Origin of the sequence: Myxococcus xanthus (assembly GCF_006402735.1) — a bacterium.
GTDB classification, from domain to species: Bacteria; Myxococcota; Myxococcia; order Myxococcales; family Myxococcaceae; genus Myxococcus; species Myxococcus xanthus_A.
Genome location: NZ_CP017174.1, coordinates 2,083,042 through 2,198,384 on the forward strand (window position 1 = coordinate 2,083,042; position 115,343 = coordinate 2,198,384).

Annotated in this window: 89 protein-coding genes, 1 tRNA gene and 14 pseudogenes (2 of these 104 only partly in view); 54 read left to right on the forward strand and 50 right to left on the reverse strand. The window is 66.0% G+C overall.

All coding sequences use genetic code 11. The features are described 5' to 3' along the window. The 4 genes from BHS09_RS08770 to BHS09_RS08785 all read left to right on the forward strand — a co-directional run. Positions 1-95, forward strand: partial view of an ankyrin repeat domain-containing protein gene (locus tag BHS09_RS08770; protein WP_237078149.1) — the 3' portion only. The gene continues 592 nt to the left of window position 1, outside the view; the window shows 95 of its 687 coding nt (coding positions 593-687); its start codon lies off the left edge, out of view; it ends in the stop codon at positions 93-95. Further along, positions 95-556, forward strand: a complete 462-nt coding sequence (locus BHS09_RS08775; protein WP_140788929.1) for a nucleoside deaminase — start codon at positions 95-97, stop codon at positions 554-556. The genes BHS09_RS08770 and BHS09_RS08775 overlap by 1 nt, the downstream gene beginning before the upstream one ends. 459 nt (positions 557-1,015) lie before the next feature. Further along, complete coding sequence (locus tag BHS09_RS08780) at positions 1,016-1,567, forward strand: TetR/AcrR family transcriptional regulator (protein WP_161605134.1); 552 nt, start codon at positions 1,016-1,018, stop codon at positions 1,565-1,567. Beyond that, positions 1,564-2,652: a DUF418 domain-containing protein gene (locus BHS09_RS08785; RefSeq protein WP_237078151.1), complete on the forward strand. Its 1,089-nt coding sequence runs from the start codon at positions 1,564-1,566 to the stop codon at positions 2,650-2,652. Before BHS09_RS08780 ends, BHS09_RS08785 begins: the two co-directional genes overlap by 4 nt. 1,140 nt (positions 2,653-3,792) lie before the next feature. Here the strand turns inward: BHS09_RS08785 and BHS09_RS38535 are convergent. Continuing rightward, a complete protein-coding gene (locus BHS09_RS38535; protein ID WP_161605135.1) occupies positions 3,793-4,122 on the reverse strand; it encodes a hypothetical protein in 330 nt (109 codons plus the stop codon). Between the two features lie 109 nt (positions 4,123-4,231). Here BHS09_RS38535 and BHS09_RS08790 point away from each other — a divergent pair, with 109 nt between their 5' ends. Further along, positions 4,232-7,150 carry an FG-GAP-like repeat-containing protein gene (locus BHS09_RS08790; protein WP_161605136.1) on the forward strand — a complete coding sequence of 973 codons (2,919 nt, stop codon included), beginning with the start codon at positions 4,232-4,234 and terminating at the stop codon, positions 7,148-7,150. A gap of 86 nt (positions 7,151-7,236) precedes the next feature. Here the strand turns inward: BHS09_RS08790 and BHS09_RS08795 are convergent, their stop codons facing one another. After that, positions 7,237-8,136 carry a LysR family transcriptional regulator gene (locus tag BHS09_RS08795; RefSeq protein ID WP_140797664.1) on the reverse strand — a complete coding sequence of 300 codons (900 nt, stop codon included), beginning with the start codon at positions 8,134-8,136 and terminating at the stop codon, positions 7,237-7,239. Positions 8,137-8,224: 88 nt separating this feature from the next. Here BHS09_RS08795 and BHS09_RS08800 point away from each other — a divergent pair, with 88 nt between their 5' ends. The 3 genes from BHS09_RS08800 (at position 8,225) to BHS09_RS08810 (ending at position 11,315) form a co-directional block, all read left to right on the forward strand. Next, on the forward strand, positions 8,225-9,202 hold the full coding sequence (locus BHS09_RS08800; protein ID WP_237080248.1) for a pyridoxal-phosphate dependent enzyme: 978 nt from the start codon (positions 8,225-8,227) through the stop codon (positions 9,200-9,202). Between the two features lie 472 nt (positions 9,203-9,674). Then, positions 9,675-10,703 carry a hypothetical protein gene (locus BHS09_RS08805; protein ID WP_140797665.1) on the forward strand — a complete coding sequence of 343 codons (1,029 nt, stop codon included), beginning with the start codon at positions 9,675-9,677 and terminating at the stop codon, positions 10,701-10,703. Between the two features lie 264 nt (positions 10,704-10,967). Next, a complete protein-coding gene (locus BHS09_RS08810) occupies positions 10,968-11,315 on the forward strand; it encodes a hypothetical protein (protein ID WP_140797666.1) in 348 nt (115 codons plus the stop codon). A gap of 273 nt (positions 11,316-11,588) precedes the next feature. Here BHS09_RS08810 and BHS09_RS08815 read toward each other — a convergent pair whose 3' ends face one another. Together BHS09_RS08815 and BHS09_RS08820 are read right to left on the reverse strand one after the other, a co-directional pair. Then, positions 11,589-11,852, reverse strand: coding sequence for a hypothetical protein (locus BHS09_RS08815; protein ID WP_140788936.1), 264 nt, complete (start codon positions 11,850-11,852; stop codon positions 11,589-11,591). Next, positions 11,849-12,385, reverse strand: coding sequence for a hypothetical protein (locus BHS09_RS08820; protein ID WP_140788937.1), 537 nt, complete (start codon positions 12,383-12,385; stop codon positions 11,849-11,851). The genes BHS09_RS08815 and BHS09_RS08820 overlap by 4 nt, the downstream gene beginning before the upstream one ends. Positions 12,386-12,420: 35 nt before the next feature. Here BHS09_RS08820 and BHS09_RS08825 point away from each other — a divergent pair, with 35 nt between their 5' ends. The 4 genes from BHS09_RS08825 (at position 12,421) to BHS09_RS38825 (ending at position 15,006) form a co-directional block, all read left to right on the forward strand. Then, positions 12,421-12,708, forward strand: a complete 288-nt coding sequence (locus tag BHS09_RS08825) for an autorepressor SdpR family transcription factor (RefSeq protein ID WP_020479202.1) — start codon at positions 12,421-12,423, stop codon at positions 12,706-12,708. After that, positions 12,705-13,388, forward strand: a complete 684-nt coding sequence (locus BHS09_RS08830) for an SdpI family protein (RefSeq protein ID WP_140788938.1) — start codon at positions 12,705-12,707, stop codon at positions 13,386-13,388. Before BHS09_RS08825 ends, BHS09_RS08830 begins: the two co-directional genes overlap by 4 nt. A gap of 14 nt (positions 13,389-13,402) precedes the next feature. Beyond that, positions 13,403-14,479 (forward strand): alpha/beta hydrolase family protein, encoded by a 1,077-nt coding sequence (locus tag BHS09_RS08835; RefSeq protein WP_237080249.1) that lies wholly within the window; start codon positions 13,403-13,405, stop codon positions 14,477-14,479. A gap of 152 nt (positions 14,480-14,631) precedes the next feature. Next, positions 14,632-15,006 (forward strand): hypothetical protein, encoded by a 375-nt coding sequence (locus BHS09_RS38825; protein ID WP_174260513.1) that lies wholly within the window; start codon positions 14,632-14,634, stop codon positions 15,004-15,006. A 258-nt stretch (positions 15,007-15,264) separates the two neighbouring features. On the opposite strand, the gene BHS09_RS08845 is transcribed toward BHS09_RS38825, so the two are convergent. From BHS09_RS08845 to BHS09_RS08860, 4 genes are all read right to left on the reverse strand, one after another. Continuing rightward, positions 15,265-15,507 (reverse strand): hypothetical protein, encoded by a 243-nt coding sequence (locus BHS09_RS08845; RefSeq protein ID WP_237078154.1) that lies wholly within the window; start codon positions 15,505-15,507, stop codon positions 15,265-15,267. A gap of 154 nt (positions 15,508-15,661) precedes the next feature. Further along, positions 15,662-16,489, reverse strand: a complete 828-nt coding sequence (locus tag BHS09_RS08850; RefSeq protein ID WP_140797667.1) for a M57 family metalloprotease — start codon at positions 16,487-16,489, stop codon at positions 15,662-15,664. Positions 16,490-16,568: 79 nt separating this feature from the next. Continuing rightward, the gene (locus tag BHS09_RS08855) at positions 16,569-17,369 is read right to left on the reverse strand and encodes an RNA polymerase subunit sigma-70 (protein WP_237078155.1); all 801 of its coding nucleotides are present in this window, start codon (positions 17,367-17,369) and stop codon (positions 16,569-16,571) included. 133 nt (positions 17,370-17,502) lie between these two features. Beyond that, positions 17,503-20,607, reverse strand: coding sequence for a protein kinase domain-containing protein (locus tag BHS09_RS08860; protein WP_174259226.1), 3,105 nt, complete (start codon positions 20,605-20,607; stop codon positions 17,503-17,505). A gap of 425 nt (positions 20,608-21,032) precedes the next feature. Here BHS09_RS08860 and BHS09_RS38995 point away from each other — a divergent pair, with 425 nt between their 5' ends. Further along, positions 21,033-25,847: a hypothetical protein gene (locus BHS09_RS38995; RefSeq protein WP_201800551.1), complete on the forward strand. Its 4,815-nt coding sequence runs from the start codon at positions 21,033-21,035 to the stop codon at positions 25,845-25,847. Between the two features lie 195 nt (positions 25,848-26,042). Here BHS09_RS38995 and istB (BHS09_RS08870) read toward each other — a convergent pair. From istB (BHS09_RS08870) to BHS09_RS08885, 3 genes and pseudogenes are all read right to left on the reverse strand, one after another. Then, positions 26,043-26,735, reverse strand: a pseudogene (istB, locus tag BHS09_RS08870) (IS21-like element helper ATPase IstB); the annotation flags it as partial. Positions 26,736-27,113: 378 nt separating this feature from the next. Continuing rightward, a complete protein-coding gene (locus BHS09_RS08880; protein ID WP_140788947.1) occupies positions 27,114-27,617 on the reverse strand; it encodes a hypothetical protein in 504 nt (167 codons plus the stop codon). A 110-nt stretch (positions 27,618-27,727) separates the two neighbouring features. Beyond that, positions 27,728-28,806, reverse strand: a pseudogene (locus tag BHS09_RS08885) (head morphogenesis protein). On the opposite strand from BHS09_RS08885, the gene BHS09_RS38830 reads away from it, so the two are divergent. Then, complete coding sequence (locus BHS09_RS38830) at positions 28,805-29,050, forward strand: hypothetical protein (RefSeq protein WP_174259149.1); 246 nt, start codon at positions 28,805-28,807, stop codon at positions 29,048-29,050. The pseudogene BHS09_RS08885 and the gene BHS09_RS38830 overlap by 2 nt on opposite strands. Before the next feature lie 13 nt (positions 29,051-29,063). On the opposite strand, the pseudogene BHS09_RS08895 reads toward BHS09_RS38830, so the two are convergent. The 7 genes and pseudogenes from BHS09_RS08895 to BHS09_RS08930 all read right to left on the reverse strand — a co-directional run. Next, positions 29,064-29,483: pseudogene (locus BHS09_RS08895) on the reverse strand (phage portal protein); the annotation flags it as partial. Between the two features lie 79 nt (positions 29,484-29,562). After that, on the reverse strand, positions 29,563-30,858 hold the full coding sequence (locus BHS09_RS08900) for a serine hydrolase domain-containing protein (RefSeq protein WP_237080441.1): 1,296 nt from the start codon (positions 30,856-30,858) through the stop codon (positions 29,563-29,565). Between the two features lie 429 nt (positions 30,859-31,287). Further along, a pseudogene (locus BHS09_RS08905) lies at positions 31,288-32,008 on the reverse strand (integrase core domain-containing protein); the annotation flags it as partial. Between the two features lie 219 nt (positions 32,009-32,227). Continuing rightward, a complete protein-coding gene (locus BHS09_RS08910; RefSeq protein ID WP_140797670.1) occupies positions 32,228-32,518 on the reverse strand; it encodes a hypothetical protein in 291 nt (96 codons plus the stop codon). Positions 32,519-33,642: 1,124 nt separating this feature from the next. Then, positions 33,643-36,090: an Ig-like domain-containing protein gene (locus tag BHS09_RS08920; RefSeq protein WP_237080250.1), complete on the reverse strand. Its 2,448-nt coding sequence runs from the start codon at positions 36,088-36,090 to the stop codon at positions 33,643-33,645. 375 nt (positions 36,091-36,465) lie between these two features. After that, the gene (locus tag BHS09_RS08925) at positions 36,466-36,768 is read right to left on the reverse strand and encodes a hypothetical protein (RefSeq protein ID WP_237080252.1); all 303 of its coding nucleotides are present in this window, start codon (positions 36,766-36,768) and stop codon (positions 36,466-36,468) included. Positions 36,769-36,790: 22 nt separating this feature from the next. Then, positions 36,791-37,690 (reverse strand): ferritin-like domain-containing protein, encoded by a 900-nt coding sequence (locus tag BHS09_RS08930; protein ID WP_140797671.1) that lies wholly within the window; start codon positions 37,688-37,690, stop codon positions 36,791-36,793. Between the two features lie 526 nt (positions 37,691-38,216). Here BHS09_RS08930 and BHS09_RS39235 point away from each other — a divergent pair. The 3 genes and pseudogenes from BHS09_RS39235 to BHS09_RS08945 form a co-directional block, all read left to right on the forward strand. After that, on the forward strand, positions 38,217-38,960 hold the full coding sequence (locus BHS09_RS39235) for a hypothetical protein (protein WP_237080253.1): 744 nt from the start codon (positions 38,217-38,219) through the stop codon (positions 38,958-38,960). A gap of 345 nt (positions 38,961-39,305) precedes the next feature. Beyond that, positions 39,306-40,229, forward strand: a complete 924-nt coding sequence (locus BHS09_RS08940) for a hypothetical protein (RefSeq protein ID WP_140788952.1) — start codon at positions 39,306-39,308, stop codon at positions 40,227-40,229. Positions 40,230-40,362: 133 nt separating this feature from the next. Continuing rightward, positions 40,363-41,151 (forward strand): annotated as a pseudogene (locus BHS09_RS08945) (hypothetical protein); the annotation flags it as partial. A 219-nt stretch (positions 41,152-41,370) separates the two neighbouring features. Here the strand turns inward: BHS09_RS08945 and BHS09_RS08950 are convergent. Next, on the reverse strand, positions 41,371-42,066 hold the full coding sequence (locus BHS09_RS08950; protein WP_237080255.1) for a pirin family protein: 696 nt from the start codon (positions 42,064-42,066) through the stop codon (positions 41,371-41,373). Positions 42,067-42,332: 266 nt separating this feature from the next. On the opposite strand from BHS09_RS08950, the gene BHS09_RS08955 reads away from it, so the two are divergent. Both BHS09_RS08955 and BHS09_RS08960 read left to right on the forward strand, forming a co-directional pair. Continuing rightward, positions 42,333-43,157, forward strand: a complete 825-nt coding sequence (locus BHS09_RS08955; RefSeq protein ID WP_237080257.1) for a LysR family transcriptional regulator — start codon at positions 42,333-42,335, stop codon at positions 43,155-43,157. Positions 43,158-43,872: 715 nt separating this feature from the next. Then, on the forward strand, positions 43,873-44,397 hold the full coding sequence (locus tag BHS09_RS08960; protein ID WP_237078163.1) for an integrase core domain-containing protein: 525 nt from the start codon (positions 43,873-43,875) through the stop codon (positions 44,395-44,397). A gap of 142 nt (positions 44,398-44,539) precedes the next feature. Here BHS09_RS08960 and BHS09_RS08965 read toward each other — a convergent pair whose 3' ends face one another. Genes BHS09_RS08965 through hsp20 form a run of 10 tightly spaced genes read right to left on the reverse strand, consistent with a single transcriptional unit; the run spans position 44,540 to position 51,142 of the window. After that, positions 44,540-44,905 carry a gas vesicle protein gene (locus tag BHS09_RS08965; RefSeq protein WP_140788956.1) on the reverse strand — a complete coding sequence of 122 codons (366 nt, stop codon included), beginning with the start codon at positions 44,903-44,905 and terminating at the stop codon, positions 44,540-44,542. Positions 44,906-44,939: 34 nt separating this feature from the next. Further along, complete coding sequence (locus BHS09_RS08970; protein ID WP_140788957.1) at positions 44,940-45,266, reverse strand: gas vesicle protein K; 327 nt, start codon at positions 45,264-45,266, stop codon at positions 44,940-44,942. A 48-nt stretch (positions 45,267-45,314) separates the two neighbouring features. Further along, a complete protein-coding gene (locus tag BHS09_RS08975) occupies positions 45,315-45,536 on the reverse strand; it encodes a gas vesicle protein (protein ID WP_011552834.1) in 222 nt (73 codons plus the stop codon). After that, positions 45,533-45,814, reverse strand: coding sequence for a gas vesicle protein GvpG (locus BHS09_RS08980; protein WP_140797674.1), 282 nt, complete (start codon positions 45,812-45,814; stop codon positions 45,533-45,535). The genes BHS09_RS08975 and BHS09_RS08980 overlap by 4 nt, the downstream gene beginning before the upstream one ends. After that, positions 45,811-46,620: a GvpL/GvpF family gas vesicle protein gene (locus BHS09_RS08985; RefSeq protein WP_140788961.1), complete on the reverse strand. Its 810-nt coding sequence runs from the start codon at positions 46,618-46,620 to the stop codon at positions 45,811-45,813. Before BHS09_RS08985 ends, BHS09_RS08980 begins: the two co-directional genes overlap by 4 nt. A 30-nt stretch (positions 46,621-46,650) precedes the next feature. Then, the gene (gvpJ, locus tag BHS09_RS08990) at positions 46,651-46,875 is read right to left on the reverse strand and encodes a gas vesicle protein GvpJ (RefSeq protein WP_140788962.1); all 225 of its coding nucleotides are present in this window, start codon (positions 46,873-46,875) and stop codon (positions 46,651-46,653) included. Positions 46,876-46,882: 7 nt separating this feature from the next. Continuing rightward, positions 46,883-47,650 (reverse strand): GvpL/GvpF family gas vesicle protein, encoded by a 768-nt coding sequence (locus BHS09_RS08995; protein ID WP_140797675.1) that lies wholly within the window; start codon positions 47,648-47,650, stop codon positions 46,883-46,885. Further along, positions 47,647-48,489: a GvpL/GvpF family gas vesicle protein gene (locus tag BHS09_RS09000; protein ID WP_237078164.1), complete on the reverse strand. Its 843-nt coding sequence runs from the start codon at positions 48,487-48,489 to the stop codon at positions 47,647-47,649. The genes BHS09_RS08995 and BHS09_RS09000 overlap by 4 nt, the downstream gene beginning before the upstream one ends. Beyond that, positions 48,486-50,621 carry a CDC48 family AAA ATPase gene (locus BHS09_RS09005; protein ID WP_140797676.1) on the reverse strand — a complete coding sequence of 712 codons (2,136 nt, stop codon included), beginning with the start codon at positions 50,619-50,621 and terminating at the stop codon, positions 48,486-48,488. The genes BHS09_RS09000 and BHS09_RS09005 overlap by 4 nt, the downstream gene beginning before the upstream one ends. After that, on the reverse strand, positions 50,618-51,142 hold the full coding sequence (gene hsp20 / locus BHS09_RS09010) for an archaeal heat shock protein Hsp20 (protein WP_140788966.1): 525 nt from the start codon (positions 51,140-51,142) through the stop codon (positions 50,618-50,620). Before hsp20 ends, BHS09_RS09005 begins: the two co-directional genes overlap by 4 nt. A 431-nt stretch (positions 51,143-51,573) precedes the next feature. Here hsp20 and BHS09_RS09015 point away from each other — a divergent pair, with 431 nt between their 5' ends. From BHS09_RS09015 to BHS09_RS09025, 3 genes are all read left to right on the forward strand, one after another. After that, positions 51,574-52,758, forward strand: a complete 1,185-nt coding sequence (locus BHS09_RS09015; protein WP_237080259.1) for a PDZ domain-containing protein — start codon at positions 51,574-51,576, stop codon at positions 52,756-52,758. A gap of 371 nt (positions 52,759-53,129) precedes the next feature. Continuing rightward, on the forward strand, positions 53,130-53,618 hold the full coding sequence (locus BHS09_RS40230; protein WP_140797678.1) for a helix-turn-helix domain-containing protein: 489 nt from the start codon (positions 53,130-53,132) through the stop codon (positions 53,616-53,618). Next, entirely contained in the window at positions 53,539-54,132 is a 594-nt protein-coding gene (locus tag BHS09_RS09025; protein ID WP_237080260.1) for a transposase, read from the forward strand. Before BHS09_RS40230 ends, BHS09_RS09025 begins: the two co-directional genes overlap by 80 nt. 290 nt (positions 54,133-54,422) lie before the next feature. On the opposite strand, the gene BHS09_RS09030 is transcribed toward BHS09_RS09025, so the two are convergent. Continuing rightward, positions 54,423-58,163: an HYR domain-containing protein gene (locus BHS09_RS09030; protein WP_161605138.1), complete on the reverse strand. Its 3,741-nt coding sequence runs from the start codon at positions 58,161-58,163 to the stop codon at positions 54,423-54,425. Between the two features lie 216 nt (positions 58,164-58,379). Beyond that, complete coding sequence (locus BHS09_RS40235) at positions 58,380-58,802, reverse strand: HYR domain-containing protein (RefSeq protein ID WP_140800640.1); 423 nt, start codon at positions 58,800-58,802, stop codon at positions 58,380-58,382. A gap of 16 nt (positions 58,803-58,818) precedes the next feature. Between BHS09_RS40235 and BHS09_RS09040 the strand changes: the two are divergent. Then, a pseudogene (locus tag BHS09_RS09040) lies at positions 58,819-59,238 on the forward strand (integrase core domain-containing protein); the annotation flags it as partial. A 29-nt stretch (positions 59,239-59,267) separates the two neighbouring features. Further along, positions 59,268-59,931: pseudogene (locus tag BHS09_RS09045) on the forward strand (integrase core domain-containing protein); the annotation flags it as partial. A gap of 321 nt (positions 59,932-60,252) precedes the next feature. Here BHS09_RS09045 and BHS09_RS09050 read toward each other — a convergent pair. The 5 genes and pseudogenes from BHS09_RS09050 to BHS09_RS09070 form a co-directional block, all read right to left on the reverse strand. Then, a complete protein-coding gene (locus BHS09_RS09050) occupies positions 60,253-61,677 on the reverse strand; it encodes a DUF1552 domain-containing protein (protein ID WP_140797681.1) in 1,425 nt (474 codons plus the stop codon). Then, a complete protein-coding gene (locus BHS09_RS09055; protein ID WP_237080262.1) occupies positions 61,674-63,374 on the reverse strand; it encodes a DUF1592 domain-containing protein in 1,701 nt (566 codons plus the stop codon). The genes BHS09_RS09050 and BHS09_RS09055 overlap by 4 nt, the downstream gene beginning before the upstream one ends. Positions 63,375-63,628: 254 nt before the next feature. Then, a complete protein-coding gene (locus BHS09_RS09060; RefSeq protein WP_140797682.1) occupies positions 63,629-64,999 on the reverse strand; it encodes a hypothetical protein in 1,371 nt (456 codons plus the stop codon). A 164-nt stretch (positions 65,000-65,163) separates the two neighbouring features. Continuing rightward, positions 65,164-65,292 (reverse strand): annotated as a pseudogene (locus BHS09_RS09065) (IS5/IS1182 family transposase); the annotation flags it as partial. Between the two features lie 180 nt (positions 65,293-65,472). Then, positions 65,473-66,143 (reverse strand): annotated as a pseudogene (locus BHS09_RS09070) (IS3 family transposase); the annotation flags it as partial. On the opposite strand from BHS09_RS09070, the gene BHS09_RS09075 reads away from it, so the two are divergent. From BHS09_RS09075 to BHS09_RS09085, 3 genes are all read left to right on the forward strand, one after another. After that, positions 66,040-66,267, forward strand: coding sequence for a hypothetical protein (locus BHS09_RS09075; RefSeq protein WP_140797683.1), 228 nt, complete (start codon positions 66,040-66,042; stop codon positions 66,265-66,267). The pseudogene BHS09_RS09070 and the gene BHS09_RS09075 overlap by 104 nt on opposite strands. Before the next feature lie 758 nt (positions 66,268-67,025). After that, positions 67,026-67,553, forward strand: coding sequence for an integrase core domain-containing protein (locus BHS09_RS38540; RefSeq protein ID WP_140853453.1), 528 nt, complete (start codon positions 67,026-67,028; stop codon positions 67,551-67,553). A 397-nt stretch (positions 67,554-67,950) separates the two neighbouring features. After that, on the forward strand, positions 67,951-68,259 hold the full coding sequence (locus BHS09_RS09085) for a hypothetical protein (protein WP_140797685.1): 309 nt from the start codon (positions 67,951-67,953) through the stop codon (positions 68,257-68,259). A 203-nt stretch (positions 68,260-68,462) separates the two neighbouring features. On the opposite strand, the pseudogene BHS09_RS40105 reads toward BHS09_RS09085, so the two are convergent. Further along, positions 68,463-68,567, reverse strand: a pseudogene (locus BHS09_RS40105) (DDE-type integrase/transposase/recombinase); the annotation flags it as partial. A gap of 5 nt (positions 68,568-68,572) precedes the next feature. On the opposite strand from BHS09_RS40105, the gene BHS09_RS09090 reads away from it, so the two are divergent. From BHS09_RS09090 to BHS09_RS09130, 10 genes and pseudogenes are all read left to right on the forward strand, one after another. After that, positions 68,573-68,791 (forward strand): integrase core domain-containing protein, encoded by a 219-nt coding sequence (locus BHS09_RS09090; RefSeq protein ID WP_237078487.1) that lies wholly within the window; start codon positions 68,573-68,575, stop codon positions 68,789-68,791. 538 nt (positions 68,792-69,329) lie between these two features. Next, positions 69,330-70,547: an HlyD family secretion protein gene (locus BHS09_RS09095; RefSeq protein ID WP_140788986.1), complete on the forward strand. Its 1,218-nt coding sequence runs from the start codon at positions 69,330-69,332 to the stop codon at positions 70,545-70,547. 2 nt (positions 70,548-70,549) lie between these two features. Then, positions 70,550-73,279: an ATP-binding cassette domain-containing protein gene (locus BHS09_RS09100; protein ID WP_140797686.1), complete on the forward strand. Its 2,730-nt coding sequence runs from the start codon at positions 70,550-70,552 to the stop codon at positions 73,277-73,279. After that, positions 73,276-75,387 (forward strand): ATP-binding cassette domain-containing protein, encoded by a 2,112-nt coding sequence (locus BHS09_RS09105; protein WP_140797687.1) that lies wholly within the window; start codon positions 73,276-73,278, stop codon positions 75,385-75,387. The genes BHS09_RS09100 and BHS09_RS09105 overlap by 4 nt, the downstream gene beginning before the upstream one ends. Beyond that, complete coding sequence (locus BHS09_RS09110) at positions 75,384-76,883, forward strand: TolC family protein (RefSeq protein WP_140797688.1); 1,500 nt, start codon at positions 75,384-75,386, stop codon at positions 76,881-76,883. Before BHS09_RS09105 ends, BHS09_RS09110 begins: the two co-directional genes overlap by 4 nt. Before the next feature lie 6 nt (positions 76,884-76,889). Beyond that, a complete protein-coding gene (locus tag BHS09_RS09115) occupies positions 76,890-78,638 on the forward strand; it encodes a hypothetical protein (protein WP_140797689.1) in 1,749 nt (582 codons plus the stop codon). An 8-nt stretch (positions 78,639-78,646) separates the two neighbouring features. Then, positions 78,647-79,657, forward strand: coding sequence for a phosphotransferase enzyme family protein (locus BHS09_RS09120; protein WP_140797690.1), 1,011 nt, complete (start codon positions 78,647-78,649; stop codon positions 79,655-79,657). A gap of 488 nt (positions 79,658-80,145) precedes the next feature. Continuing rightward, positions 80,146-80,322 (forward strand): annotated as a pseudogene (locus BHS09_RS40240) (hypothetical protein); the annotation flags it as partial. Positions 80,323-80,586: 264 nt separating this feature from the next. Then, complete coding sequence (locus tag BHS09_RS09125) at positions 80,587-80,943, forward strand: transposase (RefSeq protein WP_237080263.1); 357 nt, start codon at positions 80,587-80,589, stop codon at positions 80,941-80,943. Between the two features lie 844 nt (positions 80,944-81,787). Further along, positions 81,788-83,299, forward strand: coding sequence for a serine/threonine protein kinase (locus tag BHS09_RS09130; RefSeq protein WP_161605139.1), 1,512 nt, complete (start codon positions 81,788-81,790; stop codon positions 83,297-83,299). Between the two features lie 241 nt (positions 83,300-83,540). Here the strand turns inward: BHS09_RS09130 and BHS09_RS09135 are convergent, their stop codons facing one another. From BHS09_RS09135 to BHS09_RS39245, 7 genes are all read right to left on the reverse strand, one after another. Further along, positions 83,541-83,819 (reverse strand): DDE-type integrase/transposase/recombinase, encoded by a 279-nt coding sequence (locus tag BHS09_RS09135; RefSeq protein ID WP_140797693.1) that lies wholly within the window; start codon positions 83,817-83,819, stop codon positions 83,541-83,543. A gap of 429 nt (positions 83,820-84,248) precedes the next feature. Next, positions 84,249-85,013: an IS21-like element helper ATPase IstB gene (gene istB, locus BHS09_RS09140; RefSeq protein WP_140787629.1), complete on the reverse strand. Its 765-nt coding sequence runs from the start codon at positions 85,011-85,013 to the stop codon at positions 84,249-84,251. Next, on the reverse strand, positions 85,010-86,626 hold the full coding sequence (gene istA, locus BHS09_RS09145; RefSeq protein WP_140793108.1) for an IS21 family transposase: 1,617 nt from the start codon (positions 86,624-86,626) through the stop codon (positions 85,010-85,012). The genes istB (BHS09_RS09140) and istA (BHS09_RS09145) overlap by 4 nt, the downstream gene beginning before the upstream one ends. A gap of 32 nt (positions 86,627-86,658) precedes the next feature. Then, positions 86,659-87,177, reverse strand: a complete 519-nt coding sequence (locus BHS09_RS40245) for a transposase (protein WP_140797694.1) — start codon at positions 87,175-87,177, stop codon at positions 86,659-86,661. Between the two features lie 302 nt (positions 87,178-87,479). Then, positions 87,480-89,714, reverse strand: coding sequence for a hypothetical protein (locus tag BHS09_RS09155; protein ID WP_140797695.1), 2,235 nt, complete (start codon positions 89,712-89,714; stop codon positions 87,480-87,482). Between the two features lie 1,397 nt (positions 89,715-91,111). Continuing rightward, a complete protein-coding gene (locus BHS09_RS09160) occupies positions 91,112-92,161 on the reverse strand; it encodes an Ig-like domain-containing protein (protein ID WP_140797696.1) in 1,050 nt (349 codons plus the stop codon). A gap of 235 nt (positions 92,162-92,396) precedes the next feature. Then, positions 92,397-92,933, reverse strand: coding sequence for a hypothetical protein (locus BHS09_RS39245; RefSeq protein WP_237080264.1), 537 nt, complete (start codon positions 92,931-92,933; stop codon positions 92,397-92,399). On the opposite strand from BHS09_RS39245, the gene BHS09_RS38835 reads away from it, so the two are divergent. From BHS09_RS38835 to BHS09_RS09195, 5 genes and pseudogenes are all read left to right on the forward strand, one after another. Then, complete coding sequence (locus tag BHS09_RS38835; RefSeq protein WP_174260514.1) at positions 92,934-93,188, forward strand: hypothetical protein; 255 nt, start codon at positions 92,934-92,936, stop codon at positions 93,186-93,188. A 345-nt stretch (positions 93,189-93,533) separates the two neighbouring features. Next, positions 93,534-94,925: an IS21 family transposase gene (istA, locus tag BHS09_RS09180; RefSeq protein ID WP_237080265.1), complete on the forward strand. Its 1,392-nt coding sequence runs from the start codon at positions 93,534-93,536 to the stop codon at positions 94,923-94,925. A gap of 55 nt (positions 94,926-94,980) precedes the next feature. After that, a complete protein-coding gene (gene istB / locus BHS09_RS09185) occupies positions 94,981-95,763 on the forward strand; it encodes an IS21-like element helper ATPase IstB (RefSeq protein WP_140797697.1) in 783 nt (260 codons plus the stop codon). 129 nt (positions 95,764-95,892) lie between these two features. Then, positions 95,893-97,233 (forward strand): annotated as a pseudogene (locus tag BHS09_RS09190) (hypothetical protein); the annotation flags it as partial. Further along, complete coding sequence (locus tag BHS09_RS09195) at positions 97,230-98,564, forward strand: hypothetical protein (protein ID WP_140797698.1); 1,335 nt, start codon at positions 97,230-97,232, stop codon at positions 98,562-98,564. The pseudogene BHS09_RS09190 and the gene BHS09_RS09195, both read left to right, overlap by 4 nt. Positions 98,565-98,835: 271 nt before the next feature. Here BHS09_RS09195 and BHS09_RS09200 read toward each other — a convergent pair whose 3' ends face one another. After that, positions 98,836-99,621, reverse strand: a complete 786-nt coding sequence (locus BHS09_RS09200) for a DUF4145 domain-containing protein (protein ID WP_140797699.1) — start codon at positions 99,619-99,621, stop codon at positions 98,836-98,838. 339 nt (positions 99,622-99,960) lie between these two features. On the opposite strand from BHS09_RS09200, the gene BHS09_RS09205 reads away from it, so the two are divergent. The 6 genes and pseudogenes from BHS09_RS09205 (at position 99,961) to BHS09_RS09230 (ending at position 105,190) form a co-directional block, all read left to right on the forward strand. Then, positions 99,961-100,764, forward strand: a complete 804-nt coding sequence (locus BHS09_RS09205) for a hypothetical protein (protein WP_140797700.1) — start codon at positions 99,961-99,963, stop codon at positions 100,762-100,764. 72 nt (positions 100,765-100,836) lie between these two features. Then, a pseudogene (locus BHS09_RS09210) lies at positions 100,837-101,031 on the forward strand (hypothetical protein); the annotation flags it as partial. Between the two features lie 380 nt (positions 101,032-101,411). Continuing rightward, positions 101,412-102,545, forward strand: coding sequence for a hypothetical protein (locus tag BHS09_RS09215; protein ID WP_140797701.1), 1,134 nt, complete (start codon positions 101,412-101,414; stop codon positions 102,543-102,545). 184 nt (positions 102,546-102,729) lie between these two features. Then, a pseudogene (locus tag BHS09_RS09220) lies at positions 102,730-103,109 on the forward strand (hypothetical protein); the annotation flags it as partial. Positions 103,110-103,507: 398 nt separating this feature from the next. Beyond that, entirely contained in the window at positions 103,508-104,200 is a 693-nt protein-coding gene (locus tag BHS09_RS09225) for a peptide arginase family protein (RefSeq protein WP_140797702.1), read from the forward strand. 184 nt (positions 104,201-104,384) lie between these two features. Further along, positions 104,385-105,190 (forward strand): IS5 family transposase gene (locus tag BHS09_RS09230; protein WP_140797703.1). Its coding sequence is split into 2 segments (ribosomal slippage): positions 104,385-104,730 and positions 104,730-105,190, totalling 807 coding nucleotides; the frame shifts between segments, so codons are not numbered across the junction. A gap of 333 nt (positions 105,191-105,523) precedes the next feature. On the opposite strand, the gene BHS09_RS09235 is transcribed toward BHS09_RS09230, so the two are convergent. After that, positions 105,524-106,000, reverse strand: coding sequence for a YybH family protein (locus BHS09_RS09235; protein WP_140797704.1), 477 nt, complete (start codon positions 105,998-106,000; stop codon positions 105,524-105,526). Positions 106,001-106,611: 611 nt separating this feature from the next. Further along, a tRNA-Asn gene (locus BHS09_RS09240) sits at positions 106,612-106,684 on the reverse strand. Between the two features lie 51 nt (positions 106,685-106,735). On the opposite strand from BHS09_RS09240, the gene BHS09_RS09245 reads away from it, so the two are divergent. The 6 genes from BHS09_RS09245 (at position 106,736) to BHS09_RS09270 (ending at position 113,074) form a co-directional block, all read left to right on the forward strand. Beyond that, positions 106,736-108,019, forward strand: coding sequence for an RsmB/NOP family class I SAM-dependent RNA methyltransferase (locus tag BHS09_RS09245; protein WP_140797705.1), 1,284 nt, complete (start codon positions 106,736-106,738; stop codon positions 108,017-108,019). 108 nt (positions 108,020-108,127) lie between these two features. Beyond that, positions 108,128-109,039: a S66 peptidase family protein gene (locus BHS09_RS09250; RefSeq protein ID WP_140797706.1), complete on the forward strand. Its 912-nt coding sequence runs from the start codon at positions 108,128-108,130 to the stop codon at positions 109,037-109,039. Continuing rightward, positions 109,036-110,217, forward strand: coding sequence for a serine hydrolase domain-containing protein (locus BHS09_RS09255; RefSeq protein WP_140797707.1), 1,182 nt, complete (start codon positions 109,036-109,038; stop codon positions 110,215-110,217). The genes BHS09_RS09250 and BHS09_RS09255 overlap by 4 nt, the downstream gene beginning before the upstream one ends. After that, the gene (gene mpl / locus BHS09_RS09260) at positions 110,210-111,682 is read left to right on the forward strand and encodes a UDP-N-acetylmuramate:L-alanyl-gamma-D-glutamyl-meso-diaminopimelate ligase (protein ID WP_140797708.1); all 1,473 of its coding nucleotides are present in this window, start codon (positions 110,210-110,212) and stop codon (positions 111,680-111,682) included. Before BHS09_RS09255 ends, mpl begins: the two co-directional genes overlap by 8 nt. Before the next feature lies 1 nt (position 111,683). Further along, positions 111,684-112,241 carry a TlpA family protein disulfide reductase gene (locus BHS09_RS09265; RefSeq protein ID WP_140797709.1) on the forward strand — a complete coding sequence of 186 codons (558 nt, stop codon included), beginning with the start codon at positions 111,684-111,686 and terminating at the stop codon, positions 112,239-112,241. 11 nt (positions 112,242-112,252) lie between these two features. After that, a complete protein-coding gene (locus tag BHS09_RS09270; protein ID WP_140797710.1) occupies positions 112,253-113,074 on the forward strand; it encodes an inositol monophosphatase family protein in 822 nt (273 codons plus the stop codon). A 14-nt stretch (positions 113,075-113,088) separates the two neighbouring features. Here the strand turns inward: BHS09_RS09270 and BHS09_RS09275 are convergent, their stop codons facing one another. The 3 genes from BHS09_RS09275 to BHS09_RS09285 form a co-directional block, all read right to left on the reverse strand. Further along, entirely contained in the window at positions 113,089-113,703 is a 615-nt protein-coding gene (locus BHS09_RS09275) for a polysaccharide biosynthesis/export family protein (protein ID WP_090491896.1), read from the reverse strand. A gap of 23 nt (positions 113,704-113,726) precedes the next feature. After that, positions 113,727-114,992 (reverse strand): hypothetical protein, encoded by a 1,266-nt coding sequence (locus tag BHS09_RS09280; protein ID WP_140797711.1) that lies wholly within the window; start codon positions 114,990-114,992, stop codon positions 113,727-113,729. Between the two features lie 111 nt (positions 114,993-115,103). After that, positions 115,104-115,343, reverse strand: the final stretch of a protein-coding gene (locus tag BHS09_RS09285; RefSeq protein ID WP_174258702.1) for a hypothetical protein. Its footprint extends 324 nt past the window's final position; only the last 240 of its 564 coding nucleotides appear in the window; its start codon lies off the right edge, out of view; it ends in the stop codon at positions 115,104-115,106.

Sequence of the window (115,343 nt, forward strand, 5' to 3'; positions counted from 1 at the left end):
TGGCGGACGGAAACGGCGTCACGCCGCTCCAGCACGCCCGCGAGCGCAAACAAGACGCGATTGCCAAGATGCTCGTCGCCGCCGGAGGTCGCTGATGGATCCATCCGCCGAAGAATTCATGCGCGAGGCCATCGCCCTGGCCCGCGCCAACGTCGAGTCTGGTGGCCGTCCGTTCGGGGCCTTGCTCGTGCGCGACGGTCGGGTGATCGCGCGCGCGGTCAACGAGGTCAATCAGACGAAGGATCCCACCTCCCACGCCGAGCTTCTGGCCATTCGCAATGCGAGCCAGAGCCTCGGTAGCGCCAGCCTGAGCGGCTGCATCATCTACGCCAGCGGTCATCCCTGTCCGATGTGTCTGGCCGCCATGCACCTGTGCGGTATCCAGGGCGCCTATTTCGCCTACTCCAACGAGGAGGGCGAAGCCTTCGGCCTCTCCTCTGCGCCGCTCTATGCACAGTTGGCCCGCGGGCCCCAAGCCCAGTCCCTCGCCTTGCGGCCTCTGCGCCCGGCGGACGAGCATGGATTGTACGATGAGTGGAAACGCCATCAGGAATGACTGATAAGGAACGACACCAGACGCACTGATCTGCTCCCCAATTTTCGGACCAGTTGAAGCGTGGGAGAGTCCTCGCGGCCAGGAGCTAGGTCGGTCGTGAGGAAGAGCAGGTTTACCGAGGAGCAGATGGTCCGCATTCTACGGGAGGCGGAGACCCCTGGTCCCAGCGTGGTGGTGGCGCTCAAAGCTACGCGCCGGTGGCTGTGCACGGGGGGCCGCCCAGCCTGAAGCTAACGTCAGGCTGGGCCGGGCCGATGACCTCACCCGCCTTGTCGCAATGCCGGATGCAGACTCGATGCCCCCATGACGTAGCGACCGAATTTTGGGTAGGCACAGGAGCGGGCGCGGGCCCGAGGTTTGCTTTGCGCCCTGGGTGAGACTAAAGTGTCTCATATGGGACGAAAAAGAACCAGTGCAGCTCCGCCTGTCGCGTCTGGCTCGGATACTCGAGCGAGCATCTTGAGCGCGGCAGCTCGTGCGTTCGCGGTGGACCCCTCCGCGCCACTCGTCGATGTGGCCCGGTCCGCGGGGGTCGGACGGGCGACACTTCACCGGTACTTCGGCTCCCGCGAGGAACTGCTCCGCGAGGCGGGGTTGGACTCCCTGGTTCAGCTCGAGCAGGCGTTGAAGGCGCACCGGTTCGAGCGGCAGGCTGCCGATGTGGCTCTGGAGTCCTTGGTGGGCGCACTGGCCCCATGGGGCGACAGGCTCCGGTTCCTCCTGGTCGTCTCCGAGCTGAGCCAGGAGCCCTCGCTCAAGGACACCGAAGCCCGGGTGGACGAACAAATCATGCGCATCTTGCTGCGCGCCAGGGACGAAGGCGTGCTGCGCCAGGACCTCCCGAGCGCGTGGCTGTTCGCCACCTTCGAGGCGCTTCTGTACGCGGCCTGGACGGCGGTCGCCCAAGGTGACCTCGCCGCGAACGATGCCGCTCGAACGCTTCACGAGACGCTGCTTCACGGCCATGGCACGGGGCACCTCGCTGGCGCGAGGAAGGCGCGCCCACGATGACCTCGAATCCCTCGGAGCGGCTTCACGGCATCGATGTCGCTCGAACCTGCGCCATCTGCGGGATGTTCGTGGTGCACGCGCTCCTCGTCCTGGGGCCTCCCAGTTCGGGTCTTTCGGGCTGGGAGCGCATCGTGTTCAACCTGACCGAAGGGCGCGCCGCCGCCACCTTCGTCCTCCTGGCGGGCCTGGGAGTGGGGCAGCTTCTCTCGCGGAGGGAAACCACCGACTCACGTCGCGTGCTGTGGCGTCGAGCCCTCTTCCTGGGGGGGCTGGGAGTTCTCAACCTCATCGTGTGGCCCGGCGACATCTTGCGGCTCTACGGCGTCGCGCTCTTGGCCGCGCCGTGGTTGCACCGCTGGTCATCCAAGGCTCTCTCGGGGCTTGTGGCCGCTCTCATCCTCACCTTTCCGCTCGCGGCCGTCTTCGTGGACTGGGATGCCCGTTGGGACTGGGCAACGCTCACGTACCGGGGCCTTTGGACTCCATCCGGCTTTGCCCTCAACCTGGTGGTTGATGGCTTTCGTCCCTTGCTCCCCTGGTTGGCGTTCTTCGTGCTGGGCCTGCGGCTGGCGCGTCTCGACTGGCGCGACAGTGCCACGCAGCGGCAGATGCTGTGGGCGGGCATCTGTCTGTTCGTTCTGTCGGAGTTCGTCTCAGCGGGGCTGGTGAAGCTCGCGATTCAAAGCGCGATGGGCGAGCGCCTGGGAGCAAACGTCGTGACGGCGCTCCTCGGCACGCACTCCCTTCCTTCCATGCCGCTGTTCATGCTCTCCGCGCTGGGTATCGCCAGCTTGGTCCTGGGTGGCAGCTTCGTGCTGGGGAACCACCTCCCGCGACGCATTCGGGAGGCGTTGGTATCCACGGGGCGTCTGGCGTTGACTTGGTATCTGGGCCATGTGCTGTTGTTGGTGGGGCTCGCCGTCGCGGGCTACGGCAACCGCCTCTCCGCGCTAGCCGCCATGGGGGTGGCGTTCGCTGGGTTCGCGGGTGTCATCGCTGTGTCGTACTTGCGAGGCGGAGCACCCATGCTGCTGGAGCGAATGCTCCGGCGCTTCTCCGCACCGAGGCCCCAGCCCCGGTCCTGACAAGGCGGCAGTCGTGCTGCCCCAAGGCGTCGCTCCTGCTGCTGCTCGGCGGAGAGACGGCGAGGCTGCCAAGCCATGAGAAGTGTACCTCCTCAATTCACGGCGGAGTGCTGGCGGAGGCAGAGCGCAGCGCGAAGCCCGGTGAAGTCGGGGCGCTCCTGCGCCGGGAATGGCTGTACTCCTCGTTGATGAGTGCGTGGCGGTTCCAGCGCGATGCGGGGGAGCTATCGGCTCGCGGTCCGAAGAAGCCTGCCGAGCTGGGGCTCGAGGATGTGCGCAGCCCCGTGCAGAAACCTGCACACCTTCTTGCGCCCTGACGTCGGGCGATCAGAGCAGTGGCTGGGATTTCCTTGGGGCCACTAAAACGATAGCCCTGGCATATCCAGTGCACTGGTCGCACAGTGCGCCGTTGCCGGGCGACTCATTCGGGCCGGTTCCAAGAGAGTACATGTCGATGGATTCAACGATGCCCCATTTACGCCTGCTGGGACTCATGCTGCTTGCGATGCTTCTTGCGTGCGGTGGGGACGACGGCGGGAAGTCTGCTGATAGCGATGGAGGCATCGGCGGTGACGGCGGGGTCATCAGCGATGGCGGTAGCGATGGTGGCACCGGAGAGCTGTGTCCCGAGGAAGGAGCATCGTGTCAGCCGAGCATCGCTTGTCGAATGGGAACGATTGCTTGCGAGGGGCAGGTCACCGCATGCGTACCAGCCGGCAATTCGCCAGACGGAACCCCCTGTGGCTCGAACGGGGTGTGCTCGGACGGAGCTTGCGGCGCATGTGTCGACGGGCTCTCGTGCGTGCCTGAGGACCCGTGTGTGCTGGGAGCGATTTCGTGCGCGAGCGGAACGCCGACTTGTTCGGCCACCGGTGAGCGTCGACCCGCCGGGAGTTCCTGCGGTGACGACAGGGTCTGTGACGCGCGGGGGGCTTGCGTCGCCTGTACCGCTGGCGAGGCGTGCGCCTCTTCGACCCCTTGCCGCGCCGCCACCATCGAATGCTCCACCGGAGCGCCGGTATGCACGGACCGCGGGAGCCTCCCGGATGGAGCGGCGTGCGGTGACGCAAAGGTCTGCCGCGCGGGCACTTGCGTGGCCTGCTCACAAGGAATGAGCTGCACGCCCTCCTCGAATCCGTGTCACGAGGGCCGGTTGGACTGCGCCACCGGCGAGTGCGTGGACACCGGCGTGCCTCTCGCGAACGGTGCATCCTGTGGCGCGGGCAGCGTCTGCTTCTCGGGGAACTGCAATGCCTGCTCCGAGGGGAGCGCCTGCGCCCCGGCCAACGTCTGCCATGTGGGCAAGATCTCCTGCGAAACCGGGCAGCCCGTCTGTGACGATACCGGAACACCCGTGACGCCCGGAGCGACGTGCGGCACGAACCAGGTCTGCAGTCCGGCAGGGAGCTGTGAGAGCTGCATGGAGTCCGCCAGCTGCGAATCGCCAAACCCCTGTCGTACGGCGTCCATCCGCTGCGCGTCCGGGGCTCCGGTCTGCACCGATGCGGAGAACAAGCCTGACGGCGCGAGCTGCGGTACCCACAATGTCTGCCTGAGCGGCACATGCGCCGCCTGTCCGGTGGACTACTTCTCGAGCGAGGTGGTCGACTCCGGAGGCGCGCCCGCCGCGATGGGGTTCGCGCTCGGCGCCGACGGCGTCCAGCACGCCGCGTATTACGACATCAAGACGCGGGCCTACTACTACGCTACGGACGCGAGCGGCGGATGGGTCCGTCAGCAAATCCTGGCGAACGATGGCTATAGCATCGGGGACGTCCAACTCGCGCTCGACCTACAGGGACACGTGCATGTGAGCGCCACGCGCGGACTCTCCCCGGAGCTCTGGTATGCGACGAATGCGTCCGGCGACTGGACGGCCGAACGGGTGTTCTCTTCCGTGTTCGGCTCGCACCGCATCGCGGTCGACGTCGCCAGCAACGTCCACATCGTGTTCAGGCGGCTCCAAGGCGGCGCATATCATGCATCGAGGCAAGGCGGGCTCTGGCGTGTCGGTCGCATCGACGACAAGAACACGGAAGACTGGACGCCCGCTGTGGCCGCAGGGCAGGACGGGTCGCTCCACGTGAGCTGGACCGCGGGCGGCAAGGTGATGCACGGCCGGTTCCGTGGCGCGAACTGGGACATCGAGGAAGTGGCTGCGTCAGCCACCTCGAGCATGACGTGGGGCCGAAGGACGGCGATTGCCCTCGATGCATCCAACCATGTGCACATCGCGTACACGTATGGGGAGACGGCCATTCGCTACGTGACGAACGCGAGCGGAGCGTGGGTGGTGACGACGGCCGCGAATGCGACGGTCTACAACCCGGACCCCACGCGATACGAGGACATCTTCCTCAAGGGTGGCGTGGCACCGTCCATTGCGTTGGACCAACAGGGCCATGCGCATGTGGCGTGGGTCGCGCTGCCGAGCGGTGACGAGCCCTTCCTGAACCATGCGACGAACGCGAGCGGCGCGTGGGTCAACACGCCCTACAGTTCGCTGCCGGCGGGCCAGAACGCCACCACGCTGTTCGTCGATGCCGGCGGAACGGTGCGCATCGGCTACACCGCTTCCAGCATCCCCTATTCGCCACGATTCGCCTCTCAGGCGTGTCCGGGCCCCGCGGCCGGGCTTCCACCGCTCGTCGCCGCCACGCTGCCGGAGGTCGTACGTGCGCCGACGACGTGTGACGTCTGCGTCAAGTCCGTCGTCGCGGTGGGAACGCCAGGTGGGCTGCGTGTGGACTGGCGTCCAGTCACTGGCGCGACGGAGTACAAGGTCTATGTCGCGCGCGGCGTGGCCCCCACGAAGGACAACTACGCAACGCTCCCTGATGGACGGCGCGTGAGCGCATCGGGTGAGAGCCTCGAACTCACGGGGCTCGCCGTGGGCGTGCCGTACTTCATCGTCGTGACGGCGGTCACCGGCGCTGGCGAGAGCGCGGAGTCTCCCACCGCGGCTGCGAAGCCGGTGGCCGATGTTCCGGGCGAGGGCTTCACCACACCTGTCACGGCGCCTTTCCTCGCTGGCTCCAGGGTCGTCGCGAATGCGGGGGACATCAACCATGACGGATATGACGACCTGATGGTCGGGGACGAGATGTACGAGAACGGAAAGGGCCAGGTGCTGCTCTTCCTCGGCGGCGAAGCGGGACTGAGTCAGGCACCTGCATGGACCGTCACGGGGACGACGGCGGACTCGCCCTCCTCAGGTGTCCAGGGAACGCGCCTCGGCTCGCGTGTCGAGGCGGCGGGGGACGTCAATGGAGATGGGTATGCAGACGTCGTCGTCGCCGAGAATCTGGGGTTTCGAGTCTACAACGGGAGCGCGAGTGGACTGACCACCACGCCGTCGCGCGCGTTGACGATCAGCTCGTGGATTGTCGGCCTCGCAAGTGGCGATTTTGATGGCGACACCTTCGCGGACATTGCCTTGGGCACTCCCTACCTGAGCCTGGACCCGCTGGGGAGAGCCTGGGACGGCGCGGCGTACATCTATCGCGGCACCGCGTCCGGTATCGGCCCGACGGCGTCGTGGACGCAGTTGGCCCCCGCCGCGTGGTCGAGTGACAGCTTTGGCAAAACCGTCGCCGCGGTCGGGGATGTGGACGGTGACGGCTTCGGAGACCTCATCGTCGGGTCCCCCTACCATGGCGTCGGGTCGTTCAACAGTGGCGCGCTCCTGCTCTTCCGGGGCAGCGCCACGGGCGTCGCCCAGGTGCCTTCGTGGAGCGCCTTCGGACTGACGCCCGACGACTATTTCGGCGCGGCGGTGGCGGGGCTGGGCGACGTGGATGGTGACACGTTCGGCGAGGTGGCCATCGCGACGACCCACTACGATGGTGAATCGCGCATCGACTTCTACGAAGGCATGACCGGCGGCATGCAGGCGACTCCGTTTCGCACATGGGCTACTTCCGCGTGGCCCTCCGTCAGCAGTCTCCTCGAGGCACGTGTCGATCTCCTCGGCGACGGAAGGAGCGCTCTCTTGGTGGGAGGAAGGTATCGCGTGACGCTCCACCGCGAGCGAGACCAGCACCTGGAGGCGGACCCGGTTTGGAGTCTGGAGATAGAGCCCAGAGGCGGGGCGACCGTCGGGAGCGCCACCGCCGGCAGGTTCGGTGGTCCCGGTGCGCTCGGTGTCGCCGTGATCGGCTGCTCGGACACGTGGGTGTGTAACTCCCGCTGGGGTGCCATCTCCTACGCGACGGGCAAGGCACAGGGGCCGCGCGTCGATGCGGGATGGCCCGTGACGGTCGAGTCGGGCGTCTCGGCGCGACTCCTGGGCGCGGGTGTGCGCCGCGGTCCAGACGCGGAGTCCGCCTGCACGGTCGACTTCGGAGATGGCTCGCCCCCCAGGACCGTCCAGCCCTGCGGTGACTTGCAGGTCGGCGCGCTGGCGCATCGCTACTGGCTGCCGGGGCGCTACACGGTGACGATATCCTTGACCTCCAGCGCGAGTCAGTCGAGCACGACGGTCGACGTGACGGAGTGAGCGGGTGAGCATGAAGGCGAGTCCGAGGTCCGAGAAGGGCCTCGCGCTCGCTGGCGAAGGAGCTGCGACCTCTGGTGCGGTCCCGCTCATGCGTTAGCGGTCGCGCGCAGCGCCGCGAGGAATTGCTGCACGACTGGCGAGTCCGCTTGGCCGTCGTACACAAATTCGACGTCGAAGCGGCCGTCGAGTTCGTCAAGCGGGACCAGCCGCACCGTGCGCGGGCACGTAGGTGAAGTGCTTTCCGGCACGAACGCGTAGCCCATTCCGGCTGCGACGAGCCCGATCAGCGTCGGGATGTCGCTGCCGACCTGCGCGATGCGCGGCGTGAAGCCGGCCCGCCGACACTGCTCGAGCAAGAACCGGTGATGCGCGGCGGACCGTAGTGGGTCGAACCAGACGAACGGCGCGCCTGCGAGTTCGGCCAGTTGACGGGGCGCGCGGAAGCGCTGGCCCGGCGTGGACAGCATCGCGAGCACGAACCGGTCGCGCAGCAGCCGCATGCCTGACAGATGCGGCGCCTCGTCCTGCCGCCACGCCATGATGCCGCCATCGAGCTCGCCGCGTGCGATCGCAGTCGCCTGCTCGGCCGACAGCAATGGCCTGATCGACAGCATTACGTCCGGGCAGGCGTTCCGGAAGGCCTTGAGAACGTTCGACACCACCGGCAACGGGAAATAGTTCGGCAGCACGCCGAGACGCAGCTCGCCGAGGTGGCCGGCCGCGCTGCGCAGCGCACGTTCGCGGCTGCCCTGCAGCTCGGCGAGCAGGCGCGTAGCGTCCTGCAGGAAGCTCGCGCCGGCCGCTGTGAGCGCGATGCCCGTCGAGCGGCGGATCAACAGCGGGGTGCCGATCGCCTCCTCAAGCTCGCGGATCTGCCGGGAAAGCGCGGGTTGCACAATCCCGACTGCGCGGGCGCCGGCCATCATGCTGCCGGCTTCAGCGACCGCCACGAAGTATCGCAGATGGCGCAATTCGACCTGTCGCATGCGGTGCCTGTCCGTTCCGTCGATATACCTAGGAAGCATAGCGTACTACATTGAATAGTATTGGGAAGTATGGATGGCGCAATCTAGGTTGGCCAGCGTCATTACAACTGTCCGCGCGTCGCGGACGTTTGTCGCACTTCTTCACATGCCACTCCATATCCAGACGCCCTACGTCCGTTCGCAAGCTGCGTCCCGCCGGTTCGGCAAAGACGTCCTGTTCAAGATCGAGGCGATGCAGCCGTCCGGCTCGTTCAAACTGCGCGGCGTCGGTGCGGTATGCGACGCGCGGCGTGCAGCAGGCGCCCGTCGTTTCGTGTCGTCGTCGGGCGGGAACGCAGGCATTGCGGTGGCCTATTCCGGTCGCGAACTCGGCGTGCCCGTGCTCGTCGTTGTTCCGGAGAGCACGTCCGCGCGCGCGCGTGACCTGATCCGTCTCGAAGGCGCCGAGTTGATCGTCCACGGCGCGTCTTGGGCAGAGGCGAACACGTTTGCGCAATCCGTGATCGGCTCGCACGACGCGTTCGTGCATCCATTCGACGACCCAGTACTGTGGCAGGGCCATGCAACGATGATCGACGAGATGGCGGCAGCCGGACCGAAGCCAGACGCAGTCGTGCTGGCGGTTGGCGGTGGTGGGTTGCTGTGCGGCGTGCTTGAAGGGTTGGCGCGCAACGGCTGGTGCGATGTGCCGGTCGTCGCGGCCGAGACCCAAGGCGCAGACTGCTATGCGCGTTCGGTTGCGCAGGGGCGGCCAGTCGAATTGTCAGAGATTACGAGCCTTGCCACGTCGCTCGGCGCGAAGCGGCCTTGCGACGCGGCGGTTGAGTGGGCGACGCGCCATGCGGTCGATAACATTGTTGTGTCCGATGAGGCAGCCGTGGCGGCCTCACTGCGGTTTCTCGATGAACACCGGATTCTGGTGGAGCCCGCGTGCGGGGCCGCACTGGCCGCGCTCGACGCGGGGTCGTCGGCGCTTGCCGCAGCGTCACGCATCGCGGTGATCGTCTGTGGTGGCGTCACGGCGACGGTTGAGCATCTGCAGGCATTGAGCAGCCGGGAGCGATGACTGCGGGTAGAACGCAACGCCACGGAGATTGCTCCGCGATACCAGCCATCACATCTCGGGTGTCCACGGCACCGGGCTACTCCCAAACTGGGGGAGGGCCACGGGACCGGGCCACGCCCACTCTTGCGCGGCACGACGGATGAGCCCTCGGCTCCCCACGTCCTCGCCCAACGACCCATCTGGTTTGACGACGACAACCGCCGCCACCCTCATCGCGGATTGAAGATGATGTCACCGCGCGAATTCCCTAGTGCTAATTCCCAAGCCTGAGCTGTCCGATTTGACGGGGGCAACTCCACTTGATGTACGCACGACGGAGCGACCGGATTTTGGGTAGGCACAGGTGCCGGTGCTCTTCCTGCTCTACGGCCGGCCTCCATGGCTCAAGCTGAAGCTATCATGGCGGAGCAGTCCACATGGCCCGACGACCCATCGCGGGGGAGCGGGCTTGGCGCCTGAGCGAGGACAGACCGTGGAATTCCGATACCTCTCCGCACCCGCCTGGTCGGCGTTCAAATCCTGGCTGCTCAAGTTGCACTGCGTTCCCATCGCCCACCTCCGGCTCCTGACCGGCGGCTGTCCGGCGGAGGAGTTGCCCGCGCTCGCGAAGGAACTCAAGCGCGTGCGGGCCGACTTCAAGAAGCGCCCCAACGAGGTCTCGGCCCCTGCGGACGAGGGCCTGCGGACGGACTACGCGGCGCTCGGTGTGCCCTGGTCTGCGTGGAGCGAGGTGGCACGCGAGGTCCAGCGAGACCTGAAGCGCAAACGGTACGCGCGCTGGACGGGGGCGGATGCGCTCGAGTTCCCCGAGGGGCCTTCCGCCGAGGACCTGGTGACCGTCTTGTTGTTCGGAGGCGTGGAGCAGGCACGACCTCATCTGCTGCGCCGCGCGTCGCTCGCCGCAGGCTCGCTCGAGGCGCTGTGGTGCCGCTGGCTCGCGGGTGGGCCGCTCGAACCCGAGACGCTGCGCTCGTTCGCGGGTGCTCCGGAGCGGCTCGCCGAGCCCCTCTACACTCCAGGCATCGGGGAGGTGCTGCCGCTGTTCTTCGTCGAGCCCGACCCCGCACGCGCGGAGCGGGCGCTGGAGGTCGCCTCGGCCCAGATGGGCTCGTCCCGGTCGCCACCGTTGATGGACTTCCTGCGCTCCCTGCTCGGCCTGTGGCGTCAGGACACTTCGGTGGAGGAGGTGAGGGCGCGCTTCGATACGAGTGTCGCGATCGTCTCGCCCTCCGAGGTCGCCCAGCTGAGCGCGCCCGCCTATCTGTATGGCCGATACATCGAGGCACTCCCCCCGCACGCGCTGCTGGAACGGGTGGGCTCACGTCTCGAGCGCATCGCCGTGCCTGCCCGGGTTGCCGATGTCCAGCCCGTCATGGAGGCCCTCGCCGCGCTCGAGGAGTTGACGGCCATGGGCCTGGGCCTCCGCATGGAGCAGCGGCCCGGGAAGGTTCTCCTCTCCGCACAGGAGCCGGAGGCTGGGGGAGGGGATGAGTTCCTGTAGCGCTGCCGTATGCGATGTTCGTCATCCGGACGGACCCGACCATAACCCTTCCCGCCTCTCGCGTGCTGTGGGCTGTGATGCTGCTGTTGTCCTCACCGGCATGGGCCTGTGCCTACCCAAAATTTCGTCCCTACATCACGGCGCATCAAAACGCGCGTCATGCCGGATGCGGCAGGTCTAACGGGTGGACTGTCGAGTTGATGAGGTCGGGGCACCCAGTTCGGCCCGGCACAGGCCCGGAATCCCATGTGGTAGCGTTCGGCCATGGTGGGACTCATCATCGTGGGCGTACTCGCCGTCATGCTCGTCGTCGGACTCGTGGCCCTGCTTCGGTGGACGGTGGGGGCTGACGTACGGCGCGCAAAAGTGCTCGCGCAGGGGGAGGCAGGGACGGCGCGCATCCTCGGCTGGGAGCAGACCGAGTTCAGCCACGGGCGCAACGACGTCCTCCGCTTCTCGCTTACCATTCGTCTCCCCTCCGAGGACTCTGAGTTCCAGGCTACGGCAGACCGCCTCGTGCGGCCCCTGGAGGCGCCGCTCTTCCAAGCTGGGATGCAGCGACCGGTGCGCGTTCTTCGGGACGGTGAGCGCCTGCTGGTGGAACTCGAGTAGCGCGAGGCTCTCGTTGAGGCGGGCCCAGGGCAAGGTGCTTGGGTGCCGCAGGGGCTGCCCCGGGCGCTTGATGCTTCGCTCGACCAAGCGCTCGCATCCATCGCCCGGACGCGTGCCCTGGAGTCCATGGTGGCGGAGAGGTAGGTACTCGAATCTCAAGGCCGGGCTGAGACCTTGGTGGTTCGGACTTCGCATCGCCGGCACTCGAAATGCGACACCCACGCACCTCGCTCACTCGCCTTGACGCACTGGCGAGTCTGGCCTTGATGCACCTCATGACGCAGCGACCGAGTCTTGGGTAGGCACAGGGCAGCTCCGACACTCCAAGGAGCACCTCTCAAACGACACGCTCTTGCTGCCACGACGCAGCCGGTGTGTGAAGGGAACGTAGCCCTGCTTCAGGTACCGGGCCGCCGGGCCCGCGCCCTCCACGGCGGGCAATCGCAGCAGCGCCGGCTCCCAGTCCAAGCCGCGCAGCAGCGCGCCAAAGCGCTGCTCCGGGGGCACGCTGTGGAACGTCCAGTGCGTCAGGCTCACGAGGCGAATCCACTCGGACGGCCCCGCGCCATGAAGTCGAACGCCTCGTTCCGATATCGGCCTTCCAGCGACACCAGGTACATGTCGTTGCGACCGCCCGGGTCCGGGAGGCGTTTGGAGATGAGCGTCGCCTCCGCCTCGCCCTCGGGCACGCCGCTCGTGCTCTTGCGCACGTGCGCGTGGGCGAGGAACTCCAGTTCCGCCAACGTCGGCACCAGTGGCTCCAGCAGCCGTCGCTGGACGTCGATGACGACGGCCTCGTTCGACTCCTGCTGTCCGGGCTCCGGCGTCAGCGAAGGGACGCGCGCCGTGGCCGCAGGCATGGCCAGCAACTCGCGCAGCGTGAGCGTCCGCACCCGGGGCCGCTCCTCGCCGTTCGCGAAGTCCGACTCTCGGAACAGGAGCAGCGCCAGCCAGGACTTGTTCTCATCCGCCTGCCCGGGCAGGCGTTCCCAAGGCAGGGTGGCGCGCTGGAGGTTGATGTGGGGCAGTGCGTTGGAGTGCTGTCCACTTGACAGGATTTTCCTGGCCATTATTTTGAGAGTCGTCAAACTGTCGAAAGGTCGTGATGCGAACGCAGGAGGTCTTCAAGGCCATTTCAGACCCGACCCGGCGCAAGGTGCTCAAGCTCCTGCAGGGCGGCTCGAAGTCCGCGGGAGAGCTCGCTGAGGCGTTCGACATCACGAAGGGGTCGCTATCGCATCACTTCAACGTGCTCAAAGCGGCGGACCTGGTGCGCTGTGAGCGCCGCGGACAGCAAATCGTCTACTCCCTCAACACGACCGTGTTCGAGGACGTAGCGGCAGTCCTGCTCGACCTCTTCAAGGTCGATAAGGGGAATGGAGAGCCGTCATGAGAATCAGCCGAGCCAATGTGTTGAGTCTGGGACTCGTCATCGTGTCGTTCGCGATGACCTTCGTGCTCTACGGCCGATTGCCAGAGGCGATACCCACGCACTGGAATGCCGCGGGGGTGGTGGATAGGTATACGCCCAAGCCCTGGGGGCCCTTCGTCCTGCCGCTGGTGATGGCTGCTGTGTACCTGGTGCTGGTGGCCGTGCCACGGATTTCGCCCAGGCACTTCCGCGTGACGCGGTTCCAGGGCGTCTTCGAGGGCATCCAGGCGGTGCTGGTCGCGTTCCTCTTCTTGCTCAACGCCCTGGTCTTGCTCGCGGGCATTGGAGTGCCCGTGCCGATGGCTCGTGTGGTTCCCGCGGCCACGGGCCTGGTCCTCGTGGTCCTGGGCAACTACATGGGGAAGTTCACCAAGAATTTCTTCTGTGGAATCCGGACGCCCTGGACGCTCGCGAGCGATGAGGTCTGGCTGCGCACGCATCGCCTGGGAGGACGGCTCTTTGTCCTCGCGGGAGTCATTGTCTTCGTCTCGGGGCTCCTCGGTGGCGGTCCGGTCCCCGTGCTCGCGGCTGTCGCTGTCGCGACGGTGACCCCCATCGTCTATTCGTACGTCCTCTATCGTCGCATCGAGGGGGGCAATCGCGGACCGACAGACGGTGTGGACTCTCGTCGGTCTGCCTGAAGGAAGGGGGGGCTATGTTTCACGATATCCGTGGCACGTTGAAGAAGCTGACTCTTGGTGCATGCCTGGGTGCTGTCGCGATCACTGGCGCGGCCTGCGCGAGTTCTCCCGGGCGCGGTGGGCCGGAGCCCATCCACGTGGAGGCCACGGCCCCACGGTCCGAGGCGGTTGCTGGCGCCTCGGTGACGCCCGATGGCCGTCCTCCGTATGTGAACGGCGCGGCGTTCCGGGGTGAGGAGGTCACCGTGGGGCAGGAGCCCTTCCTGCTGAAGGGCACGTTGACGGTGCCGGTGGGGAAGGGCCCCTTCCCTGGCGTCGTGCTGGTTCACGGCTCCGGCCCGCATGACCGGGACGTGCGCTTCGGGCCCAACGCGCTATTCAAGGACCTCGCCGAGGGGCTCTCGTCGCGCGGCATCGCCGTCCTGCGTTACGACAAGCGCACCTTCCAGTACAAGGAGCCGTTCGCGAGTGGCATCTCCATTGATGATGAGGTCGTGGTGGATGCGGTCTCGGCCATGGGCGTGCTCAAGGCGCGACCGGAGGTGGATGCCGCGCGGGTCTTTGTAGTGGGGCACAGCCTGGGGGCCCTCCTGGCGCCGGAGATTGCCCTCCGCTCGGCGCCGGTCGCGGGCGCGGTTCTGCTGGCGCCACCGGGGCGTCCCATGTGGGAGCTGATTCCCGCGCAGTTGCGGTACCTGGGCGCGCCGGCAGAGCGAATCGCCGAGGTCGAGAAGGCTGCCGAGCCATTGAAGGCCAGGACGGCCAGTTCCGGGAGCTTCCTTGGCTTGCCGCTGTCGTACTGGAATGACCTGGACTCGCGCGACGGCGTCGGGATGGCTCGGAAGCTCCAGCGCCCCATCCTCATCATGCAAGGAGAGCGGGATTACCAGAGCACCGAGGAGGATTTGGCGACATGGCGGCGTGGGCTTGCCCAGGTCGACTGCGTCGACGTGGTGAGGATTCCCGGCAGCAATCACATGTTCATCCATGGGGAGGGAAGATCAGGGCCCGCGGAGTACATGATTCCCGGCCACGTGGACGCGCGAGTCGTTGAGAGGCTTTGTTCCTTCCTCCTCTCCGCGCGCGAGTGACTCGTAGCCCCTCCGCGGTGGTCGGGGCCCGGTGCTGAAGCGGAGGACTCTCGACGGCGGGCTGCCCTGTCGAAGGACATCTCGCCGCTACCCCGGCGCTCCGGCATGCGCTCACGCTGGCAGGCCAGGGCCACGGCCCAGAACTTGTCCGCGTGCCCGCGGTGGGTGCGCTCGGCGTCGAAGGACACTTTCCCGGAGGGCAGTACGCGGCGCTTGATGGAGTGAATCTGCCCGACGAGTTCGCGCTCTCGTGGCAGGGTGACGTCGCGGCGCTGGAGGCGAATCTTGAAGTCGGTGGCCTAGCGCTCCTTGGCTTCGTTGGTGAAGCTCTCCGCCACTACTTGCGGGAAGTCGCGGGCGAGATTCATTCCGATGCCGCTGCGGTCGACGGAGAGGAGGCGCCGCAGGTGGGCCTCCTGCTCGGCGAAGGGGACGCCCTCGAAGCTGCGCAACAGGGTGTCCTCGGCCCTGTGGTGGCGGTCAGCGGCGTGCAGCGTGGAGAGGAGGGCAGGTGGGCCAGGAAGTGAACGCGCGCGAGTCCGGCCGCTGGGCAGAGTGTGCTTCCGGCCGCGAGTTCTGGCCCGGACTCGTACCGCGGTGCTCGAGTGCCTGGTGACTGGTCGCCTTAACCCCACGATTCTGCGGAGTCTGCTGCGACAGGCGTGTGCTTCCGCGCGCCAGGCCGGAGCTCGACGGTGAAAGTGACCAGGCACGGCCTGGCGCGGTGAAGGTGAACGGCGAAACTGAACGCGATGGTGCCCGCGTTCACTTACCGGAGGGCGGTCTCAATCAGGGTCGGCGGGGGGCGTGACGTCCGTAGGCGGAGCCACGAGACCGTCACCCTTGGGGCTCCCGGGAGAGGCTGTGTCGAGGTCCTCGTCGTCGCTACTCACCACCTCCGCGTCCACCTCGCCGCGCTCGGCGGGTGTCGTCTCACGCGCAGCGCCCAGGGCATGTGCGTGCCGGGCCTGGAGGCCCTCCAGGGCGAAGCTGGCGTGCAGTTCCTGGCGGGAGTCAGCGCCGCCCATGGCGAACCATGGTGTTGGGGGGCGCGGCCGAAGTGCGTGGAACCTCCTCGATGCCGAGGAGGTAGTCGTCAATCGGGATTTTGGTGGCACCTTTGGGCACGGTGATGCGGCGAGCGGTCTTCACGAATTGCAGGATTCTATTCCTGTCGTGTCATCACTCCTGCCCGTACAGGTAGGTTAGTGCCGTAATGTCGCTGGAGGTGAATTCGCCAGTCGTCCCCGACGGGATGCAGGAGTTCATGAGTGACCCACCCGCCGTGGCTGAACTTGGCGTCCCTGGGATGAGGATGGCGCCCACGCTCGCGGAGCCTTCATTGACCGCACTGCCGCCACAGCTGATGCTTCGATTGTAATAGTCGGAGTGACGAAGCCCGATTACGTGGCCAAGCTCGTGGGTGATTACGTGTTCAATTGCGTCTTGGGACTCGTTTGCAAGGCTGGCTGTGACCCCGAATCGTGGAAATGGTAGGCCACCCGAAGGCGTCCCCCCAGCGCCGGCGCCGCCACCAGTGGCGGGAATGATCACGAAATCGATGGTTGCCATGCTGCTCGGAGGACAGCACTGAGGGCAATCGACGCACGGGTTGACAGGCTCGCGAATGAACTTGAATCGGAGGGATAACTCATTGAAGTTTGCTATTGCTTCGTCCAGTCCTCGGTTGAGCCTTGAGTAGGACAGTACCGAAGACGACGGCCTGATTTTGATCCACCGCAAGTTGGAGGATATCAAGTTGGTGGTGCGATATTGCTCTTGGCTGCTGCTGCCCCTTTGGAGCATCTCCCGCGATGCTTGGAGGCTTACCTCCATGTCACGCCCGACATAGACGACTCCCTCGGCCACCATGATGTCGCTGGCTGGGAATCCAGCGTCGATGAGGTTGTCGATAGTCTCCTGCGTGTCGCCTTCAGCTTCGAGCCCACCGCTGCATCCGAACATCCACGCACTACAGGCCAGTGTGAATAAGGTCGCCCTTGTGGTCATCGGTAGTTCCTTGTAATCGCTTGCGCTTGGGATTCAATGGCCCGGGATGCAGTCAGGGCACCCCAAGCCCTAGCGGAGTCTACCTCATCTTGAGTGAGGGCTGGAGGGCAGCGATTCCAAGAGGGACCTGCAGGAGGCCTCGTCTTTGGCTGTGTGTCGACTTTCGTAAAGAGAGTTGAAGCTGATGTGCTTCTGATTTGCGTGGTGCTGCTTGATGGCGATAGCCCGGAGCACTCTGCGGAACCGGGGCAACTTCACTCAAGGCGTCGCTCCTGCTGCAGCCGGGGCGCGAGCCGCCATACATGAGTCTCAGCCGGTCCATCGTGAGCCCATGGAAATGGTGCAAGCGCAACAGGGGCCGCTCCTGTTCGGGGAGCACCGCCATGGCTTTTCGGAGGGGCTCGACAAGGAACTGGCGTGCGTCTTCGCGCATCAGTGCGTACTCGGGGTCGCTCGGGGCCAACAGTCGCGCGAGTTCCTCGGGAGGCTCCGTGACGAGCTGAAGTCGCTCGTCCCGGTTCACCAACTCCCCGGAGAAGCGCGCGGCGACAATGCCCACCCAAGAGAGCAGAGGCCCTCGCCCCCTATCGCTCGCAATCCTCGGTGGCGTGTTCCCGCTGGCCACCAGCAGCCGCTCGCGCAGCACCTGCAGCACTTCCTCCAGCATGTTCGGCGGCAACCGCCCGAGCCGGGCGGGGATGTGCCGAAGAACGTGTTGCTCGAAGGCCCGGAGGGCCGAGGGCTCCTCAGTGGCGCAGGCGCACGCGAGGTACAGGTCCGCACCCTGGAGGATGCGCATCACCTCCGAGACCTTGCCCGCGGGCAGGTGCTGGGCCAGGTTCCCCACGAAGTCCTCGACCGGGAGCGAAAGCGTGGCCACGCGGTCCGGGCCGCCTCGACGTGTTGGTGCCGCAGTGCTTCGAGCCTCTCCACGGCCTCCAGCTCCGCGCGCCGCTACCGTGGCAGTTGCTCCCGCAACAGCGTCGCCAGGGACCCTGTCTGCCGTTCAGCGCTCATCGTTTCGCCTCACGTCGCTGCCAGGCCAGCACCTGGAGAAGCCCCGGCCGACCCCGGACTCCCACGGACTCCAGCCGCGTTCGGGCTTCCTCGGCCATCGCGAGCGCACGCGCCCGGTCCGGGGAGGAGCGAGTTTCCTGAAGCGCCCGGGCCAGCATGAAGGCGGTCTTGCCTGCGATTAACGGGTCTCCGGGGTGGCCCAGTTGGGTGAGTGTGCGCCAGGCACGTTCGAGCAGGGGTACGGCCTTGTCCGCTGCGCCCAGCGCCAGATGTGCTTCTCCGACACAGGTTAGGGCGTTGGCACCGTCTGCGGACTCCTGGCTCTGGACCGTCTCAGTGAGCCTCCGCGCACGCTCGCAGTATTCGAGCGCCTCCTTCGGAGCCTTGCTTGCCAGGGCCACCTCGGCCAGGGGCAGAAGCACGGACAGCGTGCCCGCCCCCCCCGAGCCTTGCGATTTCTCCATCCGCTTCAACGCGGCTAGCAGATCTCTCCGTGCCTCGGGATGGTGGCCCGACTGCAGGTGCGCATATCCCCGAATCATCAGGGGCAGGGTGGCGCGCGGTGTGTCCGAGCCCATCGAACGCTGGATACGCTTCAGCGCCTCAGTGGTGTCAATGATTGCCTTGTCGTGCTGGCCTTCGTCGCCGTGCAGCATCGCCTGCTCCACGAGCACCTGGACGACAGTGAAGTGGTCGGGTCCTCGGGCCTCCTCGAAGATGCTGCGCGCCTGCTCAAGCAGGGGCCGCGCCTCCTCCAGTCGGCCTTCGGCGCGCGTGACCACGGCGAGGTTCAAGAGCATGCTCGCGAGTACGGTGTTTTCCGGGACGGGAGCCGTCTTCTGGAGGGCCAGTGCTTTGCGCCAGAGGTCGACGGCCTCTGCGTACCGGCCCATCCTTTGGTAGGCCGTGGCGACTCTGTCATAGGAAACAATGAGGCCCGGGTTGTCGGTGCCCAGCACGTGCTTGTTCATCTCCAGAGCCTGGAGGTGGAACTCCAGCGCCTCCTTGTTGCGGCGCTGGGTCATGCGGATTCTTCCGAGCTGATGGAGGAGGTTGGCCGTGCGGAGGCTGTCCGGGCCATTCCTCCTGCGTGAGAACTCCAGGCCCTGGAGTGCCGCCTGCTCCGCCTCGGCGAGCTTGCCTTGCTGAAACCGCAGCGAAGCCAGGCGGAGGTGCAACTCCGTCGTGATGTCCGGGAAGCGCTCGTGCCCCAGCCGCTCGACAGAGGCCTGGGCATGCCGGACGAGCTTTTCCGCATCTGTGGGGCGGGACAACGATTCGCCCACCACCCAGATGAGCTCCAGCCACGCGCGCGCCACAGTCTCGTCATCACGTCCGGCCTCGGCGGCCCATAGGGCCTGGTAGAGGAAATCCTCCGCCTCCCTTGGTTTGTCGTTCTCCCCATGGTTCGTGCCGTGGACGAGGAGCACCTCCGCCGTCAGCGGCTTGTAGTCGAGCCCCTTGATTTCATCGAGGAGGGCCGATGTCACCGCGAGGCTCTCGGGATAGCGGCGGGCCACGCTGTGGGCCCGGGCCTGCGCCAGCGTGTGCCGCGCCGCGTCCACCCGGGGGCGGAGGTCGTCGGGCGGCTGAGGGCGACTGGAGAGCCCAGGCGTGTCTCGGCATCCGACGAGCCCTTCGAGGGAGGCCGTCAGCTGGTGCGCGTTCTGCACCGTCAGCGCGTCCGCCTTCTCCAGCACCTCGGTGGTGGCGGCAAGCTGCCAGAGTCGCGTGTCGAGGCACGCTGCCGTCTGCCAAGCGGTGTGGTCCGAGGTGTCACGACCTGCGGCCAGGCAGGACTCGGTCCGCAGCGAGCGCCACTGGGCGGCGTAGGCGTCCACCGTCACCGAGAGCCGCTCCCAGGCCGGAATGGCGTAGGGCGTGCCGGTGGCGATGAAGGCCGCATGCACGCGCTCGCGCCGCGCGGGGCTCCAGGCCGCCGCCAGCTTCTCCACCTCCTGCTCGCAGCGCGCCTCGCGCCTCTGTGTCACCCCATAGGTCGCGAGGATCCCCAGCAGGCCTGTCGCCATCGCCGCCACCCACGTGAGAATCCTTCGGTGCGGCGGTGGAGCGAGGGCCGCCAGCAGGGATTGCATGGAGGGGAAGCGCTCCTCGGGCCTGGCGTTGAGCCCCCGGAGGACCGCGCGTCGAACCCGGGGCGGGGCTTTCACCTCGCGTTTCGGGGGGCTCAGCCTCCCTTGCTGTGCGGCATGGACCAGCTCCTTCAGCGTCTCGCCCTGGAAGGGGCGCGCGCCGAACAGGGCCTCGTAGAGCGCCACGCAGAAGCTGAACTCGTCGGAGCGGGCATCCGCGCGCTGGCCTTGCACCAACTCCGGCGCGAGGTAGGCGGGAGTGCCCATGAGCTGGCCCGTCCGGGTCAGGCTCCTCAAGGAAGCGACTGGAGCCTTGTCGTCCTCGCGGAGCGGAGCGCCCTCCTCCTGATGGAGCTGTCCGGCGATGCCGAAGTCCGTCACGAAGACGCGGCCTTGTTTGCCCAGGAGGGTGTTGGCGGGCTTGAAGTCGCGGTGCACGAGGCCCGCGGCGTGAGCGGCGGCGAGGCCCTTGCCAGCTTCGAGAAAGACCCGGAGCACCTCCTTCCAGGGACGAGGCTCCTGCATCCACTCCGCGAGGGTGATTCCCTCGACGAGTTCCATGGCCAGGAAGACCGCGTCTCCATGGGTGCCCACGTCATAGAGGGTGACGACATTTGGGTGCGCGAGCCGGGCGAGCGCCTGGGCCTCACGCAGCAGCCGCTGCTGCAGTTCATCTCGTTGGCGTCCTTCGGGGCGAAGCATCTTGAGGGCCACCCGGCGGCCCAGCTCCGGGTCATCCGCCGCGTAGACGACGCCCATCGCTCCGGAGCCGATGCGCTCTCGCACCACGTACCGGGCGACCCGCGTGCCAGGCAGCAAGGGCTGGAATGGCGCCTCCAGGGGGACTGTCGGAGCACTGGATAGAGCCCGAGAGCCCTCTCCCGCGGCCAGGACCCACCGACAGTCCGCACAGCTCTCCACATGTGCCAGGACGTGGGTCCGGTGCTCCTCGGAAAGCAGCCCCGCGAGAAAGTCAGTCAGCGTCGCTTCTTGGGGACAAGACTGCATGGGGGAGGACTCCGCAACGCGTTCCGGTTCTCCAAAGATAGCAGAGGGAGGGGAACTCGATTGCGCGTGCGGGCATGCCGCAGGGGAGATTTTTGGGACGGAGGTTGGCCCATTCCCTCTTTCTCTACGATTGCATGGGCAGTCCTGTGTTGATTGGCACACGGAGCGCAGATGAGTCTCAGTCAGTTGTTGACTTCCAAGAGGAGCTCTCAACGCTCCGTTGGTCCTGCGCGGGCGAACGCCTGTCTTGTGGCTGCGCGGTCCGCCGTGTGCGGCAAATGACCCTCAAGACCGTGGCCAAGGCCTTCTGCGGAGGATGGGCGGCGCTGCGGGCCTGTCCCATGCTCGGCGCCTTGCCGTCACTCGAATGAAGTTTGTCCATTCCGATGCTGGGCTGTGAATTCTAGTCAAGAGGGGGATGTTCCATGGGCACTGTCGCACCCGCGAGTGGTTCTGGAGTTCCGAAAGTAGACCCCGCTGAGGAGCGGCGCAAAGCGGAGGCGGACCGACAGAAGGCGGCGGCAGCGGAGCTCGCCGCCAAAGGCAAGATCAAGGCGGCGGAGAATGCCCGGAAAGCCGTGCCGCAGGCCCGGCGTGCTTCGGATACCGCGCGACAACAGAAGGTCGACGCGGACACTGCCGCCAAGGCCGCGCGCAAGGCCGCGCGGGAGCCAGGGCAGACACCCTCGGAGATGAAGAAGTCCAAGGAGTCCTCCGACACCGCGGAGAAGAACCGCACGGAGGCCTCCGAGCGGTCAACGATTGCGGACAAGAAGCTTCAGGAGGCCGAGGAAAAGGCAGCCCTTGCCGCGAAGAGCGCCGAGGAGTCCATGCGCAAGGCGAACGCGCTGGCCGCCCAGGAATGCAAGAAGCCACCTTTCAGTCAGGCGGACATCGACAAGGTCAAGCCGACGAAGAATGAACTCGACTCGGCCTTCGAGGGTACGAATCGCAAGGCGGACCTGGAGAAGCTCCTAGGCTTCGCGCCCCCTCCGCCGCGGGAAGTCGCGCGGAAGCCCGAGAAGGGCGAGTCGCCTCCGCCGCGGCTTGACGCGGTGGATGCCAAGGACGCGAAGGTCGCCTTCAATGTAGACGATGGGCAGACGTACACCGACCCGTCCTCCGGCACCCGGTACCAGGTGAGGAAGAACGCCACCACGGGCGAGACACTGCTCTCCGACGCGGCGAGCGGCAGCAGCGTCACCATCAAGCCGGACGGCAGTTACACGTCCACAGTGACGTCGAAGGAGTCGACGAAGTCAGGCGGCACGCGCGAGACGACGTGGACAAAGTCCTCTGATGCGGAGGGACAGCCCACGGGGCTGGAGTCGCGCAAGAGCCAGACGGAGCAGCAGGCGGAAACCGGGTCCACCACGACGACGTCCACGATGACGTACGACACCACGCGCTCTCCGCCGAGGCCGCTGTCGCGCACCGAAGAGGCGCGAATGGAGATGCCCCCGGCGGCGCTCGCGAGTCAGAAGGGTGTGCCGCAGGGGCCGGCGACGGTGAAGACGGAGACGCAGTTCAACGCCCAGGGCCTGCCGACGAAGCAGGTGAAGACGACGCAGGTGCAGACGCCGGGCTTCAGGGCGGGAGATGTGAGCGCCTTCGAGGCGGGTCAGGGCGCCGCGTTCCAGAGTGCTTCCAAGGGGGAGGACCACTACAGGACGAACAACCCTCCTGCCTCGCTCAAGCCGGGCGAGTCGAGCCTCACGATAACGGAGGAAACCCGCTTCAACGCGAAGGGCGAGCCTGCCGTCGCCAGGCGGAAGACGGAGTCAGTGGCCACGCAGGCGTTGAAGTCGGACAAGAATGGCAACGGCGTGCAGGTGGTGCGCAGCCAGCAGGAGGTGACGCGCGGGCCGGCGAGCGCCGATTCTACGGATGCGCTGCCGGCCGTCTCCTCCAGGACGCCTGGGGTTGTGAACCAACGCACCACGGTGACGGGGTATGACCCGGATGGTTCTCGATTCGGAGAGGGCCATGCCAGCCGAACGCAGACGGTGTCCCAGTCCTCGGGCACGGTGGATGCGAACGGGCAGCGTCGGATGCGTCATCAGCCCACCGAGGTGAAGAGCCTCCACGAAGCCAGCGACAATCGGTGGCGGTATGACCACGTCGACTTCGACGTGGGCGCTGACGGCAAGGTGGTTCCGGGCCAGCAGCCCCGGCAACTCGACAAGGAGCGCCAACTCCCCTGGTACGAGGACGCGAAGGGGTTCGTTGCCGACGAGCTGAAGGCCCTGGCGGACACGGCCGGCGACGTCGCGGATGCCGCCTCCGACTTCGTGACGGCGCCGCTGGAAGAGGCGCTGACGGACGAAATCAAGAAGCTCAACAGTGCCGGGGACTCGGTGTCGCTGAGCGGCAACCTGGACGTCAAGGTGGGGCTGAAGGGGGGAATCTCGGGTGAGGCCGCCATCGAGCGGACCGAGGATGGCAAGTACCAGTTGTCGGCGGAGGTGACGGCGGACGTGGGCGTGGGCCTGCTGGGCTCGGCGTCGGTGGGAGCCGGTGGCCGCATGGAGTGGAAGTTCAACACACCGGAGGACGCCGCGAAGGCGGCCCTCACCCTGGGCAAGGGGCCCTCGGCGCTGACTCCAGGGAGCGAGGACCACGCGTTCCTCAGAGACCACCTGACCGCATTGGAGGTGAACGTCAGCGGTGAGGTGGAGGGAGGAGTCAAGTTCAAGGCTGGTACGGGAAATGTCGATCTGTCAGCCAGCTTGGGGGCGACGGGGGGCCTGCGCGTGGAGTTCGACAAGGGAAAGCCGACGCACCTGGTGAAGACGGTGGAGTTCGAGGGCACGGGCGCTGCGGGAGTGGCCACGGGGCTCAAGGGCAAGGCGGACCTCAACGTGGGCGGAGAGGTCAGCGGCTCGGTGAGCATCGAGACGAAGACACCACTGGATGCGAGCAAGCTGGGCGGCAAGGACGTGCTGTCGTTCCTGACGGGCGCCAAGAGTGATGCGCTCGCGGGGCCCTCGGAGACGAGCATCACTGTGGAAGGCTCGGTGGATACAGGCGACCAGGGCCAGTACTTCACGGCGGAGGTGAGTGGGCTGTCCGACAAGGAAGTGCAGTCGGTGACGGACAAGTTGAAGGCCGGCAAGTTCGAGAACGCCTTCGACGACCTGAAGAAGGACGCGAAGGTCACCAAGGGGACCTTCAAGGACCGCGAAGTCGGATTGGGGGCGAAGCTGGTGGTGGTGGACTTCGAGCTCAATGCGCGGCACCGCGACGTGACGGCGGAGGGTGGTGGTGGCGGGAATGGAAGCACCACCGTCAGTCTTGGCAGCGGGAAGCGGCGTGGGGGCAGCGACGGGCCGTCGGGAGGCAATGACGCGACAGGAGGCCCCAATCGCTCGACGGGCAATGAAGCGACAGGCGGAACCGGGCCGTCCTCGAAGACGCCTGGAAAAACCTCGGCGGAAGGAAATGGGCAGCCCGGCTCGACAGATGGGGCGGAGCCGCCCGCTCCGTCACCTGGAAACACGACGACGAACCGGGAGCCGCCCCCCCAGTACCGGGTGAATCCCGCGACGGGGCAGTTCATGACAGTGCCGCGCCAGGATGGGGGGGCCTCGCGTGCTGGTCAGCCCGAGAAGCCAGGCACCCCGCGGCCCAGCGCCGAGAGTCGTCCTGTCCTTACGGAGGAGCAGGGCGGGACGAGCCCCACATCCGGACGTCGTTCCGTGCCGGTCGTGAGGAACCCCGAGCTTCCCGGACGCACCACGCATGTGCGCTACGACGGCGGGAAGGTCCGCATTGAGGCGGGGCCGGACGCGACGCCTGAGGACATCCAGGCACACATGGAGACGGCCCATGTCCTCCAGCGATACGAGGGGGCCGTCGGTAAGGTGCGCCAGCTCCTCGACAAGGTGAGGCAGGTTATCACCGGCATGCCAGGCTACGGCAGCCAGGGATTCGAGTCACGGCTGGAGGTGCAGAAGCTCTCCAACATCCTCAAGAGCCTAGAGGCCACCCAGACGCAACTCGACCAGACCATCAAGGGGGCTACGAACAGCGCCACGCCCGCGACGGAGGCGCAGCGTAAGGACCTGGAGAATCGCATTGCGAGCGTGGAGTCCCAACTCCGCGACCACGCGGCACAGGTGGATTCGCTGGCCAAGGGCAATGGCATCGTCGCTGAACGGGACGACCATGTGCCTCCCACGACTGTGAAGGGAGAGCCGCTTCCTGACGCTGTTCAGCGGGCGGTGAACACCGCTTGGGGCAAACTAACCAATTCGGAGGACCGCCAGCGCTTGAAATCCTTGCTCGATAGCGCTGTGTTCGATGAGTTGGGTATGGAGAAGCAGGAGGCCCTCCTCCACGTCGTGGGGGGGACGAATCCGCAGCTTTCACAGCCTATTCGTCAGGTGTTGTTTGAGAGAATTGATGAAGGTCTGCTGGAGTTGAGTGAAATTAATAATGAGGAGGAGCGAGCCGCGCTGTTCCTGCAATCTGTTCCGCGTGCCGGCGAGCTCGTGTCGGGCATGCCCCAATACGTCCCCACAGCGGATGGACCTTACGATAAGCGGCGTATAGATGTGACTCCGAGAAATCTGGACGTGGGCTTTGAGCACAAAGATCATATCCCGACAAAGTACGAGGTTCGCGTCGACGGAAAGCCGATTCGGGTGATGATGCATCATGAGCCTAAAGAATTGCTAGAGGGAATGGGGCTTCCCAGTGTCGAGCAGGTTGCCAAGGCGATTGCTGCGTTGCCGGCATGGGCTCGTTACTCCTTGAGGGAAGTCCACATAGAGAGGAAGCCACATAAGTCGGATGCACTGAAAGGTGCTGATCCGAATCGAGTGACGTTCATGGCTGCCGATGACAAGGGAATCGTCACAGTCCATCCCACTCCAGATTGGCCGAAGGACGAAAAACAGCTCCAGAATCACATTGATGGCACCATGGTTCACGAGCTGGCACACACGGTTTCCAAGCGAGCTTGGCCGAGAAAAGTGGACTGGAATGACTGGATACGGGCGATGGGTAACGACGCCATGAGTCCTTCCCACTACCCAATAAGAAAAAAGAGTGAAAGCATCGAGAAGGCGATGCAGGAGGACTTCAGCGAGGCGGTCATGCTCTATGACCAAGTTCGTAACAATTCAAAGTACACAGAGGAACTGCGCGTCCTGATGCCGGAACGATTCGGCCTGCTCGACAAGTTCTTCAAGGAGTTCTTCGAAGCGCGGCCGTCTCTGAATCATGACTACGAATGAGCCAGGAGCTTTCCAACCATCGGAGGCGGAGGTTCATCCCTTCGTCGCCGCGACCTCCTCCCACAGGCTATCACCTTCGAGCACCGCGCTCAGTGGTACTCGGCGTTCCTCCACGCCTCAATGGTCACGTGAAAACCGGCCGAAGAGGGTCCCTTCAAAACCGGCCAAAGGGAGAGGACCGAGACAGGAGGACTCCTACCCCGCGGACTCGGAGGTCCGCAACTCCCTGGCCCCCTTGGTGCGCCAGCTGCGGGGACCGAATTGGACGACGTGGGCATGGTGCAGCAGACGGTCGAGCATGGCGGCCACGGCGGCGTTGTCGCCCAGGAGCTTCCCCCAGTCCTCCACTGGCCGGTTGGAGGTGATGAGGGTGGAGGCCTTCTCGTAGCGGCGCATGATGAGCTCGAGCAGGTCCTCGGCGGCGGTGGCCGGCAGCTTGCGCATGCCGAGGTCATCGATGACGAGCAGAGGCGCGCCGGTGAGCGCATCGAGCTTCTGGCGTCGGGTGCCTTCGAGGCTTGCTTCGGCGAGCTCCTCGAGCAGGTGGTGCGCCTCGCGGTAGAGGACGCGATGGCCCTGGGACTGGATGACGGCGCGGCCGAGGGCCTGGGCGATGTGACTCTTGCCGGTGCCTGGAGGGCCGAGGAAGAGTGCGTCCTCGCGCCGCTCCACGAAGCCGCCGGTGGCCAGCTCGAAGACGAGGCGGCGATTCATCTTCTTGTTGAAGTCGAAGCCGTCGAGCGTCTTGCCCGCGTCGCGGAAGGCGCCCTGCTTGAGGCGGCGTTGGATGAAGCTGTCGCTTCTGCGAGTCAACTCGTCGTTGACGAGGGCGGAGAGGAAGTCGAGCGGAGCGAGCTTCTCGGTTTTCGCCTGGAGGATGCGGGCCTCGACGGCCTGGGCCCACCATCCGCTTCACCATCTGCGCCTTGAATGCATCCGTGTACGACACTGCGTCCTGCCTGCTCTCGCACCCAAGGCGTTGTCAGCTCGGCACGTCAGCCGAGGCGACTCCTTCCCTGACACAGGGGGCTCAGCTGGGGGCTCGCGTATGCACCACGGCCCCGTTTGTCTTCGCTGCGGTGGCGCTCCTCCTGCTCGGCGTGGCGCTGCTCGCGCACTGGCTGCCGGTCCCACGCGCCTCGCGCGTGGGCGTGATGACAGTACTTCGCTCAGAGGCCAGAAGCATCGTGAGCTGATGCAGAAGCAGGCGGCTTGATCATGACCGGCTTGGTGTCTCAACAGTCCGGTGTGGCACAGAACCTGGGTTTAGCGGATGAGATGGGGGGCCAGCATCGCAGCGCTGCCGACCGCATCGATGGTGACCGACTCCAGTCTGCCGTGGATACGGATGCCCTCCGTGCCCCCAGCCGGGCAATTCTCGAGGCTGCTGTAAATGAAGATGTTCGCACTTCCCATACCTCCCCCTCCCTGGTTGACGTCCACGGTCGAGACCCCCGAGTACACCGCCAGGCCGCTGCTGTTATATGCCTTCACGAACACCTGATGCTGCAACCCCACGGGGACATCCATGATTGCCCCATGAATGGCGTCGTTCATCACCTCGAGAGATACGGGGCCGATGTCGCGAACCGGCCCCTGCACAGACGCCGTCGCCGTCACGACGCCGCAGGGGTCCGTTTCTAAGGGGATGGACACCTGGATAGCGTACGTGGTCATGCCCGTACCTTGTTCGGTGACCTCCTCCGCACTACAGGCCACGAGTAGCGCGCAGCTTCCTCCCAGCATCACTTCCCACATGACTCGCTTCATATGTCCTCCCAGGTCGAGCATAGCCTCGCACTCGGTCGGACAGGCTAAGCCAACGAACGTGATATTTGAAATAGAGGGAGTGAATTTCGCTCGAAAGCCAAGGGATATTGCTACACGATTGCGAGCGTCGTGGTGCGGCAGAGGCCGTGGTACGGCGGGAAGCCCACGCCCACCTCCGCAATCTGACTGTCCGAAGCGAGCGAGCGGAACTCGCCAACGTCGTCGCGGGTGCCGGAGGCGGAGCGGAGCACCTCGGTCAGGCGTGTCTCCTGGCCTCCTCGGTTGACGTAGAGGAGGGCGCGCCCGGTGTCCGCGTCGAGACGCTCCCGCACCCAAGGCATCTCCTGCTTCACATCCTCTGGACGGCCGAGGGACTCCAGGCGCTCGAAGCGCTGGAGGGCATCTGCCACGGCGAACGTCTTGCCGTGGAGGAAGCGGCACACCTGGGTGGTGGCTTCATCCAGCACAGCCTCGATGCGGTAGTGGCGGATGCCGGCTTCGGCGTAGCTGCTCACCTGGGTGAAGGAGCGCCCCTGGCCGATGAAGCTGGCCGCCACCGTTTCCCAATAGAAGGGCGCGCGCCCGATGAGCGCGCCGCGCGCGGCCCTCTCCAAGGACGCGGCGATGTCGCTTCTCCCGAGGCCGGCCTGCAGACCCTCGGCCACGAGACGCCGGGCCTCCTCGCCGAAGGCGTCCAGCCGGCGCCCGTACTCGTTCCGAACGAAGTTGCCTTGGGTGCGGACGATGTGTTGGGGAACGCGCCTGTCGACGGCGTTGAAGCGGGCGGCGAGGGCGACGCCCTGCTCGCGCCGGGCGTGGCTGCGGGTGGACGCCACCACCTCCTCGGCCGCGTCGCCGAGGGGGCCTGGGGGCGAGAAGGGATGACGGCTGTCTGCCGGCCCGCAGCCTCCAGGGCCTGGGCGACGAGGCGCCTGCGCTGGGCGACCGTCGTCGTCCTCCAATCCACGTCGAGGACGGCCACCGCCTCCCGCATGGCGTCCACGTCCGCGCGCCCGACGGCGCGGCGTAGTCGAGCCGCAAGCAGGGCCACGGCGCGCTCCATGCCCGCAGCGGTGCCGACGTCCAGGCCCTTCGCCACCGGCAACTGGAGGACGTCGCCCAGCAGGGCGTCCGCAAATTCGCGCGCTTCGTGCAAGAGGAGCAGGCCGTCAGCGGGGGCCGTGCACATGGGGGCTTCCTGCGTCACCAACTCCACGGGGCTGCGGCGCCTGGCGCGCACCTCGACGCCAGCCGGGGTGAGGGAGAAGACGACGTCGTGGCTGGCCGCGCACCTGTCACACAGCGCGAAGACGAGCAGGCCGTTGCTCCACAGCGTCGTCGTCTCCTCCAAGGGGCTACGCCTGCGGCACATGCGGCACTCCAGGACACCGCGCTCGGCGTCGGCCTGGGCCTGGAGCACCCACGCTCGCTGAATCTGCTAGGGCGTCATGTGGACTGCCCCGAGAACCAGGTGTCGAGCTCCGCCCGGGGGACAGGGACGTGCTCGGTGTCCATGTCCCGGCGTGCGAGCGCCAGGCATCCTTGCGACAGGCGCTCCACCATCTCCGTCATGCGCTCGGGGGCTCTGGTGGCCGTCGTCTGGCTGCGGAAGCGCCAGAAGCGCACGCCCATGTCCGCGAGCACCTTCCGATTCAACAAGAAGTCGAACTCGTCGCGCTCGGGCTGAAACACCGGGTCCTCGGCGAAGCGCAACTGGGCCTCGGCCACGGACCGATTGAAATCTCGCCCATCGCCGCGCAGCAGCGGCGGCAGGCGGAAGGCGCTGCCCACCTTGTCGATGTTGCGCGCGTCATAAGCCTGGAAGAGGGCGTCCTGCTGCTGCGCGTCCGTCAGGGGGCGCAGCTCACATGGCGAGCAGGCCCAGCACCGTCAGTCCCTTTCGGGAGCTTCTTGGGGGGAGACCGGCTCGGAGTCGGAGTCGCGTTCACGGCATCTCCGCCATTCCTGGCTCCTTCATTCGCGCATTGGCGGGCCGCACCATGTCGAGCACGAGCGGGACGAGGGCCTTGAACGCCATGGCCTGATGGCTCACTCGCTCGTCCATGTCCGCCATGCGGACGACCACGAGTTGGTGCTTTGGAAAGACGAGGAGCTTCTGTCCTCCGGCTCCCATCGCTGCAAAGCCTACGGGCTCTCCCTCTTGCTTCCACTCGTACTGGGCGCGGACCACCTTCGCCTCGAAGGCGGAGAGTTCCTCGTTGCTGCCCAGCCGCTGGATGATGGCCGCGGCGAACGCCTCCTGCGGCATGGGGTGCCCCACCAAGTCCTTCAACTTCGCCAGCTTCTCTGACGAGTAGCCCTTCTCACGGGCCTCGTCCAGCATGGGTTGCACGAGCGTCATCGCGGGCGACTTCTCGTAGATGTGCCACCAGAGTAGCCCACTGGCGGAACCCTCAGGATGCGACGACGTGGTGCATTGCTGAACCCAGGTCTGACTCAGGAACCTCTGGGCACGGTAGGTGCCCTGCTGAAGCATGACTTGCCCCAGCTTCGCGAAGTCCACCGGGTGTATTTGGAGCCCTGCCATGCCCACTGGGTTCCCGGATGGGTCCTTGTCCCAGCGGAAATCCATGATGCCCAACGGCTCGAAGAGCTTGCGCTGGAGATACGCATCCAGCTTCTCGCCCGATGCACGCTCGACGATGCCCGGAAGCAGGTTGACGGCGATGTTGCTGTAGAAGAAGCGGCTGCCTGGAGGATCCACCACCTCGGCGTCTAGTGCATAGCGCACGAAGTCCCGTGCATCGTAGATGCCCATGCCCGAGCGCTCGGCGGCCAGCCCCGAGGTGTGGTTGAGGATGTGGCGCAGCGTCACCTGACTCTTGATGCCGTCCTTCCATTCCGGGAACCAAGTCGAGACGGGCGTGTCCACTGAAGGAATCCTCCCTTCATCGATGAGCATCCCGATAGCCATCGCGACCACACTCTTCGTCGCCGACATGCTTTCGGTTCTGTGGCTTTCTCCTCCGAAGTGCCATTCGCCCACGAGGTCACCGCGGTACATGAGCACCAGGGCCGAAGTGCCAGCCTCTTCAGCGGCCTTCAGCAGGGCCGCGAGCGCAGGCTCAGACAGCCCTGCTGCGCGCGGCGATATCTTGGTCAGGCCGGAGGCTACGCCGCCATCCAACCGGGCCTTGCGCGCGTTCTGGCGTGCTTGTTCGACCAGCGCGTCGTAGCCCGGCAGCTTGCGAACCGGCTCCAACGCTTTGGCCTTGAGCATGCCGCCAGGGTCCGCAAGTCCGTGGCGCACTGCGAGCTCTACCCAGGTGTACGAAGCGCTCGTGTCACCCGCGCGCGCTGCAGTGAATGCGGCGTACCACGCTACCTCCAGATACCGGTGTCCCAGTTCCCAGGTCTGCTTCAACCGTTCGTGTGCTTTCGCATGGTCCCCTGCGTATGACTCCTTCCAAGCCAGATTGATGGCGAAGGTGACCTCTGGCGGGGGCGCTGGCTCGATTCTCCGTGGGGCCACGGCGGTCTGAGGTGCTACCAGCGACCGCGGCGATGGAGCGGGGGAAAGGGTAGGGTGTGACGGAGCAGAAGGGGTGCTCGCACAGGCCAAAAGGGTACAAATCGAGAGCATCAGAGGGTGGCGCATCATTGAAGTATAGACGTGCTGATCTGCCCCCGTTCTTCGGACCACGCGTTGCGAGAGTCCCGCGGCGCTGCTGATACCGTGCTCGGGGGATGATGCGGCGGGGTCGGCATGGGCACGGCGAGCTCCGACCTCCGTGGATGTCTTGTCGCCCAGACTGCTGTGCGGACGCTTCTCGTTGTAGTTGTACCGCCACGCCTCAATGCGGACGACGGCCTCCCTCCTGTTGGCAAACCACTCCGCGGACAGGCACTCGTCGCGAAAGCGGCCGTTGAAGCTCTCGTTGGTACCGTTCTGCCAGGGCTTGCCCAGGTCGCTGTAGGCCGTCTGGATGCCGCTGACCTCCAGCCGCCCTCGCAGGGCCTTGGCGATGAACTCCGGGCCGTTGTCGCTTCTGAGGTACTTCGGCGGACTTGACGCCCTCGGGCTTCGGCTGCCGCGCCCGTCCGAGCCGAAGGCGCTTTCTCGGCCTCCTTCGAGTGAGAGCCAGCCCCTCCTTCCTCCAGGGCCGATGCACCCGCTTCACGTTGACCATAAGCCCTTCGCGCCGCAGCAGCGCCCAGGCCCGCCGGTAGCGCCGCGCGTTCTCCTTCTCCAACTCCTTGAGCCGTGTCGCGTCGCCTGCCTCCATGCCGCCGAACTTCTGCCGCCACCGGTAGAGCGTCTGCTCGGCGACGCCGTGCTTCCGGGCCACCTCCACCACGCTGGCGCCAGGGGCCTCCGCCTCCCGCAGGATGCGGACCATCTGCTCCGCGGTAAACCTGCTCTTCCTCACGACCGGCCTACCTCCTGGCCGCGAGGACGCTCTCCCTCTTCAACTGGTCCGAAAATTGGGGAGCAGACCACCCGAATGAAGCCCTGCGCGAACTCGTTCTCGGTAGTCTCTCTAGAGAACGCGACAGAAAACACGAGAAACATCTTGGGTTACGCGACATCGCGAACATTCGGGGGCCGACTTACTCGACGTGAACAGCGGCCTCACGGCTGCTGAGCGTCAACTCCGCTTGAAATCGCCGCCGCCGAGGCCACCGACCTTCTTCAGGAGGTTGTTATCCGCAACGGTGAAGAGCAGGAATCCATGGTTGCCTGTATTGCCTCCATCGGGGTCCCCCCACGTGATGCTGACCATGTTGTGCTGCTCATCGAAACTCCCGAACCCGATGTTGCTCCATCCAGCTGACTTGTTCTCACCGCGCCAGAAGATGACAGTCCCTACCTGGAGGATCTTGTACGTTCCTCCATCCGGGCCCTGGTTCAGCCACGTTCCAGTCAGATTGGTAGCCATGCGCTTTTCTCCATGATTCTTGGGTGATGGTTGATTGCCGAGGTTGGTTGTTGCGCGAGGAGGCTTTGCACGTACGGTGCCAGGCTGGCGCGTCGGCGGACTTGAGCGGTGGCGGCCGGGAGTCATGAAGAGGGGATGGGGCTGGCCACGTCGCGTGTTGACGCAAGACGCGACCGCGATGGGCGGTCTCCTTTTGTCACTTGAACTCATGTGTGCTGTTTGGTTGTGAGGCATTGCTAGCCTCGGAATCTGGCACCTTAGCAATTTCAGTCATTTAGGGCCTGTGGGTGGCCGCTGGCGGTCATCGCGCTCTGCGCGGCTTCCCAAGCAAAGGACTTGCTGCCATGAAATGAGGGGATGATTTTGTGCCGGGGACGGACACTCGTTCGGACGTGTGAAGATTTCCACCAGGCCCGGTGTATAGGATTGACGTGTCAGCCTCGCCGCTGACATGTCAACCGCATGTGCCAAGATGCTTCACGGCGACCCGACCAGGGGACGGGCTGATGGCGCGTTGTGGTGCCGAGGGGCTACTCGGGAGCGGGTCGTGTTCCTGTCAGTGTGTCGTTGGGGAGCAGAGACGAAGAGGAAAGGGGAGGCTCCTGGGGGACAACCCGAGATGGGTCGAGCCTCCTGGTGAGCATCAAGGTAGAGGTCGCGTGAGAGGGGGCAGCCGATGGGCTTCATCGCCGTAACCGTCCAGCGAGCGACGTGCCGAGAGTCCTTGAAGGGCGTAACCGACCGACGGTCGGCGTGCAGCGGGTGCACGCATCCGCTCGCGCAGCGTGGTAGCCGCGCACATGAGTGCCTGACCGCAGAGGTTTGCGTGGATTCAGGATGAGTCGGGTGCGGAGGCGGAGGACGGGCGCCAGCGGTGCGGCAGCAGTTCGTCCAAACGGGCCGCGGGGTGGGTCCCAAGCCGCACAGCCGCTCCTGGATGTCCACGACGAGCAGCGCGGCCTGGTCCTGCTTGAGGCGGAACGTGGGCATGGGGCTTCTCCTTGAGAGGCCCCATGGAGACGCGAACGCCGCGCGCCCGTCGAGCACGGGACGCGCGGCGCGCCGCACGGGTGGACGTTCCGGCCCGGGCGAGTGTCATTCTCCCGCCCTGGGCCGCGCCGCGCTCAGGGCGCCACGTATACGCGCGCCACCACCTCGGTCGTGTTGCCCGCGGCGTCCGTGGCCCGGACGTGGACGAGCGACCAGTCGCGGTTCATCAGGTTCACCGTGTGCCGCAGCACGTTGGTGCCCGCGGGCACGTCCTCCATCACGGTCCCCTGGGTCACCACCGTGGCGGGGCTGGCGTCCTGCTGCTGGATGACCATCGTGACGACCGGGTCGGGGTTGGTCTCCTGCTCGGTGGGCGACAGGATGACGAGCACCGGCGGCGTGAAGTCCGCGGACACCGTCTGCTCGCGCCACGTCACGTGCCCCAGCGCGTCCACGACGGTCAGCCGGACCGCGTGCGTCCCCTCTGTGAGGTGAAGCTGGGTGGAGACGTAGCCGCCGCCCGCGTCGGGCATGACGGGGATGGGCGCGCCGCCATCCACGGTGAAGTACGCGGAGACGATGCCCGTGCTGCTGCGGCCTGCGGTGGCCCAGCCGCACGCCTTGATAGAGGTCTCCTTCGTGTAGCGGGGCAGGCCGCACATCGTGAGCTCCGACGCCCAGCCGAGCACCACCTGCGCGCTGTCGGTGGCAGTCGCGGTGCCGTCATTGGCGGTCAGCGACACGGTGACGGTGCCGGCCCCGTCACACTGGATGCTCGAGACCGGGGCTGAAGGCGACCCGAAGGTGCAGTGCACGCCCGGGGGCGCCACATAGCTCCAGGCATAGGTGAGCGGGTCACCATCCGGGTCCGAGGCCGAGCCCCGCAGCGTCAACTGCTGGGAGGCCATGCCCTCCAGGTCGGGCCCGGCGTCCACGATGGGCGGGGCATTGGGCTTCGTCCAGGTCACGAGCACGTGGTCGGTCACCAAGCCGATGCTCGCGGTCACCGCATCCTCGCCGGGTGCGGTGCCCTCGAAGCAGAACTCGGCCTGCCCGTCGGCGGTGGTGTTCACGGAGGCCAAGGCGGAGTTCACTCCGGACGAAGCGAAGTCCACTCGCACGCCCGCGAGCGGCCGGTCCGCGGCGTCCCGGACCGTGGCCGTCACGCAGAAGAGGTCCCCCACGACGGCGACGCCCCCTCTGGGCGACAGCGTGAGCTTGCTCACCTCCGCCACGGGCGCCAGGGCCATTCCTCCCGGGTAGCCATAGGAGTCGTAGGCATCGAACCCATAGAGCATGACGCCGAAGGGCTGCGGCGCGGACAGGCGGTGCGCCCCCATCGCGACGGGGAGCTGGGCCCCCGAGAAGCCGCTGGTCCCGATGGCCTGGAACTGGCTCGCCGGGATGAGCGCCCCGTCCAGCATCACCTCGGCCACGACGTCGTTGGGGACCACGATGTTGGCGAAGTTGCTGCGGAACCCCGAGCTCGGAGTGGTGACGGTGTACTGGGCGGCGAATTGCTCGAAGGGCGGCACCAACATCATGAACGGGTCGGACGGGATGCCATCGAAGCCCGAGCCATTGGAGTACTGCGTCACGAGGATGGGCTCGTTGGCGGTGATGGTCGCCGAGCCCTGGATGTTCGTCTGGAACACCTTTCCGCGCTGGAGCTGTGCCACCACCGCGCCGTTGACGCTCACCTGCGTGCCGTCCCTGGCGGCCGCGAAGCGGAAGGTGTCCCCGCCGAGGCGTGTGGCCAGCGGCACGGTCACGAAGCGCCGCCCCCACGTCGAGGTCGGGGGGAGCTGCTCCACCAGGTAGTCACAGGCGATCGTGGTGCCATCCGGGATGTTGGCGCACTGATGCCCGCCGAAGACCGCCACCGGGCGCGTGGCATGAACGAGCGTTCCGGAGACGTCCGAGGGCGCGGCCCCCGTGCTGCGAAGCTGGTACGCCTGCCCCTTATTCAGCGCCACGTGGAAGGGCACTCCCGCGGCGTGGTTACCCACCACACTCGCGGGGGTGATGGTCACCTCCGTCGCGTCCTCCGTGGCCACGACGGAGAACTGCGAGCCGTTGACGACGTTGACGTTCGGATAGGCCTGTACCACGTAGTCCGTGCCCAGGCTCGCGGTGGGCAGGCCCAGGAACGCATCCGTCGTTTGCAGGAGCCGGTTGAGCCCATACACGGAGATGTCCGCGCCCGCGGTGACGAGGATGCCCTTGGGCTCCACGCCATCCACGGCCACCTGTGCCACCGAGGAGGGCAGTGCCACCGCCGTCACCTGCCCCGGCGTCACCGAGAAGTCGAAGGACAGCCCCTGCCCCGGAACGCGAACCTGCCCCGTCGTCGCCGTGTCACCGGCGATGAACAACGTGAGCACCGCATCGACCTGGTAGTTCCCCGGGAAGGCCAGCCAGAACTCGCGGCCCCGACTGGCCGCCTTGCTCAGGCCGTGCACGCGCGCATCGTCCTTGCCCGCAAGCCCTTCTGGAGCCCGGTCCCGGGAGGACTCCTCCACACAGCCCATCATCAAACTGCTGACCGCAGCCGCCAGGGCCAGACCGGCCTTCATCCGCATGAGCACGCAACCTCCTCTGTTTTCCTTGGTTGAACGACTGTTCACTTCTGTGCAGGTATGACGAAAAACTACCAACAGGCAAAACGCCCGGGCGCTCCTCGGGAAACGCGGCCTGGGAGGCCAGGGGACCGTTCACGGCCTCCTCTGGACCCAGGTCCTTCACGCGCACCGTGCCAGCGGCCCCGGGAGCTCGCGCGGGACAGCAGAGGAGGATGTGTCCGAACCTCAATGTTGCGTAGTGCCCTGGGTGCTTCCGACTCCGCCTCGCCGACCCAGGCAGAACGATGACTGCGCGCCTCGCTCGCCTTGGCGCACTGCCGAACGCAGCCTTGGCGCGCGCATGACGCAGCGACCGAATTTTGGATAGGTCAGGTATTAGGGATGAGCCGAGAGGACAATCGAGAACGGATACCGGTCCTCGTCTCGGAGGTCCGGGTCATAGGGGCCCGTGGGCAGGACGGTGACGATGAGCGTCCGCGTCGAGTCCGCAGTGAAGTGCAGGGGCTTCGGACCCGACGAGAGGTCCAGCGTCTCGCCATCAGAGTCGGGCATCAATCCAGGCACTGCTTGAACGACAAAGCGACGGCGTGCGTCGGCTGGGGCCTCCAGAGACACGTAGAGGGCGTTCGGAGTGCTGGCTCCGGTCCGCAGCGACAAGTAGCTGGTGCCCAGCATCATCGGCGCATCCTCCGTGACACGATTAGAACTGCGGCACTCCGCCCGCAGACCACACGGACACGATTTGCTTGGGAAGAGCCCACATGCTACCGAGGTCGAGTTCGTCGTCCCCGGCATAGCCCTTCTCCAACGCAGTCAAGAGGCTCGTGAGTCCGGTGGTGAGCTGCTGCTGCGCGGCCGCGAGCCCACTGCTCTCCGTGGTGGGATAGGTCTTCAGCGGGCCGCCGAACTTCAGCATTGCCTGCACCATCCGGAACCGCGCGAAATGGCTGAACTGATCCTCTAGGTCGTTGGCATCCTCGGGGCGGAGCTCTGAGTCGATGACGGGTCCCAGGTTGCCCTCGCCCTGCCCGACGATGGCCTGGAGCACCTCATTCGCCTGTTTCAGCGCGGTGCGGCTGTCACCGCCGATGGTGCTGCTGAACCTGGTGTAGTCGTCGCTTTTATATTGCGGGTTGGCGAATTCGCTCTTCTGCCGGTGGTCCGCGTCGGGCTGGTAGAGTTCGTTCCATCGCTGATTGATGCCTTGCTCGATGGCCTTGTAGAACTGACCGATGGAGTCGTAGGCATCTTGCGGCCCGTTCGGCGCGCCATCGCTCTTTGGCTCGGGGGTCTCGATGGCGGCCAGGAGGGACATTTGCTCAGGGTTCACCGGCCCGAGCTTCACGGGCTTGTTGACCGCGATCCAGGACGGGAACCTGTCGTACCGCGGCGCCCATTCGCCCGTGAACTTCGGCGAGTATCCCTTGGGGTTCTTCTTTCCGCGAACGGTCACCTGCTGGGGGGGGAGCTGGGCGTTCGTGCCGGGAACCTGCAAGGAATAGGCGGCCGTCAGATAGAGGGGGATGGTCCACAGCTCCAAGTAGACGGCTTTCTGGAGATGCTCGAGGAGGGCCGCGTCGGTCCAGGTCTTGTTTTGCACAGGGAACTCTGAGGTTGCTGCGAGGTGCCGTGGATGGATGCTCCGGAGACGGGAGCAATGTTCGCGCCAGGGCTTGCGGAAGAACGGCTCCAGTCATTTCAACTCCTTGCGGTGATGCCAGGCTCCGGGTGCCAGGGGAACCCGTGTCGCTGACACGTCAGTGACGGAGGCTGACGTGTCCGCCAATTTTGCGCTGGGCGTGGTGAGAAGCCTGCGGGCGGCCAGGCCGTGCTCGCCCGCCGCGCTCACAACCAGGCGGAAGTGTTCGTCCCTCGCCTTCGTGCGCGCCTCGCTCACCCGCATTGACGCGCTGCCTGACGCAGTCTCAACGCACGCATGCCGCAGCTACCGAACTTGGGGAAAGGATACCGGCGGCACGTCGGGCGTGAGCGATGGCGTCTTCTGTGTCCCGACCACCTGCAAAGACGGCATCAAGACCGGGGGCGAGACCGACGTGGATTGCGGCGGGCCCGTCTGTGCGCGCTGTGGGAAGGGCAAGAGGTGTCACCAGCAGAGCGACTGCGACGTGGGCTTGACGTGTGACACGTCCACCTCGCCCCGCCGATGCGTGGCGTTCACCTGCGACGCGGGCAAGTACCTTGCCAATGACGTCTGTGTCGACGTGGGGATCGGCTACTGGTCTCCCGCGAACTCCAACGAGCGCCGTGCCTGCACGAACGCGCCCGCGAACGCGGAGTATACGAGTCCGGCGGCGACCCAGGCCGACTGTCCCTGGACGTGCAAGGCAGGTTACCGGCGCGACTCCACGGGCACGAAGTGCGTGGAAAGCAGCACGGCCCAGTTGCTCACGTGCGCGGCGGACGAAGTGGCAGTCGGCATCCACGGAAGGGCGGGCGCCTGGCTGGACGCGCTGGGGATGCGCTGTGCCCGCTCCGACTCCGGAACCATCATCGGCGCCGCGACGAGCGCCACCGCGATTGGCGGCTCGGGGGGCACGGCCTTCACCCGGGACTGCGGGCCGGGCGCCGTCCTTCACGAAGTCACTGGCATCAATGGTTGGGCGAAGGCCCCTGTGAATCAGTCCTGGTGGAGTGAAATCAACCTCTCGACGATAGAGGTGTCGTGCAGGAACCTCCAGACAGGCGAGATCAACTCGCTGACCAAGGTGGGGGGGAGTAGCTCCTGCATCCTGGGGAAGGAGACGTACTCCTTCCAATGTGGCGGCAATGGCCTTGTTCGAGGCTTCGTGGTGGATAGCGCGAACACCTCCACGTACGTCGGCTACATGCTCGACCTGAGTTGCCGCTAGGCACCCTCCGCTCGTCTCCGTCTCCACCTGAGCCAGAGTCCCAGCCCGGTGTCCGCGCCTCCCAGCCCACTCCAGCAGGAGGCAGGGAGGCCGGGGGCTGGCCAGGGCGTGGCTCGTGGAGCGGACATGTCGCTCGCGAACGTGAGGGAGCTGTGGTCGTACCAGGGGCATGGCGCCCCCATCCAGAAACCGTGCCAGCAAATCGTCGTGCTTCACATGGTATATTGAAAACTTCGCCCTCCTTGACTGGTGGATGGAGGGCGCTTTGATCTCAGGAGGGCCGACCCTCGCGGCAAGCCCACTCGTTCCACCAGTGTTTGACTTTTATAGGGAGATTCATTTCAAATGTTGAATCAAACTCCAGAATATCAATCCTGTCTCCAGAGTTCAGAGAAGGTCTCCTGGCGTCTTGATGACCTGTTGCCCAAGGACACGGTCCTGGATTTCAGCCACCGGTTCCTTTCGGATGCGCTGACGGGCGCGGAAGCCATTCCCTTCCTGAACGCTGAGGAGCGGCTGATGCTGAATCACATCCGCTCCAACAGCTATGCGCACCTGTTCCTGTTCCTGGAGGAGTACGCCGTGGCCCTGGCCGCCCAGCGCGCCAGCCTGGAGCTGCACGGGAACGCGACGCACATGCGCGCGCTCCTTCGCTTCACGGAGGAGGAGCTGAAGCACCAGCAGCTCTTCGCGCGCTTCACCGGCGCGTTCGCCCGGGGGTTCAAAGTTGTCCCGGCCCTGCTCGACAACCACGTCGAGGTGGCACGGGCCATCATGGCGAAGTCGAACCTGGGGGTGCTCATTTTCAACCTGCACCTGGAGCTGATGACGCAGCAGCACTATCTGGAGACGGTCCGCGGAAACAAGACCGAGACGCTGGATCCGCTGTTCTGCAACCTGCTCAAGCACCACTGGCTCGAAGAGGCGCAGCACACCCGGCTGGACTTCCTGGAGGCGCAGAAGATCCTCGCCCGGGAACCCGATACCCTGGACGCGGCCCTCACGGAGTACGCGGAGTTGCTCCAGGCGCTGCGGGGGACGTTGAACGCCCAGCTCGCGCTCGATCTCCAGACGCTGGAGAAGGCGGTGGGGCGCACGTTCACCCCGGAGGAACACAAGCACCTGTCCGAGTCCCAGGAGCGCTCGTATGTCTGGGGTTTCATCGGAATGGGGATGAAGGCGCCCCTCTTCCTCTCACGCCTGCGCGCGCTCTCCCCCATCGCCGAGCAGCGCGTCCTGGAGTTGGCGCCGACGTATTACTGTGATTGAGGGCGGGCTCCGGGACCGCCGCCTCGCCGTGCCGGTCCGGACGGGCCGCCCCTCTTCCGAGGTTGGCCTCGTCTGGCGCGGCGCGGTGGCGCACCAAGCGCGCGGGTGCATCAAGCGCCAGTGCCATGGGTCCTGGCTGTCCCTCGCCCGCTGGCACTGGGCCTCCCAATATCCTTCGAATTATGCTGCGGCGCACAGCGATGCCGACATGCAGTTCGCGAACTTCCCCAAGTTCGGTCGCGACGATGCGACATGGACCCGGGACGAGTTCGATAAGATTTATGAGCTGTTCTGGCTGAACATCTTCGGCCCGAAGTTGGTGGAGTCCGTAGGCCGGGAGCGGATGCTCTCGACGCCTGCGCACCTCGTGGAGGAACTGCCCAATGGTTCCGTTCTTCTGGTGCTGCGACCCACGGCCGCAGACTTCGACAGCGACGAGGCGCGCGTGGTCCAAGCCCGCGCCCTTGTCCACCTACGGCCAGACCTCGACTTCGACACGGTGCTTCGCACGCTGAGGGAGCGCAGCGCCGCACTCGTACCCATCGAGCCGCGCTTCCACCCTGACGTGGCGCCGCTCCTTGCTCGGCTTCCGGACGAGTTCTCCCTGGGCAACAGGCAGCGAAAGATCGCCGAACTCAATGCCTTCCGACCGCCCGAGCCGGAAGAGTGGCTCCCGGTCGCCTTGCCGTCCGACGTGGAGAACCCGGAGCGCGTTCGCAGCCACTATGAAGACCTGTCAGAGGGCCTCGTGGCTGTGCTTCACACGGATGTGCCCTCCCTCATGGAGGAGACCCAGGTACGCGTGGGCAAGCGCGTCTGGCTGCCCTTCCTCCGTGCGCGCCGGTACATGCAGTCGCGCGAGTCGCTCTTGGCGTATTCGCTCACCCAGTTCTTCAAGGAGGCGGAGCGGTACCGGCCCTGACTCGGAGCTGCTGCTCGTCGCGCGCCAAGCGGTGTCGGTTGGCGCGCTGGGGGCACAGGCGCAGTCTGCCAACGTTTGCCGAATTGAATCCGCCTCTCTTGGGGCTGACGGCTGCTTTCGTCGCGGTAATTGCCCCACCGGCGCCTCGCTCACTCGCCTTGACGCGGCCTGGATGCGCTCAGGATGCAGCGACCGAATATCGGGTAGGCACAGGTCGGTTCACGCAACGTCCAGCCAGAGCGCGGCACCTGCACGGTCTGACGAGACGCTTACCGCGCCCGGGCCAACCTCCAGGCCTTCCCCGATCGCGAGTTCGAGGGTGGGCTCACTTCCAACCGCAGCGATCCGCAGTCGTGACGTCATCGCGAGCAGATAGCCTTGGCGCGCCCGGTCGACGATAAGAGTCTCCTCGCTACCCGGAACGAGATCCACCCACCACAATCGCGCATCGGCTCGGAGCGGCATTTCGGGATCGCCCGCCAGCAACTGGCGACCTTGGCCCGCGAGCTCGCGAGTGAAGTACGCGGGCGCCCCGCCGAACGTGTTCGGCTGAAACCAAATCTGCAGCATTCGCGTCGGCTGGTCGGTGTCGTTGCCTTCGGCGTGGACGATTCCGCTGCGTGCAGAGATCAACTGAGCGGACCTGGGTCCGAGGGTCACGCCGTGCGCCTGATCACCGTGATGCGACAATGATCCGTCGACTACGACGCTGAGAATATCCATCTCGCGATGCGGGTGGATTGGGAAGCGCGAGTGCGGCGCGAACGTCGCGTCAGCGAGCACGAGAACGGGTCCCATGCGTCGCCCTTCTCCTGCCCTTGGGCCCACCGTCGCGACGAAGTGATCTCGAAGCGAGAGCCACGACAGCGTGGTGGTGGGAAGAGATTCGATGGTGCGATGAACGAGGTGGGGCATCGATTGTCTCCTAGGCCGAAAGCATCCGGACAGCGCGAGGGCGCCGCCCCCGATCAGGACGGCGCGCTTGGACAACGTCACGCCTTGATTCCGAAGGGGGCGTTGATCACGTAGCACCATCCCTCGTCTGCCCCGCTCCGCATGACGTCCGACTTCATCGTAGTTCTCCTGGGTCCGTCGTCGAATGACGGTACCCACGATGAATAGTTGTTGTCGACGCGATTGATGACTCCGCGTCTTTGCACATATCATGTGCGTTCATGCACATGTCGTGGGACGAGATCCAGACCATCGAGGCACTGGTACGAACGGGCAGCGTCGAGGCAGCCGGGCGCGAGCTCTTGCTGCGACACTCGTCGGTGTCCCGCCGCATCGCTGGACTCGAAGCGAGGTACGGGGCGGTGCTGTTCGTGCGCGGCTCGCGGCTTGTGCCGACCCCGCTGGCGGCGGAAATCGCGCTCCGCGCCGGATCGATGCGAACCCAAGCAACCGAGGTGGCGGGTCTGTTGACCGCGGAGCAGCGGGGACGGCAGCAGCGAGTGGTGATTACGACGAGCGACGTCCTGGCTCCGCTCTTGTTTCTGGCGCTGTCCACCATCTCACCGACGCAATCCGTGGAAGTACTGGTGAGCGACCAGGAGATGGCTCTGGTGCCGGGACGCGTCGACCTCGCGCTTCGTCCGAAGCACGAACCGGGTGGCGCGCTACGTGGACGTCGGCTTGGACGGTTGCGGATCGGGGTCTATCGAAGGTCCAGCGGGACGGCGAACTGGATACTTCCGAGCTCGGCCCTCCGCGCCAAGACCTCGATGCAGTGGTGGCGCTTTGTTCCGAAGGAGGCACCCGAATCCGTTCTGTGTGACTCGCTGCTCGGGATTCGAGATGCCTGCTGTGCCGGACTCGGACTCGCGGCATTTCCGAGCTTTCTCGCTCATGGAGACCCTCGGCTCCGATTGGAGAGAGAGCTCGAAGGAGGACCTCCGCTCTGGCTCCTCGCGCCGGCTGCTCGCGAGGGGGCAAGGGGCCTCAAGGGGACGCAGGACGCCCTCTTCCGGGCCCTGCGCGCGACCGAAGGGGCCTTCGCGAAGTAGGGTCAGCGGGCCACGGCACGTCGGTATCAACGCTCGGCGAAGATGAAGTCCCTGTGCCTGCCCAAAATTCGGTCGCTGCGTCACGGGTGCGTCAAAACGCACGCCATGACGGGGCGCAACAGGTCCAACGGACCGTCGGGCCCTCTCTCATTCATGACGGGTGCGGAACTTCGCCCGGGCCAGTGCCCTTGATGCCGCCGCTATCCTCATGGAGGGCGCACCTGTGGCTACCGACGGGGCGCAGCAGGAATCTGGCTTGCCTGCTACGGCCAGTCAGAACGGCAGGATGCGGGTATTCGTAAAGGCGCTGGCCGAGGCGATACGCTCGGCCCTGCGGAGCCGTTCGGAGCTGGTGCTGGAGAACCTGGCTCTTCGCCAGCAGCTCGCAGTCTTCTGTGAGAAGCGCCCATCCCCGAGGCTTGCCCGGGGCGACCGCCTCTTCTGGGTCGTTCTCCAACGCCTCTGGAAGGGTTGGCGGAGGCCACTGTGCTTGGTGCAGCCGGCGACAGTGGTGAAGTGGCATCGGATGGGCTTTCGGCTCTTCTGGCGCTGGAAGTCCTGGAGTCGGGTGGGGCGGCCTCGGACAACTCCACTGGGGATGGACGTAGGCCAGACAATGGTCGCTCGGTACGTGCCCAGACCGAGAAGGGGAGCGCCGAACCCATCGCCCTCATGGCGAAGCTTCTTGCGCTTGCATCTGGCGGAGTCTGCGGGGATGGACTTCTTTGTCATTCCCACCGCGACGTTCGGAGTTCTGCTGGGATTCGTGGTGGTGAGTCACCGGGACAGGCGAATCCTCCACCTCAACGTGACAGCGCACCCGCCGGAGGAATGGACGAAGCAGCAGTTGCGAGAGGCCTTCCCTTGGGCCAGCGCTCCGCGGTATTTGCACCGAGATAGGGACAAGCTCTACACCGAAGGGGTTCGTGCCACTCTCACCCATCTTGGGGCTCGCGAGGTGCCGAGTTCAGCACGTTGTCCGTGGCAGAATCCCTATGCGGAGAGAGTCATCGGCTCGATTCGCAGGGAACTGCTGGACCATGTCGTCGTCTTGCACGAGTCCCACGCTCGGCGCCTGCTGCGCGAGTACCAGCGTTACTACAATGCGAGCCGGACGCACCTGTCGCTCGGTAACACTCTCACGGACCTGCGCCTGCCTCACCATCCTGCCTACCTTCGCAGGAAGGGAGGGGGGCCACACGCAGGCAGAGAGGCGTTGAGACGTCTGGTCCGGGCGTAATTCCGACCTCAATCAAGCAGGAGAGAGGTCCCGGCGACTCGTCGTGCGCATCGCTCACCGTCATGACGCGCGTTTTGACGCAGCGACCGAATTTTGGGTAGGCACAAGGGGTCCGCGCGAGTCTTGCGCGTGCGGCCCCTCCCTACACCTTCTTGGCCTTGGGCGCGCGCCTGGTCGTGGGGGAGGGCTTGGGCGCAGCACGTGGGGCCGGAGCCGCCGCGGGCGCCTGAGCCGCCGAGAGCTGCTGTCGTGCACGGGAGCTGAAGTTGGGGTTGGTCGTCCACCAGTCCAGGCCCATCTCCTGCGCCCGCTCCACCGAGCAGATGATCAGTCGGATCTGGATGGTCAGCAGCTCGACGTTCGTCAGATTGATCTTGATGTCCCCGGTGATGACGATGCCCTTGTCCAGCACCCGCTCGAGGATGTCGGCCACGGAGCTGCCGCGGGTCGAGGTGGGCGGGTAGTGTCGCTGAGGGGGCGTCGTCACGGGATCGTCGATTTGGGCCATGGCTCCTCGCTCTCTGTCCGCTGCTCGGCCAGCCTCACAGCGTCGTGCCCAGCGGCCCGAGGTCCAGATTCAGGTCCTCGTCCGTCAGGTGGAATTGCTTCTTCAAGTCATCCATCTGCTCCTGCAGGCGCAGGAAGGTGACGCCCAGCCGCTCAATCTGCTCCTCGCTCAGTGAGCCGGCGTCAATCCGTCGCAGCGCCTGCCTCTCCAGCAACTGGCGGATGAGCTCGACGACGGCGAGCACCAGCCGCACCAGCCCGGCCTGGACGTTCTCCTCGTCCAGTTCCAGCTTGGGCGGCTTCGTCGGCTCCAACGCTCGGGCGAGCTCCTCCACCGCCTGTGGTGCGCCCTCGACTGCCATGGTTCACCCCGTCTCCCATCCCGCGCGTGGGCGGGTCCTCCACCCGCCTCACTGCAAGCGCTGCGGATGTTCGGGAAGGGTGCCCACCTCCAGCGCCGTCTCCACCGAGGTCAACAGCAGCCGCAGGCCCAGGTAGATGAGGTCCACGTCGGCCACCGAAATCACCAGGTCACCGCTGATGACCACGCCCTTGTTGAGCACCCGGTCCAGCAACTCCAACACCGAGGCGCGCTCCTGCTGTGCCTCGGGTGTCGTCGCCTGCCCGTTCATCTGTTCTCACCTCCAGGGCCTGTTTTAGGAGTCGCAGGCCCTGCCCCTTCCTGTGCTTCCTTCAACGCGTCCAGGCGGTCGAGCAGCTGCGACTCCTGCTCGTCGAACTGCTCCTCCGTGATCTCGCCGCGCTCGAGCTCCCGGTACAGGTCGCTCAGGCGGGTGCGGAGGTCGGTCTGCTCCTTGGCCTGTTCGTCCTGCACGGCCTTGTGCACCGAGCGGAAGATCCACGAGATGCTCCGGGCAGGGGCCATCAGGATGTCGTCCAGGATGATCAAGGTGCCCCCTGCGCTGCCTCTTCCACCTCTTCGAAGTGGATTCGCAGCTGGGTGAAGTTGTACGGCGGCCAGGGGCCGGTCACGTCCACCTGGAAGTTCTCGGGCAGCGTCGCGCCCAGCTTCTCCACGGTCGCGTTGAAGGCGTCGACCTTCTTTTGTGGCACCAGCGCGGCCAGATTCACCACCTCCGACTCATTGCGCGGCTCGTTGACCACGGTCTGCCTGGCCACGGACTCGATTCCATCGAGCACCTTGTCGGCGGTCGCCTCACGGAAGCCGTTGAGCAGGTCGACGAAGTACTTCCCCAGCTCGATCTTCTCTTCGCGCGACGGTTCCCCCTCGCGGTAGAGGTCGTCCCGCATCGCCTTGAGCTCGGGGAAGGCGTTGACGTAGTACCCGAACGCATTGGGGGCGCTCAGCCGGATCCGAAGGCCCATCTCCACATTCCCACTCACCGCACGGAGTTGCGTGAGGAAGTCGTTCGCGTGCTCGGCCAGCAGGTTCCGGACCTCCCGTTCGCTGCCGGCAATGATGCCGAACGCGACCGGCAGCATCGGCGCCTGGTCCATCACCTGGCCCAGCACTGCGCTGTGGGTGCTGAGGTGTTTACGCTCCGGCCGAAGCGACTGCTGCTCGATATTGCTGACGATGGCCGCCAGCTTTCCGGACGTCACCGGGTGCACGTCTGCCCCCTGGATGCCGGGAGTGTCGAGGTTCAGCGAGTCGACCACCTCTATCGGAACCACCGCGTACAGGTAGCGTCCCTCCGGGGTGGACTTCTCGTGTCGAGTCTTGGCGCGTGGCATGACGTTGTCCTGTCCTGTTCAGGTGGAGGTTCAGACCGCGACAGGCGCAGCCGCAGCGGCGGTGAGGCCGATGGCGTCGGCGTACTTGAGGTAGGTCTCGATCGAAGCGATCACGACGCGTGCCTCGATAGAGAGCACCTCGATGCCGACCAGCGAGACCTTCACCCAGGCATCGACCACGATTCCCTTGTCCAGGATCCGGTCGATGACGTCGGCCGTCGAGGACGTCCCGGTAGAAGTTGAGACGTTTGCCATGACGTATTCATCCTTTCTCTTGGAGGTGCTCCAGCTCGGCGAGGGCTGCGACGGCAGGCTTTGCCAGGTCTGCCACGAAGCCGTAGGGGGGCCACGGGCCGCTGCACATCACATTGCCGGGGCAGTCTTTCTGGAAGCGAAGGAAGGCCCGCCGGAACTCGGCGAGCTTGGGGCGCTCCACCAGGAAGGCCATGGAGAGCAGCTGCCCGTCTGGGCGAGCGGCATGGTCCCAGGTGCAGCGGACGAACAGCCCGGAGAAGGCCGCCTGCGCCCGCTCCGCCACGCGCCGGGCAGCGCGGTCCACACGTGTCTGCTGCGCGTAGAAGCGACGCCGGTTGTCCAGGTAGGCCCGTCCGCGGGTCTGGGCGTCCGCCTCGGTGGGCGCCCCTGTCTGCGCCGGGGGCTCGGCCACGTCCGACTCCTGGAACAGGATGCGCAGACCCATCTCGTCACAGCCCTCCACCTGGGCCAGCGCGTCCGAGAACGGCCGCTCGTAGCGGTGCAGGAACTCCACCACCTGTTCGGGGTGATGGACGAAGCAGCCGTAGCGCATGGGCAACACCGCCAGTCGGCGGTGCAGCTGCTCGACCACCCGGGCGTACTCCAGCGCCTGCTCGATGCCGGCCGAGGAGGCCAGCTCCTCCGCCACCGGCGAGATGGCCGCAGCCAGGTGGCCGTGCTTCACCGCCATCAGCGGCGCCTGGTTCAGCCCCGGCGGCAGCGCCTCATTCGCTGCCTGCCGTGCGTCCAGGATGCCGTACACGATTGACTTCACGGCCGCTCCTCCAGGCTGGGGCAGAAGCTGTAGGGAGGCCAGGGGCCGGTCGCCTCTACCGTCAACCCCTGCGCCTGGTACCGGGCCGCGAGCTGCTGCACGCGCTGGGTGAACCGCTGCACCTGCCCGGAGTGCACCAGGAACGCGGAGTTCAGCACCATGTCGTCCTGCCGGCCCGAGAGCCCGCGATCTGCCAGGCGCAGGGGTTTCACCGAGATCGCCCCCGGGGCGAGCTCCTCGCGGATGTGGGCCGCCAGGCGCTGTCCCTCGTTGCGGCTGCGCTCGTCGAGCTCGCGCTGCAGCTTCTTCTCGTGGAAGTAGCGCGCGCCGGGAGTCTCGGGGAGGTGCTGGAGGCGCTGTCGGAACTCGGGCGCTCGCTCCAGATGAGCGCGCAGGCGCTGGGCGTTGGCGTAGACCTTGACTGCCCATTCCTCCTTGTCGGCGATGTCGTCGAGGAATCTGGAGATCTCCTGCCGGTGGGCGTCGACCACCTCGGACAGCGCTCGCGGTGAGGAGAAGATCGCCCCGAAGCTCACCGGAAGCACCGGCGAGGACTGCATCACCTCCTCGAGCACGCGCTCGTGCCTGACCGCCCGGGGGGCCACCCACTCAAGGTCCTGGGTGTGGTCCGCACCCTCCGGCCCCAGGAACTCCTCCATCGAGAGAGGACTGCAGATGGCGGCAAGGTTCCCCAGCTTCAGCGTCCGCACGTCGGCGGCGTCGCTGACACCGGGAACGGAGAAGCGCTCCACCGCCCCTGCCCGCGTGAAGCCATAGACGTACAGGGCCTGCTGGCCCTTGCGGCGCCCCTGCACATCGGGATTGCCGTGGGCTCTCATGGCCGGCGTGCCTCCTTGTGCCCACGGATCGCCTTGAGCAGGCTCTCGGATGTGATGACGAGGCGCTTTCCCTTGCCGCTGATGACGTGACGCACGGCATCCCAGGCGGCCTGGTTGCACACGGCCTGGATGTCGGCGCCGGAGAAGGACTCGCTGCGTGCAGCGAGCACGTCCAGGTCGAGGTTTTTCTCCACCGGCTTGTCGCGCAGGTGGACCTGGAAGATTTCGCGCCGCGCCTCGCGGTCCGGCAGAGGCACGTCGACGAGCAGGTCGAAGCGTCCCGGGCGCAGCAGCGCAGGGTCGAGCAGGTCCGCGCGGTTGGTGGCCGCGAGCACCAGCACGCCGGTCAGCTCCTCGATGCCATCCATCTCGGACAGGAACTGGCTGACGACCCTCTCTGTGACGCGCTCGTCCATCCCCCCGGCGGAGCGCGTCGGCACGAGCGAGTCGATCTCATCGAAGAAGATGATGCAGGGGGCCGCCTGACGGGCCTTCTGGAAGATCTCGCGCACCCCCCTCTCGGACTCCCCCACGAACTTGTTGAGCAGCGCCGGGCCCTTGACCGAGATGAAGTTGACCTGGCTCTCGTGGGCGGCGGCCTTGGCCATCAGCGTCTTGCCGCAGCCGGGAGGGCCGCTCAGCAGCACGCCCTTGGGGGGGCGGACCTTGGCCCGCGCGAACTCCTCGGGGTACCGGAGCGGCCACTCCACCGCCTCGATGAGCCGCTGCTTGAGCTGCCCCAGTCCGCCCACGTCCTTCCAGCCCACGTCTGGGGTCTCCACGAACACCTCGCGGATTGCCGATGGCCCCACCTCGTGCAGCGCCGCCTGGAAGTCGGCCATCGTCACCTGGACCTGCATCAGCTCGTCGTAGGGAATCTCGGCCGAGGCGAAGTCGATGTGGGGAATCAGCCGGCGCAGGCAGAGCATCGCCGCCTCGCGGCACAGGGCCTGGAGGTCTGCGCCTACGAAGCCATGCGTCACGGCCGCCAGATGGTCCAGGTCCACGTCCTCTGCCAGCGGCATGCCCCGGCTGTGGATGGCGAGGATCTCCTTGCGCGACGTGCGGTCGGGGATGGAGATGGCGATCTCGCGGTCGAACCGCCCCGGGCGGCGCAGCGCCGGGTCCAGCACATTGGGGATGTTGGTGGCAGCCAGCACGATGACGTGCCGGCGTTGGGCCAGGCCGTCCATCAGCGACAGCAGCTGCGCCACCACGCGCTTCTCCACCTCGCCCTGCACGTTCTCGCGCCGGGGAGCGATGGCGTCTATCTCGTCCACGAAGATGATGGCCGGGGCCCTGCGCTGGGCCTCGTCGAATATCTGCCGGAGGTGGGCCTCACTCTCTCCGTAGAACTTGTGCATGATCTCCGGGCCGGTGATGGTGAAGAACGCCGCCGCCGTCTCGTTGGCCACCGCCCGGGCGATCAGCGTCTTGCCGCAGCCCGGCGGGCCATACAGCAGCACCCCCTTGGGGGCGTCGATCCCGAGCCGCTCGAACACCTCCGGATTCCGCAGCGGCAGCTCCACGATCTCGCGGATGCGGCCCAGCTCCCGCTTCAGCCCACCCACGTCCTCGTAGCTGACGGTGCGCGCCCGCTCGTGCGTCACCTTCTCCTTCTCCGGCGCCTTGGCGACCTCCAACAGGGTGTTGGGGTGAATCACCACCGCCCCCACAGGAGCGGTCTCGACGACGCGGAAGTCGGCCGTGCGGCTGCCGAACAGCAGTGCCCGGACCCGGTCTCCCTTCACCACCGGCAGTCCGTCCAGCAGCGTGCCGATGTAGGCCAGGTCGCGCTGCGCGGGGGTGAACTCCAGGGGCGCCAGCACGACCTTCTCGGCGTGTCGGGCGGGGGCCAGGGTCAGCTTCACCGGCTCGTCCAACTGCACCCCGGTGTTGGCCCGGGTCACACCGTCAATCTGGAGGATTCCGCGCCCCCGGGCGTCCGGGTAGGAGGGCATCACCCTGGCCGCGCTGCGGCGCTTGCCGGACAGCGTGACGATGTCGCCGATCTGCGCCCCCAGCCGCTGCATGTCGGCGGGGTCCATGCGGGCGAGGCCACGGCCCAGGTCCTTGCCGAGGGACTCGGCGGCACGCAGCGTCTGCGTACGTTCCCGTGTCGCGACGGTCACGAGTGGCTCTCCTCCTGGGCGGTGAGGCGGATCTCGAGGACGCCGTTGCGGCAGCTGGTGTGCATCTGCCGGCGGGTGAAGCGCCTGGGGAGCAGGACCTCCTTGTGGTACTTGAGCGCCCCGTGCTCGGCATGCAGGGTCAGGATGTCTTCGCGGAGCTCCAGCGTGATGTCCTTGCGGTCGACACCTGGCAGCTCGGCCACCACCAGCACGTCCGGCCCCTCCTCGAAGACATCCACCAGGGGCTCGCGGATGGGGTGGACGACCGCCTTGCCGGTCTGGTGATCCTGGCGGATGTTCCCGAAGGGCTCCACGCGCGGAATGCCGCTCGGTTGACCGGGGGCGCCTCCTCCGATCCGCACGTTGAAGCCATAGACGCCCCTGTGCCCCTTGTCGGAGGCTCCGAATTCTCCGGAGCGTTGGAGCTGTTCGCCCTTCTCCGCGAGCTCCGCCAGTTTCGTGACGAGGGTGGTGATTCCTTCGAGGAACCCTCCACCGCTGATGCCGGTCTTCTCTGCCATTGCTCCACCTGTCGTGATTCAAAGCTCTGGCATCCCCCCCTCCATGCCCAGCGGCAAGACTCGAAGGTGGGGATTCCGCCCGCCCCATGCTCAGCGAGGAGCGGCACGGATAGGGGCCGGCTGGTGATGCCTGGTCGGTGGGTATCGGCGCATCGCCTGAGGGGGCTCGTCAGTCATGGCGCTCCCCTGCCCATCGCCCAGGAGGTGGCAGATCGACCTGGCGGGGCGGGAGGGGTGGGGTCGCCTCACCTTCCCTGAACTTCGCCGCCTGTCGTGTCTACGTTCTCCATGGACAACGCATGCGCGTCCGGCACGCGTGTGCGTCAGCGGTGTGAGCACCCATGGCCTCGGTCAAAGGAACTGCGAACGGGGGGAACACGCGCAAGCGCGTCCAGCAAGAGACGCTCCCCCAGGATGTACAGGCGCAGGAAATGGAATGGTTCCACTCGCAGCGCGAGGCGCTCATCGCCAACTTTGCGCAGTCCGGAGCGAGGCTCCTCACGGTCGCGGCCAGGCGGTTGCCGACCGTGCTGACGCGGCCCGTGCTCGAGGGGGGAAGCCGCGTTCTCCAGGACACCACCCTCTATCTCCAGGAAGGGTCGATGGAGGAGTGGCTCCGCGACGCGCAAAAAAAGCTGAAGGAGAGGCCGGGGAGCTCCATCCTCGGGCTGCTGGGCATTGGACTGCTCGCCGGGCGGCTGCTCCGTAAGATGGCGGAGAAGGGGGGCAAGAAGGGAGGGGCCGAGGCCTTCCGAGAACGATTGCGCGAGAGCATGTTCCTGGCGACCCATGGTGGAGTGGGGCGGCCCCCAGCCGCCGCACGTCAGCGGTTGCTGAGGGGGGGATCGGGTGGAGCGCCGACGCAGGGAGGAGTGGCCGAGGGCTTCAAGGAGCGATTGCGCGAAGGCATGTCCATGGCGACCCATGGTGGTGGAGTGGGTCGGCCCCCGGCCGCGACGCGCCTGCGCCTGCAGAAGGCTGGAGGGCCGAAGCAGGGGGCGCCACGCAAGCGCGACGTGAAGGAGAGAGCGCCGCGAGAGCCCGCGGTGAGGGCGAAGGAAGTGGCGCGAGACGTCGCCGAGGGCGCCCAGGACGCAACACGTGCCTTCGACGAGGTCACCAAGAGCGCCCAAGGTGCAACACGCGCGTTCGCCGAGGCGACCCGGGGCGCAGCGCGCGAGGGCGGTGAGGTTGCGAGAGGCGCGCGCAAGGCGATGAAGGACACAACGCGCGAGGTCGCTCGAGGGGCAGCGAAGCCAGGGGGGAAGAAGTCGCCGCCCAGCACCGAGGCCACGTCCACGAAGGCGCCCGCACAAAAGCCGAGCGGCTACCTCGGTATGGGGGCCTTCCCCGTCCGGCTGCCGGAGAGGCTTGCGAAGGTCCATGGCACCCAGAGCGGCCTCAAGGTCGCGAGCGTGGAGCCGGATGGCCCGGCCGAGGAGGCGGGGCTGCATCCGGGTGACACGCTGCTCACGCTCGAGGGGCAGCCATTGCGAGAGGTGGATGACCTGGTCGCGCAGCTGCCTCCGGAACGTGTGGGCCAGACCGTGCACGCCAAGGTGCTGCGCGCCGGGGCTGCCAGGGGCATCGACCTCATCGTTGGCGCGCACCCCTGAGCCGGGTGTCGCGAGCGCTCATGCGGCTCACTCGCCGACGAGCCGCTGCGTCCTCAACGGCGATGATTACGTCGAACGACGTGTTCCGAGTGTAGTGGCAGTGTTCCGATATCGATATCGACGAGATGCTTGGAGAGGGCATGGCGAAGTTGGACGCGGTGTTCCAGGACGTCTCACGCGCGCATCTCAGTGCGTTTATTCCTGGCAACCCATGCCCCGCTCAGCTTTTCCAGGAACTCAGTCCCGAAGAGGGGGACGGTGCTGGCGCCGGTTATCCTCATTCTTGAGTCCCCCAATCGCGCAGAATTCATCAAGCGCGACCAGCGAGTTCCTGCAAACGGCAAGACCGGAGAGCAGATTGAGAAACACCTGTGGAGGGCATTGACTCCTCTGCGCGGCGCAAACCTCAACGGCCGTCCACTGATTCCAATCCGCTGCAGTTGCTGTCCGAGGGCTGGACGGTAGTGGGAGCAGCCGAGGCGGTAGGCGTCACGCAAACCACGGCGCGCACCGTCCGTCGCCGCTACCAGCAGGAAGGCTTGGTGGGAGCGCTGCATGAGAGGCCACGGCCCGGAGCGGCGCGGCTTCTGACGGAGAGGCAGGCCAGCGAGGTAGTCGCCATGGTGTGTGCGCCGCCGCCGGAGGGCCGCGGCCGCTGGACGGTGCGCCTCATTGCCCAGGAGGCGGTGCGCAGGGGTTTCGTTGCGAAGGTTGGGCGGGAGACCGTGCGCGAACTGCTCCTGCGTCATGACTTGAAGCCTTGGCGGGAAAATGTGGTGCGTGCCCAAACTGGACACCCAGTACATCGAGCGCATGGAGGACGTTCTGGAGTTGTACGCGCGGCCACTGTGCCCGGCTGAGCCCGTCGTCTGCTTCGATGAGAGGCCCGTGCAACTACTGGAGTGGGTACGTCCTGCTTCGTCGGCCTGCCCTGGACGAGAGGCACGCCAGGATTACGCCTACTTCCGTTGTGGCACCGCCAATCTCTTCTGCGCAGTGGCGCCCAAAGCGGGCTGGCACTTCGTGAAGGCCACGCCCAACAGAAAGAGCGAGGCATTCGTCGAAGCGCTGCGAGACATTGCCAGTCAATACCCGGACGCAGAAACCATTCACCTGGTGCTCGACAACCTCAGCACCCACTCCTGCCGCGCCCTGAGGGAACTGCTGGACCATGTCGTCGTCCTGAATGAAGCCCATGCTCGGCGCCTGCTGCGCGAGTACCAGCGCTACTACAACGCGAGCCGGACGCACCTGTCCCTCGGGAAGGATGCGCCCGAGAGGCGTGAGGTGCAGGGCTCGGAGCACGGAGCCAAGGTGATAGAGCTACGGGAAGTCTTCGGGCTTCACCATCGGTACGAGCGCCGAGCTGCGTAGAGCCTCGGTCCTTCCGATGCCCTCATAGACCCGCGCGTGCTGCACCATCCTGCCTGCGTTCGCAGAACGGAATGGGTGTGCCCACACGCAGGCAAAGACATGTTGCGGCGTTTGGTCTGGGCGTAATTCCGACCTCTTTCAAACGGGAAAGAGGACCCAACGGCTCGTCGTGCGCATCGCTCTCCCGTCATGACGCGCGTTTTGACGCAGCCTTGACGCACTCATGACGCAGTGACCGAATTTGGGGTAGGCACAGGAGAGGCCGAGGCTCACGCGCACGACGCCTCATCTTAGCGCGCGTGGGCCGCGCCACGCCGACGGGACCGCGTGAGCCACCATCCCAGCAACACCGCGCTGAGCCCACTCGCGCCCGAGCCTCCCGCCTGACACCCCCCTCTCTCAGGTCGCGGGGTTGGCGTTTCTGGTTCGGGGGACGTAGGTGCCTTCGTCACGACGATGGAGAACGAGCAGCTGCGGCTGTTCTTCGCCGCGTCCGTCGCGGTGATGCTCACCGGGTGCGTCCCCTCCGGCAGCCGCGTGCCTCGCGCGAGCGAGTAATGCAAGGAGGGCCCGCTGACACGGTCCGTCGCGATGACCTCCGGCCATGTCGCCGCGGCCTTCCCATCCACCGGCTCCGCGACGAGCCGCTGTGTATCGGGGCAGATAAACTGTGGAGCGGTGGTGTCGTTGACGGAGATCGGGACGACACAGTGGACCTGATTCTTCGCCGTGTCCCGCGCGGTCACCAGGACCTCGCTCGTGCCCAGGGGAATGAGGCTCCCCATGGCAGGCGTCACGTCCACTTCCGGGCGCGACGCCACATCCGTGGCCTTTGGGAGGTCGAAAGCCAAGGAGGCGCCTTCGGGCCCTGTCGCCTCAATGGAGAGGTACGCCGGACAGGCGCTCAGGGTGGGCGCCGTCGTGTCCTGGACGATGACCTCGAAGGTGCAGCTCGCGGTATTGCCCCAGGAATCTCGCGCGGTGGCCGTGATGGGCGTGGTCCCCAGCGCGAGCATGCGCCCCTGCTCGATGCTGTACTCCATGGATATCTCCGAGGCCACATCCTCGGCCGTCACCAGGGAATAGGGAATGAAGAGGGGCGCTCCTTCGACGTGGGTCGCCTCGATGCGAAAGGGTGTCGGGTCGCAGGTGATGGTTGGGGGGCGGGTGTCGCGCACCGTGACGTCGAACGTGCACGTCGCGCGATTGCCGGACTCGTCCAGCGCGGTCACCGTCACCGCGGTGGTACCGAGGGAGAACGAGTGACCGGAGCGATGGCTGTAGCGGATGATGGGCGGCGCGCCGCTCGCGTCCACCGCCGTGGCGCTCGCGAACGTCACGGGCTGCGAGTACCGGCGCATGGCCTCGTCGGCGACAGACGGTGGACACGTCACATCGGGAGGTGACGTGTCCTGGACGGTGCGCTCCATCGCCCACAGCTCGGCGCCCGTCTCGCGGGTGCGCGCCTGGAAGAACAGGTGGCGTCCCGCGACCGCAAGCTCCGTGGGCGACGACGAGTCCGGCCCCGGCGCCAGGTCCGCGAGGCGCACGGTTCCAGCCTCCGTCCCGTCGGTCATCCAAAGCTCCAATCCTGACGGTCCATCCGACGCCGCGAACACCAGGGGCCCATCCGGCCCCAACGCGACCATCGGCTCCGGGGTGCCCGTCGCGCTCGCAGGCCCCGGATGGATGTCCTTCACCCGTCGGGTTCCCATTGCCGTCCCATCGCTCGTCCAGGGCTCGTAGCCATGTCCTGCGTCATAAGCCCAGAACCACAGCGCGCCCTGGAACGCGGTGAGCCGGGTGGGGACCAGGGCCTTGCTGGGCGCCTCGAGGAGGGCGACCTGTTCCGCCGGGCCTCCGCTCGTCCTCCACAAGCGCGCGGGGCCGCCCTGGGTCCAGGTGACGAAGTAGACCTGCCCCCCCATCAAGACGGTGCTCAGCGGGTCCCCGAAGACAGACGGGCTCCCGGAGAAGCGCGTCAGCACACGCGTGCCCGACTCCGTTCCGTCGCTCGTCCACAGCGCGAAGCCCTCCGCCTCCGTCGCGGCCCAGAAGAGCACCTGGCTGCCCCATGCAACCATGTGGCGGATGGGGGGCGTGGCGAGGTCGTCGGAGAGAAATGCCTTCACCTGCCGCGTGCCTGGCGCGGTACCGTCGCTCGTCCACAGCGACTCGTCTCCCAGCCCAATGCCCGCGGCGAAGAAGAGGTGCTCTCCCGCGGTGACGAAGAGGCGGGGGTTCACGTTGAAGATGCCGTTCTGCACCGCCGCCACGGACACGGTGCCCTTCAGGCCCCCGTCCGTCTTCCAGAGCGACGACGTGCCTTGGCTCTCCGCGCCGTTGGAGCCGAAGTAGAGCGTTTGTCCCAGGACGGCGGCGGGAGGGGTCTGGCCCACGGGATAGCGGGTCGCGGGCAACTCCCGGAACAAGAAAGGTCGACCCCACCAGCCGTCTCCGTCCGTGACAAGCAACTCGGCGATGTGTTCGGTGCCGCTCCCGATGCCCGGACGCTGACTCCAGAAGAAGGACTGTCCGCCCGCCGTGCCGACATGGCGGAGGCTCGCGCCATTGCTGGAGCCCCCTCCGACGTTGAGAACCGTCCCCTCCGCGCTCCCGCTGCTCGTCCAATAGCGCTCGTCGTCCGTGGTGAACGGATCCGGTGCCCTCGCCAAGAAGACGAGCGAACCGCCCACGTTGAAGCCCTGCCGTGGCGCCCCACTGGCCCTGTCGGGGATGACACGCCCCAGCGCGCGGGAGCCCTCCGCGGTGCCATCACTGAACCAGAGGAATCCCGCGGGCACGGAGAGGAAGAGGTGGTTGCCGGCGATGGGGTGGACCTCGATACTGAAGGAGGATTTGCTCTCCAAGGTGACCACCTTCTGGAGCCCCGACAGGGTTCCATCTGTCTTCCACAGCTCGCGCGCGTAGCCCGGGAACGCAGACCAGACGAAGACGCCATCGGGCGCGACCGCCGCGACCCAGGCGTTGGAGAGCTCCTGCGTGGGCAGGCCCGTGACCTGACGCGTGCCCTGCGCGGTGCCATCACTCACGAAGACCTGCGAGTTCCTGTCCTCGACCGCCGCGGTGAACCAGAGCCGCGTGCCCCCCACCACGAGGCTCGTGGGCTCCGCGCCCCCGGGACCGGGACGCAGGTCGAGCAGTCGTTGCGTGCCCGCCACCGTGCCATCTGAGACCCACAGCTCATTTCCCGCCTGGGCATCCCACTGTGAGAAGAAGACCCTTCCATCCAGGCTCACCAGGTCGGGGGGGGACGACGTGAACGACGAGGCCTGGAGGGACAACAGCCGGTAGGTCCCCTCCGCGGTGCCGTCGCTGCGCCACAGCACGTAGCGGTAGTCCTCGATGCCCTGGGTCTTGAAGTAGAGCAGCGTGCCCGACGAGAACAGCTCGAAGGGGCCGTCATGGCTCGACATGTTGGCTGGCATCACGTCCTTCACCATTACCGTGCCGGCGGCGGTGAGGTCGGTCTTCCACAGCGTCCCCCCATACGTCGGGTCGGTGATGACGAAGAAGAGCGTGTCTCCCACCCACGCGTGCGTGTGCGACGCGGCTCCCCCGGTGACGCCCGTGGTGAGGCGCGTGGTGCCGGCGGCGGTGCCGTCACTCCGCCACAACTCGAAGCCCGACTGGGACGAGGGGGCCGACTTCACGAAGTAGAGCGCGCCGCCGTGCTCCGTCATGAACGCCGGAGGGTGCGTCATCGAAGCAACCAGCGTGGTGCCCTCGGACGTTCCATCCGTGCGCCAGAGGGCGGAGGTGGTGTTGCTCGGAGCCGTCCGGGCATTGAAGTACAACCTCCCGCCCATCTCCGTGAGGTTCGACGGCTGTGAAGGCGCGGGGCCTGGGAGTAAATCCCTCACCAGCGACGTGCCCGCCGTCGTCCCATCTGTCTTCCACAGCTCCACGTCTCCCGTGCCGTCGTCCGCCGTATAAAAGGTGAACCCGCCGAGCGAGACGAAGCCCTTGGGGCTGAACGAATACACTTCGTGGGTGAGCTCGCCAAGCAAGAGGTCCTTCACCAGATAAGGCGTGCCAGGAGCGAGGCGCGCGCCCGACGTTTGAGGTGGGGGCGCCGAGGACGCCGGCGCGTCCGAGGTCTCAGCACAGGCGACGCCGAGGCACGTGGCCAGGAGCGCACCCGTGCGTACGATGGATTGGATTGGAGTCATGGGGTGGGGTGTGAGGAGACGCAGCGCGAGGTGACGGTATGCGCTCGACGGCAGTCAGCAACTCTCATGCCAGCGATCCCCTCGACGCGGAGGCCGCCCATCCATCCCAGGGAGTGGGCGACCAGCCACGGCTGTCTCCTCACGCCCACGCCCGGGGTGTGTGCCATGAACGACACGTTTGTACACGGGAGGCCACATCACGGGCAACACGAACAGCCCTCCCCCTGACAGTGCGGGCCCGCTGCGGAGGCCGTCACGCGAGGAGCGCTCCCCGGACGTGACGGCCCCACGCCTCATGAGCGCGGCCAACGCCAATCCCAGACCGAGCGGGCCCGCGGTGCCCGATTGCTGACAGCCTCCACCACCAGAACCACCTCCGCCGTCAGGCTTCACGACGACGATGGAGAAGGTGCAACTGCTCGAGTTCCCAGACGGGTCCCGGGCGGTGACGGTGACGGAGTGGGTGCCCGGGCGCAGAGGCGTCCCCTAGGGAATCGACGTCTCCAGCACGATGGCCAAGCCCGAATCTCCAGTGATGATGGAGGTGCTGTCGAGGCTGGTGCGCCAGCGAGGGGCACCAAGGTACATGCGCAGTGACAACGGACCGGAGTTCGTGGCCTCGGCCATCCTTCAGTGGGCCGCGGAAGCTCGCATCGAGCTGGCGCACATCGCACCGGGCAGGCCCTGGCAGAACGGCACCGACGAGAGCTTCAACGGACGCCTTCGTGACGAGTACCTCAGCAAGGAATGGTTTCACTCCAGGACGGAGGCGAGGGCTGTCATTGAAGCTTGGCGACAGCACTACAACCAAGTCCGACCCCACTCGAGTCTCGGCTACCTCACGCCTCTGGAATTTCGACGGCAGAGCGAAGCAGTGGTACCCAACCCATCCCGGACGCAGCATCTCTCGTAGTCAGTGGTCCGAAGAATCCAGGCAGGTCACGAGGCGTGTCGCAGCGCCGGGCGTGCGCGCTGTTACAGGTGGCCCGCAGCAGTCTGGGCTACGTCCGTCGCAAGGAGGCGCAGGACGCGGCGCTGGTGGAGAAGCTGCGAGGTATCGCTCGGGCACGTCCCCGGTTCGGCTACCGGCGGGCCTGGGCGCTGCTGCGGCGCGAAGGGCCTATGGTCAACGTGAAGCGGGTGCATCGGCTCTGGAGGAAGGAGGGGCTGGCTCTCACTCGAAGGAGTCCGAGAAAGCGCCTTCGGCTCGGACGGCCGCGGCAGCCGAAGCCCGAGGGCGTCAAGTCCGCCGAAGTACCTCAGAAGCGACAACGGCCCGGAGTTCATCGCCAAGGCCCTGCGAGGGGGGCTGGAGGTCAGCGGCATCCAGACTGCCTACAGCGACCCGGGCAAGCCCTGGCAGAACGGTACCAACGAGAGCTTCAACGGCCGCTTTCGCGACGAGTGCCTGTCCGCGGAGTGGTTTGCCAGCAGGAGGGAGGCCGTCGTCCTCATTGAGGCGTGGCGGTACGACTACAACGAGAAGCGTCCGCACAGCAGTCTGGGTTACAAGACAGCCGCGGAGGTCGGCGCTCGCCGTGCCCATGCCGACCCCGCCGCATCATCCCCCGAGCACGGTATCAGCAGCGCCGCAGGACTCTCGTAACGCGTGGTTCGAAGAACGGGGGCAGATCACATGCGGTCGCCTTCGAGTGGATGGTGCCTCGGTTATTCCGACCCCGGTTCGTCGCTACGGGAACTCGCCGACCTCGTGCTCACCACGCTCACTCGCCTTGATCCGCTCATGACGCAGCGATCGAATTCTGGGCAGGCACAGGAGGGGCAAGAATGACTGAGATGCGAAGATTCGTAACGCTTCGCCGTGCTCTATCCCGGTGCGCTTGCCCCAGCTCCACGGACAGCGTGGTCACGCTGCCTGAACGACCTGCTCCAGCGCCGAACACTGGAGCAGGTCGCAATCGTCCACTCAGGCGATGAGCTCGGAGAGCACGCCCTTGGTCAGCGCCGGGTCGCCGAAGTCGTCCAGGTTCCCGCCGGCCGCGTTCCTCAGCCCCACGGCGGTGCCAATCGTGTTCAGCATCCGGTTGTGGTTGGGATTGCCGCCGCCCGACGCCTCGACGTAGACGCCCTGCTTGAGGAAGCCATTGCAGCTCCCCGCCAGGACGAAGGGCACATTGCGCGCCGAGTGAGCCGGCCCGTTGCCCAGGTCGTTGTACCAGACAGCCACGCCGTGCTCGATGAGTCGCTTTCCGTCCGGCATCTGGTAGGCCACCAGCCGGTCCAGGAGGTGCTTGAAGGCGCTCGCGAACTGCACGTCCACGTGGTGGTGCAGCAGGTCCGAACCGGTGATGATGCCGCCGCTGGAGTCGTGCGACGAGCGACGGTGGGACACGTAATGGAAGTTCTCCATCAACTGCCCCGTGTCCGGGTTGCGGTAGCGCGTGTCGCCGTCGTTGCCGTTGCCCACCTGGATGACGGCCGCGCGGTTGGTGCCGCACGCCATCGCCATCACGGCGATGTCCATGTGCAGCCTGGCGGTAGCGAGCACCTCGGTGCCGTCCGTGCTGTCATAGCCGGGCGCCTGCTGCTGGAGGATGAGCTCCTGGTCCGCGCGCATGCGGCAGCTCAGGGCGACCTCCAGGTCCCGGACGTTGGACAGGTGCAGGTCCAAGCGCTCATGGTCGGACGCGCTCAGCTCGGGACGCTGCTGGAGCGCCTGGAGCTGGGCCTTCACCAGGTCGTTCACGCTGCGCTGCCGGACGAGGAGCTGCTCGCGAGCCTCGGGAGTCAGTCCTCCCGGGCCGCCAATCATCGTCTGGTACGCATTCCACGGGTCATGCAGCGCGGCCCGGCGCACGTTGCTGCTCCGGTAGGAGAGGCAGGGCCCCCCGAGCCAGCCGCCACGCCGGCCCGCGTAGAAGACGAGCGAGTCACGCTGCTGCGGATTGAGCTCGCGGCCGATGCGGTGGTCGATGGACTCGCCTCCGGACTCGGAGCCGCCGCCCGCGCCCTCCACCACGGGGCCCCGCGCGGTCAGCCCCTGCATGGCGCCGCGGGCGTGGCCGTCCCCGTAGTTGTAGTCCCTCATGTTGACGTTGCGCACCAGCAGCAGGTGCGCGCGGTGGTCATTGAGCACGCCCACGGCCCGCCCGGCGATGCTCTCCGCGGTGAGCGCACCCAGGGCGCGCGGCCAGAAGCGCTCCGGCTCCGCGCCGAGCTCCGACGTCGTCTGGGCCGAGGCGACGCCGTTGGCCTGCCGGAAGAAGATGGCGTACGGCAGCGCCCCCGAGTCCGCCGCGCGGGCGGTCCTCGGCATCAGCCCCTCGAGAAACGGCAGGCTCAGCATCGTCCCGCCCAGGCCCTTCAACACCATCCGGCGACTCAGCTTCATGGCAGCTCCTCCGGGTGGCGATTCACGAAGCCCTCGCTGGTGACGACCTCCACGACGAGGTCGACGATGGACAGGTTGCCCGCCTTCGACAGCTTTCCGAGCCGCTCCACCAGCGGCACATCCTCGTTGGCGAACGGGCGCCCGTGGAGGTACTGCACCCAGTGCCGCGCGTAGCACGCATGCACCGCCTCATTGGCCGCGAGTGCGTCCGCCAGGTCGAGCGCGTCGCGCACCGGCACCGTCTCTCCGTTGATGTTGGGAGACGCGCTGGCGTCCACCGGATGTCCGTTGTCCGTGGTGCGGTAGCCGCCGATGGCGTCGAAGTTCTCGAAGGGGAAGCCGAGCGGGTTGATGAGGTTCGAGTGGCAGCTGGCGCACGCAGTCCCTGCCACTTCGGTGTGCGAGGCGACGACCTCGCGATTGGTGCGGCCCTGGGGGGCGGGGAGCGGTGGGATGTTGGCCGGCGGCGCGCCAATCTTCCGGCAGATGATGCGCTCGGACACGAAGACGCCGCGGTGGATGGGGTCCGGGTCCACCGACGTCGCGTGCGAGGCCAGGAAGCCCACCTGGGTGAGCACGCCCTTGCGCTCGCGCGAGTCCAGCGTCACGGGGACGAAGTCGGCGGTGAATGTGCCACTCAGCCCGTAGACGCGCGCCAGCTCGTCGTTGACGAAGGTGGCCGGCGAGGTGAGCAGGTCGCGGTAGCCGCCCTTGCGGGAGAAGACGACGTCCTGGACGAAAAGGGTCGTCTCCCGGGCCGCGTACTCCCCGAGGCGCTCGGACACCTGCGGGTAGCGCGTGAGGGAGGGCCGGATGGCGGCATAGCGGGGCACGTCGAAGAGGGTGCGGTGGAAGGCCTCCACCACCTTGTTCGAGCGCGCGTCCTGGAGCATGCGCCGTGCCTGTGTGGCTACGCCCTCGCGGGAGTGCAGGGTGCCCTCGCTCGCGGCGGCGAACAGGGCGTCGTCCGGCATGGCGCTCCAGAGGCCGTAGCTCAGCCGCGAAGCCACTTCGTAGTCGTCGAGCGGCACCCGGTCCTGCACGGCCTCCGTGCTGCGCTCCACGCGGTAGAGGAAGTGGGGCGACTGGAGGAAGGCTTCGATCACCAGCCGGATGCCACCCTCGAAGGCCGACATGTCCGCGTAGGCCTGGGGCCCCTTGCGGTACAGCCCGAGGTAGCTCTCCACCTCTTCGGACGTCAGCGGGCGCCGGTGCGCGCGCAGGCCGAAGGACTCCACGAAGGCGCGGGCGCGCTCCTCGCCGGTGGCGGCCGACGGAGGCAGCAGGCGCGCGAGCTTCGTCGCGTCCGTCGTCACCTGGCTGGCGAGCTCCGCGGCGGCGCGCTGGTAGGCGCCCCAGAGGGCCTCGTCGACGGAGAGGGCGCGCGCATCGTTGTCAAAGAGGAAGCCGCTCTGGGCGGGGTCCGCGCGGAAGGTGCCCGCCAGCGTGGTGGGCGGTGCGTCCAGCCTGAGCAGCTCCTGCACGCTGTGGGTCCACTGCACGTGCGTCAGGCGCGCCATCCGCACGGACGGGGCTGGCTTCTCGATGACGGTGGGCGGGGGCGTACCGGGGCCGGGCCCTCCACCGGGGCCCTCCGGGTTGGAGATCGTTCCTTCGCAGCCAGCAGCCCCGCTCAAGACCAGCCCGAGCACCACCGGGCGCCACCACCGTCCCCGCTCCGCTGGCTCTCGTGACAACCGTTGTGACCGCATCCTCGGCACGAGCGCCTCCATCATTGGGAGACATACCAATCAGATGGATGACGCGTTCCTGTCAATGTAGCCGCGACTCGCACGCGCGTCGGTCACATGGCCCGATGACACGGATACTGAAAAACTCGTGTCACGCGTGCATACGTGGTTCATCAGACCCGACTTTTCGTGCGGGCCTCGCGGAAAGTGTGGAGGAGGCGCCACATGCGTGGGGGACAGACCCCCTCAATGCGCCGGTGCTACAGCCTCAGATACACGCCGAGCTGACCGCTGAAGTACAGGTCCTTGGCGCCGCCGGCGAAGACCGGGGCTCCCTCCGCGGCGTCGGTGGTGAAGGAGTAGCTCCGCATCTCTCCGCCCAGCCGCAGACCCAGCATGCGCGTCAGGGCGAACTCCACGGCGAGCTCGCCATCGAGTCCGGAGCCGCTCAGCTCCGGGATGTAGTCGTCCGAGGACAGCTCGCCGCCGCTCAGCACGTGCTGGTAGCCCACGCGCGCGGCGATGGCCCATCGCTCGGTGAGCGCCTTGCGCAGGCCCAGCTCCACGTGCGCGAAGCGGTAGTCCACGTCGGGCAGGGCGAAGGTGCTCTCCGGCGGGCGTTCCACCGCGAAGGAGTGGGTGCCGTACAGCGCGCCCACCGAGACCTCCAGCCACCGCAGCGGCAGGCGGAAGCGCAGGCCTCCCTCCAGGAGCTGCGCGGTGGTGCCGTACTTGGAGCCATCCGGGAGCCGCGTGGACAGCCCGAGGGCGCGTGAGCCCCGCGCCACGATACCCAGGTTGTGGACCATCCCATCCGTGAAGTGGGAGAGCGGGAAGTAGCTCACCGCGAGGCTCGCCGCCGCGGCGCTGTTGAGGCTGTAGTCGGGCAGCTCGTTGGCGTTGTTGCCCGAGAAGTTGAAGCGGCGGAACAGCCCCTGTCCGGACAGCAGCGCCTCCAGGATGGGGCCGTCCAGGTTGCGAAGGCCGGCTGCCTTCGGCTCGGGCTTCACCGGCGGCTCCTCCTTCTTCACGGTGGGCGGAGGCGGCTTCACCACCGCCGGGCGCGGTGCCTCCGCGATGGGGGCCGGGGGCGTGACCTCCGGCTCGGAGACAGGAGTCGGAGGCATGACGGCGGCAGGCGGGAGGCTCTGCTCCGGGCCCGCCTTCAGGGCCGCGCCCAGCTTGGGCTCGAGCTCGCGCCGCACGTCGGGGAAGGCGCGGTGGGTGCGGACGTCCCAGCGCTCCTCCGCGAGGAGGGTGCCGTCCTTGCCGGAGTAGGCGCGGACCTCCACGTCCCAGCGCTTCGTCCCCTTCACCGAGGCGAGGATCAGCACGTCCGCGCCGAGCTTCTTCGCCAGCGACTGCCGCTGCTCATCCGTCTTCGGACCGCCGCGGATGCGCCTCACTTGGGCATCCACCTTCTTCGCGGGCAGCACCTCTCGCCCGCGTCCCTTCTTGCCCAGCTCCTGCGTCAGCACCCTGCGCAGCGCATCCGCCTGGCGGCCCTCCGGGCGCAGCACCGCCACCTGGGTCTTCTGCGCCTGCGTCTTCTTCGCCTGCGCGGCCTCGGCCGGGCGGTACGACACGACCATCGCCAGCACCAGCAACACCCATCCCGCGATGCGGCTCACAGGGCCACCTCCTTGGAGCGGACAGACGAGGTGGAAGCGGCCGGGAGGACAGAGACGAAGGGGCGGGAACGCATGGGTGCTCGGCTTCCAGTGACGAGACGGGGGGCTGCCTCAGCCCAAAGCAATTGAGGGGCCAACATCCCGGAGCTTATCGCTGATCTCGGTAGGAGCGCGTGGAACCAGGTGATGATGCCCACCGCGAGGTGCAGCATTCCCAGATAGGTGTCTTCGCGCTTCTCCCATCGCACCAGCAGTCGTCGGAAGCGATTCAGCCAGGAGTGCCCGCGCTCCACCGTCGCGCCTTCTGTCGAGCGTGGCTCGTCTTGGTGCGCACTCCTTTACCTCGTCGAGGTACGTGAAGCGTGAAGCAGAACTCTTTCGCCAGCCGCCGTACCTCGTCGTAGTCATAGCCTCTGTCCACCCAGAGGTGCTGACGTGAGGATGCGCTTGCCCGGGTTTTGTGGACAGGTGGGTTAAGCAGCCAGCGGCACCTGTGAGGCGGTCTTCTCGAACTCGACAGGGCTGACGTAGCCAAGCGCGGAGTGCCGCCGCTGGCGGTTGTAGAACACCTCGATGAACTCGAACAAGGCAGCCTTCGCGGACTCACGCGTAAGGAAGTCCTCTCGTGCACCAGCTCCGTCTTCAACGTGGAGAAGAAGCTCTCCACCACGGCATCGTCCCAGCAGTTGCCCTTGCGGCTCATGTTGCACCGGATGCCGCGGGCAGTCAGCGCTCGCTGGTAGTCCGCACAGGCGTATTGGCTGCCGCGGTCCGAGTGGGGCACGAGTCCTGCGGGAGGACGGCGTCCCTTGAGCGCCATGTCGAGGGCCGAGAGCGCCAGGTGTCTGTCGATGCAGTGGTCCATGGCCCAGCCGATGACGCGCCGGCTGAAGAGGTCCTGCACCACCGCGAGGTACAGCCAGCCTTCCCGCGTGGGCACGTACGTGATGTCTGTCGCCCAGGCTCGGTCGGGCGCGGGCGGATTGAAGTCGCGGGCCAGGACGTTGGGGGCCACCGGCAGGCCATGCTTGGAGTCCGTGGTGCGCACGAATTTCCTGCGTCTGCGAGCGCGCAGTCCCTCCCGACGCATCAGCCGGGCCACGCGGTGGCGGCCTACCGTCTGCCCCTGGGCCTTCAGCTGGCTGGACGGCCAGGCGCGCGCGGCCCCGGACATCGGAGTGTTGGGCGAGGCCTTCCGCACAGCGCGAACCACGAAGGTAAAGATGCCCACGGACCCGCTGCTCCACATCGAGCTGGCGTGGCCATGAGCCTGAGGATGATTTCAGACCTGTGGCTACCGGAAATTCGGGTCCAGTGCCACGCGTGCGTTAGCGAACGCGTCATTTCATGCACGGTCCTTCGAATGGGCCCCCATGAGTTCAGGGACCCCAATGCATGGGGGACAGAAGGGCTGGAAGTGGGTGAGCGTGCGGGGCTGTCTATGTTGCGCCAAGCGGCGCGTGACAGGGCGTGGCCGAATTCTGGCCTGCCAGCTACGGTCGGCAAGAATGGCAAGATGCGGGTCTTCGTGAAAGCGATAGTCGAGACGCTGCGCTCGGCCCTGCGGAGCCGTTCGGAGCTGGCGCTGGAGAACCTAGCTCTTCGCCAGCAACTCGCAGTCTTCCGTGAGAAGCGCCCATCCCCGAGGCTTGCCCGAGGCGACCGCATCTTCTGGGTCGTTCTCCAACGCCTCTGGCAGGGTTGGCGGAGGCCACTGTGCCTGGTTCAGCCGACGACTGTGGTGAAGTGGCATCGGATGGGCTTTCGGCTCTTCTGGCGCTGGAAGTCCCGGAGTCGGGCAGGGCGACCTCGGGTAACTCCGAAATTGCGCGTGTTGATTCGGCGCATGGCCGAAGCCAACCCGACATGGGGTGCCCCACGCATTCATGGAGAGTTGCTGAAGCTGGGGATGGAGGTAGGCCAGACAACGGTCGCTCGGTACATGCCCAGACCGGGAAGGGGAGCGCCGAAACCGTCACCAACATGGCGGAATTTATTGCGCTTGCATCTGGCGGAGTCCGCAGGGATGGACTTCCTTGTCATTCCGACTGCGACGTTTGGAGTGCTGTTGGGATTTGTGGTTGTGAGTCACCGGGACAGGCGAATCCTCCACATCAATGTGACCGCGCACCCGACGGAAGAATGGACGAAGCAGCAGTTGCGAGAGGCTTTTCCCTGGGCCAGTGCTCCGAGGTACTTGCACCGAGATAGGGACAAGCTCTACTCTGAGGGCGTTCGCGCCACGCTTACCCATTTGGGGATTCGCGAGGTGCCGAGTGCAGCACGGTGTCCGTGGCAGAATCCCTATGCGGAGAAAGTCATCGGCTCGATACGTAGGGAGCTGCTGGACGATGTCGTCGTCCTGAACGAAACTCACGCTCGGCGCCTGCTGCGCGACTACCAGCGCTACTACAACGCGAGCCGGACGCACCTGTCGCTCGGGAAAGATGCGCCCGAGACGCGTGAGGTGCAGGGTCCGGAGCACGGAGCCAAGGTGATAGAGCTAAGGGAAGTCTTCGGGCTCCACCACCGGTACGAGCGCCGCGCTGCGTAGCGTCTCGGTCCTTCCAACAACACCCTCGAAGATCCGCGCGTGCTGTATCAGCCGACCTGCGTTCGCAGGACGGGAGGGGAGTGTCCACACGCGGGCAGAGAGGTGTTGAGGCGTTTGCGCCGGGCGTAAGTCCGACCTCTATCAAATGGAAGAGAAGACCCAGCGGCTCGTCATGCGCATCGCTCACATCATGACGCGCGTTTTGACGCAGCTTTAGCGCACTCATGACGCAGCGACCGAATTTTGGGTAGGCACAGGTGACCTTGATGCCCTCATGACGCAGTGACTGAATTATGGGTAGTAGGCGCAGCCTCCGATTTTCGCCCGCTCAGTCCATAGCTTAGAGGGATGAATCGGTGAAAGGCCCGCCCGTTTGTGGCGGAGGGGAGGATTGGGAATGACGGTAATTCGCGGCGTCGGCATCATCTCGCTCGGCAAGTGCTTGGGTACCTTCTATGCGTTGGTCGGCGTCGTCCTGGGGGCGCTGACGAGCACGGCGATGCTTCTGCTCGGACCGCGTGGCGCCAATTCCATTCTCGGCAAGAGCATGCACCTCGGTGAGTTTGACATGGGAGGTATGCTTCTGCTGGTGGCGGGAGCCTGCATCTTGTACGGCATCGCCGGGTTTGCTGTTGGCATCGTCAGTGGAATCCTCGCGAACCTCGCATTGCGCCTCGGGGGTGGTGTCGAGGTCAAGTTGGAGTAGCTGCTCGGCACGTCAGCCGATGCGACAACTTACCGTTACAGGAGTTCGACAGCCGCGCGCCTCGCTCACTCGCATTGACGCGCTTCCAAACGTGCCTCGACGCACCCAGGACGCAGAGGTCGAAGTTTGGGTAGGGACAACAGGGGGACCGTGACCCTTCAGCGCCATGTCGAGGGCCGAGAACACCAGGTGTCGGTCGATGCAGGGGGCATGGCCCAGCCGATGACGCGCCGACTGAAGAGGTCCAGCACGGCAGCCAGGTACAATCAGCCCTCGCGCGTGGGCACGTACGTGATGTCCGTCACCCAATCGATTGAAGTCGCTGGACCATGTCGTCGTCCTGAACGAAGCCCACGCTCGGCGCCTGCTTCGCGAGTACCAGCGCTACTACAACGCGAGCCGGACGCACCTGTCGCTCGGCAAGGATACGCCCGAGAGGCGTGAGGTGCAGGGCCCGGAGCGCGGAGCCAAGGTGATAGAGTTGCGGGAAGTCTTCGGGCTCCACCACCGGTACGAGCGCCGAGCGGCATAGAATCTCGGCCCCTCCAGCAACGGCCTCAGAGACCTGTCGCTGCCGCGCCATCCTGCCTACCTTCGCAGGAGGGGAGGGGGCCGCCCGCATGCAGCGCATATTCGGTTCAAGCGCATGAGAGGTTCTGGAGCAACCTGGCAGGAACGAGCACCTGCAAGATCAAGACGTTGCCAGAACCAGAAATAAGAGGAGGGGCTGATGGAAAATCCTCATCAACCCCCCTCTGGTGATCGGAAACGAGGAACGACCAGCCTTAACAGCTGGCATCAAAACGCCTGACTACTAACGCGCCTTCGGGCCGCCGCGAACGTGGATCTTGATCTTCATGTCGTGCCTCCTTTCGAGTTAAACGCTAAGTGAACTCGAAGTTGGATGTCAAATTGAACCAAAAATCAATGTGTGGCGCATTGCGGCGATGCGGACGAAGTCCCGCGTCGCATCGAGGTGCTCGTATTCAGGCAATGGGAGCGTGAATCACAAAGCAGTGGCCGAGGTGTTGACAGGGCAAGACCATTAAGGCGACTTTGGTTAGCGGACCATGGCATATCCCTTCGAGCGGACCCTTCGTTCCCTGAACTACGAGTCGGACACGCGCCTCGTGTTCGTCGCTCTGATGGTGTTGTGTGCCGGCGGGCTCATCGCATGGTCGCTGTTCGCCAAGGTCCCGCTCGTCAAGGCCAGCTCACAGGCCCGGATCGAGCCACACAACGCCGTCCATCGCATCGAGCCGCCCAGCGCGGGCAGGGTCGTGCTCTCGCTGCTCAAACTCGACCAGGAGGTCAAGGAAGGCGACCTTCTCATCGAGTTCGACGCACGGGCCGAGCGCCTCGAGCTCGAGCGGAGCAAGGCGACGCTCGCCGCGACCGAGAAGGAGCTCGCCATCATCCGCCAGCAGATCACCAACAAGCACGAAGAGGCGGCTTTGACGGCACGGGTGGACGAGGTCGCAGTCAAGGAGGCGCTGGGGAGGGAACAGGAGCTCGCGCCCAGGCACCGGCTCGCGGTGGAACGCGCGGAGCTGGCTTTCAAGAGCCCGGTGGGCGCGGTCTCGGAGATGGAGAAGCTCGAGCGCACGACCGATGTCGACGCGCTCCGCTTCGCGCAGACGGCGCAGGGCCTGGCGCTCATCCGACTGCGGCGCGAGCAGAACGTGCGCCGTCAAGCCCTCGCCGCGCAGTTGCTGGAACTCGAGCGCGAGGCGCTGGGCGCCGAGGGGCGGATCCGGGAGCTCCAGGGGACCATCGACCGCCTTGAGTACCAGATCGAGCGGAAGCTGTATCGGGCGCCGGCCACGGGCCACCTGGTCGACGTGGCGGAACTCGGCTCGGGAGCGTTCATCGCCGACGGGCAGCGGGTCGGCACCATCGTCGCGAGCAATGCCGAGGTGCGGGTGCGCGCCCGTTTCCCGAAGGAGGTCGTCGGATTGATCCAGCCCGGTCAAACGGCGCGACTCAAGCTCGACGGCTACCCGATGACCATCTACGGGACGGTCCCCGCCCGGGTGACGGCCGTCGGGACCGAGCCCGGCCAGACCGCCACGCCCGAGGCCATCCCCGGTACGGTGCGCGTCGAGCTCAAGTTCGCACCGCCGGACGATCCGCGCATCCAGCTGCGCCACGGCATGACCCTGTCGGTGGAGGTCGAGGTCGCGCGGGCGTCGCCTGTCGCGCTGCTGATGCGGGCGGTCGGCGAATGGAATCCGCAGCCTGAAGAACGGCCCACGAACGTGTTCCGGCCCGAAGCCGAGGCCCGCTGACCATGACTCCTCCCAGGCGCCGGCGCTCAATCATTCCCGAGGTGATCCAGATCTCGGCGACGGATTGCGGCCCCGCTTCACTCAAGAGCCTGTTCGGGGGGATGGGCGCCGAGCTCAACTATCGCGTCCTTCGCGAAGTGTGTCAGACGGACGTCGATGGCACCTCGATCGTCACCTTGGATGAAGTCGCGAACCAGCTCGGGCTCGACGCCGAGCAGGTGATGCTTCCGCTCGATCACGTGGTGGTCCCCGAAGCCAAGGCGCTTCCCGCCATCATCGTCACGCTCAGCGCGGGAGGACGGCCGCACTTCGTGGTGCTGTGGAATCGCGTCGGCCCGTTCATCCAGGTCATGGACCCGGCGGCGGGCCGTCACTGGACCCGGATTTCGACGCTGCTGAGCCACCTGTACCAGCACACCACGTCCGTTCCGGCGACCGGCTGGCGCGAATGGGCCGGGTCCGAGGAGGCGGTCGCGACGTTCGAGCGCCGCCTGCTGAACCTGGGTGCGACGCAGGCGCGGGCGCTGGTTGCCCGGGCGCTCGAGGACCCCGGGTATCTGTCGATCGCCAGGCTCGACGCCGCGTGCCGGGCGTCCGAAGCGATGATCCGCGCGGGCGCCGTCCGGCGAGGCCGGACGGCGGCGGGTCTGCTGCAATCCATGATTGCGAAGGACGATGCCGGCGAAGTGCCCATTCCCGCTGCCTATTGGTCCGTTCGCCCCAACCCCGAGGTGGAGGGCGAGCTGTCGATGACCGGCGCGGTGCTGATGCGGGTTCGCGGTTGGCGCGAGGCTCCGCGCGAAGGCGAAGACGCGCCGAGAGCCGTGCTCGCGAGCGACCTGGCGACGGAGCTCATCGCCAAGCAGGTGAGTCCGGCGCGAACGCTGCTCCGCCTGCGAGGCGAAGATTCGTGGGTCGTTCCAGGCCTGATTGCGGTGGGACTGGTGTTCGCCACCTTCGGGCGGATCCTGCAAGCGCTGATGCTCCGTGGCGTGCTCGACCTGGGGCGCGACCTCGGCACGTTCGCGCAGCGTGCGACGGGCATGGCCGTTCTCGCGGGCGTCGCGCTCTGCTTCATGCTCATCCAAATCCCCATTTCATTGGGATTGCTCGGCATCGGCCGCCGGCTCGAGGTGCGGCTGCGGAAGGCGTATTTCGAGAAGCTCCCCGAGATGGAGGACCGCTATTTCCAGAGCCGGCTCGCCTCCGACATGGCGTCTCGCACGCACAACATCCAGGCGATGCGGTCGCTGCCGCCCCTGCTCGCGCAGGCCCTGGTCCTGTCGCTCGAAGTCGCGAGCATCACTGCCGCGCTCATCTGGGCCGCACCGCACGCATGGCGCATCGTGCTCGCGCTCGCGGCGGTCACGCTGCTCGTGCCCCTGGTCGCGCAGAAGCTGCTCTTCGAGCCTGACCTGCGCGTGCAGATGCACGCAGGCGCGCTCAGCGGATTCACCCTGAACGCGCTCGTCGGGCTCACGCCGATCCGGATCCACGGCGCCGAGCGGTCGCTGCGCCGCGCGCAGGAGACCTTGCTCGTCAGCTGGAGCAAGGCGCGCTATTGGCTCCAGACGCTGTCGGTCGGGTTCGAAGGCGGGCTGATGCTGGGGAGCTACGGCCTCGTCATGCTGCTCGTCTATTCGTACCTCGCGGGCACGGATCGGGCTTCGCTGGTGTTGTTGGTCGTCTATTGGGCGCTGCGGTTCCCCATCCTCGGCCAGCGGCTGATGCTGCTGAGCCGCGCGTTCCCGAATGCGATGAACCGGGTTCGCCGGCTCCTCGACGTCATCGGCGACATCAAGGGTCCTCCGGCCCGGCCCGAGGCGCCAGTGCAGGAGCCTGTCGTGCCCGCGGACGCCGCGAGCGGCGTTTCGATCGTGATGGAGAAGGTCCGCGTGAAAGGCGGCGGTCACACCATCCTCGACAAGGTTTCCTTGAACATCGCCCCCGGTGAGCACGTGGCCGTGGTCGGTGTCTCCGGAGCAGGCAAGTCGACGCTGGTCGGCCTTTTGCTCGGCTGGCTCCGGCCGGCGCGCGGCGAGCTCAAGGTCGACGGGCAGGTGCTCGATCAGGCCGCTGTCGAGCGGCTGCGGCGCACCACGGCCTGGGTGGATCCGGCGATCAGTCTCTGGAACCAGAGCCTCATCGACAACCTCCGGTATGGCAACGACGGCGCGCACGGCTGGTCACTGTCGGGGGCGCTCAAGGGCGCCGAGATGCTCGACATCCTCGAGGCGCTTCCAGACGGGCTGCAGACGTCGTTGGGCGAAGGCGGAGGGCTCGTCTCGGGCGGCCAAGGTCAGCGCGTGCGCCTAGCGCGCGCGATGCTTCGCTCCGGCGTGCGCCTGGCCATCCTCGACGAGCCCTTTCGCGGTCTCGATCGCGACCGGCGCGCGCGGCTCCTCGCCGAGTCCCGGCGGCTCTGGGCAGACATCACGCTCCTCTGTGTCACCCACGACGTCGAGCACACCCAGGAGTTCGATCGCGTGCTCGTGATCGAGAACGGTCGGATCCTCGAGAACGGGCCGCCGAAGGAGCTGCTCGCGAACAAAGAGTCGCGGTACGCCGTGCTCCTTCGCGCCGACCAGGAGAATCGCACGCTGCTCTGGGGCGGTGGGCGCTGGCGCCATTGGTGGCTTTCGGACGGCCAACTGGTGGAGAGGCCGGCGCCGAAGCCGGTGGAGACGCCGGTCGCGGAGCCCGCCGCAGGCGGTTTGGAGCTGGTGGGATGACGCGCTCGCACTCCGACCTGTTGTGGCCGGTCGAGCGACTGCCCGACGCGCTGGAGCAGCTGGCGCAGAGGCAAGGCTATGGCAGGGCCGCGGGCGAAATCGCTCCGCCCGCGGCGGCCGTCGAGCCGAGCCGGGTCTGGATGTTCGCGCTCGGAGATCGACTCGGCGTGGAGCTCGAGCCGATCACGCCGCTCTACCACGAGCTGCCCGACGTCCTTGCACGCGCCGCGCCCTGCATCCTCCAGGTCCGGCGAGACGGCGTCCCGTCCTATCTGGTGCTGCTGGGTACGCGGCGTGGGAAGCTGCGCCTGCTCGCGCGCGATGCCACGGCGATTTCGGTCCCGACGAAGAGCGCGATCGCGCTCCTGCGCGAAGAGCAGGAAGCCACTGTCGCCGAGGTGGACCAGCTGCTCGGCGGCGTGGAGATGTCGCCCCGTGCGCGCGAGCACGCCCGCTCACAGATGCTGCTGCAGCGGCTCGGCCAGGCGCAGCTGCGCACCGGCTGGATCATGCGCCCCAGGCGCACCGCGAGCCGGCGGACGCTGCTCGGCGACATCCCTTCGCTCGTCGCCGGCATCCTCGTGAGCCACACGCTCCTCTCGCTGGTGCTGGCTGGCTCGTTCTGGTTGCTCGGTCGCGCCGCGCTCCAGGCCCACCTCGAGACCGGCTGGTTCCTGGGGTGGATCGCCGTGATCGCGTGCGCGATTCCGCTACGCATGCTCGAGGTGTGGTGGCAGGGCGTGTTCTCGATCCGGCTCGGAACGCTGCTGAAGCAGCAGCTCCTTGCGGGAACCCTCAAGCTGACCCCCGACGAGGTGCGGCTCGACGGCATCGGCCGCCATTTCGGCCGCGTCGCCGAGGCCGAGGTCGTCGAGCAGCTTGCGGTCGGCGGCGCCCTGCTCGCGGTGTTGTCGCTCGTCGACTTGATCCTGGCGGGCGTCATCCTCGTGCTCGGTGCGGGAGGGTGGCCCCAAACGATGGTGCTCGTCCTGTGGGTCGTGGTCGCGTTCGTCCTCGCGCGCCGCCACTACGGCGTCCAGCGGGCGTGGTCGAGCGCGCGCGTCGAGATCACCCACGACCTGCTCGAGCGCATGCTCGGCCATCGAACGCGGCTGGCGCAGCTTCCACTCGAGCGCTGGCATGATGGCGAAGACGTCCGCTTGAGCTCCTACTCCGAGATCTCGAAGGTCATGGATCGCCGGACCATGCAGCTGACCGCGCTCCTGCGCGACGGCTGGTTGGTGCTCGCCCTGCTGACCTTGCTGCCGGCGTTCAGCAGCGGTACGGCCAATGCCAGCGCGCTGGCGGTGTCCGTGGGCGGCATCTTGCTCGCGCTGCGAGCCTTCGACGAGGTCGCCGTCTACTTCCAGCAGGTCTCCCAGGCGGCGGTGTCGTTCGAGCAGATCCGCGACTTGTTGCTCGCGGTGGGCCGCCCCGAGCTCGAATCGAAAGTCCCTCTCGAAATGGAGGGAGGCAAGCCCACCGACGCCGGCGGCGGAACCCTCATCGAGGCGCGGGGCGTGACCTTCCGGCACGACGTGCGCACCCGGCCGGTGCTCGAGAACTGCTCGTTCCAGATCGCGCAGGGCGACCGCATCCTGCTGGAGGGCCCATCGGGCGGTGGCAAGTCGACGCTGGTGTCGCTGTTGACGGGCCTGAGGACGCCGCAGGGCGGTGTGATGCTGCTGCACGCGTTGGACCGCGCGACGTTCGGCTCCTCGGGCTGGCGCAAGCGCATCACCGCCGCGCCGCAGTTCCACGAGAACCACGTCCTGTCCGGCAGCTTCGCGTACAATCTCCTGCTCGGGCGCGAGTGGCCGACCTCGCCCGAGCTGCGGACCAAGGCCGCCGCGCTGTGCAAGGAGCTCGGGCTGGACGAGCTGATCGCCAAGATGCCCGCCGGCCTCGAGGAGATGATCGGCGAGACCGGCTGGCAACTCTCGCACGGCGAGAAGAGTCGGCTCTACATCGCGCGCACGCTGCTGCAGGGGGTCGAGCTGGTCATCCTCGACGAGAGCTTCGCCTCCCTCGATCCCGAGACCATGCGGGTCGCGCAGCGCTGCGTTCTCAACCACGCGAAAGCCCTCGTGGTCGTCAGCCACCCATGAGACTTCGATTTACGCTCGCCCTCCTCGCGACGACCTGCTCCGGTTGCGAGCTGATCCGTCCCGTCGTCGTCAAACCGCCTCCGACGCCGAGCAGCTACTCGACCGCCGTCGATCTGCGCGCCGAGCCGCCCCCACCGTCCAGCGCACCCGAGGGCGGGGTTCCAAGCCCGCAGCCGTCGAAGGAGGGCGTGCCCGCGCAGCCAGCCGAGCGCGTCACCCAGGACTCAGTCTGGTGGTCGGCGTTCGCCGATCCGGCTCTCGACACGGCCATCCAGGAGTGCTTCAGCGACAACCTGGTCCTGCGCGAAGTGCGGGAGCTGATCTACGAGAACCAGCTCGACCCCAACGTGCCGCAAGGTTGGTGGTACCCGCTCCAGGTCGGCATCCTGAACCCGGCGGGGCTGAGGCATGTCGTTGCCAACGCCAACCTTCCGCCCGCGCCGCCAACCCGGGCCGAGTACAACGTCGCCACCGCCGGTTTCGGCGTGACCTACCAGGTCGACCTGTTTGGAGCCCTCGGTGCGCAGCGGCGCGCGGGATTGAACTTCGCCGAGCAGCAGCGGCAGCTCACCGAGGGCCGCGTCCAGGACCTCGCGGTGCGGATCACCCAGATCTGGTTCGACATCCTCGAGGCCCGCGCGCTCCGGGACCTCACGCTGCGCCAGATCGACTACAACAAGGAACTGCTCCTGCTGATTCGAGCGCGGTTCGAGCAGCACCTCACGCCCCGGCTCGTGGTGCTGCAGCAGGAGCAGTTGCTGGTGAACCTCGAATCGCAGGTGCCGCTGATCGCTACCCGGAACGCGCTCTTGAATTCGGAGCTGAAGGCGCTGCTGGGCCGGGTACCAACCCCCGCCGACGACGTCATTCCACTCGATCGACAGCTTCCCGATCTCCCGCCCCCACCGAAACTCGGAACGCCAGGCGACCTGAACGTGAACACGCCCGAGATGCGGCTCGCGGAGCTTCGCGTCGCCGAGGTCGAGCACCGCATCAACGCGAACCTGGCGAGCTGGCTTCCGACGATTCAACTGGTGGGCAACGTGGGCGCTTTGAAGGTCGGCCTCTCGGAGCCGGCCCTGGCCGAGTCCGTCGTCGGGGTGAACCTGACCTGGGCCCTGTTCGATGGAAGGCGCGTCACCGAGTACATGCGACTGCCGATCCAGCTCCAGCGTCGCGAAATCCAATACCAGCTCGCGCTGCACACCGCGATTGGACGGGTGCAGGATGCCGTGGTTCGGGAGGAGAACGAGGCGACGAGCCTGCGCAGCCTGCGTGCGCAGGTCCAGCTCGGGCGGCAGCTCCTGGACGAGGCGAGGCGGCTCTTCGAGCAGGGGCATTCGGACTATCTGACGGTGCTCACCGCCCTGACGAATCTGGTCGGGCTCGAGCGCGCAAGTCTGCAAGCGCAACGGCTGCTGCTCAACCATCGCGTCGAGGTCTATCGCTCGCTCGGCGGCACCTGGTCGCGCGACGTCACACTGAAGCGGGAGTGAGAAGCCATGGCACAGCTGCAAGCGGATGAGATGCTCTACATCCCCAATCGAAGGCGGCTCACGCACGACCGGCTCGACGCGGGGGATGGCCAGCAGGTCCTGCACCTCTTCTATGGCGAGGTGGAGCTCATCTTCGACGAGCCGGACATCGCGCCCCTGGGCGAGAAGCTGCTCCAGGTCGAGCAATTTCAAGCCTCCGACGCCATGGCGTGGTCGGACGGCGCGCCCCATTCCTGGGACAAGATCCGGGACCTGCTCGAAACATTGATCGAACAGCGGGTGTTGAGGCGGGTCTCGGATGCGCCCACGGGCCGCACCGTGGCGTCCTTCCCTGAGCGGTTGGGGGAGGTGCCAGCCGGGCGTGAGCCGCTCACGTTCAGCGCCCGCGACAACCGTTGCCCCGTGCTGACCGAACAGGCGTTCGGACGGGCGTTCGAGCTCTCGAACCTCGAGGTGGTCGTGCCGGTCTACCGCGTGGCGCATCCGGCGCTCGACGGTGACGGCCGGCAAGTGGGCGAGAACAACGTCGCACCGCGCACCTTGTTCCTTGATCTCCCCACCGTGCGCAAGCAGTGCCACTACGCGGGGAGCCGGTACCAGAGCGAACGCCCGATGAACGTGACCGCGATGAAGGGCATGGCGCGTCAGTGGCCGGACCTGCTCTCGCTGACCGGGCAGTTCCGCAAGGCCTTCCTCGCGCGCATGCCGCCCCGGACCCCGGGCGTGCTCACCGCGGGCGAGCTCCAAATGATGGTCGTCTGCACGCTCGCGTCGGTCGGGTACGTGCTGGTGCGGGGCACCCAACCGGTGCCGAACGGAGAGCTCGACAGCGGGCTCGCGGCCATGTTCCGGCTGATCGACGGAGTTCGCCTGGTCACCAACGACCTGGTGCGCGATGCCCCCGAGCAGCCCGTCACCGCGCAATCGATCGTGGACTATGCCGAGCGTCACGCGGTCTTCCATGGTCCGCACGGCGTGTGCGCCGGTCCGCCGGCGCTGATCAACGAATATATGCAGGTGTTGACCGGCTCGGCCCAGGCACCCATCGAGGCCCAGCCCGACATCGCAGCGCGCCTCGGCGATCTCGACGCCGCGCTCGATTACGGCCTGCTCGGGCAGCGCGTCGAATCGGTGGTCCGCTTCCTCGGCGCGACCCAGGGGCTGCTCCACGAACGGCTCCGGGCGGCGTTCGCCGGACACCTCCCGCGCACCGCGCTGCAAGAGTGCGTGGAGGCGCCCATCGATGTCGCGCATTACCCGTTGCTCCGGGACGATTTCCCACTCGCCGAGACATACCAGCGCGAGATCAAGCTCAGCCGCTGGTTGTTCGCGCGCATCGGCGAGGCGTTCCCCGGCACGCCACAGGGCGCCTCGCTGGACGAACTGGCGAAGCTGGATCCCGCCGAGCAGGCCACGAGCCAGCGGCGACTGGCCGAGCTCTTCGCGCATGGGCTGCCGGGAGACAAGGCCGTGGCGGAGCCCCTCTGCGGTGAGCTCGCTGGCGTCGCTGCCAGCGCGTTCGCCCTCGAGCGCCGGTGCCTGCGCGTCGTCGAGCGCGAGCAAGCGATGCTGAACCAGCGGCTCCGGCGCCCGGATCACCCCCTGACCGGCGCAGACCTGGCTGTGTTCACGCGGCCGCGCAATGGCCCCCCGTTGGCGGAGACCCTCGCGCGCGGCCTGGGCGTCTCGGTCACCAGCGACTCTGCCTCGACCGTGCTGGGCTACGGTGAGAGCAGCCTCACGTTGAAGGACTAGAGGGTTCGATGCATCCAGAGCTTGTCCGCCGCTTCCACGAACCGATTCGCGATGAGGCTGCGCGCCGGTATGGCCTGTCGCCCGAGCAGCTCACCGAGCTCACGGCCTTCGAGAACTTCGTCTACGAGGCGGAGAACGACGACGGCGAAGGCCTTATCTTGCGCATCTCGCACAGTACGCGGCGAACGATCGACTACACGCTGGGTGAGGTCGAGTTCGTTCGCTATCTGGCCGCCGCGCGCATTCCAATCGCCTCGCCGATCCTCTCCGAGTCGGGGCAGTTCGTGGAGCGGATCGAAGACCGCGAGCCCGGCAGCTACTTCGTCGCCACCGCGTTCGAGCGCGCGCCGGGCATCGTCTTCGACGACGCGCCTCCGCTCAAGGAGCGCTACTGGAAGCCCCCCCTGTTCCGCGACATGGGCCGGCTGTTCGCGCGGCTCCACAACCGCGCCCAGACCTACGCGCCTTCGAGCCCCAGGCTCAAGCGCCAGGAATGGCATGAGTACGACGTGGTCGACATCGACCGGTTCGCGCCCCCCGAGGAGAAGCTCGTTCGCGAGCGCACCGCGGCGATCATCGCGCGATTGAACCGGCTACCGCGAACACCGGAGAGCTACGGGCTGATCCACGCCGATCTCCACATGCACAACTTCTGCTTCGCCGAAGGGAAGATCACCGCGTTCGACTTCGACAACTGCGAGTACGCGTGGTTCGTCAAGGACATCGCGGTACTCCTCTTCTACATCGCGCGAGGCGAGGCTCGAGAGGCGCGCGACGAAGCGGTCGCTTCGTTCCTGGGGCCGTTCCTCGAAGGGTATCGGGAGCTCCGACGGATGGAGCGCGAGTGGCTCGCGGCCGTGCCGGACCTGCTCGCGCTCCAGCGCTCGATGAATTACGCGCTGTTCCACCAGTATCGCGACCCGGCCGTGCTCGACGAGAGCACGCTCGACCGGTGGGGGCGGTTCCGGCGCGACATCGAAGCGGACACACCCATCCTGCAGATTGATTTCAACGTATAACGAGCACCTCTCCAGCCTGCTGTGGAAGAAGGACCTGGCTGTGACTACCGGATATTCGAGGCCGGCGAGAAGCGTGCGTCGGCGAACGCGTCATTGCATGCACAGTCCTACGGATGGGTCCGAAGAATACTGGGTTTGACCGGGCGAAAGAGGGTGAGTGTGCGCGGTTCCCTCTGTGATGCCATGCGGTCCGTTACGGGGTGCGGCAGAATTCTGGCGTGCTGGTTACGGCCGGCAAGAATGGCAGGATGAGGGCCTTCGTAAAGGCGCTGGCTCAGACGTTGCGCTCGGTCTTGCGGAGCCGTTCGGAACTGGCTCTGGAGAATTTGGCTCTTCGCCAGCAACTCGCGGTCTTTCGCGAGAAGCGCCTATCACCGAGGCTTGCACGGGGCGATCGCCTCTTCTGGGTATTTCTCCAGCGCTTCTGGCAGGGATGGCGGCGTCCACTGTGCCTGGTGCGGCCGGCGACGGTGGTGAAGTGGCATCGGATGGGCTTTCGGCTCTTCTGGCGCTGGAAGTCCCGAAGTCGGGTGGGACGGCCTCGGGCAACCCTGGAACTGAGGGCGTTGATTCGGCGCATGGCCGAAGCCAACCCGACATGGGGGGCCCCGCGCATTCACGGGGAGTTGCTGAAGTTGGGGATGGAGGTAGGCCAGACAACGGTCGCTCGTTACATGCCCAGACCGAGAAGGGGAGCGCCGAAACCATCACCAACATGGCGGAACTTCTTGCGCTTGCATCTGGCGGAGTCCGCAGGGATGGACTTCTTTGTCATTCCGACTGCGACGTTTGGAGTGCTGTTGGGATTTGTGGTTGTGAGTCACCGGGACAGGCGAATCCTCCACCTCAATGTGACAGCGCACCCGACGGAAGAATGGACGAAGCCGCAGTTGCGAGAGGCCTTTCCCTGGGCCAGTGCTCCGAGGTACTTGCACCGAGATAGGGACAAGCTCTACTCCGAGGGCATTCGCGCCACGCTTATCCATTTGGGGATTCGCGAGGTGCCGAGTGCCGCACGGTGTCCGTGGCAGAATCCCTATGCGGAGAGAGTCATCGGCTCGATACGTAGGGAGCTGCTGGACCATGTCGTCGTCCTGAACGAAGCCCACGCTCGGCGCCTGCTGCGCGAGTACCAGCGCTACTACAACGCGAGCCGGACGCACCTGTCGCTCGGGAAAGATGCGCCTGAGACGCGTGAGGTTCAGGGCTCGGAGCACGGCGCCAAGGTGATAGAGCTACGGGAAGTCTTCGGGCTCCACCACCGGTACGAGCGCCGCGCTGCGTAGCGTCTCGGTCCTTCTACCAACACCCTCGCAGATCCGCGCATGCTGCATCAGCCCACCTGCGTTCGCAGGACGGCAGGGGAGTGTCCACACGCGGGCAGAGAGGTGTTGAGGCGTCTGAGCCGGGCGTAATTCCGACCTCCATGAAATGGAAGAGAGGACCGAGCGGCTCGTCATGCGCATCGCTCACGTCATGACGCGCGTTTTGACGCAGCTTTGACGCACTCATGACGCAGCGACCGAATTTTGGGTAGGCACAACAGGCTGCCGGTCTGTCCTCCACTTCGAGGTGCAGTTTGGAGCAGTGGCCGGGCCGAGGCGGCTGCCGGTCTGTCCTCCACTTCGAGGTGCAGTTTGGAGCAGTGGCCGGGCCGAGGCGGCTGCCGGTCTGTCCTCCACTTCGAGGTGCAGTTTGGAGCAGTGGCCGGGCCGAGGCGGCTGCCGGTCTGTCCTCCACTTCGAGGTGCAGTTTGGAGCAGTGGCCGGGCCGAGGCGGCTGCCGGTCTGTCCTCCGTGGAAACTAGAACAGGACGCCCGGGCCAAGTCAAGTCAGGAGTTCACGGGAGGAGAGGCCATGCGCTGCGCCCAGGCGTTTAGAGTTGCCCCATCTAAATACTCCTAGGCGATGAGGGCCTCTTCACCCGAACTCAGGGCTCCATCAGTAATCATGTCCTTGGCTTGGTAGGTACGTTCGCGGCGGACGGGCAAATTGGCCCCTACTTCGTCGCCGTGGCTGGACAGTGGGTGCCCGGCTCATCGCTAGCGAAGAGAGCGGTGTGGTATGTGGGTGTGCTACCGAGCCCCATTGGCTGGTTCGGTCCGATGGCGCACGGATAGGATTCTACGTATGGACATTAGACCAGGGGCGGTTCTCGAAGGGCCTGATGGGAAACTTGTTAAAATTGAGGCAATCCTGGGGCAAGGAGGCTTTGGGCAAGTCTTTGCGGGACGACTGCCAGACGGCACGCAAGTCGCCGTGAAAACTCTGCTTACCGCTGCCCTTCGGGATGATGAGCTTCGCGTGCTTCAAAACGAAGTTAAGCACGCCGTAGGTATCGAACACCCGAATGTTATTCGTTTACTCTATGTGAACGATGGTGGCTCTTCAGGGGGGAGACCACCATACTTCATCATGGAATACATCGAAGGCGGATCGCTACGGACGATGCTGGAGCGTCATCAGGAATCGGGCTCAAGATTCACTATTGATGAGCTACGGGCGCTGTATCTGCAGATTGCTGAAGGCATGTGCGCTGTGAATAAGCGAGTCGTACATCGGGACCTAAAGCCCGAAAATGTTCTTGTCGCAGCGGGGGAGGCGCAGTTGAAAATTGCCGACTTTGGGCTCGCAAAGCTCGCTGGCGCTGCGACGCGGTCGGCTTCGTTTAAGGGTTGGGGTACCCCTCCATACCAGGCCCCCGAGGCATTTGAGGATGGGCCGAACACGCCTGCGATGGATGTCTACGCTGCTGGCGTCATGTTTTTTGAGCTCGCAACACTTGAGTGGCCGATTGAGCCGAAGAGCGGGGACCGTGGTCCGCTTGCATGGCGGAACGCGCACCTTTTGACTGCGCCAAAAGACATTCGCAAGTTGCGCCCAGAAATGCCGCATGAATTGGTCCAACTTATTGCTCAGATGATGCAGAAGGATCCTGCGAGACGGCCACCTTCGTGGCTTGATGTCAAGGAGCGCCTCATCGGAGGGCGACACGTCTCAGGGGGACCTGATGTCAGTGCCCTCCTGAGCAAGGTGACGTCGACATACATTCAGGCGACCGAGAGAGAGGCACGTGCGCGTGAAGCGGCCGAACGCTCAAAAGAGCGGCAGGCGCTGCTAGAGCAGGCATTTGGCGAGCCGGTCGAGATCCTTCGAGGCTTGGTAGATGCGCTAAACAATGTCACGTCCGTAGGAAAGCTAACGCTGAGAGTTCTGGGACCTCTTCACGTTGAGGTGAAGCCTCAGTCCGGTCATGTACGGCTCATTCTAGAGGGGCAGATTATCGACGACTTAGACACCAAGTCTTCTAATGGGGTGGCCCGTGTCATAGGTAGCGCCAGGCTTGACCCTACTCCCAGTGTGAAGAACCGTGAGGAGATCTACCGAAATCAAGATAGCTTTGGGAGTTTCAGTCTTGTGTATTTTGTGTCGAGTGCGTCTGAGCGATTCGGCAGGTGGACCCAGATTCGCTTCGAGATTAATCCGTTGATGCGTGAGGTTTCGTATCCAAGGTGGTTTGCCGTTGATTTTCGGGATCTGTCGCATCAGTTGAAGGTTCTTAATGCGATGGGGAGGTATCAGCATGAGAGGTGTCCTGTTAGTGATGAGTGGTTTAAGGCGTTGCTTATTCAGATCTTGTGAGGCTGTCTCCCTGCTCGGGAGCCACGCGGTTGCGTCGGGGATTTGCTGATGAAGGAGCGCACGCTGTCTTCGTAATTTCTGGCCGCGTCGCAATCCTGGGGCAGAATGTCGATGGCCACGGCGGGTTAGAGGCTGAGGCCCTCTCGACCGATAGAACGACGTACATGGCGTCGCCCCCGTCAAATCGGACATGGTCAGTGGGGTGAATTCGCGAGCCGGAACTTGCGCTGGGAGCGCATCTTCAGCCCCATGTGCGGGGGGCACGGAGTTGTAGTCGTTGAACCAGCGGGGGGAACTGCTTGAGGACCACCTCGGCGCTATCCAGGTGGGCCAGGTGTACGTAGCCGCGCTTGAAGCTCTTCACGAAGGACTCGGCCATGCCGCTGCTTCCGGGTGAGTAGGCCGGGGTGGTGCGGATGAGGAGCCCCTGGCTGGCCCCGAATTCGCACGTCTCGTGGGCCGTGTAGGCTGTCCCGTTGTCGGTGAGCCACTCGATGGGGGCGGCGCCAGGTAGCTGCATGGGCCGAAGACTCGGCCGAGACAGTCTGAGAACCGTCTCGGAGAGTCTGCTCCGCCGACGAAATCGTAAGTACCTGGTGAAGGCTGCTCGCGTCTTCGTGTTCTCAGTTAACAGCCACAAGGTGACGAGCAGTCATCGAAAGGCTCCGGGCCGTCTCGGAGACAGGGAAGCGAAGCAACCCTGGAAGGTACGACATCGAAAGCCCGGGATTTTCAGAATCGACTGCCCGTGGTGGTTAACAGAACTGTTAACCACTCTCGGCCTCTCTCTCCCCACAAGGGGCGAAAGAGCGGTCCAGAGAGCCCAATCGGAGGCGGAGGAGAGGGGGCATCTCGCTCTGCGGAGTAGACCTCAATGGTCACGTGAAAACCGGCCAAAGAGGGTCCCTTCAAAACCGGCCAAAGGGAGAGGACCGAGACAGGAGGACTCCTACCCCGCGGACTCGGAGGTCCGCAACTCCATGGCCCCCTTGGTGCGCCAGCTGCGGGGACCGAATTGGACGACGTGGGCATGGTGCAGCAGACGGTCGAGCATGGCGGCCACGGCGGCGTTGTCCCCCAAGAGCTTCCCCCAGTCCTCCACTGGCCGGTTGGAGGTGATGAGGGTGGAAGCCTTCTCGTAGCGGCGCATGATGAGCTCGAGCAGGTCCTCGGCGGCGGTGGCCGGCAGCTTGCGCATGCCGAGGTCATCGATGATGAGCAGAGGCGCGCCGGTGAGCGCATCGAGCTTCTGGCGTCGGGTGCCTTCGAGGCTTGCTTCGGCGAGCTCCTCGAGCAGGTGGTGCGCCTCGCGGTAGAGGACGCGATGGCCCTGGGACTGGATGACGGCGCGGCCGAGGGCCTGGGCGATGTGACTCTTGCCGGTGCCTGGAGGGCCAAGGAAGAGCGCGTCCTCGCGCCGCTCCACGAAGCCGCCGGTGGCCAGCTCGAAGACGAGGCGGCGATTCATCTTCTTGTTGAAGTCGAAGTCGAAGCCGTCGAGCGTCTTGCCCGCGTCGCGGAAGGCGCCCTGCTTGAGGCGGCGTTGGATGAAGCTGTCGCTTCTGCGAGTCAACTCGTCGTTGACGAGGGCGGAGAGGAAGTCGAGTGGAGCGAGCTTCTCGGCTTGCGCCTGGAGGATGCGGGCCTCGACGGCCTGGGCCATGCCGGACAGGCGCAAGGTGGTGAGGGCGCGGGTGATTTCGACGAGATTCATGTCTCGGTGTCTCCTGGGTGAGGGGTGGGTTGAGTCAGACGGACGATGACGTCGCGGTAGTGGGTGAGCTCGCGGATGAGCGGGTCGACCTGGCGCAGGGTGACGGGAGTGGGCGTGCGTCTTTCGAGGTAGCGGCGCACGAAGCGGTAGGTGGGGACGCCCACCTCGAGAGCCACCTCGCAGGCGTCGTCCAGGGCAGCGGCGCCGTGCTTCTTCACCAGGGACAGCACGCCCAGGATGCGGCGGGTGCCCACCTCTCCTTCTCGGCGGTGCACCTCGGCGCAAAGGGCGGCGACGCCGCGTCCGGCCCTGGCGGCGCGCTCGAGAAGTTGCACGGTGGTGCGCGGCGCGTGGGAAGGCCTGTCCTCCTCGCGTGTGCGGTGGTGGCCGCGAGGGGCCCGGGTGTGCTCCCGGAGCAGTTGCCCCGTAGCGGGCAGCAGCAGGCGGACGTGGAGGCTGTCCCACTGCACGTGCAGCTTGCGGCCGATGTGTCCCGGGGGCACCGAGTAGTACGCGCCGTCCACCTCGACGTGCCCGTCCAGGTGCACCACTCGCTCACCGTAGGCGTAGTAGCGGAAGGGCTCCACGGGCAGGGCCAGCAGCCATGGGCGCTCCTCGCCGAACATGGCGGCCACCTGGCGCTTGGTGGTGCCGTGGATTCGGGTGTCCGCCCACTTCGCCTCCCACGCGTCGAGGTAGACCTGGGCGGCCTCCAGCGACTCGAAGCGCAGGCCCTTCAGCGGCGTGCGCTGCGCGTGGCCCACCGCAGACTCCACCTTCCCCTTCCTGTCCGGGTGGCGGACTCGGGCCGGCAGGGCCGTGGCCCCGTAGTGGGCCAGCACGTCCCGGAAGAGCGGATTGAGGGCCGGCTCGTAGACGTCGGGCGAAAGCACCCCCTCACGCAGGTTGTCCAGCACCACCGTGCGCGTCACGCCTCCCAGCCGCCGGAAGGCCTCCTCGTGCAACTGCGCCCACGCGCGGCTGGAGGACTTCCAGCACAACAGCCGCACTGACTTGCGGCTGTAGCCCAGCGTCATGACGAACATGCGCGTGCGCCGGTATTTCCCCGTCTCCGGGTGGCGCACCATGGGCCCCTCCCCATAGTCCACCTGCGCTTCCTCGCCCGGCGTTGTGTGGATGACGGCCTTGGCCTCCGGGCCCTGGCTGTCGCGCAACGCCCGGACGAAGCGGCGCACGCTAATGTAGCTGCCCGTGTAGCCCTGCGTGTCGACGAGCTCCTCGTAGATGGCGCGCCCGTTGCGGCCCACCTCCAGCCGCTGCCGCACCAGCTCGACGTAGGGCGCGACGATGCTCGCCGATACGTGCCGGACTCCGGCTCGGCTGCGCGGCATGGAGTCGGTGGTCCCCTCATTGGCCGGTTTTGCTCCGGCGGCCTCGGCCTCCGGCTCACTCGCCTCGGTGGTCCCCTCATTGGCCGGTTTTGACTTGCCCCACCGGCGCGGTGGACGGATGCCCACGCCCGCGGCCTTCAGGTAGCCGCTGGCCGTCTCACGGCGCACCCCCGTCGCATCCTCGATACGTCTCAGACTCCAACCCAACCGCCCCAGGGCGATGACCTGCTGCTTCTTCTCGTCGCTCAAGACGTTGCCCATCCCCCGGGCGGACTCCACGTCCTACCCGGGCGTCAACGTCTCGGCCCTCCCCATTGGCCGGTTTTCAGGGGACCTTCATTGGCTGGTTTTGGGTGACCACTGAGGGTGTCCGCAGGCAGTGTGGAGAGGTGAAATTTGGTGGGCGCTTTCTCGCGCCTGGGCCATTCGCACAGCAGCCACTGCTCGTCGCCTGGGGCCAGTCCCAGATGGTGGCGGTGGGCGGTACGGACGCGCAGGGCCGCGAAGCGTGAGCTCCGCGCACCCTTGGCGCCTTCGCGCCAACTGACCGACGTCCAGGCTGTTCGCGGCAGGCCCGCGGCCAGCTTCTCGACGGCAACGGGCTTCGCCTCGCCATAGCGGTAGCGCGTGCGCGCTGGCCCACTCATTCCCACTGGCTTCGGAGGGATGGGTGGGGGCGCGAATCCCGGAGGCCAGACGACACAGTCGCCTCGAATGCCGACAACGTACGGCAGCCCACCGCGTGTGAGTTCCTCACGGAACTCGACCTCGATTCCGTACCCCGAGTCTGCGAGGAACAGGCGCGGCTTCACTCCCTAGCCCAGCGCGCGCTCAAGCAGCCCGAGCGCGATGTCCCGCTTCGTCTCGAATCGCCTTCCAGTAACAGGCCCTTGACGTACCAGTCCATCGCCCGTCGCCGCTCCGTGCGGCCCAGGCCTGAGAACATCGACCCGAGGAAGCTCTCCAGCTCTCCCTCCAGCCGCTTCAGCTGCGTCGGCGTCATGCCTGGGGAACAGTCTGCCCGCCCTCACGCATTCTTGACGTGAGCAAGTGGTATTGATTTTCGCGTAAGAATAGGAACTGCTGCATGCCTCGGAGGGCACGAAGCGTCTGGCTAACGGATGAGCGGCGGACGGAAACGTATGAGTTCGTCGGCGACCAACTCCGGCCGCTCGCGCTGAGCGGCTTGGATAAAGGAAAACCCGTTCTCGATCTCCAGCGCCCGACGGCGTATTTTCCAGACCGGATTCGGGTCGGGTTCGGGTGGTCGCGGTACGGAAAACTCCAGGGGATACTTGTCGTTGATTTCATTGTTCATCTGCACCATCCGCATTTGGGCGTCCCAGACATCGTCGAAGAAATCCTGCCCGACGATCAAATAACTCGGGGTCATGTGGACGGTCATGGAGTCGGTCGGGTACTCGGCCTTCTCGCCGTTATAGTCGACGACCGATTCGAATACTCTGACCTCCAGAATGAAGGCATCCCGAAACGTGTCCGGTTCGAGAGCGCGGATCGTCACGATCGCTTCCCCGGCATGGGCATCGTCGGCACCGCCGGCAAGTGGCTCGAATTGAACGGAAATCCGGAAATGGGCGCGGCCGTTGCGCGCGTTGTGGAAAATCCGCTCGCCGTTCTCGCCCTCCCGCTCAAATCGGTCCTCGTCGCTGAAGCTGAAATGGCGGATCTGACAGCAATCGTAAACGTCCGTTTCGAGAACGTAGTCCTTCTCGATCAGTCCGCTCGGAAACGCCGCCGATGGAGCTCCTTCCGGGGGGCGCCTTGAGAAAGGACACAACTCCAAGAACAACCCGGCGACCCACAAACGGTAACCGAGCTGGATTCGGGACCACTCGGCCCGGCGGGCCATTCGGAACCGAAAGGTCTTCTCCATTTCACGATGGAAACGCGTTGCGGGATAGGTCTTGTGCGGATCCGCGGCGAAGAGTTTGAGCCGGCCGAGATCGAGGGTCTCGGGAGTCCCACTCCTCACGATGGGAAATGGCATGTTGATATGGTCGATGTCGATGATGCGACGGAACCCATAGCTGAATTTTGCATCGGAGAACCTGACGAATTGCGATTCCGTCGGCTGCGCGGCTGCTATTCGGAACTGTCTTTCGAGATTGGTAAGCGCTTCGATGCCGCACGTCCGGATTACGGAATCGACCAGAGGCGCATGCGCGCTCATGGCCGCAGCCAGAGCGTTTTCTGGTTCGACCGCTACTGCGGTGTCCCATTGGCCTCCCCACGCTGCGAACGGCAGGTCGGTCCTGGAGTATTTGATCTTGAAATCGCCAAACGGTCGGAGCGACGAAATGCCGGTGACGGGATCGACTGCGCCGATGAGGATGCCGTCGGCCGCATGATCCGGATTGGAGCACGGGTTATATAGATTGTTCCCGCCGTTGATCCCCGCAGCGGGATTGGCGACCAGAATCGAGGCGCGCCATTTCGCGATGAACGTCCGAAGTCCGTCGGCGATTCCCAATAGCGCTGCGCGATCATAAGCGGTCGAGCGGAACGCCGGTTCGAGCGCCGTGGCGACGATCAGGCGCTCCCGCAGAGCCGAGAATAGCACCTCGATGTAGTGTCCGGCATCCCAGATGTCGGACGTCAGTTCACGTATGCCAATGGCGTAGGGAGGCACTGTCCCGCCATCAGCGCGCGTTAACGCCGGCGTGCCGGCAGCATCGATCCAGTGCCCGGATTCGGGGGCATAACCGTATACGGATTTCTGGAAAGCGATATTCGCTTTATTGGGGTCCAGCATCATCCGAAGGGCATCGTCAAGGGCGCCCGCACGATCCTTGAGCGCCTCCAGGTTGCCTTGGGATCTCGAGATCCTCACGTTCCATTGCTCGGCGCGCGCCCCTTCATTCGCGACGCGCCATCTGAGCGCTTCGTTATACAGACCGCGCTGGTTCTCTCTTGCCAGATAACCGTAGATTTGCTCGATCTGCGCACCGATCTCCTTGAGCCATTCGTCCGTCGATCTTTCCTTCGGTCCGAACAGCCCGAACGCCTTCGCGATATCGGCGACGGAGCCCACGATCCCGATCACGGTGACGATGCTCGACGCCAGCTTTATCGCCCCGCCGATCAGGTTGTACAGTTCTTGTGCGTCGGCCTCACTGTATTTGAGAAATCTCAAGCCCTTGCTGATCGCCTTGAATTCGTCTTTGCTAGGCTTGAAAAATTCTCCGAGGTCGATGTCGCCGTCACTGCTCCCGCCCTTCTTGAGGAGCGGCTTGTAGTTGACTCGGGCCATTCTTTCCGTCTCGAATATCGGGTCTCCCGGCTGAAAATGGGAGATCTCGACGCTCTCCGCCCTGAAGCCTCTGCGCATGATGGGATAACCTCCTTTAGGAATTTGAGACGGCACTCTTCAGTCTACGGGCACTGGGGCCCGCACGTGTGCATCGCGCCAATCCTGCCGCTAGAGTCACTCGTTGGCACGAAACAGCACTTGGGCTGGGAGCCTCCAGAACCGCCATGAGGAGGTTGGCTTCCTTCTGACTCATAACCGCAAATCCCGTTGTCATATACCTTTCCCGTAAAGCACTGATTATTCCCGCATGGGCGTTCCCCGATATGTCCACATGAATAGCAAAAGCCACCCCCGCACTGGCCAATCAGACAGGAATTAGCCCTGAATCTGCAGCAGGGAAGATGAGGAAAGCCACAGGCCTCACAGATGCGCTTTGGATTGCAAACCGAGTAGATACAAGTGCCATCGGACAAGCACGGTTGGTTCACTCTTCCTGCCGGGACACAGGTTGCACCGGTTGCAGGGTGAGGAGCGGACTCTCCTCTGCATCGTGGATAGTTTTCGCAAACACGTTGCCCCACCTCGCCGCACGCGACACATGTGCCGTTGGGGTCCTCCACCAACTTGTCGGCGCACGCGCGCCCACGGGGGCAGCCAGGTTGCCCTTCCAGCCCACAGGCACGACACGTCCCTCGCTCGAAGTGAGAATCTGGCGTGAAATCACAATAGAGCGAAGGAGAGAGACAACTGGCTTGAGCGATCCCTGGCTGCGGTCCGCAACAAGCGTCTTCGGCACGAAGCCCGCAATTTGCCTGACAGCGCCTGGTTTCAGGAACGCATGCCGAGTCGGCACACATTTCGCGCACCATGGGACCAGTCGGGACATAGACTTTTCCATCACTCGTCCATCGAGGTGCACGGGTTTCGGGCCCATCGCAACACACCTGGCCTGCAGCTCCACAGGGCGCCTGGCACGTTTCGCTTACCAAATCACAACCGAGCCCGGATTTGCAATTAACGAGTTGCTCCGACGAGGCTGAACCCGAGAGTGCTCCCCTTGGACGGCAACACCTCTCTCCCGGGCCTCCACAGCGAGACAGCAAGTCCGGGCCATTGAAGCGTCGAAGCACATCAGGTTGGGCCGATGCTGACATTGAAAGGAACCACGCAACGATAGCAGCAAGCGAATACACTCGAGAGAAGAGAACCATAGAGGCTCCTGTGCGCCGCAGCGGCAGCAGCCAACTTCCTATATCCACATGTGCGGTAGTGAGGGCATCAGCCGAGAACAGGTCTTCGTTCAACCGAGGGAAACCTAGCGTGGGCGGCAACCACCATTATCGTTGGCGACAGCAGGACTTTCACTGCGCTTGGTCGCATGGAGGCATCTGACTGATTCCCAGTCGACCCTTCCCTGTCACGATGGAAAGTATCGAATAGTATCTGCGTGCTCTGGGGCTCGTTCTTACGGCGCTTCACCACATAGTTGAAGATGGGCCACACCACTGCGGCCACGCGGTCTTCTCTTTCGTGGCTGCCCTCCGCCCCGGTGAACTTCGCAAGCGGCTCCTCACGCTTGTCGGGTTAGGGGTTCCTTCGTACATCGCAAGCGCGGTACCGATCGTGACCTCCGATGCTCCCTCGTGAATCGCGCCGCCAAGACTGACCCACTGCGCGCCCTGCCAGCGATAGACCCACGCGAGGGCGGCGGTCGGGTCGTCTACCGCATCTTGCGAGAAGGAGACCAGCGGGGCGCCGGACGCGTCCATCACGAATGAGAAGCTGCCGTATCGAAAGACTTCGCGTTCATTGATCTTGCCCCCACCAAGTGGGCGCCACATCGTCCCGTCCCAGTGGCTGACGTGCAGGGCGGTACGGGAGCGCCCTCCCATCCCAACAGCCGTGATGTCCATCAACGCGACGTAGGCTGTTCCGGAGGAGGCCGCTCGGATTCTTGGCGCCCAATGGTTGTTGTCCTCGGCGTGGATGCGCAGCACTGGCGCGGAGGCGGTCCAGGTCGGAACCACCCAGACGCTGGAGGTTTCAATGGGGCCCACGCGGTTTCCCGCCAGGTCCGTCAGCCCATTGTCCTGGGCGAGGAGATGATAGCGGGACGGAAGCTCCAACCTTGCCTGCGCCTGGAGCGTCAACGCGTGGCCATCCTCGGAGAGATGGGCGCTGTCCGCGGGGAGGCCGTCCCAGGCGAAGAGCCCCGGCCGTACGTTCGCGGGGTGGAGGGGCTCCGAGAAGCTCAGCGTCATTCGCAGGTCGCGGCCGGCCACGGCGCCGCCGTCTTCAGGCGTGCGGCTGACCAGCAACGGTGCGGTGCGGTCCACGATGACCGTGCGGGGGGCACTCGTGAAGGTCCGTCCCTCGGAGATGGCGCGCGCCTTCAGACGGTAGGAGCCTTCCGAGTGGCCCGTGCTGTCCCAGGTGAAAATGTGCGGTGCCGAATCCGTGGTGGCGACGACGGCGTCATCGACGAGCAGCTCGATGCGCTCGGCGTCCCCTTCGGAAACGCTCACGCGCACGCTGTGCTGGCTATTCGTGTAAAGGGGGGCCGAGGCGCCATCGACCGTGACGACCAGGTTCGCGCCCGGGGACTGGGGGGGAGCGGGTCAGGTGACTCTGAAGCCGGGCAGCCTGTTGACAGCGCAAGGAGCGCGAGCATCGGACGCAGTCGCATCGGGGGGCTCCAGGGGAAGTGGGGGCCGCTCCGGGGCGAGCGGTGTCGCTCTGGCGCGCGCGCCTGCTGGAAATTCAAACGCCATCGCGCCACAGGTTGGGCCGGCTCGCGAACAGCTCCGTCATCCAGTCGATGAAGATGCGCGCCCCGGCGCCCAGCTGGCGCGCGGGCGGATAGACAAGGAAGAGGGGCCAGGGTTCGGGTCTCCAACCGTCCAACACCCACACCAGCTCGCCGGATGAGAGGTAGGGCTCCGATAACGCGGATGCGCGGATGCGTGGAGGCGCTGTCGCCAGCACACCCTCGGTACCCGCCGGAGGCACGGTGAGGGCACGGAGGAAGGCACGGAACTCCATGATGTTGGAAGCGTCGGCCTGTTGGCTGGCGAAGAAGGCGTCGAGGTAGAACTCCACGCCCGCCAGCTGCCGGTTGGAGGTGCCCTGAAACTGGAGCACCTGGTGGGAGAGGCCCGGCACCGCCAGGCGGTTCCAATTCACCTGGAGCTTCTCGGTGAGCTGCGTGGGGTTGAAGAGGCACTCCATGGCCTCGCCGGTGAGGACATTCACGAGGAGGCAGCGAGGAGGACGGGCGAGGCCGGCAGCGATGGACACGTGGGGCCCGCCTTTCAGTACGCCGGCATGGGGGAGAAGCTGCGGGAGGCGGCGTCCCTCTCGGCGCGCGCCGTGGCCTGGGCAAGCACCTCTCCGTCCACCTGCACGCTGACGAGGACGGGCGCGCTGGGAGGCGAGGCCGGCTGCGAGGAGCGCACCTCGGGCTGGGGCAGCGAGGCCTGGAGGGCCGCCACCGCCGGCATGGACGAGGCCCCCAGGGGCCAGTCCACTGGCGAGGTGGGCGAGGTGTCGTAGCTCGGCGTAACAGGTCCTCCGGAGTTCGGCGAACCCGGTCGGGGTGAGTTCGGCCAAACCGGTCCGCACCGGTTCGGCCAAACCGGTCCACTCGGGTGTCCCGCCGACAGGCCACGCTGCCCTCCCTGGGAAAGGGAAGTGGCGTGAGTAACCGGAGAGTGGAGATGGACCGGCTGCAGGAATTGGTGCGGTTGCACCGCCTGGGCACGCCTGCGCGGCAAGTGGCCCGGGTGCTGCGCATGGGTGTGGATGTGGAGCGCAGCTACCGGCGCGTGCTGGAGGCGGCGGGGCTGCTGCAGGGCGACGTGCAGGTGCTACCCGAGCTCGAAGGTACTCAAGGCCGCGGTGCTGGCGGCGCGACCCGCAGCCCCGCCAGCGCCCCAGCAGACGTCCAGCCTGGAGGCGCACCGCGCGCAGGTGGAAGCGTGGGTGGCCAAGGGCCTGCAGCCGCAGGCCATCTTCACCCGGCTGCAGATGGAGGCAGGGGTGCCGGTAGGCAGCCTCTCGGCCGTCAAACGCCTGGTGGGTAGCGTGCGTCGGGCCCAGGGCGTGAGTGAAGAGGACGTCGCCATCCCGGTGGAGACGGCCCCGGGTGAGGTGGCGCAGGTGGACTTCGGCGAGGTGGGCCGGCTGTACGACGCGGACGCGGGGGTGCTCCGGCGCGCCTGGGTGTTCGTCATGGTGCCCGGCTACAGCCGCCACCTCTTCGCCACGCTGGTGTTCGACCAGCGCGTGGAGACGTGGCTGCGCTGTCACGAGGCCGCCTTCGCGTACTTCGGCGGCGTGCCCCATTGCATCGTGCCCGACAACCTCAAGGCGGCGGTGGTGCGCACGGCCTTTGGGGTGGACGGGGAAAGAGCCCTGCAGCGCAGCTATCGCGCGCTGGCGCGTCACTACGGCTTCATCGTCGACCCGGCCCCACCCCGTGCCCCTGAAAAGAAGGGCAAGGTGGAGGCAGGCGTGCGCTACGTGAAGGGCAACTTCTTCGCCGGGCGGGCCGGAGAGGACGCGCGCGAGTGCGAGGCCGCCCTGCAGCGCTGGCTGCGGGACGTGGCGTCGGTGCGCGTGCACGGCACGACGGGGCGTCAGCCGCGCCTCCTCTTCCAGGAGGCAGAGGCCTCGGCGCTGCGTGCGCTGCCGGCAGCCGCGTGGGCGCCCGAGGTGTGGCACGAGGCCCGCGTGCACCGCGATGCCCACGTCATGTACGGCCGACGGCTGTACTCGGTGCCTTGGCGTCTCATCGGCCAGCCCGTCTGGCTATGCGTCACGGCCCACGACGTGCGCGTGTACGCCCAGGACGAGCGCGTGGCCACCCACCCCCTGCGCGGCGAGGGCCACCGCAGTACCGTGGAAACCCACCTGCCCGAGGCGCGCGCAGCCCTGCGCCACCGCAGCCGCAGCCACTGGGAGACGCGGGCGGCCCGGCTGGGCCCCCACACCGAGGCGTACGTGCGCGCCGTCTTCGACGCGGATGACGTCCTCAGCCAGCTGCGCTGCGTGCAGGCCATGGTGGTGCACCTGGAGGGCTTTCCGCGCGAGCGAGCCGAGGCCGCGTGCCGCCGGGCGCTGCACTTCGGCAACCTGCGCTACCAGGGCCTCAAGGACATCCTGCGCCGCGGCCTGGACTTGCAGCCGTTACCCCAGGACGGGCACCTGGCCCTCGCCACGCCCGCCGCCACTGCTACGCCGCCGGCTCCCCGCTACGCGCGCGACGTGCGCACGCTGCTGCTGCGCTAGCGCTGCCCCCTCGCTGTCCCCGCAGTCCCACCCCGCTCAAGGAGTGTCCCCCCGCATGAGTACCTATGACGAGCTCGTCCCCGTGTTGAAGAAGCTGCGCCTGTCCGGGCTGCTGCAGTCCCTCGAGGTGCGCTGCCGCGAGGCGGCCGACGCCAACTTGTCGCTGACGGAATTCCTCTACCGACTGCTGGCCGACGAGGTGGAGCGGCGCGACGGCAAGCAGTTGGACGTGCGCATGCGCCGTGCCGCCTTCGAACGACCCAGCACATTGGAGGACTTCGACTTCTCCTTCAACACCTCCGTCCCGCGTACCAAGGTGCTGGAGCTGGGCACCTGCACCTTTGTCGAGCGGCACGAGAACGTGCTGGTAGTGGGCCCGGCGGGCGTCGGCAAGAGTCACCTCGCCCAGGCGCTGGGCCAGCGAGCCTGTCGCGCCGGCCACGCCGTCCTCTACGTGAGCGCCCACGACCTGCTCACGCAGCTGCGCGCCTCACGCGCCGACAACAGCTACGAGCGTCGCCTCCTGCGCTTCACCACGCCAGCCCTGCTCATCGTCGACGACCTGGGACTGCGGCCCCTCACGGGAGAGGAGGGCATCGACTTGTACGAGATTGTCCGCCGTCGCTACGAGCGTGCGGCCACTTGCATCACTTCCAATCGCGCCCTGGAGGAGTGGCCGCCGCTGTTTGGTGACGCACTGCTGGCCAGCGCCGCCATGGACCGGCTGCTGCACCACTCCCATGTCCTCACCATCGAGGGTGACAGCTACCGCAACCCACCGCTCGCCAAGCGCACCCGCGCACCGCGCGCGGCCCAGGTCGAGACTGCCGCACGCTGACACCTGGCGGAGCCCCCGCCGGACCGGTTTGGCCGAACCCGCGCGACCCACGCCGTCGCGCTTCCCGGGCACCTCACGTCCGGACCTCATTGGCCGGACCGAACAGCGACCTGATTAGCCGAGCCTTGACACCTGGCGGTGGGGACGGGGCACGGGGCGTACTCGCTGGCGCAAGGCAAGTACGAGCAGGCCACGCGCGAGCTGGCGCCGGCCGCGCTGGCGGTGGCGGTGTACGCCGGGGGCAAGGGCGCTCGGGCCCTGGTGGAGTCGCGCGGCGGGCTGCGGCGCCTCCAGATGCCGGCGCTCGACGTGGCCGGCATGAAGGCGCTGATGGCGCGCCTGGAGGAGCAGCTCGGCATCGCCGCCGCGCGCGACTTGTTGCGCTACCTCCAGGCGAGCCGCGAGGGCGCGCTGGTGGCCGCCGAGTGGGGCGAGGCGGGCCTGCTGGCGCTGTACGAGGCGCGCGGAAACCCCGCGAAGGCGCAGGCGGTGCTGATGGAGGCGGCGAGCCGCGAGTCCGCTAAGCCCGTGGCCTCAAGGGGCTCGGCGGGGAAGCGGTCCGACAACCTGGACCTCTTCGAGAGGGAAGCCGAGGTGTCCGCCGCGGAGTCGCAGGCGGCGAGCCGCGAGTCCTCTAAGGCTGCAACGACGAGGGAAGGGGTGAATCGCGAGCCCGCCCGCTCTTCGGCAAGAAGGCTGCAATTCGACAACCTGGACCTCTTCGCCCAGGACGCCAAAGTAGGTGCTGCGGAGGCCGCGAAGGCGAAGCTGTTCCTGGCGGAGTTGGAGTCCTCGGGGCCCCGTCTCCCGAAGGACGTGAAGCTGCTGAAGGAGATGGCGCCCAAGCTGAACGAGCCACCTCCGGGAGTCGAGAAGGGGGCGCCGCTTTGGCAGGAGTACGTCGCCTACCGCAAGAGGCGGCTGAAGGAGATTCAGGATGGCGAGGCTGTCAAGGGCCCCCTGAAGTGGGAGGGCTACGGGGGGATGCGCGCCTACTATGCTCGGGGCATGGCCTTCGAGCGGACCATGGTCGCCATCCTGAAGGCGGACGCTGCGTTGCCCCGCGCGCAGCGGCGCTGGCTCGGTGACTTCGAACAGCCGCGCATTGAGACGCACGTGGGCGTGTCGAAGGTAGACTTCCGGTACGCCGACGTCCTCGTCATCGAGGCGCGCCCCCCTCCAGGGCAGCCACCTCGGGTGGAGACGTTCAGCTTCAAGAGCCGAAATCTCGCTGTTCTGGACGAGGATACGCTGCCTGTGCAGTTGAACACGGACGCTAGTAACGCGATGAAGTACTACGGTGGAACGCTGAAGATTCTTCGGGACGGTATGCGACAGCAGGCGGATGTTCGGCGGGTGCGCCTTGTCTATGAGGGCGGGGAGCTACTGCCCCCAAAACGAGTAGTGCTGAACAACGCGGTGGACGCGACGCAGAGCAACGTCAAGGGTGTGGAGGTGCTGTTCCAATGAAAGTGCTGACTCTGCGTGACCTGAGCAAGGTGGATAGCCTGCGCTTCACCTTTGCTGGAGCCTACGAGCCGAGGAATGGGCTGGAGCGCGAAGTGGAGCCCTTCCTTGATGCCCTCGAAGAATGCGCCGACGGGTGGATGCCGAACCTCGTCAAGACGGGCCGGAAGCGGAAATACTCCCGAGAGGCTGTGAGGCAAGCGCTGGAGGAGCGGCGCAATGAGTACGGAACGATCATCGGGCTTTTCCGTTCGGAGAACCCCAGTGTGTCGTTAGTGCTTAATCTCGGGCCGGTGGGCGAACAGTCCAAATTGAGGGTTAGCCTCAGTGCGCAGCCACTCTCCTTCTTTGACAAGGTGGAGACATGTGGCGGCTTTGTGGCAGCGGCCCGTGCTTGGGCTTCCCGGTACCCCTCGGAGTACGCCGCAGCGCACAGCCTAGCCGACCTGGAACTTGCGGATTCTCCCGCCTTCGGTCGTGACGATGCGACATGGAAGAGGGACGGGTTCGACAAGATTTATGAGCTGTTCTGGTTGAACATCTTCGGCCCAAAGCTGGTGGAGTCTGTAGGCCGAGAGCGGATGCTGACGACGCCTGCGCATCTTGTGGAGGAACTTCCCAATGGTTCCGTCCTCCTGGTGTTGCGGCCTACTGCCGCCGACTTCGACAGTGAGGAGGCGCGTGTCGCGCAGGCTCGCGCCCATGTCCACCTCCGGCCGGACCTCGACTTCGACACAGTGCTGAGCGCGCTGAGGGAGCGCAGTGCTGCATTCGTTCCCGTCGAACCGCGCTTCCACCCGGACGTGGCGCCGTTCCTCATGAGGATGCCGGACGAGTTCGCCATCAGCGAGCGACAAAGGAAGATTGCCGAGCTCAACGCCTTCCGCCCTCCTGTGCCAGAGGAGTGGCTCCCGGTCGCCCATCCCTCGGACGTGGCGAATCCGGATCGCGTCCTCGAGTCCTACGGAGACTTGTCCGAAGGTCTCGTGGCTGTGCTTCATACGGATGTGCCCTCCATCATGGAGGAGACGCCTGAGTCTCTGACGGACCTCGACTTCCACTTCTGGAAGACGCACTTCCCCGAGCGCTACACGCGCGACGTCCTCGACGGACACACCATACCGGCGTTAGGCGCCTACCTGGGGGACGTGCTGGTGCGGCGGTTGGGAGGGACGTGGGTGTTGCGGCAGAAGATGGAAGAGTCCCAGGTGCGCGTGGGCAAGCGCGTCTGGCTGCCCTTCCTCCGGGCCCGCCGGTACATGCAGTCCCGCCAGTCGCTGCTGGACTACTCGCTCACGCAGTTCTTCCATGAGGTGGAGCGGTACCGGTCCTGACTTGGTGCCAATGCTCCTCGCGCGCCAGGCGGCAGTGGCTGGCGCGCAGTTGCAGTGCGTATGGTAGACTCCCGTGTGGTGTCAGTCCGACCGCTCCTGAGCTCTTCTCCGCCCATCGGTGTCCCCGTATCCGTCAACGTAGTGGTGATGGTTGCAGGGGAGTGTCGACCACTCGTCTTGACGCACTGTCTGGCGCGGCCTCGATGCGATAATTATGCAGCAGCCTCGTCTAGGGTAGGCACAGTGAATGTGACGCGATAGAACCGGCCATTCAGCCTCCGTCTGAGGTAGTGCCATTGATAGGGGCTGTGTCGTGTTTTTTTGAGGTGTGCCGCTGAATCATTGCGGCGCCTCGTTGTCGCAACTTAGCACGACGCTTCCCGAATACCTCGACTAGCACTTCTTCCAGCAATGGAATGGCTTCCAATATGTCACTCCTACTCAACTCGGCTCCGCTGTGGCTGCCCGCGTTTCCGAGCCATTTGATTGCCATTAAGAGGTGGCCAAGTTCGGGCTCGCGCGTCTGGTAGTCTTCGATGCGATGGTGAAGCTTTTTTTGTGGAATGCTGGCGTGGTCCAGCAGAAGTTCTATGCTGGCTCGGATTCGATTTGCACATGCTCCAGGATCACTCCAGAAGATACGCCAAGCTTGGTGTAGTGCTGCCGATATTTCAGGTGTACATTCTTCCGGAAGGGGCAGAATGGGCAGTTCTGGAGTGAAGAAATCAGGGCGATAGTTGGTAATGTAGAATGGGCCAAAGATCTGCTCGGTATCTGGATCGTCGTACTTGCCGCGCGACACGTCGTAGGTTCCGCAAGCCATTACCGGTGAACTGCAGTTCGGCTCCGTGCAGAGGAAAATAGCCGTAAAGTACCCCTGCTCGTTGTCCGGTTCCCATGCATCGATGTGGTGAGAGTCCTCGGAGTCTTTCGACTCGCGCTGCTTCAGCGCCGCCTTATCGAGCGCCAGCTTTCCTTGGTTACACTGAGGGCATCGCCCAAATGGACCTGATTCCATCGTAAAGGTCTCTGGCCACGACTTCGCTTCGAAGTTCATGGTCTAGGAGTATGCCAGAAGGGTGATGCGAGGAGTCCTCCACCCTCTTCTTCCCTGGGACGCCCGAGACACCTCTCAGAGGAAGAGCCTTCCCCTCGCGGGGCGCCTACCGGCCCTCGCCTACCTTTGTGGTATCCACCCACATGGGCCAGAGAGGTACCGGAACTACCGGCTGGGACATAGCCGCTGTCTTCACCCAGCGCACGCGCGGCCCCCGGGTCAAGATAACCCCTTGCGGTGCGCCCCTATAGTTCGTCCGCAGTCTACTGCATTGCAACCATGGAGTGGTATAATAGACCACGGAGTTGTACGGACTGCTGTTGTGCTCGGGGGAGGATCATGGAGAGGCCCAAGCTGTTTCCGCTTAGGGATATCGATGCATTTGGCTCAGTAGAGATCCAGGATGCCATTGATGTGGCGCCTGAACTGTTTGGCTTCCGAGATGCTGTTGGCACTATCATTCAAGCGATTCATGGTCTGCCGGAGGCACTCGATTGCGAACTGCGCCAGATCGAAGTGTATCTGGGGCGCGCTGGGGGCGCTGCGGAGTTGCTCAAGAATCGATGGAAGGTCCGCCTCAAGAGTTTTGATTCTGCACCCTCCACACATGCCATGGCCCTATTTCGAAGCTCAACAGCTCGATTGAGAAGAGGAGGGTGGGAACGGGCAGCACATCGAATCATTGGGGCATTGAAACGCAACAGCGCTCTGTGCTGTGCTAATGCGGTGGCAGGAAGCAATGGGGCATGGCCCGCAGCTCGCCAGACGACCATTTATCTAGTTGCGCGTAAGAAGCCAGGCAGGGCTGGTGAGATCAGTGATGCGTCAGTGAATCGGGCGATTCGCGAGTTGATGGATGAACGGGACATTGATTCGGACGCTCTCGTTGAAGCCGGACGGCTTATCCCGAACAGATTTGCCACGCTTGACCTTGAGGTTGCAGAAGTTCCTAGATTTGATTTGGAGCCGGAATCAAATGCTCTTGCTTGCCGAGAGTCGGACTGTGACTATCCTGCGCGACCAGGCAACTTTGGGTTTTGTGGCTACCATCGCCGTGTTTCGTCAGAGCAAAAATGCAGGGAGCCGGGCTGCAGATTTGCGCCGCATCCCCGGAACTATGGTTTCTGCAGACGACATCGGTGAGTGCCACCGGGTGCCGGAGGCGGCATTCTCTCACGCTCCTGGTGGCCCGAAACGTTAGGACACGTCACCAACCTGGGAGACATTCTGTCGCGGCGGCTGAGCGGGACGTGGGTGCTGCGGCAGAAGCTGGAGAAGTCCCAGGTGCGCGTTGGGAAGCGCGTCTGGCTGCCCTTCCTCCGCGCGCGCCGGTACATGCAGTCGCGCGAGTCGCTGTTGGAGTACTCGCTCACCCAGTTCTTCCATGAGGTGGAGCGGCATCGTGAGTAACCGGAAATTCGACATGTGGGCAGTGGTGGGTGTTGACTGGTGCGCTGATTGCGGCGTGGTCACTCGCGTGGGGTATGATGACGTTAGGGGTAGGCTCAGCTAGTCAACTTACCGAGTTCTGCCTCGGTTCCTGGTGCGCTTGAGTCTCCGTCAATAGGTCTGCCTTCTTAGCGCAGCGCTCGCTCGGCATCATGGATGGGGCTGCGGACTAGATGCTCTCATGACGCAGCGAGCAAGTTGTTGACAGGTGCTGTTCTCTGAACGATCCCAGTACCATGTCGCGAAACCTTTCGAGTAGGCTTACTAAATGAAAAGGCGAGTTTGGATTCTCGGTGCAGGTTTCAGCAAGCCCCTTGGGGGGGCCACTGCTGCCCGAGTTGATGCGCTTTGAGGTTCGGAACCACCTCGAGGCTTCTTACCCAAAGAAGGTCTATAAAAAGCTGGATGCCAGCCGGTACGATCTCGTATTGGATCTCTACGGATACGGGTGTCGCTTTAGAGACGGGCGCAAGCCAGTTGCCTCCTTTGCGGACATTGTCGGCGAGCTTATTTGGAGTGATGCGGAGGAGTTCCTTGAGTATCTGGATGTTGCTGCCGCAGGTGGGCCCAACTCCGCCGCCTTCAAGCGGCTCGCTTACATCATCTCGATGTGGTTTCACCCGATGCATGGTCCACATCCTTTGGTCACAAAGGAGGATGCCTTTGCGTTGTCTGGGGCTGCCAAGCGTCTGATTGCAGGATCCTGTTCTGCGTTTCTGTCAAATGTGAATGTGGATACCGAGCGCTGGGAGCCGTTTGTTAAATGGGCAGAGCAGCTCGGGGGAAATGATACGGTCATTACGTTTAATTATGATTGCGTGCCTGAGATGCTTGGCGCACGTTCGAAAACGATCAGAGTCGTAGGGCTAGGAGAGGGTAGGGCGAGCCAGAGTCCCGCGGCCAGATTGCTGAAGCTGCATGGTAGCGTGGACTGGAAAGTGGTTCGTCAAGGGCCAGGCCCCTTTACCGAGCAGCCTACTGGTGATGAAATTGTTTCTGTTGAAACAGGCATGGCTCCCGATTTCTCACTCGTGTGTGAGGATCATGAGTTGGCCATTGCTAGCCCAGGTCCGCTCAAGAGGGCTGTCTCGGCTGGTTGGCTTGCTCAGCTTTGGGACCTTGCCATTGAGTCTATTCGAGAGGCCGATGCCATTGTTTTTATTGGTTATCGGTTTCCTCCTTCAGATAGCAGTGCCCGAGAGCGACTGTTGGGGGCTATCAGGAGAAACGGCAGCCCATATCTTGCTGTGCATACGGTGCTCGGCCCTGACTCACCGGATCAGCGACGCCTCAAGCAGCTCCTGCGCTTCTCTTTGGCAGACCGCCTGCAGCAGCCTATTGGCAAGCGCCCGGAATCGGCCTCAACAGTAGTTCCGAGTTACACTTTTATTGATCATCCACTTTATGGGCAGGATTTCTTGTCGGTGTTCCTAATGAGCTGGGTTACAGATGCATGGCGGGTGCAGCCGGTCTGATTCCGTCGAGCCTCGCGCGTTGAACGTGCGTGAGGTGGTGGAACTGAGAGGGGAGCAGAGTAGCAAACTGGATGCGTGCTTCCGTACGACCGAGGACCCGCATGCTTTGCTATAGGTGTCAGTTGGAGTTACTTGGCAGATGTCTGAGGACGGCACGGATCCGGTGCGTCGCCGTAACGGTTACTACGGCGACCTGTCCGAGAGCCTCGTGCCGGCACTGCACACCAAAGCGCCCAACATTTTTCGACGAGGCGCCCGAGGCCCTCACCGCTCACGGACCTCGACTTCTACTTCTGGAGGGAAGACTTCCCCGAACGGTACGAGCGGCACCTCATCGATGGACACACCGCACCGGCGCTCGGAGTCTGTCTGGGAGATGTGCTAGTGCGGCGGTTGGGCGGGACATGGGTGCTGCGGCAGAAGATGGAAGAGTCCCAGGTGCGGGTGGGCAAGCGCGTCTGGCTACCCTTCCTCCGCGCCCGCCGGTACATGCAGTCCTGCCAGTCGCTGCTGGACTACTCGCTCACGCAGTTCTTCCACGAGGTGGAGCGGTACCGGCCTTGACTGCGGCTTCCTCCCTGCGCGCGCCAGGCGGTATTGGCTGGCGCGCACTTCTCATTGTGGCAGGCGACAGTGGTCAGGGTGAAGTGCAGCCTGGCTGAGTTGCTCCCGGCTGCGTGAGTCGCGCACTTAGAAGGCGTATCAAAATGGTTTTGGGGAGAAGCGAAGTGGGCCTCCGAGTTCATCGAAACCATCCTTGAAGACTGGTCTGGTCAGCCTGTCGGCTGCATGTTCATGATCGACAAAGGCCGAATCTGCCGGGCGTATGAAGCGGACCTTCCGCCTTTCTACGGGCCGCCAGCCAGACTCAATTCAGACAGTGGCATTCCGTGGTATGTACCCCTGATGGTCAACAAGATTCGGGGCTTCGGATTTCGACTGCACATAGAACGGATAAGACGATGAGGGAAGTCGACTTCAGTCAACTCAAGGCCGATGACGAATTTCTGTCGGACCTCGGAGCGGACGTGTGGCTCATGGATAATCATCGCTGGGCATTCCTCGTTTGGACGCGCTTCGGCCGTGAGCGCGGGATCGAACGCTTTTCACTAATCCATGCTGACCACCATTGGGATGGTGTCAATGACTTTTATGAACGCGAGGAAGAGCGAGCCAGACTTCTAGCCGCCGACCTCGTGGAGATCGAGGCGATGGTTCGCAACAAAGAGTTCATTCAGTTTGACTCGTTTATCGCGCCAGCCGTGATCCGAAAGCTCGTGACAGAGGTGCACTTCTTTTGCAGGCAGACGGACACTGAGGTGGGCCTTGATGAACAGCTGCTCATCGCCACAGGAGCCCGCCAATACGTTCACAACGACCCCGGCCAGCTTGCCTCGGTCCGGTTCGAAGATCCCATAATCTTCGACCTTTGCCTTGACTTGTTCAATCGAACGAACAAGTGGGCAACCGGGGATCTCTGGACCGACGACGAGATTGATGGCTTTCTTCAGAATGTTCGCCCCGTCATCGAACGTGCTGACCTTGTAACGGTGTCGCTTTCATTTGACTACTCGGGTACCGCCGCCGATACGCGTCACCTCGCCGGGCTCGTTGTTCCACGAATAGTGCAATGGCGGTCCACGCACAATTGCTGACGAATCTGAACTAATTCCACTCGGTCACTTTCAGAATGCGTGAGGGTGGGCGGACTGTTCCCTAGGCATGACGCCAACACAGTTGAAGCGGTTGGAGGGAGAGCTGGAGAGCTTCCTTTACAACGCCTAACGAAAGTGCGGACCGGACTGGTCAGTAGCAAGGGCCGTCTCCAGCTTGAGGAGCATGGTCCGCGAACTCGTTCCCGACGCCTTCTGGCAGCGCGTGGCGCCGCTGCTGCCTCCGCCTCGGCCCAAGAAGAAGCTGGGTCGTCCTCGTGCGGACGACAGGGCGGCGCTTGAGGCCATCGTCTTCGTGCTTCGAAGCGGCATCCCGTGGGAGATGCTGCCTCGCAAGCAGCTCGGCCTGTCAGGCATGACGGCCTGGCGCAGGTTGGAGGAGTGGACCCGGGCCGGCGTGTGGGAAAAGCTCCAGGAGAGGCTACTGGATGAGTTGGGGCTTCGCGGCAAGGTGGACTTCTCCCGCGCCTCCATCGACTCCTCGTCCGTGCGGGCGTCAAAAAGGGGGCCCTCACGGGCCCAAGCCCGACGGATAGAGCGAAGGCGGGTAGCAAGCATCATCTTCTCGTAGAGGCCCACGGCCTGCCTTTCACCGAGTCGGTGACAGCAGCCAACGTGCACGACACGCACGAACTCTTCCCGCTCGTCGACTCCGTGCCCGCAGTGCGGATGCCTTCTGGGCAGCGCCGCTTTCGCCCGGCAAAACTCCACGGCGACAAGGCGTACGCCTCCAGGAAGAACCGGAGCGGGCTTCGCCTGCGCGGCATCGCCGCTCGCATCGCACGTCCGGGGGTTGAGTCCAAGGAGCGGTTGGGCCGCTACCGTTGGGTGGTGGAGCGCACCTTGGCGTGGAAGAACCAACTGCGCCGCCTTCGTGTCCGCGACGAGCGCAGGGATGATGTTCACTTCGGCTTCCTCGTCCTTGGCTGCTGCATCATGCTCCTCCGTCGCCTCTGTCCTGGTAAAGGGTGAGCAGCGCCCAGCGGAAGTCAGAGGCATCGAACACACTGCCGTTCAGCTCGCTCTGGACCCTCTTGGGTATTTGGCATTCCCCGCGCGGCATGGAGGAACTGCCGCTCATCGTGGGCGCAGTAGCGAGTGAGCCTGCCCCCGATTCCGTAGACACCCAAGATCTGATGGAAAGGGTGTCCAATGTCGGCGAGTGACGCGAAGCAGAAGAAGCTCCGGAGGTCGCGCCGGAAGTTCAAGGACGGCGCGGTGAAGCTGGTGCTGGACGAGGGGCTCAGGCGATAACTGCCGGCGGTTTTTCTGGCGGCGTTCGCGTCATCCACGCGCGGCGTGGAGCTACCGCTGTCGTGGCGGTGCGTTCGCGTTGTCCATGTCCGAGACGATCAGCCACGGCCCACCGGGTGCACGACGCAGGGTGAGGGTGAATTTTCCCGTGTCGTCGGCTCTATTGCCGTAACCGTATGCGCCGATGATGTAGCCGCTGGTGCTTTCGGTGGCAAACGCAAGCGCACGTAGCTGCAATGGACCGCCTCCTTGGCCCTCATAGGCGGCCCGGATGGCCGCACGACCACGGACAGGCGGGCGATTGCTCTGTAGTACGAACCCATCCTCCGCGAACAGCGAGGCAAGTGCGGCCGCATCGCCTGCGCGCCATGCACGCTCGTAGTCGCGCAGCACGCGGTCCAGCGCAGGTGGCAATGCGACATCGGGAAGTCGTACGGATGCGGCAGGTGCTGAGGTGCTCTGCGCCATAAGTGGCTCAGGCAACAGCATCAAGCCGAGGACGACGAACGGAAGGCTATGGCGGCTCATGGACCTCGATCACGGGTGGGTGGTGGGTGTGGCGCCGAATGAGTTGGAGCGAACGCCATAGAAGCAGAGTCTTAGCGCTCTCGGGGGGCTCTGGAAGGGTGGGCCGGCCGCCTCGCGAGAAGGGCGAGCACCCCCCGTGAAACGGCGGCGGAGGCGGCTGATCCGGGGCCTCTGAAGGCACCTTCACTTAGAGTATTGATTGAGAGGGTCGCCGCAGGGCGTGCGTTGCCCCCCCTTGAGGACCAGCAAAGCAGGTGAGAGATGAAATCAAAAAGCAGAGAGAGACGCCTTCCCAGAAACCCCAGAGCGGAAAGAGCGGGTCTTCAGGGGAATGTTGTTAACCGCCTCCCCAAAAGTTAACAGCACCTGTTAACCACTCTCGGCCTCTCTCTCCCCAAAACGGGTGAAAGAGCGGTCCAGAGAGCCCAATCGGCGGCGGAGAAGAGGGGGCATCTCGCTCTGCGAGGCTGAGAGCCGAGAGGGCCCTCTTCAGCACCGCGAGCCAAAATCCCTTGTGATTCAGGGACTTAAGCACGAAGGCCCCGCGACTTTCATCGCGAGGCCCGTGTAAAACAAAAGGGCCCTACCGGTTGGTAGGGCCCTTCGTTCAGCTCCCCGACGTGGACTCGAACCACGGACCTAGTGATTAACAGTCACCCGCTCTACCGGCTGAGCTATCGGGGAATATGTCCTCACGGCGGAACCGCGTTGCCGTGATGAGGCGCTTTCTAGAGAATGGTGCCCGCTCTGTCAACAGTCCCTTTTGATCCGCTCTCCCGGCTTCGTCTCCAGCCCTGGTCCGCACTCGACGGCCTGGGCCTCGTGGCGGCCGATGCCATCACCCAGGTGCTCGCCGACTCCGCCGCTGAGCGCGTGCTCGACCGTACTCTACGTGGCCATCGCTCCCTGACCCGAGAGCAGCGCCAGGCCCTCAAGGAGGCCGTCTTCAACGTCGGGCTCTGGCGGCGCCGCCTTCGGTTCCTCCTGGGCCGCGAGGATGCCGCCCCTCCCTTTCTGCTCCATGCCTTGATGCACGGCCTCTCGGGCGTCCCGGCTGTGGAGTCCGCCGCCCTGGCCGGGCTCGGGGATGAGGCGCCGCCCCCGTTGGTTTCGGCGCTCCCCCCCACGCTCGCGCTCCGTGCCTCGCTCCCGGATTGGCTCGCCGAGCACTTCACCCGGGAGTTCGGTCCCGAGGCCGACGACTTCTGCGCCCACCTGAACGTCCCCGGGCCCATCACCCTCCGGGCCAACGTCCTGCGCACCTCGCGGGAGGCCCTTGCCGAGCGGCTTCGCTCCGAGGGCGTCGAGACGCGCCCCGGCCCCTGGAGCCCGCTGGCGCTCCATATCGAGGGTCCCCGGCCCAACCTCTATGGCCTCCGCTCCCTCCAGGAGGGGCTGTTCGAGGTCCAGGACGAGGGCAGCCAGCTCCTGGGGCTCCTCGTGGAGGCCCGGCCCGGAGAGACGGTGCTGGACCTCTGTGCTGGCGCGGGCGGCAAGACGCTCCAACTGGGCGCGGACATGAAGGACTCGGGGCGGCTCCTGGCCTATGACCCGGACCCCGAGCGGCTCGACCGGCTCCTCCAGCGCTCCGCCCAGGCTCACCTCACCCGAGTCCAGGTGCTCCGGAGCCTTCCCGAGGGTCTGGACGCGGATCGGGTGCTCGTGGACGCGCCATGCTCGGAGCTGGGCTCCCTGCGCCGGGGCCCCGACCAGCGCTTCCGCATCCAGCCGGAGGTGCTCACCCGGTTTCCGGCGCTCCAGCAGGACATCCTCCAGCGTGGGGCCCGCCTGGTGCGCCCCGGCGGGCGGCTCGTCTATGCCACCTGCACCGTCAACCGCGCGGAGAATGAGGACGTCGTCGCCGCCTTCCTGGCTTCGCGCCCGGACTTCCGCCTCGTACGGCCCGGGGCGGGGTGGCTCTCCGACGCGTGTCTCCGCGACGGATTCCTCTTCGTCGCGCCCCACCGGCATGGCACGGACGCCTTCTTCGCGGCCGTCCTGGAGCGGTCGGCAGGATAGGGGCGGGGGTGACAGGCGGTCGCAGTGTCCGTGTCCCGACGGACGGGGGAACTCAACGCTTCGCCCGCCCGGGCCTCGAATCACCGTACCCCTCGGGCCCCGGGTGCTATGAAGCGCCCCGTGCGCTGGCTCAAGCCCCTTCCGCTCCGTCCTCGCGACGCCGTGCATGTCGTCGCCCCCTCCGGGCCCTTCGACCGCCCGAGCTTCGAGGCCGGCCTGTCCGTCATCGCGGAGCGCTACAGCCCCGTCCATGGCCCCGACATCTTCTCCGCCCACCGCTACCTCGCGGGGGATGACGCGCGCCGGGGCGGGGAGCTGTCGCGCGCCCTGTTGGACCGGGACGCCCGCGGCATCTTCATCGCCCGCGGTGGCTACGGCAGCGCCCGGCTCCTGCCGGACCTTCCCTTCGCGGACGCCTCGCACGCGGCCTTCGTCGGCTTCTCCGACCTCACCTCCGTCCACGGCGCGCTCCAGGCGCTGGGGCGCGTCTCCTTCCACGGGCCCGTCCTCACGCAGCTCGGCCGGCAGCCTCCCGCGGTGTGCGAGTACCTGTTCCGACTCCTCGAGTCCCCCGAGGCGCCGCCCCCGCTGACGGGCTCGGCGACCTACGTGCCCGGCATGGCGGAGGGGCACCTCGTGGGCGGCAACCTGTCCGTGCTGTCGCGCCTCATCGGCACCTCGTACATGCCGCCGCTCGACGGCGCGGTGCTGCTGCTGGAGGACGTCACCGAGCGCCCGTACCGCATCGACCGCATGTGGACCCACCTGCGCCTGGCGGGTGTCTTCTCCCGCGTGCGAGGCATCGTCCTGGGCGACTTCACCGGGTGCGAGGAGAAGGGCGCGGACTACTCCAGCGCCGACGTGCTCCGTGAGCTCGCGCGCGAGGCGGGCCTTCCCTGCGCGGCGGGCTTCCCCATCGGCCACGGTGACATCAACTACCCCGTGGCGCTCGGCACCCAGGTCCGCCTGGACGCGGATGCCGCGCGCCTCACCTTCCTCGAAGGAGCCGTGCGGGCATGAGTGGCGGTACCCACCCCATCGCGATTCTGCAGAAGGTCCTCAATGACGCCTGTGACCTGGGCGTCTTCCCCTCGGCCCAGGCCGTCGTGCTGCACCGGGGCGTCCAGGTGTTCGGCGGCGTCGCGGGCAAGGTCTCCGGCGACACGCGCTTCGACCTGGCGTCGCTCACCAAGGTCATCAGCACCACCTCGCTCTTCCTCCGCCTCTGGACGGAAGGGAAGGTGGGCCCGGAGACGCTGGTGTCCCGCTACTTCCCGGGCACGCCCGTGGGCGACGCGGGCGTCACCGTGGCGGACCTGCTCTACCACCGCTCCGGCCTGCCGCCCTTCGTGCCCTTCTTCGCGCAGGCGCTCACCGCGCACCCCGAGCTGCTGGACGCGGACTGTCCCTCCGCCCTGCGCGCCCACGTCCGCGACGAGGTCATCCAGGCCGCCGCCGCCACGCCGCTCGCCGCCGAGCCCAGGACGCGCGCCGCCTACAGCGACGTTGGCTTCATTCTCCTGGGCGAAATCCTCTCGCGGGCCGCGGGCGCTCCGCTGGACACGCTCTTCTCCCGCCACGTCGCCGAGCCCCTGGGCCTCAGCGCCCGCTTCCACCGCCTCACCGACTTCCCCGCGGACACCATGCCCGCGCCCACCGGCGCCACCCGCCCGCGGGAGCCGGCTCCGGGGCAGGAGACGCTGTGGAAGGACGTGCCCACCCAGTCCACGCGCCCGGGCGAAGTGGACGACGACAACGCCTGGGTGATGGACGGTGTCGCCGGCCACGCGGGCCTCTTCGGCACCGCCGTGGACGTGGCCCGCTTCGGCCAGGCCGTGCTGGACGGCTGCGCGGGCGGAGCCGTCATCGCGCCGGGGCCGCTGTGGCACCGCGCGCTGGCCACGGACTCGAAGGTGCAGGCCAGCACCCGCTCCATGGGCTTCGACTCGCCCTCCGAGGGCGTGTCCAGCGCCGGGCACTACATTGGCGACACCCCGCCGGGCGCGGTGGGGCACCTGGGCTTCACCGGCACCAGCCTCTGGGTGGACCTGCGCCGCTCGCTGGTGGTGGCGCTGGTGACGAACCGCGTGGCCAACGGCCGCCAGGAAACGCGCATCCGAGATTTCCGACCGCTCTTCCATGACTTCGTCGTGGAGGCGCTCGAGCTCACTGAAACGAAGCAGGGACACCATGGCTGACGACAACGGAAACGTCCTCGACACCCTCGAACCCGGCAGCGTGCGCCGCATCCACCTGGTGGGCGTGGCTGGCACGGGCATGGGCTCCTTCGCCGGCATGCTCAAGGCCGCCGGCTACGACGTCACCGGCAGCGACGAGAATGTCTACCCGCCCATGAGCGACATGCTCCGGACGTGGGGCATCCCCGCTTCCACGCCGTACCGTCCGGAGAACCTGGACGCGGCGAAACCGGACCTCGTCATCATCGGCAACGTCATCCGCCGCGTGAATCCCGAGGCCACCGCCGTGCGCGAGCGCGGTCTCAAGCAGATGAGCTTCCCCGCCGCGCTGGGCTCGCTCTTCCTGGACCGCTCGCACTCCGTCGTCGTGGCTGGCACGCACGGGAAGACGACCACGTCCTCGCTCATGGCCCACGTGCTGGTGGCGGCGGGCAAGGACCCGTCCTTCCTCGTGGGCGGCGTCACGCAGAACTACGCGGGCAACTACCGCGTGGGGAAGGGGGCGCACTTCGTCGTCGAGGGCGACGAGTACGACACCGCGTACTGGGACAAGGGCTCCAAGTTCCTCCACTACCGGCCGCGCACCGCCATCCTCACCAGCGTGGAGTTCGACCACGCGGACATCTTCCGCGACTTGCCGCACTACGAGGCGACGTTCGAGAAGTTCGTCCGGCTCATCCCTCAGGACGGGCAGCTCGTCGTCTGCGCCGCCTATCCCAACGCGGTGAAGCTGGCGCGCGAGGGCTGTCCGGGGCGCGTGGTGACGTACGTCGCGAAGGAGGGCGCGGACGCGGACTACACGCCGCGCAACCTGTCCTTCGGCCCGGACGGCGCGCGCTTCGACGTGGTGGCGCGCGGCGAGGTGCAGGGCACGGTGCAGCTTCCCATGGGCGGCGCGCACAACGTGGAGAACGCACTGGCCGTCATCGCGGCGGCGCAGGGCCTGGGGCTCACCTTCGACGAAATCGCCCAGGGGCTGGCCACCTTCAGCGGCGTGAAGCGCCGGCAGGAGCTTCGCGGCGAGCCGGACGGTGTCATGGTGATTGACGACTTCGCGCACCACCCGACGGCCGTGCGGGAGACCATCGCCGCCATCCACCACCGCTACCCGGAGCGGCGGCTGTGGGCGATTTTCGAGCCGCGCTCCAACACCAGCCGCCGCAACATCCACCAGGAGGACTACGCCCACGCCTTCACCGGCGCGGCCCGCGCCAGCCTCAAGGTGCCCGAGCGCCACGACAAGGTGCCCGTGGGCGAGGAACTGGACGTGCGCAAGCTCGTCATCGACCTCCAGGCCCAGGGCATTGACGCCGAGGGTGCCACGGACGTGCAGGTCCTGGTGGACCTGGCCGCCCGCGAGGCCCGTCCCGGCGACGTGCTGCTGGTGATGAGCAACGGGGCCTTTGGTGGTTTCATCGACAAGGTGCTCGCGGCTCTCTCGGCCCGTGCGCAGAAGGGAGCCTGACATGTCGCGCCTGCCATTCGCCGTCGTCGTTGGAGCGCTCGCGCTGTCCGGCTGTGCGCGCGCTCCCTCCATTCCGCCGCCGGGGCCGGAGGGGCAGGGGGCTTCAAAGCGCAGCGGGCTCAAGGGCTCGCAGCCGCTGGACTTCCAGGTGAAGCGCTATCCCGGCGGCGAGTCATATGACCTCGCCTCGGACCGGGGCAGCGTGGTGGTGCTCGACGTGTGGGCCACCTGGTGCGAGCCCTGCAAGGACGCGCTGCCCTACTACCAGGACCTCGCGAACGAGTACGCGGCCCAGGGCCTGAAGGTGTACGCGCTCAACATCGACGAGGACCCGCGCGCCATCCCCACCTTCCTGGCGGAGACGAAGGTGACGCTGCCCATCCTCCTGGACCAGAACGCCCAGGTGGCCGAGCGCACCCTCAAGGTGCGGGGCATGCCCACCACGTATTTCATCGACCGCAAGGGCGTGGTGCGCCACGTCCATGAAGGCTTCGCCGAGGAGTTCCTCGCGAAGTACCAGACGGAGCTCGAGGCGCTGCTCGCCGAGCCCACCCCGTAGAGGAGAGCGTCATGTCCCAGGACTCGCCCGACAGCCTGCGCCGCACCGCCGAGGAGGGCGCCCGGCTCGCTGGCCGCATTCTCGCGGACCGGTTCCTGGGCGAGCGCACCATCGAGTTCAAGGGTGGCATCGACCTGGTGACGGACGCGGACAAGGCCTCCGAGGAAGCGCTGCTGGCCTTCATCCGCGAGCGCCACCCCGACCATGCCATCCTCGCGGAGGAGAGCGGCGCCACGCAGGGCACCGACAGCCTGCGCTGGCTGGTGGACCCGCTGGACGGCACCACCAACTATTCGCACCGCGTGCCGCACTTCTGCGTCAGCGTGGCGGTGGAGGGCCCCGGCGGCGTGCTGGCCGGCGTCGTCTATGACCCGATGCTGGACGAGCTGTTCTCCGCCGCGCGCGGGCAGGGCGCCACGCTCAACGGCCGTCCGCTGCGCGCCAGCACCGTGTCCTCGTTGGACCGGGCGCTGCTCTGCACGGGCTTCCCCTACGACGTGCGCGAGCGCCCGGATGGGCCGGTGGGCCTCTTCACCCGCCTCATCCTCCACGCGCAGGGCATGCGCCGCACGGGCAGCGCCGCCATGGACCTGGCCTACGTGGCCGCGGGCCGCTTCGACGGCTTCTTCGAGTTCGGCTTGAAGCCGTGGGACATCGCCGCGGGCTCGCTGCTGGTGGAGGAGGCGGGCGGCGTCATCCGCCACATCTCCGGCGAGCCCTTCGACGTGCTGCGCGGTGACGTGATTGCCTCCGCGCCCGCGCTGGCCCCGGCGCTGCTGTCCGAGGCGAAGCACTTCGTGGACGGGCTGCGCGAACAGCCTCCGCGCGGCTGAGGCTCAGGCGAAGGCTAGAAGAAGCTCTCCGGCACGAAGACGATGTCGCCGGGCTGGAGCATGAAGTTCTTCTCCCGCCCCACGCCGATGTCCTCCACGGGTACGCGAATCTTGCGCTCCTGCCCGTCCACCACGCGCGTCACCAGCGTGTTGTTCTTCGCCGCCAGCTTGGTGAAGCCGCCGGCCAGCGTAATCGCCTGGACGATGGACATCTCGTTGTCCACGGGGAAGGTGCCCGGCTTCTGCACTTCGCCGAAGACGAACACCTTCTGCGAGTTGTACTCGCGGATGAGCACCGACACCTGCGGGCGGCGCACGTAGCGCGCCAGGCAGTCCCGCAGCTGGTCCGCCGCCGAGCTGGGCGTGGTCCCCGACAGCGGCACCTTGCCGCACAGCGGGTAGTCGATGGTGCCCTCGCTGGACAGGCGCCAGGTGCCGGAGTGCTCGGGCTCCTGGAAGACGCGCACCTCCACGACGTCTCCGGGCCCCAGCTTGCCGCCGCTGGAGCGCGCGGCTTCCGCCTCCGCGGCGGGCGTGGGCGCGGGCGGCGGCGGGCGCTGCGACGTGCCGAAGCAGGCGGGCAGCGTCATCAGGGACAGCGCGGTGAGGGCGGCGCGGAAGCTGTTCATCTCCAGGAGGGACAGACGCTCACTCAGTACGTCACGGAGAGGCGGGCGTACCCCTCGTGCCGCGAGTAGTTGAGGCCGCCGCCATCCACCGAGGAGGAGCGGCGACCCAGCATGTAGCCTGCAGCGCCCGTCAGCCACGGGTAGAACTGGTACTCCGGGCCGATATTCACGCCGACGACGGTGTCCTTCCGGCCGCCGTCGAAGCGCAGGAAGTCCACCGCGAGCCCGCCGGACACCGTCAGCTTGCCGCCGAAGAGGGCGCGCACCTCGCCGTAGCCCCGGTTGTCCGTGAAGAAGCCGTAGGCGGCCACGGGCTCCAGGGTGCGCAGGTAGCCCGCCTTGAAGCTCAGGGTGGGGCTGTAGAGGTAGGTGCCCTCCATCTGCCCCAGGAAGGTGCCGCCGCCGGTGCTGCCGAAGTTCTGGCCCCAGCCCGCCTTCGCCGTGACGGCCACCTTGGGGGACACGAGGCCCGCCACGCCGCCCATGATGCGCAACAGCGAGGCCCCCGGCGTGCTGTCGTTGAAGTAGCTGCGCACGTCCAGGTGGGTGTCCAGCACCACCGCCGTCTTCGGCAGGAAGCGCCAGCGGCCTTCCGCGCCCACGCGCAGGTTGCCGTAGTCGAAGCGCTCCACGGCGGCCGGGTCGCACACGCTTTCGGTGCAGCCGACGGGGCTCACCGAGCTCAGCGGCTGGAAGAACTCCACCGCGTAGGCCACGCTGGGCGTCAGCTCCAGCGCGCCGCCGCCGGGGCGCCACGGGGCCTTCACGCGCGCTTCATTGAAGAGGCTGAGCACGCCCACGCCCACGGCCGCGGTGCGCGTGCGGTCCGAGCGCGCGAACTGGTTCGACACCTCCAGCGTCAGCGGGGCGTCCGGGTTGAAGCGCGCGGTGAGGTCCGCCGCGCCCTCCATGCGCGAGGCCGCGCTGGAGTTCTTCGTCACCAGGCCCGTGTACATCACGTAGTCCAGGTTGGCGCCCAGGTTGAACGCCAGGGTGGACGACGGAATCTCCAGCCGGAAGCCAGGGCGGAAGCGCAGCGCCACGTCGCTCGCCAGGTTGGCCGATACCGGGTCGCTGTTGGGCTCCGCGTTGGAGGTGGGCGAGAAGTAGCCCACGCCGCTGTCCAGCCGCGTCTCCAAGTCGAAGTAGGGGTGCAGCCGCCCGTTGCCCACCTTGAAGCCGTTTCCCCCGGTGGGAGGCGCCGCGATGCCCTGCGCGGAGGCCGTGCCGCCCAGCGCGAGCAGCGCCAGTGCACCCAGTCCTCCCCAGAATGTCGCGGGCTGCTTCATGGCTCAGAAGGGCTTCCCAGGTGTGAGGTGCATCTCCTCCCACCTTTCGTGCTTGCGGCCGGCGGCGTCATAACATGCGTGTCAGGCCGGACCGAACGTTTGTTGGCGGTGTTACCGGACGGGGCTGGCGGGAGGTGGGCGCACCAGGACGGTGTCGGGCGTGAGGGGACGGCTGGGGTCTCCTCCGGGGAGGTTGTTGGGCTCCTCCACCTCTACGAACAGGTTTTCATCGGTGCGGAAGGCGAGCTGGCCGATGCACTCCTCGGCCTCCGAGCGGAGCTGTCCCACCTTCTGCCGGGCGATCATCACCTTGGTGAATTCGTGCTCGCTGGACGAGGACTCCTGGCGGGA

Bases quoted from the DNA above. Each gene is read 5' to 3' on its own strand.
- BHS09_RS38830 (WP_174259149.1), top strand. From the start codon at position 28,805: ATGGGGGCTTCCTGCGTCACCAACTCCACGGGGCTGCGGCGCCTGGCG.
- BHS09_RS09270 (WP_140797710.1), top strand. From the start codon at position 112,253: ATGTCCCAGGACTCGCCCGACAGCCTGCGCCGCACCGCCGAGGAGGGC.
- BHS09_RS08785 (WP_237078151.1), top strand. From the start codon at position 1,564: ATGACCTCGAATCCCTCGGAGCGGCTTCACGGCATCGATGTCGCTCGA.
- BHS09_RS08955 (WP_237080257.1), top strand. From the start codon at position 42,333: ATGTCGTGGGACGAGATCCAGACCATCGAGGCACTGGTACGAACGGGC.
- BHS09_RS09085 (WP_140797685.1), top strand. From the start codon at position 67,951: ATGACGGTAATTCGCGGCGTCGGCATCATCTCGCTCGGCAAGTGCTTG.
- BHS09_RS08940 (WP_140788952.1), top strand. From the start codon at position 39,306: ATGTTGAATCAAACTCCAGAATATCAATCCTGTCTCCAGAGTTCAGAG.
- BHS09_RS09200 (WP_140797699.1), bottom strand. From the start codon at position 99,621: ATGAACTTCGAAGCGAAGTCGTGGCCAGAGACCTTTACGATGGAATCA.
- BHS09_RS09105 (WP_140797687.1), top strand. From the start codon at position 73,276: ATGACGCGCTCGCACTCCGACCTGTTGTGGCCGGTCGAGCGACTGCCC.
- gvpJ (WP_140788962.1), bottom strand. From the start codon at position 46,875: ATGGCAAACGTCTCAACTTCTACCGGGACGTCCTCGACGGCCGACGTC.
- BHS09_RS09250 (WP_140797706.1), top strand. From the start codon at position 108,128: ATGAAGCGCCCCGTGCGCTGGCTCAAGCCCCTTCCGCTCCGTCCTCGC.
- istB (WP_140797697.1), top strand. From the start codon at position 94,981: ATGAGTACCTATGACGAGCTCGTCCCCGTGTTGAAGAAGCTGCGCCTG.
- BHS09_RS08985 (WP_140788961.1), bottom strand. From the start codon at position 46,620: ATGCCACGCGCCAAGACTCGACACGAGAAGTCCACCCCGGAGGGACGC.
- BHS09_RS09275 (WP_090491896.1), bottom strand. From the start codon at position 113,703: ATGAACAGCTTCCGCGCCGCCCTCACCGCGCTGTCCCTGATGACGCTG.
- BHS09_RS09205 (WP_140797700.1), top strand. From the start codon at position 99,961: ATGGAGAGGCCCAAGCTGTTTCCGCTTAGGGATATCGATGCATTTGGC.
- BHS09_RS09155 (WP_140797695.1), bottom strand. From the start codon at position 89,714: ATGCGCAGAGGCTTCAGGGCGGAGAGCGTCGAGATCTCCCATTTTCAG.
- BHS09_RS09130 (WP_161605139.1), top strand. From the start codon at position 81,788: ATGGACATTAGACCAGGGGCGGTTCTCGAAGGGCCTGATGGGAAACTT.
- BHS09_RS09235 (WP_140797704.1), bottom strand. From the start codon at position 106,000: ATGAGCCGCCATAGCCTTCCGTTCGTCGTCCTCGGCTTGATGCTGTTG.
- BHS09_RS08775 (WP_140788929.1), top strand. From the start codon at position 95: ATGGATCCATCCGCCGAAGAATTCATGCGCGAGGCCATCGCCCTGGCC.
- BHS09_RS09015 (WP_237080259.1), top strand. From the start codon at position 51,574: ATGGAATGGTTCCACTCGCAGCGCGAGGCGCTCATCGCCAACTTTGCG.
- BHS09_RS08835 (WP_237080249.1), top strand. From the start codon at position 13,403: ATGTTTCACGATATCCGTGGCACGTTGAAGAAGCTGACTCTTGGTGCA.
- BHS09_RS08820 (WP_140788937.1), bottom strand. From the start codon at position 12,385: ATGGCCAGGAAAATCCTGTCAAGTGGACAGCACTCCAACGCACTGCCC.
- mpl (WP_140797708.1), top strand. From the start codon at position 110,210: ATGGCTGACGACAACGGAAACGTCCTCGACACCCTCGAACCCGGCAGC.
- BHS09_RS09265 (WP_140797709.1), top strand. From the start codon at position 111,684: ATGTCGCGCCTGCCATTCGCCGTCGTCGTTGGAGCGCTCGCGCTGTCC.
- BHS09_RS09115 (WP_140797689.1), top strand. From the start codon at position 76,890: ATGGCACAGCTGCAAGCGGATGAGATGCTCTACATCCCCAATCGAAGG.
- BHS09_RS08850 (WP_140797667.1), bottom strand. From the start codon at position 16,489: ATGACCACAAGGGCGACCTTATTCACACTGGCCTGTAGTGCGTGGATG.
- BHS09_RS08960 (WP_237078163.1), top strand. From the start codon at position 43,873: ATGGACTTCTTTGTCATTCCCACCGCGACGTTCGGAGTTCTGCTGGGA.
- istA (WP_140793108.1), bottom strand. From the start codon at position 86,626: ATGGGCAACGTCTTGAGCGACGAGAAGAAGCAGCAGGTCATCGCCCTG.
- BHS09_RS08920 (WP_237080250.1), bottom strand. From the start codon at position 36,090: ATGCGGATGAAGGCCGGTCTGGCCCTGGCGGCTGCGGTCAGCAGTTTG.
- hsp20 (WP_140788966.1), bottom strand. From the start codon at position 51,142: ATGGCAGAGAAGACCGGCATCAGCGGTGGAGGGTTCCTCGAAGGAATC.
- BHS09_RS38540 (WP_140853453.1), top strand. From the start codon at position 67,026: ATGGACTTCCTTGTCATTCCGACTGCGACGTTTGGAGTGCTGTTGGGA.
- BHS09_RS08810 (WP_140797666.1), top strand. From the start codon at position 10,968: ATGGTGGGACTCATCATCGTGGGCGTACTCGCCGTCATGCTCGTCGTC.
- BHS09_RS09280 (WP_140797711.1), bottom strand. From the start codon at position 114,992: ATGAAGCAGCCCGCGACATTCTGGGGAGGACTGGGTGCACTGGCGCTG.
- BHS09_RS08880 (WP_140788947.1), bottom strand. From the start codon at position 27,617: ATGAAGCGAGTCATGTGGGAAGTGATGCTGGGAGGAAGCTGCGCGCTA.
- BHS09_RS09110 (WP_140797688.1), top strand. From the start codon at position 75,384: ATGAGACTTCGATTTACGCTCGCCCTCCTCGCGACGACCTGCTCCGGT.
- BHS09_RS09225 (WP_140797702.1), top strand. From the start codon at position 103,508: ATGAGGGAAGTCGACTTCAGTCAACTCAAGGCCGATGACGAATTTCTG.
- BHS09_RS08965 (WP_140788956.1), bottom strand. From the start codon at position 44,905: ATGGCCCAAATCGACGATCCCGTGACGACGCCCCCTCAGCGACACTAC.
- BHS09_RS08900 (WP_237080441.1), bottom strand. From the start codon at position 30,858: ATGCTCAAGGCCAAAGCGTTGGAGCCGGTTCGCAAGCTGCCGGGCTAC.
- BHS09_RS08795 (WP_140797664.1), bottom strand. From the start codon at position 8,136: ATGCGACAGGTCGAATTGCGCCATCTGCGATACTTCGTGGCGGTCGCT.
- BHS09_RS08950 (WP_237080255.1), bottom strand. From the start codon at position 42,066: ATGCCCCACCTCGTTCATCGCACCATCGAATCTCTTCCCACCACCACG.
- BHS09_RS09000 (WP_237078164.1), bottom strand. From the start codon at position 48,489: ATGAGAGCCCACGGCAATCCCGATGTGCAGGGGCGCCGCAAGGGCCAG.
- BHS09_RS08860 (WP_174259226.1), bottom strand. From the start codon at position 20,607: ATGCAGTCTTGTCCCCAAGAAGCGACGCTGACTGACTTTCTCGCGGGG.
- BHS09_RS38535 (WP_161605135.1), bottom strand. From the start codon at position 4,122: ATGGACGCCGTACGACAGGGGTTTGGCGATTCGCAGCTGGCGGACTCC.
- BHS09_RS09095 (WP_140788986.1), top strand. From the start codon at position 69,330: ATGGCATATCCCTTCGAGCGGACCCTTCGTTCCCTGAACTACGAGTCG.
- BHS09_RS08830 (WP_140788938.1), top strand. From the start codon at position 12,705: ATGAGAATCAGCCGAGCCAATGTGTTGAGTCTGGGACTCGTCATCGTG.
- BHS09_RS08825 (WP_020479202.1), top strand. From the start codon at position 12,421: ATGCGAACGCAGGAGGTCTTCAAGGCCATTTCAGACCCGACCCGGCGC.
- BHS09_RS09100 (WP_140797686.1), top strand. From the start codon at position 70,550: ATGACTCCTCCCAGGCGCCGGCGCTCAATCATTCCCGAGGTGATCCAG.
- BHS09_RS09245 (WP_140797705.1), top strand. From the start codon at position 106,736: ATGGTGCCCGCTCTGTCAACAGTCCCTTTTGATCCGCTCTCCCGGCTT.
- BHS09_RS08845 (WP_237078154.1), bottom strand. From the start codon at position 15,507: ATGGGCGGCGCTGACTCCCGCCAGGAACTGCACGCCAGCTTCGCCCTG.
- BHS09_RS08910 (WP_140797670.1), bottom strand. From the start codon at position 32,518: ATGGCTACCAATCTGACTGGAACGTGGCTGAACCAGGGCCCGGATGGA.
- BHS09_RS09120 (WP_140797690.1), top strand. From the start codon at position 78,647: ATGCATCCAGAGCTTGTCCGCCGCTTCCACGAACCGATTCGCGATGAG.
- BHS09_RS08925 (WP_237080252.1), bottom strand. From the start codon at position 36,768: ATGATGCTGGGCACCAGCTACTTGTCGCTGCGGACCGGAGCCAGCACT.
- BHS09_RS09050 (WP_140797681.1), bottom strand. From the start codon at position 61,677: ATGAAGCTGAGTCGCCGGATGGTGTTGAAGGGCCTGGGCGGGACGATG.
- BHS09_RS09255 (WP_140797707.1), top strand. From the start codon at position 109,036: ATGAGTGGCGGTACCCACCCCATCGCGATTCTGCAGAAGGTCCTCAAT.
- BHS09_RS38995 (WP_201800551.1), top strand. From the start codon at position 21,033: ATGGGCACTGTCGCACCCGCGAGTGGTTCTGGAGTTCCGAAAGTAGAC.
- BHS09_RS09195 (WP_140797698.1), top strand. From the start codon at position 97,230: ATGAAAGTGCTGACTCTGCGTGACCTGAGCAAGGTGGATAGCCTGCGC.
- istB (WP_140787629.1), bottom strand. From the start codon at position 85,013: ATGAATCTCGTCGAAATCACCCGCGCCCTCACCACCTTGCGCCTGTCC.
- BHS09_RS08970 (WP_140788957.1), bottom strand. From the start codon at position 45,266: ATGGCAGTCGAGGGCGCACCACAGGCGGTGGAGGAGCTCGCCCGAGCG.
- BHS09_RS09215 (WP_140797701.1), top strand. From the start codon at position 101,412: ATGCGCTTTGAGGTTCGGAACCACCTCGAGGCTTCTTACCCAAAGAAG.
- BHS09_RS09135 (WP_140797693.1), bottom strand. From the start codon at position 83,819: ATGCAGCTACCTGGCGCCGCCCCCATCGAGTGGCTCACCGACAACGGG.
- BHS09_RS08975 (WP_011552834.1), bottom strand. From the start codon at position 45,536: ATGAACGGGCAGGCGACGACACCCGAGGCACAGCAGGAGCGCGCCTCG.